Genomic DNA, 115,343 nt, shown 5'->3' with positions numbered 1-115,343 from the left:
ACACCCTCGACTACTACCTGCGGCTGGCCGAGCAGATCGTCGAGGCGGGCGCGCACGTGCTGGCCGTGAAGGACATGGCGGGCCTGCTGCGCGCCCCGGCCGCCGCGCGCCTGGTCTCGGCGCTGCGCCGCGAGTTCGACCTGCCGGTGCATCTGCACACCCACGACACGGCGGGCGGCCAGCTCGCCACCTATCTCGCGGCGGCGCAGGCGGGCGTCGACGCCGTCGACGGGGCCGTGGCGTCCATGGCGGGCACCACCTCGCAGCCGTCGTTGTCGGCGATCGTGGCCGCCTTCGACCACTCCGACCGGCCGACCGGCCTGGACCTGAAGGCGGTCGGGGACCTGGAGCCGTACTGGGAGGGCGTCCGCAAGGTCTACGCCCCCTTCGAGTCCGGGCTCGCCTCCCCGACCGGGCGGGTCTACCACCACGAGATCCCCGGCGGTCAGCTGTCCAACCTGCGCACCCAGGCGGTCGCGCTCGGCCTCGGCGACCGCTTCGAGGAGATCGAGGCGATGTACGCGGCCGCCGACCGCATCCTGGGCCGGCTGGTGAAGGTGACGCCGTCGTCGAAGGTGGTCGGCGACCTGGCGCTGCACCTGGTGGGGGCCGGGGTGACGCCGGAGGACTTCGAGGCGACGCCGGAGCGGTTCGACATCCCGGACTCCGTCATCGGGTTCCTCCGCGGTGAGCTGGGCACCCCGCCGGGCGGCTGGCCGGAGCCGTTCCGCACGAAGGCGCTCCAGGGGCGCGGCGCGGCCAAGCCGGTGAAGGAGCTGACGGACGAGGACCGCGCGGGGCTGGAGAAGTCCCGGCGGGCGACCCTCAACCGGCTGCTGTTCCCGGGCCCGACGCGTGACTTCGAGGCGCACCGTCAGGCGTACGGCGACACCAGCGTGCTGGACAGCAAGGACTTCTTCTACGGCCTGCGCCCCGCGAAGGAGTACGCCGTCGACCTGGAGCCCGGCGTGCGGCTGCTGATCGAGCTGCAGGCCATCGGCGAGCCCGACGAGCGCGGGATGCGCACGGTGATGGCCGACCTCAACGGCCAGCTGCGGCCGATCCAGGTGCGGGACGCGGCGGCCGCCTCTGACGCGCCGGTGACCGAGAAGGCGGACCGGGCCGATCCCGGCCATGTGGCGGCCCCGTTCGCGGGTGTGGTGACGCTGGCGGTCGCCGAGGGCGACGAGGTCGCGGCCGGGGCGACGGTGGCCACCATCGAGGCGATGAAGATGGAGGCCGCCATCACCGCCCCGCGCGCGGGCCGGGTGGGCCGGGTCGCCATCAACCGGGTCCAGCAGGTGGAGGGCGGTGACCTGCTCGTCGAGATCGCCTGACGGGCGGCCATCCGGCCGCGCGGTGACCTGGACACGAGGTCGCCGCGCGCCACACCACCGGGGCGCCCTGTCCGCCGTAATTCCTTTGACGGCGGACAGGGCGCCCTTGTTAGCCTGGTCGGGTGATCAGGGCCTTCTACTTCGTCTGATGCCGCCCCCGGGAGACCGGGTGCCGGCGTCTTCCGCCGTGCCCGGGTGACCTCCCGTTCCATACCGGTCACTGATCACGTCTCCCGATACGGCGGCTCACCCATGCTCGACCCCACCCCCTCCTCTTCCGCGTCCTCGTCGTCCGCGCCCTCGTCGTCCGCGCTCTCGTTCCAGGTCGTCCTGGATGATGTCGTGCGCGCGCCCGGCGGCCGACCGCTGCTGGACGGCGTACGCCAGTCCGTGGCGCTCGGCGAGCGCGTCGGCATCGTCGGCGAGAACGGCGGCGGCAAGTCCACCCTGCTGCGCCTGGTCGCCGGTCTTGACCGGCCCGACGCCGGTGAGCTGCGCGTCCACGCCCCGGGCGGCACCGGATATCTCCCGCAGACCCCCGACCTGTCCCCGGACGACACCGTCCAGGACGCCGTCGACCACGCCCTCGCCGAGATCCGCGCGCTGGAACACGCCCTGCGGACCACCGAACAGGCCCTCGCCGACGCCGCACCGGACGAACTCGAAGGGCTGCTCTCCTCGTACGGCGAGCTGCTGGCGGCGTTCGAGGCGCGCGACGGGTACGCGGCCGACGCCCGTGTCCGGGCCGCCCTGCACGGTCTCGGCATCGCCCATCTCGCACCCGGCCGGCTCCTGGGCAGCCTGTCGGGCGGTGAACAGGCCCGTCTCGGCCTGGCCTGTGTCCTGGCCGCGGCCCCGCAGTTGCTGCTCCTGGACGAGCCGACCAACCACTTGGACACCGCCGCTCTGGAATGGCTGGAAAAGCATCTGTGCGCCCACCGCGGGAGTGTGCTCGTCATCTCCCACGACCGGGTCTTCCTGGAGCGGGTCGCCACCGCCCTGTGGGAGGTGGACCCCGAACGCCGTACCGTCCACCGGCACGGCGGCGGTTACGCGGGCTATCTGCGGGCCAGGGCCGCGGCCCGGCGCCGCTGGGAGCGCGACCACGCCGACTGGGAGCGGGAGCTGGCCGAGCAGCGCGAGCTGCTGCGGCGCGCCGCCGACGGCATGACGGCCGGTGCCCGGCGGGCGGTGAACGCCGACCGCGTGGGCGGGCGGCACCAGCGCTCCGTGGAAAAACAGCTCTCCGCGCGGGTCCGGCAGGCCAAGGAGCGGGTGCGGCGGCTGGAGGAGTCGCCGGTGCCCCGGCCGCCGGAGCCGTTGCGGTTCACCGCGCGGGTCGCCGGGGGCGGCGACGCCGGCCACGACAGGCACGACGGCCACGACGGCCACGACGGCCACGACGGGCCACGACGGCCACGACGGGCCACTCGCCGCGCTGCACGACGTGACGGTCGGGACCCGCCTGGACCTGCCCGTGTTCACCGTCGCGCCGGGCGAGCGGGTCCTGGTCACCGGGCCCAACGGGGCGGGCAAGAGCACCCTGTTGCGGGTCCTCGCCGGTGAGCTGCGCCCGGACCGCGGGCACTGCCGGCGGCCGGCCCGGATCGGCCGGCTGCCGCAGGAGTCGCGGGTGACCGATCCGGGGCGGACCCTGCTGGACGCCTTCGCCGCCGGGCGGCCCGGCGACCCGGAGGAGCACCGCGCGGCCCTGCTCGGCTTCGGCCTGTTCCGTCCCTCGGATCTGGCCGTGCGGGTCGGCGCGCTGTCGACGGGCCAGCTGCGCCGGCTCGCGCTGGCCCGTCTGCTGTGCGCGCCGGTGGACCTGCTCCTGCTCGACGAGCCGACCAACCACTTCTCGCCCGCGCTCGTGGAGGACGTGGAGGCGGCGCTGCACGGCTACGAGGGCGCGCTGGTGATGGTCAGTCACGACCGCATGCTCACCGCGCGGTTCACCGGCCGACGGGTGCGGATGCGGGGCGGCCGGATCGTCACCTGACCGCCCGCCATGCTCGTTTCTGCTCGCAACGGCTTCTTTCTGAGCACCTATTGACACACGGCGGGAGCGTGGACAAAGTCGTGCGGCAGCAAGAGCAGCCGGCCCCGCACAAGGAGCGATCCGCGCATGCCTGACATCCCCGCTGTCTCACGCCGTGCTCTCATGGGCGGTGCCCTGGCCTCCGGTGCCGTCGTCGCCGGACTGGGCACGGGCGCCGCCGCCTCGCCGGCCACCCACGACACCGCCTCGCCCGCCGCCCCCGCCACCCCGTCCGCCGCTCCCGGCACCCCGTCCGCCGAGCGCACACCGCCCCGGCGCCCCGGCCAGAAGTCCATGATCGGTGTTCCCTTCCCGGTACACCGCACGGTCCGCGTCGGCCTGATCGGTCTGGGCAACCGGGGTCACGGCATGGCCTCGGGCTGGGCCGCCGTCCCCGGATGCACCGTGACCGCCGTGTGCGACATCCGCGCCGAACGCGCCGCACGCACCGCCGGCCGGCTGGTCGCCGAGGGCCGGCCCCGGCCGGCCGAGTACGGCGGCTCGGCCGACGCGTACCGGCGCATGCTGCGCCGCGACGACATCGACCTCGTCTACATCGCCACCCCGTGGGAGTTCCACCACGAGCAGGGCCGCGCGGCACTGCTGGCCGGCAAGCACGCCCTCGTCGAACTGCCCGTCGCCACGGAGCTGGACGAGCTGTGGGACCTGGTCGACACCAGCGAGCGCACCCGCCGGCACCTGATCCTCGCCGAGAACTGCAACTACGGCCGCAACGAGCTGGCGATGCTGAGGATGGCCCACGACGGCCTGTTCGGCGAGATCACCAACGGGCACGGCGGCTATCTGCACGACCTGCGGGCCCTGCTGTTCTCCGACACGTACTACACCGACTCCTGGCGGCGGCTGTGGCACACCCGCTCCACCGCCTCCTTCTACGCCATGCACGGCCTGGGCCCGATCGCGGCGGCCATGGACATCAACCGCGGCGACCGGATGACCGCCCTGCGGGCCACCTCCACCGAACCGAGAGGGCTCGCCGACTACCGCGCGCGGTTCGTGCCGGAATCCCACCCGAGCTGGCGGGAGACGTACGTCAACGGCGACCTCGTGACCTGCCTGATCGACACCGCGCGGGGCCGGGTGATCCGGGCCGAGCACGACGTCAGCTCACCGCGCCCGTACAGCCGGATCAACTCCCTCGCCGGCAGCCGGGGCATCTTCGAGGACTACGCGGGCGTGACGTCCGCGAGCGGCGGCCGGATCTACCTGGAACCGGACCACAGCGGCCACACCTGGCGGGCGTTCGACGCCTACCGCAAGGAGTTCGACCACTGGCTGTGGCGGAAGATCGGCGACGACGCCGCCGGCAACGGCGGGCACGGCGGCATGGACTACGTCCTGCAGTGGCGCACCGTCCAGCAGATGCGGGCCGGGCTGGCCCCGGACATGGACGTCTACGACGCCGCCGTCTGGTGCTCACCGGTCCCGCTGAGCGTGGCGTCGCTCGCGGCGGGCGGCCGTCCGGTCGCGGTGCCGGACTTCACGCGCGGCTCGTGGGTGAACCACCGCGCGGGCCTCGACTCACGTCCCGGCGAGATGCCCCCGGTGGTCTGAGGGCCCCTTGTCCGGGTGGCCGCCGTGGCGCATGCTGCTCGGCGGTCACCGCATAACGGCGCGGTGGCCGCGGGACGGGCCGAGAAGCGGGAGGCACGCGGTGGGCGACGCACTGGCACGGGCGATGTGGGAGCGGTACGAACCGGTGCACGGCATCGTCTACTTCGCCCCGGAGTCCCGGCAGGCCGCAGCGGAACTCGGCCTGCCGGGTTTCTGGATGGGCTACTTCGCCCTGCGCGCGGCCCCGCTCGGCCCGGTCACCGCGCCCGTCGTGACCGCTTCCTTCCACGTCTTTCACCCCGACCGCGTGGCACGGGCGCTGCCGGACGCCTGGCGGTACACGGCACCGGCCGACGCGCTCGCGGCCCGGCTGGCGGCGATGGACGCCGCGATGCGGCGGCTGTACGGCGCGGACGCCGTCACCTCTGCCGCGATGGCCGAGGCGGCCGACCTGGCCTGGGAGGCCGCACTGGCGGCGGACACCGCGGGCCGGGTGCTCGGCGCCGCCAACCAGGCCCTCGACCGCCCGCACCGGCCGCACCTGAGGCTGTGGCAGGCGCTGACGACGCTGCGCGAGCACCGCGGGGACGGTCATGTCGCCGTGCTCGTCGCCCATGGCCTCGGACCGGTCGAGGCGATGGTGCTGAAGGCCGCCGCCGGCGAGTCGGACGCCACGCTGCTGCGCGAGAGCCGCAAGTGGGACCTGACGGCCTGGCAGGAAGCCGAGAACGCGCTGCGCGAGCGCGGTCTGCTCGCCGGGGACGGCTCGCTGACCGACGCCGGGGCGGCCCTGCACGCGGAGGTAGAGGCGCGGACCGACGCCGCCGCGGCGCTCCCCTGGAGGACCCTCGGCGCGGCCTCCGCCGCCCGCCTCGCCGACCTGCTCGAACCCCTGGCCAGGACGGTGCTGGGCGCGGGCCTGGTGCCGTCCGGCAATCCGGTGGGGCTGACCGGCGGCCTGTGGGAGTCGTCCCGGCCCCCTGCCGACTGACCGGCGGCCTGCGGAAGTCGCCCCGGCCCACCGCCGACAGACCGGCGCCCTGCGGAAGTCGCCCCGGCCCACCGCCGACAGACCGGCGCCCTGCGGAAGTCCTCCCGGCCCACCGCCGACAGACCGGCGCCCTGCGGAAGTCCTCCCGGCCCACCGCCGACAGACCGGCGCCCTGCGGAAGTCGCCCCGGCCCACCGCCGGCGTACCTGTTTCCGGCCGTCTCCCGTCCCCAGGCAACCCGGAGATCGTTCCCCGCCTCCTCCTGCACGGAAGGCGCCCTGTCGGCGCCCGATGTCCAGGAGTTGAGGAGAGGATCAGTGAAACGTGCCCGAATAGCGTGGGCGGCCACGCTCGCCGCGGTCACGCTGATCGGCGTGTCACCCGCCGTCGCCCAGGCCCGGCCGCAGCCGCCCGGCGCCACCGGCACGGCCCCCGGCCAGGCGGACGAGCTGCCGCCCGGCTGGCGGATCACCGCCACGGACGACGGGAACACCCTGGAGTGGCGGGCGCCACGCCGGATCCCGCCGGGTGACGCACGGGTGGAGTTCCGCACCGCGGACGGCCCGGTGGGCGTACCGCGGCCGGACGCGGACGGCCGGACCTTCCGGCTGCCGCTCCACGAGGCGGCCGTACCGGATGGCCTGACGGACCTTCAGGTATGGTCCGGCGGACGCCGGCTGGACGAGCGCGGCCCGGCCGCCGCAGAGCGGCCGGACGCCGCCGCGCCGCGCGGCCCGCAGTTGCCGCCCCGGCTGCCCGCGGGCTCCGTCGACCCGGGCAAGCCGGGCCCGTACGCCACCGTGTCCGGCGAGTACGCGCTCGACTCCGTGCGCCTGCCCGGATTCCCGGCGCCGGTCGAGATGCGCGGCGTGGTCGTCGCCCCGAAGGGCGCCACCGGCAAGCGTCCCCTCGCCCTGTTCCTGCACGGCCGGCACGCCACCTGCTATGTGCCCGGCGGCGGCGAGAACGCCGTCACCATCGACTGGCCGTGCGCGCCCGGCGCCCAGCCGATCCCCAGCCACCGCGGCTATCTGAAGGACCAGAAACTGCTGGCCTCGCAGGGCTATGTGACGGTGTCGATCTCCGCGAACGGCATCAACGGCCAGGACGCCGAGGTCGAGGACGCCGGCGCGCAGGCCCGCTCGTCGCTGGTCCGGACGCATCTGGCGCGCTGGGCGGACTGGTCCGCCGAGCCGTCCGTCGCGCCCGCGGCCGTACGCGAGGCGCCCCGCGCCGATCTGTCCCGCGTCCTGCTGGTCGGCCACTCGCGCGGCGGCGAGGGCGTCGACCGGGCCGCGCTGGACAGCCTCTACCCGCCGCCGGCCGACCGGGACGGCCCGGCGGGGCGCACCCGCTGGACGGTCCGCGGCACCGTGCTCATCGGTCCCACGGTCTTCGGCCAGAACCCGGTGCCCGACGTGCCGTCGCTGACGATCCTGCCGGGCTGCGACGGGGACGTCTCGGACCTCCAGGGGCAGGTGTACGTCGACGGCACGCGGGGCGTGAGCCGCGGCAAGGCCCTGCACAGCGCGGTGTACATGACCGGCGCCAACCACAACTTCTTCAACAGCGAGTGGACGCCGGGCCAGGCCCAGGCACCCGCGGACGACGACTTCTGGACCGACCCCGACGAGCGGGACCCGGTCTGCTCGCCGGGCAGCCGCACCCGGCTGACCGCCGAGCAGCAGCACCGGGCCGGCGCCACCTACATCGCCGCCGCCGCGCGGCTGTTCGTCGCCGGTGACGACCGGGTGCGCGAGCTGATCGACGGCACCGGCCGCCGGGCGCCGTCGGCGGACCCCGCGCGCGTCCTCACGCACGCGGTGGGCGCGGGCCGGGGCACCGGTCTCCTGCCCGACGGCCCGCTGAAGGTGACCGGCGGACGGCTGTGCTCCGCGGTCGACCCGGACCCGCGCAAGGCCTGCCTCGACGAGAACACGCCCGGTTCGTCCCCGCACTTCGCCCGCTGGTGGCCGGAGCGCGAGCACGGGCGCCGCGCGGTCGCGCTGAAGTGGTCCGCCGCGGGCACGCCGACGCGGATCCGCCCGGACAAGACGGTCTCCCTGAAGGGCGCGAAGAGCCTGGCGCTGCGCGTCATCGTGCCGCCGAACAGCACCGGCACCAAGCTCGACGTCGCCGTCACCGACGCGGCCGGCAAGCGCGTCACCCTGGGTACGGTCCGGGCGGACGGGCTGCCGGGCAGCGGCCGTACGGCCTCCTACTGGGCGCAGGAGCTGCGCGTACCGCTCGGTGCCGCCGGCCGCGCCGGAGTGGACCTGAAGCGGGTGGCCGCGCTGGAGCTGACCCCGCGTTCGCGCACGGGCCAGGCCTGGCTGATGGACGCCCACGCCTGGCGTCCCGGCACCCCGGCGGTGCGGGCGGCGGCGCTGCCCCGCGTGGACATCGGCCGGCTGACGGTCGACGAGGGCGACGCGGGCGTGCGCACCTACGAGGTGCCGATACGCGTCTCCGGTCAGGGCAGCGGAACGGTGCGCGTGTACGTGATGGACCCGGACACCGGGGCGACCACGCACCGCCTGGTCACGATGCGTCCCGGCCACCCGGGGACGACGGTGACGATGAAGGTGGAGGGCAACAAGCGCTACGCCTGGGACAAGTCCAGCTACGTCCTGGTCAAGGCGGTGCGCGGCGCGGTGGTCGGTTCGTACGTCGGTGGGATCACCGCGCGCAACGACGACCCGATGCCGAAGATCGGCCTGACGCCGGTCGCGGACGACGTCACCGAGGGGCAGTCGCTGCGCTGGCGTGTGTCGCTGTCCGAGCCCGCCGACGTACCGGTGGCGGCATCGCTCGCGGTGGTGCCGGCCGGTGACCGGCCGGAGCTGTCCACGCGGGACGTGGACCAGGAGTGGCTGCGGGCGATGTACGGGGAGGCTCCCGACCGGGAGCTGCCCCTGTCGGGGCTGGAGTTCTTCTCCCTCTTGGGCGTGGTCCCGGACGGTGCGCTGAGCGCCGAGGTGGACGTGCCGACGGTGCGCGACGGGGTCGCGGAGCCGGCCGAGCACGTGGTGCTCCAGCCCACCGACCAGGAGGGCGCGCCCGACGGCCCGCCCCTGACCGGCACGGTCCGCGACGCCTCGTAGCGCGTCCTGACCAGGCGTGCCCCGCGCCCCTCACGACCCGGTACCGTATGACGGAAACTCGATACCGTAATGCGGAAAAGCTAGTGGGCTCGTCTGAGGGGGCGGGGCATGCGACGGTCGGTGCGGACTCGTCGGCGGGATGGCGGGTGGCCGGCGGAACGCGGGCCGGGCTTCGCGGCACAGGTGCTGCGCGGCCTGGCCCAGGTGATGTTCCTCGCCCGCCCGTGGGCGGGCGCCGTCGTGTGCCTGGCCCTGAGCGCGGCCGACTGGCGGTACGCGGTGTACGCGGCCGGGGGCGCCGCCCTCGGCACCGGCACCGCGCGGGCGCTGGGTGTCGCCCGGGACCGGCTGGCGCCGGGACTGGAGGGCTGCAACCCGGCACTCGTGGCCCTGTGCTGCGCGGCGCTCCTCGGACCGGACCGGCCGGCCACCGCGCTGCTCGCCGCCGTGGGCAGCGTCGTGGGCACGGTTCTCACCGCGGCGGCGGCGCGGGTGCTGCGCGTGTGGGGGCTGCCGCCGCTGACCCTGCCGTACTGCGTGCTGGCGGTCGCGATCAGCGCCGCGGCGCCCGCCTTCGCGCGGGTCCGGCCGTACGGCGACGGCCTCGCCGCGCTGCCCGGCGCCGCGTCCGGGCCGGCCGCCCCGCGCCCGGAGGAACTGCGCCCGGAGGAGCTGGCGCGGGCGTTCCTCCACAACGTGTCCCAGGTCTTCTTCCTGGAGCACTGGCAGGCGGGGGCGCTGCTGCTCGCGGCCCTCTTCCTGGCGAGCCGGACGGCCGGGCTCGCGGCGTGCGCCGGCAGTGCGACGGGCATGGCCACCGCCTGGGCGCTCGGCGCGCCGGCCGAGCGGATCACCGACGGCACGATGGGCTGCAACGCGGTGCTCGTCGCGCTCGCGCTGTGCGGGGTGTTCCTGCCCGCGTCACCGGTCACGCTGCTGTACGCGCTGCTCGGCGCGGCGACCGCGACCGTCCTGACCCCGGCCGTCGCGGCGCTGCTCGCACCGTCCGGCGGCCAGGCCTTCACCTGGCCGTTCGTCCTGACGACGCTCGGCTTCCTGGCTGCCGCCGGGGCCTTCCCCCGGCTCACCGCCCCCGGCCCGGCTCCCGGCCGCGTGGCGCGCCCGCCGTACATGCCGGGAATCATCCGTCCCGGCCGGACGTTGATCACACCGGACTGTCCGGTGCGGGGCGGAGACGCACCCCGGCCGGAGCGGAAGCGGGAACGGAGCCGGTCGAGTGCACGGTGAGTACAAGATCCCCGGCGGCAAGCTGGTCGTGGTCGACGTGGACGTCGAGGACGGCGTGCTGTGCCGCGCACGCGTCGCGGGCGACTTCTTCCTGGAGCCCGACGAGGCACTCGACGCGGTGAACCGGGCGCTGAACGGGGCTCCGGCCGGCACGGACGCCGCCGGCCTGGCGGCCCGGATCGACGCGGCCCTCCCCGAGGGGACCGTGATGTACGGGCTGACCTCGGAAGGCATCGCCGTCGCCGTGCGCCGCGCGCTCGCCCACGCCACCGACTGGACCGACTACGACTGGCAGCTGATCCACGAGGGCCCGCAGTCCCCGGCCCTGCACATGGCGCTGGACGAGGTGCTGACCGCCGAGGTGGCGGCCGGCCGGCGCGCGCCGACGCTGCGCGTGTGGGAGTGGGGCGCCCCGGCGGTGATCATCGGCAGCTTCCAGTCCCTGCGCAACGAGGTCGACGCGGACGGGGCCGCCCGGCACGGTGTGGAGGTCGTCCGGCGGATCTCCGGTGGCGGCGCGATGTTCGTGGAGCCCGGCAACACCATCACCTACTCACTGTCCGTCCCCGAGGCGCTGGTCCAGGGCCTGTCCTTCCAGGACAGCTACGCCTACCTCGACGACTGGGTGCTCGGCGCGCTCGGCGACATGGGGATCAGGGCCTGGTACCAGCCGCTGAACGACATCGCCACGGACCAGGGCAAGATCGCGGGCGCGGCGCAGAAGCGGATCGTGGGCCCCGAGGGACGCCCCGGGGCCGTGCTGCACCACGTGACCATGGCGTACGACATCGACGCGGACAAGATGCTCGAGGTGCTGCGCATCGGCCGCGAGAAGTTGTCCGACAAGGGCATCAAGAGCGCGAAGAAGCGGGTGGACCCGCTGCGCCGGCAGACCGGACTGCCCCGCGAGGCCGTCATCGAGCGGATGATCGAGTCGTTCCGCGGCCGGTACGGGCTGTCGGAGGGCAAGGTGACCGACGCCGAACTGGCCCGCGCCGAGGAGCTGGCGCGCACCAAGTTCTCCTCCCCCGAGTGGACCGCCCGGGTGCCATGAGCGGGAGCGGGCAGGGGGCCTGGGACCGGCAGCCGGAGCGCGATCGCGGGTGCCAGCCGGTGCGCGATCGGGTGCGGCAGCAGCCGGTGCGCGATTGCGGGTGCGGACCGGCGGGTCAGTCCACCGGGTGGCCGGGGTCGATGTCGAGGGCGTCGCGCAGCCGCAGCAGCGGGCCGTCGTCGCCGCGCCCCCCGGCGTGCTCGGGCTCCACGACGAAGCAGACGTGGTCACCGCCGTCGACGCGGGCGCGCACGGTGCCGACGAACCAGGCGGCGGCGTCCTCCAGGACGACCTCCCCGCCGGGTCCGGGCCGCCAGCGCACCCGGGTGAACTTGTCGACCTCGTCGCCCGTCTCCCCGCCGAACAGCCGGGCCAGGTCGTGCTGGTCCCGGGTGAGCAGATGGACGGCGAGCCGGTCCGCGGCGCGGGCCACCCGGTAGGTGCGGTTGACCTTGGACAGCCACACCGCGTACCTGAGGGGCCGCATGGAGCACTGCGCGGAGAAGCCGACGAGACAGCCCGCGCGCTCTTCCCCCACCGCGGCCGTGACCACGCACATCTCGGGATCGAGCCGGTCGAAGAAGGATTCCGTGTCCGTCACACCGTACGCATGCCCCGCCGGGCCCGGATCGCACCGCCCGCCCGGGGAACCCGGACGGGGCGCGCGGCGTCATCCAGGGTGACCAGGGTGGCCCGCAGGCCTCCCGCCGACGAGACGAGGACGACGACGTGGTGAGTGACAAGGCCCGGAGACTGTTCGAGGCGCTCGACCTCGACCGGAACGGGACCCTGACCCGCGAGGAGGTGATCGTCGCCCTGCGCACGAAGGGGCCCTCGCTGGCCGCTTCCGGGGTGCTGCCGTTCTGGGGTCTCCAGGACGCGGACGCCTCCTCCGCGCTGTTCGACGCGGCCGACCAGAACGGGGACGCGGTGCTGACCCTGGAGGAGTTCGCCGCGGTCGTGGAGCGCCGCTTCGGCTGGAGCCGGTCCGGCTCCGAGCCGGGCGGGGCCTGACGCCGTCGTGAGGGTGCGCACCGCTACGCCGTCGTGAGGGTGCACCGCTACGGGGCCGGGCGCACCTCGAAGCCGCCGTGCCCGTCGAACCGTACCTCCCGTACGGCATCGAAACCGTCCGCCCGCGAGGGGCGGCGCAGTCGCCCGAGCGTCGCGTGGATGCCCGTGTCGGGAACCCGGTCCCGTCCCTGACGTGCGGCGTTACGGGTTAGGGAGCCCGCCGGATCGGGCGGGAACCAGTACGCGGTGACCGTCGCCCCGTGCGCGTGCCCGGCCGCGACGAGCGGCCCCCACTCCGCCGGGGAGGGATTGGTGTTGTCGACCGCCACCGACCGCCCCGCGCCCAGCGCCTCGGCCATCAGCCGCATCTGCCGCTCCTGCTTGCGCCGGGCACCGCGCGGGAACAGGTCCTTGCTGATCAGCTCGTGATCACCCGACAGCCGCCGGCGGTAGAACGCCGACTTGCCGGAGGCCTGCAGCCCTACGAGCACGGCCACCTCCAGCGGTGTCCCGGTCACCACCGGCACCCCCGTTCGCTCGCCGGCCGCGCAGACGTGACGCGGTGGCCGAGCCGGGTACCCGAGGGCACGCGGCGCAATCATCGCTTTCCCCTGGGGGCGTCATGAGAGTCGAACTGATCGAGCTGGCCGCGAACGTGCTGTTCGACGTCCCGGAGGACATGCACCAGGAGATCATCGCGCTGATCACGGCCGTGGCCGAGGACCCCGCCGCGCAGCTGCCGGGGATGTGCGCCGCGTTCGGTGAGTGGTGCTGGCTCGTCTACACCGCGCGTCCGGACGTGATCGAAGTGCTGGACGCCGGCTGCGCCCGGTGACGTCGCCGGTGCGGTGACGGCCGGCGTGAACGGTGACGTGACGGGTGGCGTGAACGGTGACGTGGCCGGAATGTATGTATCAGCCCGCCCGTCCCGGAAACCCGGCGGGTCCAGGAGTCACCTCCGGGAGAAGACGAGAAGCCTGAGAGAGGAAGAGGATCCCCGCCATGGCCGACGACCTCATCACCCTGGTCACCACCGACCACCGCGAGCTGCAGCGCCTGTTCGAGATGATGAAGACGGACAAGAGTTCCCGGCCGCTGGCCCTCCCCCTGGCCGTGGCCATGCTGGAGGCGCACAGCGAGGCCGAGGAGGACCGGGTGTACCCGGCCGTGGCCCGTGAGGCCGGCGAGAAGGCGGGAGCCGAGCACGCCGCCGAGGAGCACCACGAGGCCGAGAGCCTCGGCAAGCACCTGCTGGAGCTGGACTGGGAGAGCGAGGAGTTCGACCAGGCCCTCCAGGAGTGGATCGATGCCGTGGAACACCACATGGAGGAAGAGGAGAACGAGATCCTGCCCGCCCTCAGCGAGGCCGTCGGCACCGAGCGGCTGCGGGAACTGGGCAGGGAGTTCGCCACCCGGCGGGCGAAGGCGCTGGCCGGTCAGCCCCTGAAGGCCGCGGGCGGCGCCGGCGGCGGTGGGGGCGGAACGGAGGGCGAGACGCGCGCCGAGCTGTACGAGAAGGCCCGGGAGCTGGGCGTGGAGGGCCGCTCCACGATGAACAAGGAAGAGCTGGCGGAGCAGGTCGCCAAGGCGGAGGACGCCGGGAACGGCTGACGCGGCCACCGGACGGGCCGCAGCCGCGCGGGACGGGGTCCGCTCATACGAGTCGTATAAGTGACTGACAGGTCATCATCGCGCCGGTTACGATACGCGCGATGATGACCTTCTCCTCGTGTGGATTGGGGGAATCGTTCGCGTCGGGTGAGTGCTGATGGCCTCTCACTTCGCGAACGGGATTCCGCCCCGCCTGTACCTGTGGCAGCGCGTGCGTGAGTACGCCGTGCCACCATCCATGATCGAGACCGCGACCGCACGGCGTGCGGCCGGTGACTGGGCGGGGGCCTGTGCCGCCGCCCGGATCGACGTCGATCTCGATCTGCGCGCCGTGCGCCACCGCCACGGCACCGACCTCACCACCCTTCTCCGCGCGGACCTGCGCCGACTGGCGCCGGATCTGCTGCGCTGGCACATGCCCCGGATCGCCCCCGACGGGCGGCTCCGGCCCGGCCTCACCCTCTCTCTGGCCCGCTACCGTGCTTCCGGCCCCACGCCGCTGCACCTGGTGGTGCGTACGCCGCCCGCCTGGGCGGACGCCGGACAGCGGATGTCCCTGACCCTGTGGGAAGGCCCGGGGACCGGCTCACCCGCGCACCATTCCCAGCACCCCCACCCTCCTCACCATCCCCACCCGCATCCAGACCGGCGATTCCGCCTCGACCTGCACCGGCATCTGTGGGACGCCGGACGCAGCGGCGAGCTGGGGTGGCGGTGCGGTGCGCGGCAGGCATCGTCCGGTGCACCGCCCCTGCCGGTGCAGGACGTAACCGACGGGCTCACCACGCCCGGCTCGCCGTGGGCGGTGACGCGGTGGGCGGCGGAGGCGGAGCTGCTGCTGCGGGACGAGGGACGACACCGCGGGGCGTTCGCGGTGCGGCTCGGGGCGCGCGAGCGCGCCGCCTTCGCCCTCGTCGCCCCCGACGACAGCCACGTCCCGACGCTCCGGCCGCTGCGCGAGACGGCCCTGTCACCGCAGGAGGTCGCGGCGCTTCCGCTGCTGCCGGAGGCCGCCGCCCGGGTCCTTCCGGATCTGGAGCTGCTGCGGTCCGGGCTGGTCACGGCCGGACGGCTGCATCCGCTCGTCGCCGCGGCGCTGCCCGTGCCCGCTTCCGCGCCCGTGGCCGGTCCGGCCGTCGAGGCCGCCGACCCGCACCGGGTGGACTGCCGGGGCGAGGTCCACCGGATCGCGCTGCGCGACGGCGTGCTGACGGCCGTCGACCACGACCCGGCCGAGCTGCGCCGCGAGGAACTGCTCGTGGCGCTCGGCGGCCCCGCACTGCCCTGCCTGCGGGCGATCGACTCCGTGCACCGCAGCCCGCAGGCACTGCCCGCGGTCCGGGAACGGCTGCGCCACGGGGATGTCACCGGCGCGCTGGCCGTGGTCGAGGGCCTGCTCGGTCCCGCCGCGGTGCTGCGCGACGGGCCGCTGCGGCAGGAACTCGAAGCGGCCGCGGCACGCCGCGTCGAGCACGGTCTCTTCCGCTCCGGGCTGGTCGCCGTGCACCCCGCCGCGGGTACGGGCGGTGGCCGCGCGGACGGGGAGCACACGGCGACGGATCACCGACCCCGGCTGGACCGTCGTACACCCGCCTCGATGCGCCGCAAGCGCACCGGCCGGGGCCGGCCCCGCACCGGCCTGGCCTGCTGACCACCACCGACCACCGACCACCGCGGAAGTCCTGCGCCCGTACGGCACGTTCGGCGACGCCGTGCGCCCGTGTCCTCCGCCCGCCGCCCGTTTTCCGCCCTTTGTCCTCTGACCTCTGTTCTCTGTCCTCCGGTACGGGACGCCCTGTTCCGCTCGTCTCTCCCTCCCACCCCAGGTGATGCCCATGACTTCCAGCACGCTGCTGCCCGCCTCCGTACCCGCCGCCGCCCGCGCGTCCGGGACCGACACGCAACTCGCCCTCGCCGACGACCTCCTCGCCCTGCTGCGCACGACCACCACCGAGCCGCGCCCCGACGAGCAGTTGGAGGCGCTCACCCTGGCGGTCGCGGCCGACCTGCCGGTGCTGTTGTGGGGCGAGCCGGGCATCGGCAAGACCGCCGCGCTGACCCAGCTCGCCGCCTCCCTCGACCTGCCGCTCACCACTGTGATCGCCAGCGTCCACGAGCCGTCCGACTTCTCCGGGCTGCCCGTCCTGGGCGACGACCCCGCGGTGCGGGGCGTGCCGATGGCGCCGCCGCAGTGGGCCGTGGAGCTGGTGCGGGCCGGGCGCGGGCTGCTCTTCCTGGACGAGCTGTCCACCGCCACTCCGGCCGTCCAGGCCGCGCTGCTGCGGGTCGTACTGGAGCGGAGGGTCGGCACGCTGCAATTGCCGCCGGGCGTACGGATCGTGGCCGCCGCCAATCCGCGTGCCTCGGCGGCCGACGGGTGGGAGCTGAGCCCGCCGCTCGCCAACCGGTTCGTCCATCTGCACTGGGTGCACGACCGCGAGGTGGTGGTGCGCGGGCTCGGCGGGGTCTGGCCCCGGGCGCGGCTGCCCCGGCTCGCACCGGAGCGGCTGGCGGAGGCGGTGGCCTTCGCGCGGCGCGCGGTCTGCGGGTTCCTGGAGGCCCGGCCGACACTGATCCACCGGCTGCCGAGCACCGAGGCGCGGCGCGGCGCCGCCTGGCCCTCACCGCGGAGCTGGGAGGCCGCGCTGACGCTGCTGGCGTTCGGCACGGCGGCCGACGTCTCCCGCGAGGTGCTGGCGCTGCTGGTGCGGGGCGCGGTCGGGGACGGGCCGGGGCTCGAACTGCTCGCCCACATCGACCGGATGGATCTGCCGGACCCCGAGTCGCTGCTGGCCGATCCCGCCCGCGCCGAACTCCCGGCGCGGGGTGACCTGCGGCAGGCCGCGCTGGAGGCGGTGGTGGCCGCGGTCGGGGCGCGGCCGGAGCGGGAGCGCTGGGAGGCGGCCTGGGCCGTCCTCGTCCGGGCCCTGGAGACCGGGGCGCCGGACCTGCTGGTCGCCCCGGCGAAGGCCCTGGCCGCCCTGCGCCGCGACGACTGGGTCGTACCCGAGGCGGTGGAGCGGCTGGCCACCGTGATCGGCCTGTCCCAGCGCGCGGAACATTCGGTCGAGCGCGTCGCCGCGACGGCCGGCAGCGGGCGGACGACGGGGACGCGCCGATGACGGGGGCCGACGCGCACGGCCGGCACCGGGCGGACGACAGGGGCACACCGATGACGGGCGCCGCCACGCACACCCGACGCGGGGCGGCCGACGAGGACACCCAGGCGCCGGGCGCCCCGCATCACACGCCGGAGCGGCCCGGTCCGGCGCCGCATCCAGCACGGCACCCGGTCCCGCACCCGCCACCGACCCCCACCCCGCTCACATACCGCGCCCCGGGTCCCACCCCCGCCCCGACTCCCACCCCGGCCCCGGCACCGGCACCGGCACCGGCACCGGCACCGGCACCGGCAGCGAAGCGACCACCACTCCCCCGCCCGGAGCCACCTACACCGCACCGCCCAACACCACCCGCACCACCCCGCCCGGAGCCACCCACACCACCCCGCCCCCACTCACCCGCACCACCCCACCCTCAGACCCACCCCCTCCCCCACCCGGTGCCCCACCCGGCGCCCCAGCCACGTCTCCCCCTGGACATGGAGAAGCTGCTGGCCGCCCGCCTGCACGCGGTCGAGGTGCGCCCCTACCTCGCCGCCGCGCTCTTCGCGCTGCACGTGGTGGAGGACCGCTCGGTGCCGACGATGGCGGTGGACGCGCACTGGCGCTGCTACGTCTCCCCCGGCTTCGTGGCGCGCACCCCCGTGGAGGAGCTGGCGGGCGTCTGGGTGCACGAGGTCTCCCACCTGCTCAGGGACCATCACGGGCGCGGCGAGCGGTACGCGCGGGAACACGAGGACCACGGGCCGGGCGCGCGGCTGCGCCGGAACATCGCCGCCGACTTCGAGATCAACGACGACATCTACGGGGAGGGTCTGCCGTGCCCCACCGGGGCGGTGCTGCCGTCGCTGCTGCGGCTGCCCACGGGCCTGCTGATGGAGGAGTACCTGCGGACGGCGTCGCTGTCGGGGCTGACCGGGGAGTCGGCCTGGCTGGACTGCGGCAGCGGCGCCGACGGGCAGGAGCGGCCGTGGGAGCTGGGTCCGGACGGCGCGCAGGGGCTGAGCAGACAGCAGCGGGACGCGGTCCGCTTCCGGGTCGCGGAGGGGATCAAGGGCCGGCCGGGGAGCGCGCCGGACGGCTGGCGGCGGTGGGCGGACGAGGCGTTCCATCCGCCGCAGCCGTGGCGGCAGTTGCTGGGGGACGCGGTCCGCTCGGCGGCGGGCGCGCCGGGCGTGGGCCAGAACCACAGCTACCGGCGTCCGTCCCGGCGCTCGGCGAGCGTGCCCGGGGTGGTGCTGCCGAGCCTGCGCCGTACGCCGCCGCGGGTGTGCGTCGTGATCGACACGTCCGGCTCGGTGAGCGACGCGGAGCTGGGCAGCGCGCTGCTGGAGGTGGCGGCGATCTCGCGGGCGGTGGGCGGGCGGCGCGACCTGGTCTCGGTGATCTCCTGCGACGCGGCGGCCGGGATCGCCGTCCCGCTGTGCCGGGCCGAGAACATCGAGCTGATCGGCGGCGGGGGAACGGATCTGCGCTCCGGTTTCGCCCGGGCACTGCGCTCCCGGCCCCGCCCGGACGTGATCGTGGCCCTGACGGACGGTCAGACGCCGTGGCCGTCCGCGCAGCCGCCGTGCCGTACCGTCGTCGGCCTCTTCCCGCGCCCCGCCCGCGCGGTGAGCGAGCGGAACCCGGACTACGTCCCGGACGCGCCGCCGGCCTGGGCGCGGGTGGTCACGATCGGCTGATCGGCTGATCGGGTTCGGCGGAGGGCCGGCCGCCTCGCCTCCGCGCGAAGCGGCCGGCCCACCCCCGTACCGTTTCCCTTCAGCGGTCCGCAAATGGCCTCTCTTTTTCTCGCCCGTTTGTCATACGGGTCCGCCCTGCGTGTTTCGTAGCGACGCGGTCCGCGGTGCGCGACCATACGGACGCCGACCCGGCAGCCAGCAGCAGGAAAACCGAGACAGGAAGAAGGACGGGCATGTCCGGCAGCGAAAGCGAGAACCCAGCGATCACCTCTCCGACCCCCGCCCCGACTCGGCCCAGGACGAATCGGGACTGGTGGCCGAATCAGCTGGATCTCCAGGTTCTCCACCAGCACTCGCCCAGCGCGAATCCGATGGACGAGGACTACGACTACGCCAGGGAATTCGCCGCTCTCGACGTCGAGGCCCTGAAGCGGGACGTCTTCGAGGTGATGACGAACTCCCAGGAGTGGTGGCCCGCCGACTACGGCCACTACGGCCCGCTCTTCATCCGGATGAGCTGGCACGCGGCGGGCACGTACCGCATCGCCGACGGCCGCGGCGGTGGCGGCAGCGGCGCTCAGCGTTTCGCGCCGCTCAACAGCTGGCCGGACAACGCGAGCCTCGACAAGGCGCGCCGGCTGCTCTGGCCGGTGAAGCAGAAGTACGGGCGGAAAATCTCCTGGGCCGACCTTCTGGTGTTCGCCGGGAACTGCGCCATGGAATCCATGGGATTCAAGACCTTCGGATTCGGTTTCGGGCGTGAGGACATCTGGGAACCGGAGGAGATTTTCTGGGGTCCGGAGGACACCTGGCTCGGCGACGAGCGATACAGCGGCGACCGGGAACTCACCGGTCCTTTCGCCGCCGTGCAGATGGGCCTGATCTACGTCAATCCCGAGGGCCCCAACGGAAACCCGGACCCGCTGGCCGCCGCGCGCGACATTCGCGAGACGTTCGGGCGGATGGCGATGAACGACGAGGAGACGGTGGCGCTCATCGTCGGCGGTCACACGTTCGGCAAGTGCCACGGCGCGGTCGACCCGTCGTACATCGGCCCGGAGCCCGAGGCCGCCCCGATCGAGCAGCAGGGGCTGGGCTGGCGGAACACGTACGGCAGCGGCAAGGGCCCGGACGCCCTCACCAGCGGGCTGGAGGGGGCGTGGACCACGCAGCCGACCCAGTGGGACAACGGCTACCTGGAGAACCTGTTCGGGTACGACTGGGAGCTGACGACGAGCCCCGCCGGCGCCAAGCAGTGGAAGCCCACGGACCCCGCGGCGAGCGACACGGTGCCGGACGCCCACGATCCGGCCAAACGGCACGCTCCGATGATGCTGACGACGGACCTGGCGCTGAAGGTGGACCCCGTCTACGGGCCGATCGCCAAGCGCTTCCACGAGAACCCGGACCAGCTCGCGGACGCGTTCGCCAAGGCCTGGTACAAGCTGCTGCACCGGGACATGGGCCCCGTCTCGCGGTACCTCGGCCCGTGGGTGCCCGAGCCGCAGCTGTGGCAGGACCCCGTGCCGCCGGTCGATCACGAGCTGGTCGCGGACGCGGACATCGCCGACCTCAAGGCCAGGATTCTCTCCTCGGGGCTGTCCGTCTCCCAGCTGGCCACCACCGCGTGGGCGGCGGCGGCGAGCTTCCGCGGCACCGACAAGCGCGGCGGCGCCAACGGGGCGCGGATCCGGCTGGCGCCGCAGAAGGACTGGGAGATCAACGACTCGCCCGAGGTGCGGCAGACGCTGGAGGCGCTGGAGCGGATCCGGCGGGACTTCGACGCCGCCCAGACCGGCGGGAAGAGGATCTCCCTCGCCGATCTGATCGTCCTCGGCGGCTGCGCGGCCGTCGAGCAGGCGGCGCGCAACGCGGGGTACGACATCACCGTCCCGTTCGCGCCGGGGCGTACCGACGCCTCGCAGGAGCAGACCGACACGGACACGTTCGCCGTGCTCGAACCGAAGGCGGACGGGTTCCGCAACTATCTGCGGCGGGGCGAGAAGCTGTCGCCGGAGACCCTGCTGCTGGACCGCGCCAACATGCTGACCCTGACGGCCCCCGAGATGACGGTCCTCGTGGGCGGTATGCGGGCGCTGAACACGAACTTCGGCCGGACCTCCCACGGTGTCCTCACGGACCGGCCGGAGGCCCTGACGAACGACTTCTTCGTCAACCTGCTCGACATGGCCACGGAGTGGACCGTGTCGCGGTCGGACGAGAACGTGTACGAGGGCCGGGACCGCGCCACGGGCGAGACCAGGTGGACCGCGACCGCCGTCGACCTCGTCTTCGGCGCGCACTCCCAGCTGCGGGCGGTGTCGGAGGTCTACGCGGCGCAGGACGCGGCGGAGAAGTTCGTCCGTGACTTCGTGGCCGCGTGGGACAAGGTGATGAACCTCGACCGGTTCGACCTGCGCTGAGCACCCCGACGGCCCGGCCCGCCGCTCCCCGACGGGCCGGGCCGTCCGTCATGCCTCCCCGGCGGGCCGGGCCGTCCGTCATGCCTCCACGTCGGGCGCCGGCTCCGCGGCGATCATCGCGACGGCCTCCTGCACCGCGGCGCGCGCCCGCCGCTCGGGCACGCCGGCCGCGATGAGCAGGGCCACGGCGGCCCGGGTGCCGTCGTCCTCCAGCGCCCCGGCGTTGACCTGCTCCAGCAGGGCGACCGTCATCGCCTCCAGGCCCGCGCTCAGCACCGCGGACGGCAGATGGGCGGGGAAGGCGCCCTCCGCGCGGCCGCGCTCCAGGATGGCCGTGACCTCGTCCCGTGCGGGCTTGAGCACCTCGGCGACGCGTTCCGCGCCCAGATCGCGCTGGGCCAGCGCCAGCAGCATCCGGTAGCGGTCGCCCACGGGCCACATCGACAGCGTGAAGTACGCGAGCGCCCGGTCGGCGGGCCCCGCCGGCCGCACGCCGACCGCCACCGCGTCCCGCAGCGCCTCGGACGCCTCCTCGGCCAGCGCCTCCAGCAGCGCGGCCCGCCCGGGGAAGTGCCCGAAGAGGGTGCGCCGTACGACACCGGCGGCGCGCGCCAGCTCCTCCAGGGTGATGTCCGGGTTGCGGCCCAGCTCATGGCGGGCGGTCGCGAGGATGCGCGCCCGGTTGGAGCGCGCGTTGCGTCGCTGCGGTACGCGGGCAACGGGCTTGGTCACGGACAACCTCGGTCGGGCGGCGCGGCGGACAGATGGGACGCGCGCCCATTCTGGCACGCGTGCCGCAGGTCACCACCGCCCTTTTTTGCACACGAGCGGGCAACAAACTAACCTGCACATGGATGGGCAAATAAGTGAACCGCCGTCCCCTCTCCCAGGAGCCTTTCGATGCCGTTCCTCGCGCACACACCCGCCGGGAAGACGACCGGGCCGTACCCGCGGCGCTGGTGGGCGCTGCTCGTGCTGTGTCTGAGCCTGCTGATCGTGGTCATGGCCAACACGTCCCTGATCGTCGCCGCCCCGGACATGACCCGTGACCTGCGGCTGAGCAGCAGTGACCTGCAATGGGTGATCGACGGTTACACCGTGCCGTACGCCGCGCTGATGCTGGTGCTGGGCGCGATCGGCGACAAGTACAGCCGTCGCGGCGCCCTGACAGCCGGACTGGTGGTCTTCGCCGGCGGTTCCGTGCTGGGCAGCCTGGTCGACGAGACCGGCCTGGTCATCGCCGCCCGCGCGATCATGGGTGTGGGTGCCGCGGTGGTCATGCCGGCCACGCTCTCGCTGCTGGTGGCCATGTTCCCCCGGCACGAGCGGGCGCGCGCCATCACCGCCTGGACCGCCACCTCCGGCCTCGCCATCGCCGTCGGCCCCGTCGTCGCCGGACGGCTGCTGGAGGACCACACCTGGGGCTCGACCTTCCTGATCAACGTGCCCATCGCGGTCCTCGCCGTCGTCGGCGCGTTCGCGCTGGTGCCGCCGTCGAAGGCGGAGGGCATGGGGCGGATCGACTACGTCGGCGGCCTGCTGTCGATCGTCTCCGTCGGCTCCCTGGTCTACGCGATCATCGAGGGCCCGCACTTCGGCTGGGGCACCGGCCCGGTCGCCGCGGCCGTCGTCGCCGGCGCCGGCTTCGTCGCCTTCGCGCTGTGGGAGCTGCGGCACCCGCAGCCCATGCTGGACGTCCGCAAGTTCGGCGAGCGGGCCTTCAGCGGCTCGATGCTCGCCGTGCTGTTCTTCTTCTTCGGCACCTTCGGCGCGATCTACTACGCCACCCAGTACCTTCAGTTCGTCCTCGGCTACGACGCCCTGGAGACCGGAGTCCGGCTGCTCCCGCTGGCCGGCGCGGTGTTCGCCGGAGCCGCCGTCACCGGGCAGCTGACGCCCCGGCTCGGCGTGAAGGCCACGATCGTGCCCGGGATGCTGCTGGGCACCGCCGGCGTGCTGCTGCTGACCCTGGTCGACCAGGGCTCGGCGTACAACGACTTCCTGCCGTCGCTGCTGCTGCTCGGCTTCGCGATCGGACTGAGCGTGTCCCCGGCCACCGACACGATCATGGGCTCCTTCCCCGAGTCGGAACTGGGCGTCGGCGGCGGCGCCAACGACACCTCCCTGGAGCTCGGCGGCTCCCTCGGCATCGCCGTCCTCGGCTCCCTGCTGGGCACGGCCTACCAGGACGAGCTCACCGACCTGGTGGGCGGCCGGCTGCCGCAGGACGCCCTGGACGCCGCGCGGGAGTCGGTGGGCGGCGGTCTCGCGGTCGCCGAGCAGATCGCGCAGAGCCCGGCCGGCGGCCCCGGCCAGGCCCAGGCCCTGGTGGACGCGGTCCACGAGGCCTTCGCCCACGGCGTCGCGCACACCAGCCTCGTCGGCGGCGTCATCATGGCCGCCGGCGCCCTGATCGTCCTGGCCGTCCTGCCGGGCCGCAAGGCCGCCCGCGAGCACGCCGGGGAGCAGGACGCGAGGCAGCACGGTCCGGCCGGCCGGGAGCACGCGCGGCTCGGCTGACCCCACGGGCGGGCCGTGCCTGAGCGGCGCACGGCCCCGGACGGTGCCGGGCGGGAACGCCCGGCACCGTCGGCGTGCCCGGCACCGGCAGCGGCATGCCTGGTCCGGCGGCCTGCCCGGCACCGGCGGTGCGCGGCCCGCCCGCCGGGGTACTCGGCGCGGCATGATGAAGCGAGCGGCATGGCAGGGCCTGATCGCCGGCACGGCCGGTGTGCTGGCGATGACGCTGGGCGAGAAGGCGGAGCAGCGGCTGACCGGGCGGCCCGACTCGCACGTGCCCGCCCGCACCCTGGAGCGCCTGGCCGGCCTGCGCGAGCGCCCGGGCCGGCAACCCGTAGCGCTCAACTGGGCGATGCACGCGGGCCAGGGCGCCCTGCTCGGTGTGGTGCGCTCGGTCATGGCGCAGGCCGGTCTGCGCGGCCCCTGGGCGTCGGCGCAGTTCACGGTCGTACGGCTGACCAACGACCAGATCCTCGAGAACGCCACCGGTGTCGGCGCGCCGCCCGAAACCTGGCCGCGCGGGGAACTCGTGGTGGACCTGCTGCACAAGGCGGTCTACGCGTTCGTGACGGGAGCCGTGGCGGACGCCCTGGCCGCCCGCGACGGGCTGGGCCCCGGTCAGCGTCACGCGCGCCGCGCTCCCGGCCGCCGCTCCGACGTGGGACCACTGCCCAGCGGGCGGGGCACCGGCTGACGGCGGCCGGCTGCTACGGCTGAGTGCGGCCGGCGGCGGGCTGCTGCGGCTGAGTGCGGCCGGCGGCGACGAGGAGGGCGGCCTGCCGGCGGCACGGGCGTCATTCCCCCGGCCGGTCACGCGGTCATGCGCGTCCGACGACGCTCCACGACCTCCACGCTGACACGCCCGCCGGGTGCGCGCACGCCGGGCGGGCCGTTCGGGCCAACTCGGGCCCGGCTCGTTTTCGGCGCGGCGAAGGACGGGTACTCGTCGGCGGCCCGCCCACAGACCGGCCGTCGGCCAAGGAGACCCCATGGGCTTCAACCCTCTCGAACACCAAGGCATCCCCCTCGACCGCCAGCTGCGCAACTGGCGGGAACTGAACGTGGAGCCCATCGATCCGGACCGCGGCGACCCGTACACGCGCTGCCGGATCATCACGATGAACGGCATCGAGGTCGAGGCGATCCTCTTCAGCCACCACCTCGCGCGCAACACCGTCGACCCGGACGTCAAGCGGCAGCTGGCCGAGGTCCGGTACATCGAGGCCCAGCAGCAGAAGGCGGTCAACTGGCTGCTGCCCGGCCTCGCCTCGGTGCTGGAGACGACCATCGCCTACGAGCAGGTGGCCGTCGACCTCACCGGCTGGGTCGCCCGCCACGAACCCGACCCGTACCTGCGGCAGGCGTACGAGTTCGGTGTGCTGGAGGACTTCGACCACCTGTACCGGTACGCCAACCTCTACGAGATGATCGAGCACCGCAAGGCGGAGTCGATCGTCGACGGGCTGACCGAGGTCATGCCGGGCCGCCCGACCAAGTTCCACCACCGCCACCCGGCCGACAACGTGCGCGACCCCTACGACCGCACGACCACGAACCCGCTGTCGAAGCTGCACGCGCTGACGATCATGTCGGCGGAGCAGCAGACCATGAACTTCTACATGAACGTCGGCCCCCAGTACATGGAGCCCATCGCGCGCCAGCTGTACCAGGAGATCGGGCTGATCGAGGAGGAGCACGTCACGCACTACGAGTCGCTGGTCGACCCGGGCGAGACGTGGTGGGAGCAGCTGGTCAACCACGAGTACAACGAGTGCTACCTCTACCACTCGTTCATGGAGCAGGAGTCGGATCCGCGGGTGAAGGCGATCTGGGAGCTGCACCTCAACATGGAGCTGGAGCACCTGCGCATCGCCTGCGACCTCATGCGCCGCCACGACGGCCGCGAACCGCAGGAGATCCTGGCACCGGAACTGCCGAACGTGCTGACCTTCGAGGAGAACAAGCAGTTCGTCCGGGGCCTGCTGGAGACCCAGATGGACCTGACCACCCTCGGCAGCGGTTACGTCCGGGAGGCGCACGAGCGGTTCGAGCGGCTCCAGCAGCAGATCCACGGCGGTGAGGAACCGCCCAGCGAGCAGGTGATGGCCCAGCACCGGGAACTGCTCGGCGGCGAGTACCGGCTGGAGACCGAGGGCCCGCACCCCGACGCCGCGTCCCGGGAGAGGAGCTGACATGGCCGGCATCGCCGCGTCCGACGCCGACGTCGTCGCCCTGCTGATGCGCCAGCACGGCGACATCCGCACCCTTTTCGACGAGGTCGAGCAGGCCACGGGTGACGAACGCCAGGCGGCCTTCCGCCGGTTGGTCCGGCTGCTCGCCGTGCACGAGACGGCCGAGGAGGAGGTGATCCGGCCCTTCACCCGCAAATCCGTCCCGGACGGGGAGAAGATCGTCGCCGATCGCCTCACCGAGGAGCGGGAGGCCAAGGAGACCCTGGCCCAGTTGGACGACATGGACCCGGACGCCCCGGAGTTCCTGCCCCGATTGCAGGCGCTGCGCCTGGACGTGATGGCACACGCGCGCGCCGAGGAACGCTACGAGTTCAACCACGTCCGCCGCCACGCCGACAAGTCCCAGCTGGCCGCCATGGCCTCCGCCCTGCGCGCCGCCGAGGCGACGGCCCCGACCCACCCGCACCCGGGCACCGAGTCGGCGGCCAAGAACCTCGCCGTGGGCCCGGTCGCGGCCCTCGTCGACCGCACCCGTGACGTCGTACGCAAGGCCATGGGCAAGGACGGCTGACCGCCCGGCCCGTATCCGGACCGTATCCGGTCCCGCCCGGCCCGTATCCCATCCCGCCCGGCCCGTATCCCATCCCGCCCGGCCGGCGGGACGACGCCCTACGGCGCGTCCCGCCGGCCGGGCACGTCCGCGAGCCGGACGAAACCTCGGGTCAGGCGGTCCAGGGCCGGAGCTTCTCCGGATTCATCACGCCCCAGATGTGCGTGATGCGGTCGCCGGCGACATCGAACGCGTACACCACCCGCGTGACGCCCGCCTGCTGGAGGATCAGTCCGGGCCGGCCGTTGACGGTCCGCTCCAGCAGCGTCATGTCACCCACCCTGCGCCGCAGTTCGATCAGGAAGTGCGCCACCCGCTCACCGCCCACGACGGGGTGCGGCAGGGCGCTGACGTGGCGGCCTCCGTCACCGACCGTCGTCACGGCCGGGTCGAGAAGGCCGATGAGGGCGCCGATGTCCTTGGCCTCCCAGGCCCGCTTGAAGTTCCTGACGACGTCGGCGGCCTGGCCGGCCGGCACCGGCCGGGACACCGGCCGCGCCTCGCGCACGCGCCGGCGGGCCGAGGAGGCCAGCTGACGGCACGCGGCCGGGCTGCGGCCGACGATCTCCGCGACCTCGGCGAACGCGTAGCGGAAGACGTCGTGCAGGACGAACACGACCCGCTCGGCCGGTGTCATGGACTCCAGCACGACCATGAAGGCCATGTTCACCGACTCGTCCAGGGTGACGCGGTCCGCCGGATCGTCCGCCACCGCGCCGAACCGCTCGGCGGGCCCCGGCAGCGGCTCGGGGATCCACTGCCCCACGTACTGCTCCCGCCGGGCCCGCGCCGAGCCGAGCAGGTTCAGGCAGATCCGCGTGGCGACCGTGGTCAGCCAGCCGCCGACCGACTCGACCGCCTCCTGCCGCTGCCGTGACATGGCGTACCAGCGGACGTACGTCTCCTGGACGACGTCCTCCGCCTCCGACAGCGAACCCAGCAGCCGGTAGGCGAGGTTGAGCAGCCGACGTCGCTCCCCCACCAGCGCGTCCAGGCCCGGATCGAGCGGGCCGTCCTCCGGCCCGTACTGAATGGTCACGGCATCCCCGTTTCGTCGTGTCGCAGTCGCTGTCAACGGCCTGTACACGGTGATGACAGGACAGCCCCGCGAGATGTGACGTCGCCGGCCCTCGCACGGGTGCGCCGGTCGCCGGTCGCCGGTCGCCGGTCGCCGGTCGCCGGTCGCCGGTCGCCGGTCGCCGGTCGCCGGCGAGCGAACGCGGCCTACCGTGTGAGGGCATCGCGTGCCCTGCCGCCGACAGCGAGGAGCCTCAGGCCGTGAAAGTCGACATCCAGCCCGACGTGCACGACATCGCCGCCCGCCTGGGGGCCGACGCCCCCTACGCGCTGAAGGCCCTGGCGGGCCGGCTGGCCGACGATCCCGGCCTGGGGCGGCCCTCGGGGCTGCCGGGCATCCTCACCGTCACGGTCGACGGCGACATGTTCGACGACTGCCCCGACCTGAACGTCGGCTACATCCGCGAGCCGGACCGCATCGAGATCCGCTTCCTGACAGCGGTCTCCGCCCGCCCCTCCGCCCAGGCACCCGGCGAGTCCTCCGGGGGCGAGGAGGGCTCCGGCGAGGATGCGCGCGGCGAGCGGGCGCGGCGCGCCGATCCCGCCGCCGACGCGGTGACCGTACGGCAGGTCGCCGATGCCTGGCAGCGCTTCACCGGCCGGTTGCGGCGCGACGCCCCCGACTCCTACGCCGCGCTCCGCCCCGGCGCGAGCGCCACCGCCCTCGCCGCCCTGGAGGCCGGTCTGGGCGTCGCGATACCCCTCGAACTGCGCGTCCTGTGGCAGCTGACGGCGGGCGACGACGGGTCCGGCGGCTGGGGCTGTCTGCCGGGGAACCGGGTGCTGATGCCCCTGGACGCGGTGGCCGCCGTCCACCGGCGGTGGATGGCGGCGCGGGCCCGGGAGGACGCCCGCGGCGCCGGCCGGCCCGGGGACGAGCGGACCCCGGTGTGGCAGGCGACCTGGATCCCGGTGATCGCCCGCGGCCCGGCCGACACCACGTCGGGGCTGTACCTGGACGCCGCGACCGGCTACTTGGGCCGCTGGTCCCGCTACGGCGAGTCCCCCGACGAGGAACTCGACACGCTGGTCACCTATCTGGAAGAGGCGGCCGACATGCTCGCGTCCCCGGCTCTGGCCACCCGGGACACGCCCGGTCTGATCGGTGGGACGCTGGTGTGGCGCAGCGGCCTCGGCCCCGCGGCGGAAGGCGGACGGGAGGACCGGTGGCGGCCCCTGGCCGGCTGACCGGCTGACCGGCTGACCGGCAACTCCGTTGCCCCTGCGCGGTGTTCGGTCCAGCCCTCGCCGCGGCCGCGGCACCGTGCCGCGCGACCGGCCGGGGGGTGAGCGGGGCCGGACGTGAGGGCGCGACCGGCCGTGGGGTGAGCGCGGCCGGACGGCCGGAAGTCGCGGTACGGACCTGGTGTGACGCAGGGGAGAGCCGCTACCGTCGCGGACAGCGCATCGCAAGGTGGGGGCCGTCTGCTCGGTTCCGGCCGGTTCGCCCCGGCCGGATCCCGCACCGCGTCCCTCCGCCCGAGGCCGCTCGTGACCGGCACCGAAAAGGCCGGAGGCGCGCGGCCCGATCGCGCTGTGTTCCCAAGGAAGCGCCACCGCCCTGCACGCGTTCTCGCTCCTGGAGCCCCTATGTCACGAAGCCGCTGGACCGGCCTTCTGCTGCTCGCCCTCCTGTTGTCCGTGCTCGCCCCGCTGCCCGCCGCCGCCCAGCCCCGTACGGTGGCCGCCGCCGGCACCGGGGCGGAGACCGGAACCCGGGAGGGCAGCGCGAACCCCGCGTCGACGGTGCCCCTGCCGTCGCTGCACGCCACCACCACCCAGGTCGCCTACGGGCTGCGGCGCCCCACCGCCCTGGCCGCCCCCGACGACGGCACCGGCCGTCTGTTCATCACCGAGAAACCCGGCACCGTCCGCGTCTACCACCCGGACACCGGTCTCGCCCGCACCCCGCTGATCGACATCACCTCCGCCATCGACGAGTCGGGCAACGAGCGCGGCCTGCTCGGCATCGCGCTGCCGCCCGACTTCGCGGACAGCCAGGACGTGTACCTGGCGTACACGGCACTGCCCGACGGCGCGGTCACCCTCGCCCGCTACCGGCTCGACGAGTCCCGGCTGGAGGTCCTGCTCTCGCAGGAGCACGCCGAGTACAACAATCACAACGGCGGTCAGCTCGCCTTCGGCCCCGACGGCCACCTGTACTGGAGCATCGGCGACGGCGGCGGCTCCGCCGACCCGCTGCGCGCCGGGCAGCGCCTGGACACCCTGCTGGGCAAGATCGTGCGCGTCGACGTCAGCCGCACCTGCGGCGCGCTCGCGTACTGCGTCCCCGCGGACAACCCCTTCGCCGGCACCCCCGGCGCGCGCCCGGAGATCTGGCTGTACGGGCTGCGCAACCCGTGGCGGTTCTCCTTCGACAGCGCCGACGGCTCGATGTGGATCGGCGACGTGGGACAGGGCCGCTGGGAGGAGATCGACCATCTCCCGCGCGGACGGGGCGGACTGAACCTCGGCTGGTCCTGCTACGAGGGCCTGGAGAAGTTCGAGGGCGGCCACTGCCCGCCCGGCGAGGAGTACACGAAGCCGGTCTTCACCTACTCGCCGTACACCGGCGGCTGCTCGGTGATCGGCGGCCACGTCTACCGGGGCCGCGCCTACGCGGACCTGGTCGGCGGCACGTACATCGCCACCGACTACTGCTCGTCCACGGTCTGGGCGCTGCGCCCCGACGGCAAGGGCGGCTACGAGCAGGCCGAGATCGGCGAGATGCCCACGCAGGTGACGTCGATCGGCACCACGGCCGAGGGTGAGTTCTACGTGGTGAACGACCTGCCGGGCGGGCTGCACCGGGTGTCGTTCGAGCGGGAGGAACCCACCTGCCGCGTCGACCGCACCGTGCGGTCCTGGGGCACCGGGACGACCGTCGACCTCACCGTCACCAACACCGGCACCACTCCGGTGAACGGCTGGACGCTGAAGTTCCCGCTGTCGCTCGGGCAGACCGTCGTCTCCGACTGGAACACGGACCTCACCCAGTTGAGCAACACGATCACGGCGGTCAACGCCTCGCACAACGGCACCATCGCGCCCGGCGCGAGCGTGACCCTCGGCTATCTCGCCCAGCACACCGGCGACACCTCGCCGCCGCGCCGGTTCACGCTGAACGGTGACGCCTGCGCCGTCGGCCGCTGAGCCCTGCCGGCCCCTCCCCCCCCCGCATCGAAGCGGGAAGCAGGCAGCGCGCCCGCGTCGTGGGAGCGCTCCCGCGACCGGGGATGCGGGTGCCCCGCACACGTTACGTGCGGGGCACCCCGTCGGTCCGGGCCGGAGGAGTCAGTCACCCTCGCTCTCGAAGGCGCGCAGCAGATCCGCGGCGACGCTCACGGCGATGGTCGCCGGTTCCTTGCCGGTGATGTCGGCCAGTCCGATCGGGGTCTTGATCCGGTCGATGACGGCCTCGTCGTGGCCGCCCTCGGTGGACAGGAGCTTGCGGAACCGCGCCCACTTGGCCGACGACCCGATCAGCCCGATGCTCCCGAGATGGGACGTCCGCAGAGCGGCGTCGCACAGGGCGGCGTCCTCGGCGTGGTCGTGGGTCATGATCAGGACGTGGGTGCCGGGTGGCAGCGTCGCCAGCACCTCCTCGGGCAGCAGCGGTGTGTGGTGGGTGTGCACCTGCGCCACCGCGTCCGCCAGCACGCCGAGGCGCTCCGGGACGAGGAGTTCGGCCCGGGAGTCGATCAGGTGCAGGTCGAGGTCGTGACGGGCCAGGATGCGCGCCAGTTCCAGACCGACGTGACCGACGCCGAAGATCGCCACCGCCCGCACCACCGGCAGCGGTTCGAGCAGTACGGAGACCGTGCCGCCGCAGCACTGCACGCCGTGCTGGCTGGTCACCTTGTCGTTCAGGGCGAAGTCGATCAGCTCCGGCTCCGGCTTGGACGCGGCGATCATCTCGCGGGCCCGGTCGATGGCGACGGCCTCGACGTTGCCGCCCCCGATCGAGCCCCACGTCTCGGTCCGCCCCACGACGAGCTTCGCGCCGGCGTCGCGCGGGGCGTGGCCGCGCACGGTCGCGACGGTCACCAGCACGCCGGGCTCCCGGCGTGCTCGCAGCCGCGCGACCGCGCCGACCCAGGTCATGTCAGGCACCGCTCAGCGCCGTGGCGTCGGTGCGGACCGCGCCGTCGACCCGCACCCCGCTCACGTGGGCCCCGTCGACGTGCGCTCCGTCGACGTGCGCCCCGTCGACGGTCCGGCCGCCGCCGGAGGCACCGCCCCGGCGGGCCGCCTCGATCGCCCAGTACACCGCCTCCGGCGTCGCGGGCGAGGCCAGCTCGACACTGACCCCGCTCGGCCCGAACGCGGCGGCGGCCTGCCGCAGCGCCTCACGCACCGAGAACGCCAGCATCAGCGGAGGCTCGCCCACCGCCTTGGAGCCGTAGACCGCGCCCTCCTCGGTGGCGTTCTCCAGCAGCGTGACGTTGAACTCCTCGGGCATCTCCGAGAAGCTCGGCAGCTTGTACGTGCTCGCGGCCTGGGTCAGCAGCCGGCCCCGGTTCGGTCCGTCGCTGACGTCCCAGCGCAGGTCCTCCAGGGTCAGCCAGCCCGCGCCCTGCACGAAGCCGCCCTCGACCTGGCCGATGTCGATCAACGGGGAGAGGCTGTCGCCGACGTCGTGCACGATGTCGGCGCGCCGGATGCGGTAGGCGCCGGTGAAGCCGTCGACCTCCACCTCGGTGGCGGCGGCGCCGTGGGCGAAGTACTTGAACGGCGAGCCGCGGAAGGTCTTCGCGTCCCAGTGCAGGCCCTCGGTGCGGTAGAAACCGGCCGCCGAGAGCTGGACCCGCTGGAAGTACGCGGTGCGCACCAGGTCGTCCCAGGCCAGTTCCCTGTCGCTGCCGAGGGCGCGCGCGACGCCCTCGACGATGCGCACGTCCGAGGGGTTGGCGCCGAGCTGGGTCGCGGCCACCTGGAGCAGCCGCTCGCGCAGCTGCTCGCAGGCGTTCTTGATCGCCCCGCCGTTCAGGTCGGCACCCGAACTCGCCGCGGTGGCCGAGGTGTTGGGCACCTTGTCGGTGCGCGTCGGGGCGAGGCGGACCTTGTGCAGCGGGATGCCCAGCGTGGTCGCGGCCACCTGCATCATCTTGGTGTGCAGGCCCTGGCCCATCTCGGTGCCGCCGTGGTTGATCAGGATGGAGCCGTCCTTGTAGATCAGCACCAGCGCGCCGCCCTGGTTGAAGGCGGTGAGGTTGAAGGAGATGCCGAACTTGATGCCGGTGAGCGCGAGCGCCCGCTTGGTGTGCGGGTGCGCGGCGTTGAAGGCGGCGATCTCCCGCGTGCGGTCGGCGATGCGGGCGCCGTCCTTGACCTGCTGCCAGACCGTGGAGATCCGCTCGGCCTGGGTGACCGGCTGGCCGTACGGCGTCGTCTGGCCCTGGCCCGGCCGGTAGAAGTTGCGCTCCCGCAGCTCCATCGGGTCCAGGCCCAGCTTCGGCGCGCAGCGGCCGAGGATGTCCTCGATCACCAGCATGCCCTGCGGTCCGCCGAAGCCGCGGAAGGCGGTGTTGGAGACCGTGTGGGTCTTGGCGATCCGGCCGGCGACGCGCGCGTTGGGGATCCAGTAGGTGTTGTCGATGTGGCACAGGGCGCGGGCCAGCACCGGCTCGGACAGGTCCAGGGACCAGCCGCCGTCCGCGACGAGGGTGGCGTCCAGGGCCTGGATACGGCCGTCCGGGTCGAAGCCGATCTTCCACCGGGCGTGGAAGCCGTGCCGCTTGCCGGACATGGTCAGGTCCTGGGTCCGGTTGAGCCGGAAGCGGACCGGGCGGCCCGTCAGCTTGGCGCCGAGCGCGGCGACGGCCGCGAACCCGTGCGGCTGCATCTCCTTGCCGCCGAAGCCGCCGCCCATCCGCAGGCACTGCACGGTCACCTCGTGGGCGGGCACGCCGAGCACGTGGGAGACGATCTCCTGGGTCTCCGAGGGGTGCTGGGTGCTGCTCTGGATGAACACCTGCCCGTTCTCGTCGACCTGGGCGAGCGCGGCGTGCGTCTCCAGGTAGAAGTGCTCCTGGCCGGCGAACTGGAACTCGCCGGTGAACACGTGCGCGGACTCGGCGAAGCCGGCGTCGATGTCACCGGTCTCCATCACGGGCCGGGCGCCGTGGTAGCTGTCCGCCGCCATCGCGTCCTGGAGCGTGACCAGGGAGGGCAGCTCCTCCAGCTCGACCTCGACGGCCGCCGCGCCGAGCCGGGCCGCCTCCAGGGTCTCGCCGAGCACCCAGGCGACGGCGTGGCCGTGGAACATGACCTCGTCGGGGAAGAGCGGCTCGTCGTGCTTCATGCCGGCGTCGTTGACGCCGGGCACGTCGGCGCCGGTCAGCACGCGCACCACACCGGGCACGGCGAGCGCGGGCTCGGTGCGCAGCGCGGTGATCCGGCCGTGGGCCTTCATGACCTGGACGGGGTAGGCGTGCAGGACGTCCTTGGTGCGGTACACCAGGTCGTCGGTGTAGAGCGCGGTCCCGGTGACGTGCAGGGCGGCGCTCTCGTGCGGCATCGGCACGCCGACGACGGGCTTCTCGGGCCGCTCGGACAGATGACTCATGACGACACCGCCTCGGTGGTTTGCGCGTACAGCTTCAGCAGGCTCTGGCCGAGCATCGCGGAGCGGTAGAGGGAGCTGGCGCGGTGGTCGTCCATCGGCGTGCCCTCTCCCCGGAGTACCCGGGCCGCGGTCTCGACAGTCTCCGGCGCCCACGGCTTGCCCTCCAGGGCCGCCTCGGTGGTGAGCGCGCGGATCGGGGTGGCGGCCACGCCGCCCAGGCCGATGCGTGCCGTGCGGACGATGCCGTCCTCGATGTCGAGCGCGAAGGCGACGGCCACGCTGGAGATGTCGTCGAAGCGCCGCTTGGCGATCTTGTGGAAGGCCGTGACCGGCGACAGCGGCAGCGGGATACGCACCGCGCGGATCAGCTCGCCGGGCCGGCGCACGCTCTGCCGGTAGCCGGTGAAGTACTCCGCGAGCGGGACCTCGCGTTCCCCGTCGGCGTCGGCGAGCAGCAGCGACGCCTCCAGCGCGAGCAGCACCGGCGGGCTGTCGCCGATGGGCGAGCCGGTGCCGAGGTTGCCGCCGAGGGTGGCGCTGTTGCGGATGAGCCGGGAGGCGAACTGCGGGAACAGCTCGGCCAGCAGCGGGACGGTGCCGTCGAGGCGGCGTTCGATCTCGGTGAGCGTCAGCGCCGCCCCGATGTCGATGTGGCCGTCCTCGACGCGCAGTTCGCGCAGTTCGGGCAGCCGGTCGACGGCGACCACGCAGCCGGCGCGCCGGGCGCGGATGTTGACCTCGACGCCCCAGTCGGTGGATCCGGCGACGACGACCGCGTCGGGGCGCTCGCGCAGCACGGCGAGTGTCTCGGCGAGGGTGTTCTTGCGGATGAACGCGCTGTCGTCGCGGACGTATTCGGTGGCGACCGGTGCGGGCGGGGACTGCTCGCGTCGCCGCGCCAGCGGGTCGTCGTCGGCGGGTTGGCCGACGGCGAAGGCGGCGTCGCGGATCGGGCGGTAGCCGGTGCAGCGGCACAGGTTGCCGCTCAGCGCGTGCAGGTCGAAACCGTTCGGGCCGTGCTCGGGGTCGGTGCTGTCGGCGGGGTCCGCGTGGGCGCAGCGGTCGGGCCGGTAGTACTCGGCGGCCATGCTGCAGACGAAGCCCGGCGTGCAGTAGCCGCACTGGGAGCCGCCGCGGACCGCCATCTCCTCCTGCACGGGGTGCAGGGCGGGCGGGGTGCCCGGTTCGCCGGCGGCGGCGAGACCTTCGGCGGTGACGATCTCCTGGCCGTCGAGTGCCGCGACGGGGACCAGGCAGGCGTTGACCGCCACCCAGTCGGTGGGCTTGGTCACTCCGGGGCGGGCCACGAGCACCGAACAGGCGCCGCACTCGCCCTCGGCGCAGCCCTCCTTGGTGCCCGTGAGGCCGCGTTCGCGCAGGAAGTCCAGCACTGTGGTGTGGGGCGCAGCCGGTGAGATCGGTGCTTGTGTCCCGTTGACCGTGATGCGTGCGCCTACCATGACGGGCCTTCGTTTCGGTGCGTGATGGGTCGATACATCATGTTCGCCAATTCCAGGCAGCTTTCTGTGTTCAGACGCGCCACGTCAGCGAAGCGGGCGCGGAAACGGCACGCGACAGCTACGTGCCGGAAGAGGGTGGCGTGAAAACCTGCGTGAAAACCTGGAAGTGCCACGACGGGCACATCGGAGGACGGCGTGCTCAGCAGCCGTGCGCGATACGACCCGGAACCCAGACGGTGCACTGGGCGAGGCGACCGAGATCAGACGCGATGTACATGCGCGGGTCGCCTCCTTTCTTGTCACGGGTCGACTTCTTTCGCAACGTAGTGGGCGGGTCGACGGAGGTCAAGGGGTGGAGCGCGGTCCTGCGGGCGCGCGAAGGCGGCCAGCCCTCCGGGGGCGGAGGACCGGCCGCGTGCGGTGACCGGGTGGTACGGCTGTGTGACGCCGGCGGGTCAGCGGGCGGGCGCCGCCTGCGCGGGGCCGGTCCCGGGGGGCTCGGGTGTCTCGGGGGTTTCGGGTGTCTCGGGTGTCCGCCAGCGGATGCGGGTGGCGCACAGGGACACGGCGAGGGCGGAGGCCGCGACGACGGCCATGCCCCACACCAGGCTGGTGGCGCCGGCCACGAAGCCGATCAGGGCCGGGCCCGCCAGCAGCCCGGTGGTGCCCGTCGCCGCGACGAGGGACAGGGCTTCCGGGCCCTGCGCGGCCGCGGCGACGTAGACGCAGGGGGTGACGGCGGCCACGCCGAGTCCCACGCAGGCGAAGCCGACGAGGGTGGGCAGGACGCCGCCGGTGAGGAGGGCGAGGGCCAGTCCGGTGCCCGCGAGGGCGCTGCCGTACCGGACGACGCGGGCGTCGCCCCAGCGGCTGCGCCAGCCGTCGGCGACGAGGCGGGCCACCACCATCATCACCGATACGACGGCGATGCCCATCGGGACGAGCTGCGGTGACGCGTGGACGACGTCCTCCATGTAGAGCGCCGACCAGTCGTTCATGGCGCCCTCGGTCACGGTGCCGAAGACCATGGCGAGGCCCATCCACAGCGTCGCCCGCGACGGCAGGACCGGTCCGCGCCGGCGCTTCGTCTCCCGCTTCGGCGGCGCGTCGCTCGCGAGTTCGCCGGTCGCGCGTTCGTCGGTTGCGGGTTCGTCGCCCACGGGTCCGTCGGTCGCGCGTTCACCGGTCACCGGTTCGTCGGTCAGCAGGCGTGGCCGGCTGTAGCCGAGCAGCAGGGCCAGGACGACGGTGGCGGCCAGGAAGTGCGCGGTCAGGGAGGTGGTGAAGAGGCTGGTGCCGGAGGCCAGGAGGGCGGCCGCGAGGGAGCCCGCGCTGAACGTCGCGTGCAGCTGGGCCATGGTGGTCCGCCCGTGCCGGACCTCCAGTGCGGAGCCTTGCGCGTTCATGGCCACGTTGAGGCCGCCGGCGGCCACTCCGTCGCAGCAGATGACCACCAGCGCGACCGGGTAGTTCGGGGCGAGGTACAGCGCGGGCAGGAGGACCGCGAGGCTCAGGGCGGAGACGAACGCCAGCCGGCGGGAGCCGAGCCGTCGCATGAGGGCGGAGACGAGCGGGAACGAGGCCGCGGCGCCCACTCCGCAGGCCATGAGCAGCAGCCCCAGTTCCTGCGCCGACAGGTCCAGCCGGCTGGTGAGGGCGGGAAGGCGGGACGTCCAGGTCGCGTACTGGAATCCGAGGAAGCAGAACAGGGCGGCGATCGCCAGCCGGGTGCGGTGGAAGGCGCTGCGGACGCGGAACACGGGATCTCAGCCTCTCCACGCCTCGGTGGTCGTCTGCTCAGGCGTGGGCATACGGGTCCTCCGGGCTCGTGCGGTGCGGTGGTCGGGGGGCGGTGAGGATGCGGCGGCGGGTTGTGGCGAGCGCGGCCGGGTCGGCGAGGTCCGCCTGCCACGGACGGTGCAGGTGGTCGCCGTCGCGCCGGGGCACCAGGTGGACGTGCAGATGGAAGACGTCCTGCCAGCCCGCCGGCCGGTTGGCCTGGAAGAGCGTCAGGCCGTCCGGCCGCAGGGCGTCCCCGAGGAGGCGGGCCATGCGGTGGACCGTGCGCATCACGGCTGCCGCGTCGTCCTCGGAGACGGTCCAGAGGTCCGCCGCGTGGCATCGGGGGATGACCAGGGTGTGGCCCTCCATGACGGCGGTGTTGTCGAGGAAGGCGACGGTCCGCTCGTCCTCGAAGAGGATCTCCGAGTGGAGCCGGCCCGCCACGATGTCGCAGAACACGCATCCGGGCGCCGGGGAGGTCTCGGGCGGCATGTCACCCCGCGTCCTTGCCCGCGGCGGCGTCCAGGAGGTCCCGCCAGCGGCGTACGGCGGCGGGGTCGACCGGGCTGTCCCAGCCCTGGTGGCGGACCGCCGTGCCCACGTGGAAGGCGTGCACGCCGCGGGCGCGCAGCAGTGGGACGTGTGTCGTCCGGAGGCCTCCGCCCGCCATGACGTCCATGGTGTAGCCGGGCTCGCCCCGGCGGCCGGCTTCCGCCAGCAGCGTGGGCAGTCCGGCCGTGACACCGGTGGCGCTGCCCGCGGACAGCACGGTGTCCAGTCCGGGCAGCCCGTCGATGGCACGGCGGACCGCCGTCCGGTCGGCCGCGTGGTCCAGCGCCCGGTGGAAGGTCCAGCGGCAGTCCGGGACCGCGTCGAGGACGGCGCGGACGGCGGTCAGGTCCGGGGCGCCGTCCGGGGTGAGGAAGCCCAGGACGAACTCCTCGGCGCCCGCGGCGCTCAGCTCCCGGGCGCGGGTGCGCAGGCCGTCGAGGTCGGCCGCCTGGAAGCCGCCCCTGTCGCGCAGCATGACGCGCACCGGAAGGGTGACCGCCGCCGCGGTGCGCTCGAACTGCGCCGCGGTGGGGGACATGCCGTCGGCTTCCATGTCGGTCGCCAGCTCCAGCCGGTCGGCGCCTCCCTCGGCCGCCGCGCGTGCCTCCTCGGCGGAGGTGACGACCACTTCGAGTGTCGCCGCGCTCATGGCTCAGGCCTCCGTCCGGGTCGCCGCGGCCACCGCCGGGGTCGGGGGTGGCCAGGTCATGCCGGTGAGGTCGGGGACGATCAGGTCGGCTTCGGCCAACGCCGCAGCGGACTGGGTCGTGGTGAGGGCCACGCAGTCGGCGCCGGCGCGCTTGGCGGCGGCCACCCCGGCCGGGGCGTCCTCGAACACCACGACGGCGGCGGGGTCGACGCCCAGCGCGGCGCAGCAGGCGAGACAGCCCTCGGGGTCCGGTTTGCCGCGGGTGACGTCGTCGGAGGTGATCAGCGCGTCGAACAGGCCGAGGGCGCCGACGGCGCCGAGTTCGTGCCGGGCGTAGTCCCGGGTGCCGGAGGTGACCAGGCCGAGCGGTACCCCGGCGGCGCGCAGCCGCTCCAGCAGGTCCAGGGCGCCGGGGACGGCCGCGACCGGGGGCATGTCCGGCAGGGCCGTGTAACCGAGCGCCTCGGCGAAGAGGTCGTCGACGGTGTGCCCGGGGAACCGGTCGAGGTGGTCGAGCAGCGCCTCTCTGCCGGGCCGTCCCGCGAAGCCCTTGATGGTGGCCTCGTCGTAGGGGACCCCGTGGTTGCGGAAGAGCCGGGACCAGGCTTCGTAGCTGCGGGGTTCGGTGTCGATGAGGGTGCCGTCGAGGTCGAACAGCGCGGCGGTGTACATGTCGTGTTCCTTCTCGGGGAGGGAGCCGGGGGCCGTGCTCAGCGCACCTGGGCGGAGAGGGCGGCCAGTGCGCGTGCCGTCGCGGACAGCGGGAACCGTGCCGCGTTGCGGAGGCCGGAGCGGCGCAGCTCGTCCAGTGCGGCCGGGTCGTCGCGGAGCCTGGTCAGTTCGGCCAGGGCGCGGCGCGGGTCGGCGAGGAGGTCGAGGGGCAGGGCGGAGTCACCGAGCGCGTCACGCAGTCCGGGCACCGGCTGGTAGGCGACCGGGAGGCCGCACGCCTGGGCTTCCACGGCGACCAGGCCGAACGCCTCCAGCTTCGCGGAGGGCACGACGAGCAGGTCGTGCGCGGCGAAGGCCGCCCACAGCTCCTCGCGGGTCAGCCAGCCGAGGTGGTGGACGCCCGAGAGGTCCTGTACGGCGGCGAGCCGGCGGAACTCGGTGACCGGCGCGGCCATGGACAGCCGCAGCCCCGGTGTGCCGTGGAGGGTGGCGGCCAGTTCGGCGGCGCCCTTCTCGGCGGTGAGGCGGCCGGCGTAGAGCACGCGCAGTTCGCCGCCGTCCCGCCGCCGGCGCGCTGGCGGGCGGGCCAGCAGGGTGTCGGGGACGCCCCAGGGGATGTGGACGACACGGCCGGAGTCGACCGGGGTGAGGCGGCGCAGCCGGTCGGCCATCGCGGCGGTCGGCACGACGAGGGCGGTGGCGGCGGCGACCGCGTCGCGCAGCACCCGGGCCTGGGTGGGGTGTTCGGCGGCGAAGAGCAGGTCGGTGCCGTGCACCAGTCCGATGGCCGGCCGCCCGGGGTAGCCGCGCAGCAGTGCCGGGGTGGCGCCGAAGGCCAGGTGCTGGAGGTGGACGACGTCCGGCTCGTGGCCGGCGAAGCGGGTGGTGATCGCGTCGGTCAGCCGGTCGACGTAGTCCCAGAAGCCGTCGCCGTCGAGCTGTTTGCCCGGCACGTCGAGCAGGGCGGGGAGGGCGGGGGCGCGGCCGGCCGGAGCGTCGGGCGCGGGGCCGCCGGCAGGGGCGAGGCGATCGGGCGCGGGGCCGCCGGAGGGCGGGAGCGCGGGGCCGCCGGAGGGCGGGAGCGCGGGGCCTTCGGGGCCGTCGGGGGTGAGCATGAACGTGTCGGCGGTCAGCGGTCCGGACGGGTCGAGGTACAGGTCCTTGAGCAGTTCGACGCTGCCGCCCGGGCTGCCCCACGGCAGGTCGAGGCCGGTCAGCACGCGCACCGCGCTCACCGCAGTTCCTCGTACAGCCGGGAGATGTCGATGCCGCTGGTGCGGGTGTACTTGCGGCCCAGGCTCTGGTAGCTGGACACCTCGCCCGCGGCGACCAGGAACACGATCTTGCCGAAGGGCATCAGCGGATAGACGCGGACGGGGCGGGCCACGCGTATCTCCAGGGTCCAGCGGATGGCGTGGCCGACGTGTCCCAGCGGGGCGGAGACATGGACCCAGACGCCCAGCGCGCCGAGGCTGCGGTCGCCGTTGATCATCTGGGCGTAGCGCTCGGAGTGGGTGCGCTCGTGGGTGACGCCGAGGTAGAGCTGTCCGGGCCGCAGCACCATGCCCTCGGGCGGGATGACGTGCTCGGTGACGCGGGTCGCGGCGGCGGCGTCCAGTTCGTCGCCCTCGCAGACCCGGATGCGGTCCCCCAGGCGCCAGTCGTAGGCGTTCGGAGAGATCCTTTCCGGGTCGAAGGGCTCGATGACGATGTCGCCCCGGGCGACGGCGGCGGCGATGGCCCGACGGGTGAGGATCATGTCGTCGGCACCGCCACATCCTTCCAGTAGCGGGACTCCTGCGGGCCCGCCGAGGCCTGGTACTTGCCCTGGTAGAGGTCGATCTCGCCGAGCGACTCGAAGAACATGATCTGGCCGATCTTCATGCCCGGGTACACCCGCAGGGGCCGGACCGGGGAGAGCATCAGCGTCCACTGGCCGTGGAAGCCGATGTCGCCGATGGGCGCGGTGATCTCCACGAAGAGTCCGAGGCGCCCGACGGAGGACCGCCCGAAGAGCAGCGGTACGTAGCGGTCGGAGCCGATCCGCTCGACGGTGTGCCCGAGGTAGAGCTGGTCGGGCCGCAGGACGTAACCCTCCTCGCCGATGGTGGTCTCGCGGGTCGGGTTGGGGCGGTAGGGGTCGATGACGTCGCCGGTGTACGTCAGCAGCCTGTCGCCCAGGCAGACGTTGTAGCTGTTGGGGTTCACCTGGGCGGGGTGGAACGGGGTGATGACGATGCGCCCGTCGTGCGCGGCCTCGGTGATCTCGGGACCGGTGAGGATCACGCGGCCCTCCCGGAGGTACCGGCGGCGGCCGCTCCCGCGAAGTCGAACTCCACCCGGTCCTCCACGCCGAGTTCCCGCAGCATGCGCAGGATGCCGGAGAAGTCGGTGACGAGCAGGTCCGCGTGCGGGCCGCCGCGGGAGTCCTCGACGATGTCGCGGGCCTTGCGGACGCCGGCGAACTCCAGGACCTTCAGCCACCAGTCGAAGTCCTCGGCGCAGAACGCGGTGATGCCCGCGGGCAGGGACCGCACGAAGAAGTCCCGCTGGCGGCTGTCGAGATGGACGAAGACGTCCTTCATCACCTCCACCATGACGGGTCCGTGGGCCGACTCGTCGCGGGCGTGCAGCCGGGCGATGGTCGCGTGCATCGGCTGGACGGTGGTGTCGCGCGCCATGAGGTCCAGGAAGGCGTTGACGCTGACCTCGCCGACCGTGGTCCACAGCAGGTAGAGCAGGTCCGCTTCCCAGCGCTCGCCGGCCGCGTCCCGCGCCTCGTACAGCAGGCGGTTGGTCACCGGGTGGCCGCAGTCGGGTTCGGCGGTGATCCCTCTGGCCTCGCGGGTGCGCTGCATGCCCAGCATGTGCATGTACGTGTGCCACACCTCGTCGATGTGGGACTGCCGCACGATCTCCTTGACCTCGAAGCGGTCCACGCCGGGGTAGACGGCGTGGCCGAGCTTCTCGAAGGTCGGGTTGACGACGAACTCCTCGGCGGCCACGACGCGTTCGTTGTAGGCGATCCAGCCCAGGGTGTTCACCAGGCGCCGCTTGTCCTCGGGAGCGCTGCGGAAGTCCGGGTGCTCGCCGAAGGGCATCAGGGCGAGCGGGTAGTCGAGCAGCGCGGGGTCGTATGCCTCGGCTCCGGTCACCTTGTCCATGTCGGTGCGGACGGTGGCGCGTCGGGGCCAGGCCGCGGCGAGCCGCCGCAGCGTACTGGGACCGACAGGGCCGGCCTCTTCCTCGATGGTTGCCAACTCTCGTTTCCTTCATGCTCGTTGACGTGTCACTCGGCCGCTCGGCCGGGGGCGGCCGCCGGGCCCGCCGGCGCCCCGGCGACGGCGTGCGGGGCTGCGGACGGCCCGGTGGCGGGGTGAGGCCGAGCGCTGACGCTGTTGTCCGTTCGGCTCCGGGCCGGTTTCGGCCCGGAGGAGTTCACGACGGTCCCGCGCGGCGCTGCGACGGGACGGGAGACGCGGGTACGAGGTGGCCGGCCGAAGAGGACCACGCTCCGGCTTTGGTCTGGACCAACATCAACGTAACAGTGTGATATCCAGCGCCACAAGGGCAGTTCACCGCGCGCGGGCGGTCCGGTCCGCCTCCTCCGTCCGGCCGGGCCGGTCGACCTTGAACGCGCGGGACATGTAGACGGCGTCGCCGCCGTAGTCGCGCGGCAGCCTGACGTCCTCGTAGGGCCGGAAGCCGCGCGCGGCCCAGAACGCCGCCATGCCGGCGACGGCCACCAGCGAGATGCGGTCGTAGGCCGGGCGGGCCTGTGCGGTGAGCCGGTCCAGCAGCCGGCCGCCCCACCCCCGGCCGCGCAGCTCGCGCGCCACGACGATGTCGTGCAGATGCAGGTTCCGGGTGCCGGAGGGGGCGGACGGGGCGGACGCGGCCTGTTCCCGCAGGGCCAGGTCGGGGTACCGGAACATCGGATACGGCAGCGCGAGCACGTATCCGCCGATCCGGCCGCCGAGATCCAGGACGAAGCAGGTGGCGGGCGAGACGCGGCCTCTGGACTCCAGTGCCTCCCGCCCTTCGAGGAGCGTGCTGTCCGCGTACGCCTCCTGCTCCAGCGCGGCGATCCGCGGCCAGTCGCCCCGCGCGATGTGACGGATGCGGATGTCGCGGCCCACTCAGTCATCCCCTCCCCCGGCCCCGCCCGTCCCGCCGACGCAGGTGTACGGCAGCGGCCGGAACCCGTTGAACCCCTGGGTCATGTAGCCGAGGGCGTAGGCCCCGCTGGAGAGGACCCAGACCGGGTCGCCGGACCGCGCCGCCTTCGGGACCCGCACGCGCGGGTGGTCGTGGCCGTAGGCGTCGTCGCTGTCGCAGGTGGGTCCGGCGATCACGGCGGGCACGTACGGCGCGCCGCCGGGGCCGTCCTCCGCGGGGTGCGTGGGCAGGACCAGCGGGTAGCGCACCTCGTCCATCTCGTAGAGGCCGTTGAACTTGCCGCAGCTCAGGTACAGCCAGTAGGCGCGTTCGCCGTCCGGCTGCCGGCGGGAGGTCAGCCGGCTGACGTGCGCCCTGATCGCGCCGTGGTCGGCGACCAGGTGCCGGCCGGGCTCCACGAGGAACGACAGCGGGACCCGTGACAGCTCCCGCAACCGCTCCGTGCCCTCGCGGATGACCGCGAAGATCTTGTCCAGGGGCGGTTCCAGCCTGCTGCCCCGCCGGTCGGTGTAGCCCAGGGCCGGCAGGCCGCCGCCGAGGTTGACGCGCGACGGCTCGATCCCCCGGGCCCGCAACGCTCCCAGCGTGCCGGCCAGCGTGTCGAAGGCGCGTCGCCACGCCTCGGCGGTCATCTGCTGTGACCCGACGTGGACCGACAGTCCGTCCGGGGCCAGTCCGGCCGAGCGCGCCGCCTCCATCACGCGCGGGGCGTCGTCCGGTGAGCACCCGAACTTGCGGCTGAGGCCCCACAAGGCGCCGTAGCCGTCGGTGGCCAGCCGGCAGCACACCCGGGCTCCGGGCGCGTGCTCGGCCAGCGCCCTGACGTCCTCGACGCTGTCCGTGACGAAGTCGCGGATGCCGAGCCGGTGGGCCTGCGCGATCTGGGCGTCGGACTTGACGGTGTTGCCGTAGTGGACGCGGTCCGCGGGCACGCCGGTGCCCAGGGCCAGCGCGATCTCCCCCGGGCTCGCCGCGTCGAAGCCCGCTCCCCGCTGCGCCAGGCACGCGAGGACCTCCGCGACGGGGCAGGCCTTCAGCGCGAAGCGGACCTCGACGCCGGGCAGTTCACGGGTCAGCGTGTCGTACTGGGCGGCGATACCGTCCAGGTCGAAGATCACGCGGTCGTCGGTGGCGGCCTGGAGCGCCTCGCGCAGACGGGGATTCATCCGCGTGTCCCCGGCACGTCGACGCCGCGGCTCGCCCGCACCAGCGTCTCCCAGCGCTCGGTCAGCAGCGCGAAGTCCGCGATGTCGCGCCGCGCCTCGCTCAGCAGGTCCCGGCGCCGCCGCGCGAGCAGGTCGGCGACGTGCGCGTACTTGCCGCCCAGCTTCCGGTAGGAGACGTCCAGGACGTCCAGCCGCGCCTCGTTGTCCGCGGTGTCGAGGTCCAGACTGCCGCGCAGCAGGCCGGCGATGATGTCGGGGCGGGGGGTGTGCCGGTCGTCGAGGAGGGCGTCACCGGCTTCCTTCATCGCGTCGTAGACGGGATGGAGGTAGAGCATCGACAGCAGGAACTTGACGAACCGGGTCTGGTAGGCCAGGAATCCGGCGGGGGTTCGCCGCTCCCCGGTGTAGTAGTTCTCGATGGTGCGGTTGTGCAGCACCCCGGGCAGCCGGGCGTCGTGGACGAGGTGGATGAGGAAGTAGTCGCTGCCGATGGTGTCGGTCGCGGGTGACAGCGGTACGTGCTCGTAGACGCCTCGGTGGAAGGCGATGTTGCACATGTCCACGCGCATCGGGTCGACCAGGGTCAGCGTCGAGTGGTCCTCGGTGAAGGGGGTGGTGCCCGCCCCCGTGAAGGACTCCGCGACCAGCTCCCGCTTCGCCTCCTCCGGCCAGTCCAGGGGCGCCCACAGGCCGACGACCTCCTGGTAGACGGCCTCGTCCAGGTCGCGGATCTCGCCGATGTCGACCGACAGTTCGCCGATGAAGGAGCTGCCCACCATGGACACCGGGCGGCCGGACAGGGAGGGGTCGAGACGGGTCTGTGACACGCCCGCCGCCGCGTCGGCCGCGCGCTTGCCCAGCGAGGCCAGTTCATGGTCGACGGGATAGACGGGACGGCCGTCGAGCAGCTGGTAGCGGCTGTCGGAGTCCCGGCGGTGCACCGACCGGCAGCCGAGCGCGGCGGCGAACAGGAAGGCCCGGTTGGTGCAGGCGCCGTAGGAGACGCCCTCGGGGAGCATGAGGTCGAGCAGCGGGCCGGCGTCCGGCACGCCGGCGGTCTCGATGATCCGGCGCAGGAGGTCCCGCTGCCGTGTCTCGTCGAGATGGTGTGCGGTCACCTGGGCCACTCGGGGCAGGGACGCGAGGACGCGGGCGTGCTCGGCGAACGTGGGCTCGTCGGAGGAGTCGAGAACGAGCAGGCGCACCGCGACACCGTGGTGGCGAGCGGCGTGCGCCGCCTCTTCGGCGACCGCCGCCAGCGTCGTCGAGCAGGCCCGGTTGGTGGGCAGGGTCAGGCAGATCGTGTCCACAGGGGTTCTCCGGTTCACCGCGCGGCCGGGCGTGCGCTCCAGGTGTCGGCGCCGAGCAGTCGCCGGCCGAGGTCGTTCAGTTCCGCGGGGCCGTATCTCAGGGACTCGTGCAGGCGGGCGTCGCCGAGCAGGGTGCGGTTCCAGTCGGGTGTGCTGAGGGTGCGCCATGACGTCACGCGGGACCGCCGCAGCTCCTCGTGCTCCTCCAGGGCGGGCATCATCGACAGGTACTGGACGGCTCGGACACCGTTGTCGGAGGTGTTGGGTGCGACGCCGTGCGCCAGCAGCCCGTTGAAGATCAGCAGGTCACCGGCCTGGAGTTCGGGTCGTACGACCGGGTACTCCGTCCGGTCCACGTCGGGTCTGATCGGGTCCCGGCCGGCGGGCTGAGCGGCCTGCCAGTCGTCGAAGCGGCAGAACAGCTTCGGGCAGCATTGGAAGCCGCCGAGTTCGGGCTGGGTGTCGTTGAGGGCGATGATGCCCTGCACCCGTTGGGGCAGCACGCTCAGCGTGGTGTCGATGTCCCAGTGCAGCTCGATGTCGAAGCCCTTGTCGGTGGGTTCGATCAGTGCGCGTGACCGGTTGCCGACGTTGGGCGGGTTGAGGTTGAGCCGGTCCAGGGTCACCCACAGTTCCTCGCAGTCCCACACGTCGACGAAGGCGTCGTACACCCGCTGGGTCTGCCGGCTGTCCCAGATGAGCTGGTGGTGGTAGGCCTCCAGGAAGCCGTAGACGTAGAGGTCGCGGTCGAGGTCGGAGCGGAACTCGCGCTCCTCGTACCAGGTTTCGGGGCGGTCGGGGTCGAGCCCGGAGAACTGCCAGGCGAACTCCAGCAGTCCCTTCGCCGCACCGGGGGATATCGCCTCGCGCACCACGACGTACCCGTACGTCTGCCAGAAACGGAAGTCCTCCTCGGACAGCACGCGCAGGGGCCGCGTCTTGCGGAGGTGCCGCAGCTGTGTCTGCGCCAGATAGGTCTCCGCGTCCGCGCTGAAGTACGGCCGGTCCGAGGCCGCTCTGTACAGGTGGGGGTGGGACGTCGTCGTGTGGGGGTGGGACGTCGTCATGCTGTCACTCCAGAGCTCAGTCGGATGTGGCATGGGAAGCGGGCGGTGGGATCGGTCGGCCACGCGGGGCTGCGTCGAAGCGCTCGGTCGACGTGTCGTGTGTCGCGGGAAACCGGACGACGCCGCACACGGCCGGTCAGGCGGCACCCGGCGGACCACCACCCGGCATCAGCGGCGGCACTGCCGCGGACGGCCTCGGGCGTTCCACGAGTCCGGGCACTCGGCGAGAGGAACCCTGACCGGCATTGGTCTATGCCAAAAAGATATTGGACTGCACCAGCGGGGAGCGTCAAGAGTATTCTGCAACGGCGTCCGAACCCCGACTCGCCCTGCCCGCAGCCGTGTTGGGCCCACCGCGACAGCCGTCCGAGCTGCCATGACGCCAGCACGCCGAGCCGGCGAGAAGGAGAACCGTGCGACGATACGAGCTGGTCGGCAGGCGCGACATACGCCTGGTGCGCGACGCCCCGGTGCCGGTGCCGGGCCCCCTGGAGGTGCTGGTCCGGGTCCGCGCCTGCACCGTCTGCAACCGCAGCGACCTCGCCTACTACCACTACTACGGACTGCGCGAGCACTGCGCGCAGGGCTGCTTCGGACACGAGATCGCCGGCGTGGTCGAGGCGGTGGGCGCCGGTGTCACCCGCGTCGAGCCCGGCCGGCGCGTCTTCGTCCGTACGCCGTTGACCTCCGGGTACGCCGAGTACGCGCTGGCCCGTGAGGTGGCCGTGGGCAGGCTCCCGGACGACGTGCCCTTCGAGCAGGGCGCGATCCTGCAGCTCCTGCCGCTCGCCGTGCACGCCACCCGGGGTGTCCGGCTCGGCGACCGGGTCGTCGTCGTCGGCCAGGGCCCCGTCGGGCTGATGGCGCTGCGCATGGCGGCACTGCGCGGTGCCGCGCACCTGACCGCGGTCGACCTCGACGCGTGGCGGCTGGAGCGCTCCGCGCGGCTCGGCGCCGACACCACCCGGCACGTCGACGGGACACCTGAGCAATTGCTGGGTGTGGGCGCGGAGTTCGACGTGGCGGTGGACGCCGTGGGCACCCCCACCACGCTGAACGCCTGTGTGCGTCTCGTCCGGCAGAACGGTCTCGTCGTGATGCTCGGCACCCACCACGTCGACACCCACGTCACCGTCGACCTGGTGACCTGGGAGCGCAAGGGACTGCGGGTGCACAGCTCGGCCGAACCGCTCGACACGGCGCGGGCCGAAGCGCTCGCGGTGGCCGAACGGCTGGCGGCGGGGCGGGAGTTGTTCCTGCCCGATCTGCTCACTCACACGTACGCCCTCGACGAGCTGCCGAAGGCGATGGAGCATCTGTCGGCGAGCCGCGTGCTGTACCCGGACGCGGAGCGGGCCCCGTACGACGGCCCGCCGCGCGAGACGCTCAAGGTCGCGATCATCCCGTGAGGGCCCCGGAGATGAGGTGGGGCATCGCCGGCTACGGCGACGTCGTGGAGCGCCGCGTGCTGCCGGCCATGCGCCTGCTGGGTCATGTGCCCCTCTTCGTGTGCGGACGCGACGCCCGGCGCGCGCGGGCGTCCGCCACGCGTTGGGGGATCCCCGCGTCCGGCACCGACCCGCGCGCTTTGCTCACCGGTGTCGACGCGGTGTACGTGGCCACTCCCGTCGTGGGCCATGTGCCGCTGGCCCGGCAGGTGCTGGAGGCGGGACTCGCGGTTCTGGTCGAGAAGCCGCTGGCCGGCTCGCTGCCCGTCGACTCCTCCCCCGTCACCGGTGCGGGACGTCGCGCGGGTGTCGCGTACTACCGCCGGCTCGCACCCGTCGTCCGGCGGCTGCGCTCGGAGCTGACCGGGTGGACGCCCGAGCGGGTGGACGTGCGGTTCCGGTGCGCGTTCGCACCGGGTCCCGGGCATCCGATGCGGTGGCGCACCTACCCCGCGGTGTCCGGAGGGGGTGTGCTCGCCGACGCGGGCAGCCACCGGCTGGACCTGCTGCTGATGCTGTGGGGCCGTCCCGCACGGGTCAGGGCGCGTCTGGACCGCCGGTTCGCGGCGGGCGCCGAACGGCGGGCCGAGCTGGAGCTCGACTGGCCCGGAACGCGGGCGCACTGCCTGTTCGAATGGGACGACGCGCCTCCCGTCGACCGCCTGGCGCTGTACGGCCCCGACCGCTCCCTCGTCCTGGACCCGCTGGACCGCGGCGAGCTGACCGTGACGGGGCCCGGCGGTGTGCGGCGCGAGACGCACCCGCCGCACGGCAACCCTCATGTGCCGTTGCTCGCGGACTTCGCCGCCGCCGTGCGGGAGGGGCGTCCGCCGGTGTGCCCGGCGGCCGAGGGCGCGCTGGTCGACGATGTCATCAGGGCCGCGGAGCGGTCCGCGGCCCTGGACGGCGCCCCGGTCAGGCCGGGCCAGGACTGAACTTCCGCGGGTCGCCGTAGGCGTGCGCCGCCGTCCGGACCATGGGCTGGAGGTGGGCGTTGAACGGTTGCCCGTCCTCGCGGGTCATCTCGGGGCGGGGGTGGTTCAGGTGCAGCAGGTCGTCGTCGAAGCGCACCAGAGGCGCCGCGGCGGACAGCCTGGCCACCACGTCGTCGTCCTCGCCGCCCCAACCCTCGAAGCGCTCGTCGAACCCTCCCACCGTGTGGAACAGGCCGGTGCGCAGCCACACGCAGCCGCCGGGCGGTTCCCGCAGCAGCAGACCCCGCAGCACCGAGCCGGGCACCTCGGCCGCGCCCTCGCCGACGCGCAGGGCGAGGGCGCGCAGGGTGGAGGGCTCGTCGAGGGACAGCGACCAGCGGAACGGCAGGTGGCTGCCGTGTGCGCCGTCGCGCAGCCGCGCGGTGTTGCGGGCGACGAAGTGCCGGTCCACGAGGATGTCGGCGTCCAGCACGCAGGTGTAGCGGGGGTCGCCCGGTGCCGACATCACGCCGACGTTGACCGCCCACGCCTTGTTGAACAGGCCGTCCTTGGGGGCGAAGACGTAGTCGTCGACGAGTCCCGCCACCGCCTCGCGCGTGCGGGGCTCGACGTCGGTCTCCACCACGGTCACCCGGTGCGCGGGACCGTCGGCCTGGTCGGCGAGGGCCCGCAGGCAGGCCAGCAGGTTGCGGGTCCGCAGCCCGCCCTCGCGGTCGCGGAAGGGGATCACGATGTGCGCCGGCGCGCCGGCGGGATCGGGGGATGCAGGGGACTCGGCGGGCTTCGACGGCTCAGAGGGCTCGGGGATGTCAAGGGCCTTGGGGTTCTCCGAAAGGTAGTCGGTGCCGAGGTGATAGTCGATCCAGATCCGCTCGTCGGCGCCGGCCACGAGGCGGGCCGACTCGGCGGCCTGGTGGGGGCGTTGGCGGAGGAGGGTGGTCAGGGAGGTCCGCAGATCCCGCTGCGCGGGCACGTGCGTGGGGTTCCCGGTCACCGCGGCGTAGGCCGAGGCGGCGGGTGAACCGGTGACGAGCGCGGCGAGGGCGGCGTCGACCGCGCGGTAGTGGTCCTCGCTCTTCGCCCAGTAGTCGGCGGCGATCTGCGGGACGGCGGGGTCGTGGGCCAGCACGGCGTAGGCGGTCAGCCGTCCGGCCAGTTCGTCTGCGGCGTCGGCGGCGTCGTCGGCGGCGGCGGCGGCCGGTCCGTGGGTGGGCGTCATGGGTGGGCTCCGTTCGGCTGCGCTCGGGGGTCAGGCTCCGTCGTCGGCCGACCAGGGCCGCTGCCAGCGGTCGTCGGGTCTGTCACCGGAGCGGATGAACCGGACGTCGACGGACAGGCGCATGGCGTCGGTCGTCGTGTCCAGCGACGCGTGGATGATTTGCGGCACGTGCACCAGCAGGTCACCGGCCGCGAAGTCGGCGCACAGCCAGCGGCGGCCGAGCCGGCGGGCCGTCAGCGCGAGGTCGTGGGAGATGGGCCGCCGGTCGTGCGGGCGGTCCGTGACGTCGCGCAGCGGCCGGTAGTCCTCGGGTGCCAGGGTGTGGGAGCCGTCCAGGTAGATCAGCGGACCGGTGGCGACCGGGCAGTCGCCGACCGGGATCCACATGGTCAGCACCCGGGGCGGGGCGGCGTCCAGGTAGTCCATGTCGACATGGGCGCGTGAGGCGCGGCCCGAGCCGCGGTGGAAGTGCCGGAGGATGCGCCGGGGCAGCATCTCGGAGGGGCCGCCGAGCAGGTCGTCGGCGATCGTCCGCAGTCGCTCGTCCGCCAGGAACCGCTCGAAGGGCGCCGACCGGACGAAGGCGTGCGCGGGGTGCCCGGCCACCCCGTGCTCCGGCAGCCCTTCGGGAACGGTGCCCGAGAAGAGGCCGTCCTGCGGCCGGGTGCCCGGCTTGAGGTAGCCGGGCGGAAAGAGGGAGAAGTACTCGTGGCGCAGGCGCAGCACCTCGGAGCGGTCCAGGACGCCGGGCAGGTACAGATAGCCGTCGGAACGCAGCCGTCGCCGCAGGGCGGCCGGATCGCCGAGGCGGTCGGCGCTGGGCCTGAGCGGTCCGAAGAGGTCCGGGGAGAAGGGGATGGGCAGGCCGTTGGAGTACAGCTCGGCGACCGGTGGTGCGGAAAGCGTCATGATCGGGGTCCTTGGTGTCGAGGGGGCCGGCGTGGGCGGTCCGTCAGTAGACGCCCTCCGTGGCCTCCTCCGTGGCCTCTCCCGTGTACGGCCGTACGGCCGCCACTCCGTCCCAGGGGAACCAGGGGTGCGGGCCCGTCCGGACGGCGCTGTCGCGCTCCAGGAGATGGGGGATGAACAGGTCTTCCAGGAGGGTCGTGGCCCGTACCCGGCCGCGCTCCCCCACGGCCACCTGCCGCCAGGGGTCGCGCGGATCGACGACGGTGAGCACGGCGAAGGGCGGCGGCAGATGGTAGGTGTGCGTGACCCGCTCGCCGGGCTCCGCGTCCGCGGGGGCGTCCGGTCCGGGCGCGATGACGCCCGCCACGGTCGTGCCCGGGACCAGGTCCGCCTGGAGCGCGTGGCCCACGAGCGTGTTGCCGTAGGTGTCGATCCACTGGACGCCCGCCAGGTGTTCGGCGCGCAGGAACTCCGCCTCCGCCGGGGTGCAGGACGTACCGCCGGTGCACACCGCGCGCACGCCGTACGTGTGCAGCGGGCGGGGCAGCCGCATGGCCAGTTCGACGAGCAGCCGGGAGGTGGTGAACAGCAGCCGCGGGCGTTCCGCGGTGAGCAGGTGGAGGGTCTGGGCGATCAGGTGGTCGGTGTACGCGCCGGTGTCGCCGCCCGCCCGCAGTGCCGCTTTGACCCAGCGCGGATCGAAGTCGATGGAGTGCACCGCGCCCCGCCAGCTGTCCGCCAGGGCCTCGACGAAGTGCCCGTAGGCGTGCGGCCCCATCGGGGTCATCGCCAGGACGTCACCGCCGAGGAGGCCGCGCGCCTCCAGCATGGTCCGGTAGATCTCCACGTCGAGGGCGAGCCGGGTGACGTTGACGACGCGGCACGGGGTGCCGGTCGTGCCGCCGGTCTCGAAGACGCGGAAGGGCCGGTCGCTGAAGCCGCGCGGGATGAGGTCGCGGGCGCGGGCGGCGCGCAGTCGCGCCTTGTCGAAGAGTCCGAACAGCCGCAGGTCCGCGAAGCCGTGGACGTCCCGCAGCGGGTCGAAGCCGAGGGTGTCGCGCCGGGAGAGCCAGAACGGGGATCCGGTCTCGGAGGAGAAGTGCCACTGCATCATGCGGCGGGTCCAGGTGTCGAGGTCGACGGCGAGGTGCGGTACGCGCTCCCGCATGACGTCGTGGACGGCCGTCGTGTCCCGCGCGGGGGTGCCGCTCGGTGGGCCGGGCACGCCGGGCGGCCGGGTGCCTGGTGCGGTCGTCGTCATGGGGTCCTCCTCGGTGCCGCCGGCTGCGGCGGTTCGTACACGAACAGGGATCCGGCCGCGATCCGCGCGGCGTCGCGCTCGCTCGCGCGCACCACGGCGGCGAACGGGAAGGGCACCTCGTGGCCGATCAGCGGGTGCTCCGGCGGGTCCTCGGAGCCGTCGCCGACGAGCACCAGGTGCGGTGTCGCGCAGGGGGCGCCGTCGGGTCCGGCGACGACCGGCGGCCGGCGGGTCAGCAGCCGGTCCCCCGGCCGCATCCGCTCGGCGACGGAACGGGTCGCGTGGTGCGCGGCGCCGGGTTCCCGGCTGACGGTCAGCGGCAGGCTGACCGGATCGAGCGCGTCGAGCGCGGCGGCCAGCCGGGCTGCCAGGGGCTCGGCGGGGCCGGCGCACACGACGGTGCGCACGTTGCTGCAGAACCGTCCCGCGTCGGCCGCGATGAGCGGCACCAGCCACTCGACGGCCCGGTCCGCGGGCATCCTGGCGGGTACGAGCGCGCAGCCGCGCCCGGGTCCGTGCAGGGTCAGGCCGGGCAGGGCGGTGACGGACCGGGCCAGGCCCGAGCCGCCGAAGACCACCTGCCGGTCGGTCCGGCGGATCAGGCCGGGGAGGGCGCCCTGGACGGTCGGGTACAGGGCGATCCGCTCGGCGGGCCATCCGGCCCGCAGCAGGGCGGCCACCAGGCGGGCCGCGGACAGTGGCTCGCGGCGGCTGGGCCGTACCCATACGGCCGCGGACCGCTCGACCTGGTCGAGTACGGCGGCGAGGCAGGTGAACGTGTTGCCGGGCAGCGCGACCAGCGCGAGCGCCCCGTCGTGCGCGGGCGGCGGCCGCTCGGTGAGGGCGGCGCGCAGCATGCCGCACCAGCGGTCGGTCAGTGCCGGCGGGATCCCGGCGGTGCGCCACAGGGCCGCGCGGAAGCCGGCGCCGCTCTGCGGTCCGAGCCCGCCGATGTCGAGGACGCCGTCCTCGAACGTGTCGAGCGCGGTCAGGAGCAGTGCCCTGCGGTCGTCCGGCGCGGCGGGCAGTGCGGGCGCCACGGTGTCCCACCGGCGGCGGTCGGCGGCGACGACCAGCTCGGGGACGAGGGCCAGTCGCACCGCCGTGTCCCCGGGCAGTGGCGCGGTGTCGAGCGACGGGTGCCAGGCACCCCGCCGGAAGGCGTGCAGGAGGGCGCCGGACGTCACGGCAGTTCACTGCGCAGCGCGGAGACCACCCGGACCTGCTCGGCGTGGGTGAGGGACGGATACAGGGGCAGGGCGATGTGGTGCCGGGCGAACCACCGGGCTCGCGGGTGGTCCCCGGGCTCGGCGCGGCCGGCGAAGAAGGGATGGTCGCACAGCAGGTGGTCGTACACCTCGCCGGCGAGGTGGATGCCGTGCCGTTCGCGCAGCCGCTTCTTCAGCAGGGTGCGGTCGGTGGACTCGTCCAGGTACACCAGGTACTTGTAGTAGTTGCTGTTCACCTCGCCGGGCATGGTGTGGGGCCGCGCCCCGGGCACGGAGGCCAGCAGGTCGTCGTAGTGTGCGGCGAGGTCCCGGCGGGCGGCCAGGGTGCGGCCGAAGCGTTCCAGGTCCACGGTGCCGACGGCGGCGTGCAGTTCGCTCATCCGCCAGTTGCCGCCGGGCCGGTCGTGCAGGGTGGAGCCGGGCGCGCTCTTGCCGTGGTCCCGCCAGCGCCGTACGTGGTCGAGGTCGCCGGTGTCCGCGCAGCTGAGCAGTCCCCCCTCGCCGCTGGTCGCGACCTTCGTCGGGAAGAAGGAGAACGCGCCGAAGCGGCCGAGGCCGCCCGCCGGGCGGTCGCCGAGCGTGCTGCCGAAGGCGTGGGCGGCGTCCTCCAGCACCGGGATGCCGCGTGCGCGGCACTGGTCGAGGACGCCGTCGAGCGCCGGTGCGACGATGCCGCCGATGTGGACGGGCACCACGGCGGCGGTGTCCGGGTGGCGGTCGAGCGCCGCGGTCAGTGCCTGGGGGTCCATGCCGAGGCCGTCGAGTTCCAGGTCGACGAAGCCGACTCGGGCGGCTCCGGCCCGCACGGCCGCCGCGGCCGTGGCGAAGAAGGTGTTGGCGGGCACGAGGACGGTGCGTCCGCGCACGCCGATCACGCGGAGGGCGATCTCCAGGGCGGCGGAGCCGGAGGCCACGGCGGCACCGGGGCGGCCGGTCCACTGCCGGGTGAGGTCCTCGAACCGGGTGACCAGTGGTCCCTGCGTGAGCACACCCGACCGGAGCGCGGCGTCCACCCGGTCGGTGACGGCGCGCCGTTCGTGCACGTCGAACCGGACGCGCTGGGCGGGCACGCCGGCCGGGGCCGACGGGGGCTGGGCGAGGGCCCGGGTGAAGAAGTCCACGGCGTGGGCGACGTCGGTGCCGTGCCCCATGGGCAGTTCGCGTATCTCGGGGGCCGGCGCGTGGGCCGCGGCGTAGGTCTCGGCGACCGCCCGGCCGGCGGCGCGGGCGTCGTCGGTGTCGAGGTACGGGTCACAGGTGCCGAACTGCAGCTGGAGCGGTGCGGGGGCGAGCGCGCCGTAGAGGGCGGGCAGATCGGTGTGTTCCAGGATGCCCGGCAGCACCGCGCCCTCGAAACCGGTCAGCTGCCGCGCGTACAGGCAGGCGTAGGAACCGAGGTGGCCGGCCGCGCAGAGCGGCGGCTCGCCCTCGGTGAGCAGCGCGGTGTGCAGGGCGACGGCCGCGCCGAGGCTGTGCCCGAACAGTCCGACCCGGCCGCCGTCCACGCGCTCGTGCGTCCGCAGCAGTTCCAGGACCGCGAGGGCGTCGCCGGTCAGGGCGCCGAGCAGGGAGCGGCCGGTGAGCGTGAAGGCGTGGGCGAGCAGGGTCCCCTCGTCGCGTCCGGCGAGCCGCTGCTGGTCGAAGCCGCCGGTGAGGGCGTACTCGAAGGTGAGGGTGGTGAATCCCGCGCGGGCGAGGTGTTCCGCCATGTTGCGGTCCGGGTGGTCGGGGACGACCTCGCCGGTGAGCTGTTCCCGGCGGGCGTTCTTCCCGCCCAGGACCAGGATGCCGGGGCGGGGCGCGGGCTCGGATCCGGACGCGGATTCGGCCTCGGACTCGGGCTCGGCCTTGGGCTTGGGCTCGGCCTTGGGCTTGGGCTCGGCCTTGGGCTCGGGTGAGAGCAGGGTGGCCAGGAACTCACCGCGCAGGGGGGAATCGAGGACCCACTGCTCCCGGTGCAGCCCGTCGCGCACCTCGGTGTCGGTGTGGACGACGCGTACCGGGACGCGCTCCACGCGGGCCAGCCGTTCGACGGTGGAACGGATCCGGTGGGAACGGGCGGCGGCCGGCTCGGTGTCGGAGCCGGGAGCGGACGGTGCGGGCGTCGGCCGGGCTTCGAGGAGCCGGGCCAGGTGGCGGATCTGCATGGCGAGTCGGGCACCAGGTTCTGTGAGACGGCAGAGGGGTCACCGGGCGGCGGTGCCTCAGACGAAGTCCTCGTGCAGCGTGCTCGGCACCTCCACCGCATAGGCGTCCAGTGCCTGGTCCAGCTGGATCTGGCCGCGGTGCAGCCGCTCCAGCAGTTCGTTCTGCGGGCGGTAGAAGCAGGACTTGCACAGGTCGGTGCGGCGGGGGTTGGCGGCCTCCCACGCGGCGCGGGGGCCGCCCTCCAGGACGTCGAGGTAGCCCTGGTCGAGCACGTTGCCGATCAGGTAGCGGCTGTTGAGGTGGACCTGGGGGCAGGGGTAGAGGTTGCCGTCGGCGCCGACGGCGGTGACGAAGCGGCTGTAGTGGCAGCGCTCGAAGTCGCCCTCCACCGTCTCGACCCGGTCCATCGGGCCCCGGTCGAGCTTGGGGATCGACACCTCGAAGTCGTCCGTGGAGAGCGCCTTGGCCTCGCTGAGGGCGGCCGTGATCTCCGGCATGACCGCTTCGATGGTCTCGTGCCCCAGGGCGCTGTAGAACTCCGGCTCGAACCGGACGTAGTGCGCGCCGGCCTCCCGGCCGATGCGGGCCGCCTGGAGGATCTCCCGGTGGTTGCGCTCGGTGATGACGAAGTTGAAGCCGATCCGGAAGTCCGGGGCCACCGCGGCCTCGCGCAGTCGTCCCACCGTCTCGACGAAGGAGGCGAACGTGCGCTCCCGGTCGCGGGTGATGGCGTTGTAGGTGGCCTCGGTGCCCGCGTTGAGTCCGATGCGGACCCAGGTGTGCGTGGCGACGACGGTGTCGGCGACGGCCGGGCGGCCCAGCCTGGACCCGTTGGTGATCAGTCCGATGCGCAGCCCCGCGTCGTGGGCGGCGCGGGTGATCTCGGCGTACCCGGGGTGGATGGTGCACTCGCCGCTGCCGCAGAACGTCACCGCGCGGCCGTCGTTCGCTGCGAACTCCCGCATCAGGGTCACGGCCTTGTCCGTGGGGATGGCGTCCTTGAACGAGAACAGGTCGTAGAACTGCTCCTCGTTCGGGGAATGGAAGTTGCAGAAGTGACAACGCTGGTTGCAGGCACCCATGATGCCGATCCGCATATGGATCGGTTTGAAGTCCTCATCGGCGACGAACCGCCGCAGCAGTTCTCCATGGGCCATCACTTTTTGCGGGGAATGAGCCTGGTCGAGGCTGACGACGGGCAATTCCGTCCTGCCGTCCGCGGTTACCTCCGTAGGATTTCCAGCGCTTCCGGCAATATTCACGATCCCCCCAAGTGCAGCCAACTGGTCGGGTGTTCGATTGGTGCAGACCAACCGTAGAGAGGCGTTCGTGACGCTGTCAACCAGCCGTTCGCACCGGACTGTTGCCCCGAGAAGCACCCCGCCAACCTGCATCGACTCAGGTCGTGGGCGTTATCGGAAGAAGATCTCCCTTGACAGTGCACATTGGTCCACACCAGGCTGTCCCGGGGTCCGGCCCGAACCCGGAAACCATTCCTGCTCAGAAAGCAGGCCGGCGGGGAGCGCACAGCCGATACCAGACTCGAAAGCTCTAGGTACGGGGGACACATGCCTGTCATTTTCAAAATTCTCGGCCCGCCGAGCGTCTCGGTCGACGGGAAATTAGTGCCCATCGGCGGGCGGCGGTCCCGGATCGTCCTCGCCGTGCTGGCCCTGGAGGCGAACTGGGCGGTGCCGGTCAGCGACCTCGTGGATGCCGTATGGGGCTCCTCGCCCCCCACCAGCGCCCGCACCCAGATTCGCATCTGCATATCCTCGATGCGCCGGAATTTCGCGGCGGCCGGCGCTCCGGACCTGATCGAGACCCACCCGCAGGGCTACCGGCTGCGGCTGGCCGAGGACCAGCTGGACGCCATGATCTTCGAGGCCCGCGTACGCCGGGCGAGGACCCTGTCCGCGGGCGGCCACCTGGAGGAGGCCGCCGACACCCTGCGCCAGGCCCTGTCCCTGTGGACCGGCCCCGCCCTCGTGGGTCTGACGAGCCCGCCCGTGGAGTCCGGCGCGCGCCGTCTGGAGGAGGCACGGCTGCGGGCGGTGGAGGAGCGGGTCCGGCTTGACCTGGAGCTGGGCCGGCACCAGGACGTCATCGGCGAGCTGATGCAGCTGGTCGCGGACCACCCCTACCGGGAACATCTGCACGCTCAGCTCATGCTGGGGCTCTACCGCTCGCACCGCACGGCCGAGGCGCTGGAGGTCTACCGGCGGATCCGCACCACCCTGGTCGAGGAACTGGGCATCGAACCGGGTCCGGAGCTGGCCGAGCTGGAGAAGTCGATCCTGCTGGGCATGGAGCGGGACCAGGTCGTCGTCGACGGGGCGCGGGCGAGCTGAGCCGCGCCGCGCCCGCGCCGCCTCCTCCCGGCCCGCTCACAGCGACAGCCACCGGTCCCGCTCCTCCCGGCCCGCTCACAGCGACAGCCACAGGTCCTGCAACTGGTGCTCGGACAGCCCGTCGGAGGACCGCAGGTCGTACCGGTGCACCCGGACCGGGCCGGCCGTGAACGCCCAGTCCACCCGCCACAGCGGCAGCGGCCGGTTGAACACGCTGTCCCACTCGAAACCGGTGGGGGCACTGAACTTCCAGCTCAGCGGGAGGAAGTCGTCGTTGGCCCGCAGGGCGTCGTCGGCCCGCTCCTTCAGGCCGTCCATGTCGCGCATGGAGTCCGTCGCGTTGAAGTCCCCGGCGATCACGGTGGGATGGGGATTGCGGTCGAGGTCCCGCTCCAGGCCGCGGAACTCCTCCTGCCGCCAGGCGAACTTGCGGGCGAAGTACGCGTCGTAGTCGTAGCCCGAGAAGGGGTTGAGGTTGTCGACGGCGAGCGGCACCGTGATGTGGACGTTGTAGACGCTCAGGATCTCGTCGCCGACCTTCAGGTCCGTGCGCATCACCTTGTCGCGGGCGAAGACCCGGCTGAAGGGGGTCCCGGGGCGGGCGTCCAGCTCGGCCCCGGGACCGACGGGCGGCTGGGCGACGATCGGGAACCGGGACAGGGTCAGCAGCTCCCCCCGGCGGGCGATGTGGTAGCCGGGGAACTCCGCGCGCAGCCGGGCGTTGTCGCGCAGCTCCCGGTAGCCGTCCTCGCCGAGGCCGGGCTGCCAGATCACGTGTTCCTGGAGGAGGTAGACATCGGCCGGGTACCGGTGCAGCAGCGCGTAGACGTTCTCGGGGCTGGAGGCCTGGCCCCAGTACTGGGTGTTGAGCGAGACCACGTGCAGCGCGCCCGGCGGTACCTTCCCCGGGTCGCGCCACAGCGCGGGCCAGTTCAGCCCGGAGCCGGTGACCAGCGCCAGCAGCAGCGCGGCCGCGGTGAGGCCTGCGGCCCACGGCCGCCGTCGGCCGCAGGCGGCCGCACTGGCCACGAGCAGGACGAACGGGACGCCCATCAGCAGCAGCGGAGGCGCCGCGTCCAGCAGGATCGCCCAGTGCCACCGTCCGCTGACCAGCCACCGGACGACGGCGTACAGCAGCCAGAGGGCGGCCACGGCCACGAGGACCCGCCCGTACCACAGCCGCAGCAGCCGCCCGGTACGACGCAGCCGGGTCCCGCCGGTGCCGGGCCGGGCCGGGGGCGGCCCGGCGGCCTCGTCGGTCCGCGGGTCGGCGACCGCCGGTTCGGACGTCACGCGGTCACCTCGCGGCGGTACATGCGGCGGAAGCGGCGGCTGAACGCCCACTGGGTCAGTCCGACCGCGAGGCCGGCGACGACCGCCGTGTTCATCAGCAGGTGGCAGCCGATGAAGAACAGCAGGAAACCCACGCCGCGTTGCCGGGCGACGAAGACGTACTGTCCCAGGTCCGCCAGGACGAACAGGACGAGCGCGACCGCCGGCACCACCGCGGCGGGCGGCCACACCGCCACCGTCGGCAGACTCACCAGCGTCAGCGCCGCCAGCACGGACGCCGCCGCGCGCCCGCCCGTCTCCATGCCCTGCATGGCGCGGCCCCGGTCGAGGTAGAACGGCACCCGCAGCCGGCTGCGCACGAACGCCTTGCGCAGCAGGGGGCGCATCTCGGTCTCGTCGGCGAGACGGCCCCGGATGCGGGAGGTCAGCAGCATGGGGTGCAGCGCGGCGAGCCGTTCCGCGTGATCGATCTCCTCGGTCTGGCGCAGCGCGGGGTTGAACCAGCCCGCCTTCAGGAAGGCGGACCGGCGGACCGCGCCGAGAGCGTAGTAGCCGCCGCTGACCAGGCCCTCGGCGCTCTTGCGCCAGTAGTGGTACTGGAGGATGCGGTAGTCGCACACCAGCCCCTCGTCGAACAGCGGCTCCTTGTCGGGGATGCCGAACACGGCGCCGTACGACGGGTTCTCCTCGAAGAGGGCGACGGCTTCGGCGACCGCTTCCGGGTGCATGGTCACGTCGGCGTCGAGGAAGAAGACGATGTCGCCACAGGCGTGCCGGACGCCCAGGTTGCGGGTGGCGCCCGGACCGCCGTTGCGCTCGGCGCGTACGAGCGTGACCGGGTGCCGCGCGGCGAGCGCGGCCGAGTCGTCCGTGCTGGAGTCGTCGACGACGATCACCTCCAGCTTGGGATATGTCTGCTCCCTGATGGAGTTCAGGCACAGGTCGATGGTGCGGCGGTCGTTGTACATGGGGACGACCACCGACACGAGGGGTGCGGCCATGGAATGGTCCTCGGTCGGATCGGAAGACTGGCGGAGGCGGGCCGGCCGCCGGACTAGGTGAGCTGGAAGACCAGCAGCAGCGCGGCCCAGAGGAGCGAGTTCGTCTGCATGACGCGGTCGCGCAGCAGGACGTGGACGGGGTTGCCGCCCTCGGCTTTGACCACCACGATCTGCAGGTACCGGAACAGCGCGAACAGCGCGCAGGGCGCGGTCAGCAGAGCGCCGGCCTCGTAACCGGACTCGGTGCGCAGGTACAGCAGGTAGCCGACCATGGTCACCGCCGAGCACATCACCAGCACCAGGTCCAGGAAGTGCGTGGAGTAGCCGACCAGCGCGGGCCGGTGTCCGGTGCCCGAGACGCTCAGTTCGTGGCGGCGCTTGCCGAGGATCAGCAGCAGGCACAGGGTCAGGACGGTGAGGACGAGCCAGCCGGAGACCGCCTGGCCGCCCGCCTCGTAACCGCCGAGCAGCCGCAGGACGAATCCGGTGGCGACGATGAACACGTCCAGCAGCGGAAGGTGCTTGAGGCGCCAGCTGTAGGCGGCGTTGACGACGAGGTAGACCAGGACCGCCCACGCGCCCTCGGGGGCGAGCAGCACCAGCAGCGGCACGAGCAGGACGGCGAGGGTGACGCCGAGGGCGGTCGCGGCCGTACGGCTGACCTGGCCCGAGGCGAGCGGCCGGTGGCGTTTGACGGGGTGGCGCCGGTCCCGCTCCACGTCCGCCATGTCGTTGACCACGTACACCAGCGACGAGGCGAGGACGAAGGCGAGCGTGGCGATGCCCACGCGGCCCGCGGCCTGCCAGCTCCACTCGGCGCCCAGCAGCGGCAGCGGCACCACCAGGAGGTTCTTCGGCCACTGAGCGGGGCGGACGAGGGCGATCAGGCCCGCCGTCGGGCTCCGCACCGGTGGGGTGTCCCCGGGTGTGACGGGCACGGCCCGTTCGTCCAGGAAGCTCATGGCATGCTCCTCAGAAGAAGATCTTCGCCGCGGACAGCAGGCCTTGGTGCCACGGGTCCCGGCTGGTGCGGCCGGCGGATCCGCCGGAGGGGACCTCGTGACGGGCGGTGCGCCACCACTCGTAGGTGCGCAGGACGGCGTCGCGGTTGGAGTACTTGGGGCTGAAGCCGAGCTGCCGCGTCGCCTTGTCGATGCTGACGTAGGAGTCCTCCATCAGCTTGAACAGCAGCCGGCCGTACACCGGGGACAGCCGGGCCTTCTGCAGCGCGTTCAGCAGGGCGAGGGCCGGGCGGGCGGGCAGGCCGATGACGCGCTTGCCGTGGCCGGCGGCGTCCAGGACGGCCTGGAAGTCCTCACGGATCGTGCCGAACTCGGCGGCGGCCAGGTTGTACGTGTCGTTGGCGACGTCCTCCGGCGCGGTGAGCACGGTGACGATCGCGTCCACCAGGTCGTCGATGGCGAACATCTGGATGCGGACGTCGCCGCGTCCGAGCACCGGGAAGTTGCGGCCTTCCTCCGCCCACTCGAACAGCATCGAGAACAGTCCCATGCGGCCCGGCCCGACGAATGTCTTCGGCCGCAGCACGGGCACGCACATGCCCTGCGCGCGGTAGCGCTCCGCCACCTCCTCGGCGGCGGCCTTGGCCCGGCTGTAGGTGTCCACCGGTTCGCGCGGGTATTCCTCGGTCGTCGGGACCACGCGGGGCAGGCCGTACACGGCGGTCGACGAGATGTGCACCACGCGGGGTGTGCCGACCGCGCTCGCCGCGGCGAACACGTTCTTCGTGCCCCCGACGGTGATGGAGCGGATCTGGTCGTCGGGGTAACTGGGCAGCGCGGCCGCCGCGTGCACCAGGACGTCCGCGCCGTCCGCCGCCTCGCGCATGACGTCCCGGTCGCGGATGTCCCCGACGATCGTCACGCCCGGTCCGGGGCGCAGGTCGACTCCGCGCACCTGCCGGCCGTCGGCCAGCAGCCGCTCGGTGAGGCGGCCGCCGAGCATGCCCGCCGCGCCGGTGATCGTGATCACCACTGTGAGCTCACCTTCTGCTTGATGAAACGGGTGACCAGCCGGCCCAGGCCCCGGTCCAGGACCTCGCCGAGCGCGTCGACCGCGCGCTCGGCCTCGTCGGGCTCGGTCACCAGTGAGGGGCCGAGGATCAGCGGATTGCGGCCGTTGAGCGTGTAGTAGGCGAAGATGTCGTGGTCCTCGTACAGGGCGTTGATCACCGCGCAGGTGACCAGCTTCGCCTTGAACCGCGGGTCCTTGGCCATGCCGCCGGGAGCGAGCTTGGCCACCAGGTCGAGGATCTTCGGGCCGCCGTCGATGAAGACGCCCCACAGCGCGCCGGCGCCCGCGACGTGTCCGATCGCGTCGGGGTGTTCCTTGGCGAGGCGGGCCAGTCCGGGCTCCAGGACGGCTTCGAGGGCCCGGGCGCGGGCCGGGTAGTCGTCCTCCACGGCGATGTTGACGGCCTCCAGCGCGGTGGCGCACTCCTCGCCGAAGCCGTAGTAGGTGGTGGACGTCGAGTTGAGCAGGGCGTCGCCGAGATTGTCGTAGGCCTTGCGGAAGACGGGCTCGCGCGCCACGTAGGCGGAGACGGAGGACTTGCCGCCGCCGAAGGACTTGGAGGTGGTGACCACGTCCGGGATCAGTCCGGGGTAGCGCATGAAGTAGAACATGCTGCCGGTCTTGCCCCAGCCCGTGTAGATCTCGTCGAAGATCAGCACGATGTCGTGCTGGGTGCACAACTCCCGCAGTCCGCGCAGGAAGTGCTCGGAGCACCACTGGATGGTCGAGGCGCTGAAGGGTTCGATGAGGATCGCGTAGACGTCCTTGGGGTGGCGTCCGATCGCCGAGCGCACCGAGTCCAGGTCACCGTAGCGGAAGGTGTCGATGCCGGGGATGGTCGGGAAGGCGAACTGGTTCTGGCCGGTGAGGCCGCCCGAGCCGAGCAGCTTGCCGTGGAAGGCGCAGTCCGCGCGCAGGACGGTGCCGCGCTTTCCGCCGTGGTACTTGTAGGCGAGCTTGACCGCGCCCTCGACCGCCTCCGCGCCCGAGTTGGGCAGGAACGACATCGACAGGTCGCCGGGCATCACCTCGGCGAGGTTGTGGCCGAGCGCGGCCAGGTAGGGCGAGAAGTAGGTCTTGTGGACCTCCATCCGGCGCTGCTGGGCGAAGCGTTCGCGCACGGCGAGGATGCGGGGGTGGTTGTGACCGTGGTTGAGGACGCCGACGCCGCCGGTCAGGTCGAGGACGCGCCGGCCGTCCTTCAGGGTGAGGTAGGCGCCCTCGGCGTGGTCGACGAGTTCGCGGCCGAACCCGAACGAGGTCATCAGGGCGACCTGGCTCTTGTTCACGTGTCGTCGGTAAAGGTCGTGTACCTCGCCGACCTCGAGGCGTTCGGCGTCATCCAGGGTGTACACGGGTTTCTCTCCTCATGAGCGTGCGGGCCGATCGGTGCCGCGGACCGCGCGCCGTGGGCGCGTCCGCGGGACCTCCGGGACCAGGGGGGTGGGAGACGGGGGGTGAACTGGGGGTGAGCTGGGAGGGGTGGGAGGCGGGGTCAACTAGTGGCCTGGGAGGCGTGGTTGAACCAAGGGCGCGGGAAACCGGGCTGGACTAGGGGCGTGGCACAGGGGGTTGGGGGGCCGCCGGGCTCGTCGGCAGGGAGGTGGTGGCCGGAGGAGCGGACCTGCGTCCGCGCGGCCGCGCGGAGGTCACGGCCGGCGCCCCCGACAGCGTGGACGTCGCGTTCGCCGGCCCCGGCGGGGCGGAGGCGTCGCTCGCCGAGCCTGGCGGGGCGGGGGTGTCGCTCGCCGGGCCCGACGCCCCGGAAGGAGCGTTCGCCGGCCCCGGCGGGGCGGGGGTGTCGCTCGCCGGCCCTGGCGGGGCGGGGGTGTGGCTCGCCGACCCCGGCGGGGCAGAGGTGTCGCTCGCCGGCCCCGACGCCCCGGAAGGGGCGTTCGTCGTCCCCGGCGGCTCAGGTGTCGCAGCCGACGGGAGCGCCGGTGTGGCGGTGAAGCGGGACCAGCAGAGGACGACGGCCGAGCTGCCCAGTTCGGCCACGACACAGACGAGGCGGCTGGCCAGGGCCGCGGTGGCCGCGGCGCCCGGGGGCAGGACGGTGGCGAGCGCGGCGGTGATGGTGAGCTCCCGCACGCCCCAGCCGTCGGGGATGATCAGGGCGAGGCTGCTGATGACCGTGGCGAGCGCGAAGGCGCCGACCGAGGCGCCCAGTCCCGCCCACACCGGCGCGCCCAGCGCCAGGACCAGGAACCACAGGTGCAGTCCGGAGGCCACCCAGGAGACGACGGCGAGCAGGATGGCCCGCCGTACCGCGGGGTCCCCCGGCTGCTCCACGGGTTTGCGCAGCAGCCGGGCCAGGGCGGCCACCGGCCGGGTGGCGAGGGCGGGCCGCACCAGGCACAGCAGGAACAGCGCGGCCGGGAGCACGAGCCACGGCCACTGGCCGGGCAGCGCGACCGGCGCCGCGAGCAGGGCGACACCGGCCCCGGTGAGCAGGGTCAGGGCCAGGCTCAGCACATAGGCGGAAGTCATCTGCGCGGCGGGGATGCCGACGGCGCGGCCGTGCGCCACGTGGGTGAGCACGCCCCAGACCCGTCCGGGGAGGTACTTGCTGAGCTGTCCGAGGAAGTACACCTTCGCCGCGTACAGGCCACGCAGTCCGTGCTCGCCGGGGATCAGGACCCGCCAGGCGTGCACGGCGAGGACGAGCCCGGCGACGTTGGTGAGGAGGGCACCGGCCAGCAGCGGCACCGCCTCGGGGCGGGCGAACTCCCGCGCGGCGGAGACACCCCCGTTGCGGACGAGGAACCAGACGCCCACCAGCGCGGCGAGCACGATGACCGGCGTGAGCAGCCGGCGCAGTCGGTCGATCACCGCTTCGCCTCCGCCCGCGGCGGCGCGCCGCGCCCGGTCCGGGTCCTGTCCCGCGGTCGCAGGGCGCCGAGCGCGGCACCGCCGAGCAGCGCGGCGTGGGTGGCCAGGTGGACGCCCACGAAGAAGGGCAGGAACCGCGCACCCCGGCGCCGGGCGACGAAGCGCAGCAGTCCGAGGTTCGCGGCGCAGAACGCGAGCAGGAAGACCGCGGGCAGCGCGGGCAGCCACCCGGCGGGCGGCAGCGCGGCGAGGGGCGGTGCGGCGAAGAGCGCGGCGAGCGGCAGCGAGGCGAGGAGCGCGGCGGCCGAGGCCACCGAGGCGGGGCTGTTGGCCGTGAGGTTGCGGCGCCCGCCCTGGCGCGCCGACCGCAGCGCCGGGACCAGCAGCAGCGCCCGTCGGAACGTTTCACCGAGCAGCGCGCCGAGCCGGTCCTCCTCGTCGTGCCGGGCCACGATCCGGTCGGTGAGCACGATCTTCCAGTGCGGCGCGAGCCGGTCGCTGAACTCCAGGTCCTCCGAGTCCCGCAACCGCTCGTCGAAGCCGCCCAGTTGCTCGAAGACCTCGCGGCGTACGGCGGCCTGGGCGAAGAACGCGGTCTCCACCTCGCCGACGCCGCGCAGGCGCCACCAGTGGGCGTGCAGCACCTTGTAGTGCTCGACGGGTCCGTCGTCGAAGAGCGGCTCGGGCGCGATCACACCGTGCACGCACCCGCACTCGGGGTCGGCGTCCAGGATGTGCAGCGCGCTCGCCACCGAGTCGGGGGTGAGCGCCTCGTCGGAGTCCAGGAAGAAGAGGATGTCGCCGGTGGCGGCGGCGATACCGGTGTTCCGGGCGGCGGAGACACCGCGGTTGGGGTCGTGCCGGATCAGCGTGCAGGGATAACCTCGGGCGATCCGCGCCGTGGCATCGGTGCTGCCGTCGTCCACCACGATCACCTCGTGGATCGGACAGGTCTGGGCGTACACCGAGTCCAGGCACGCTGCGAGGGTGCGGGCGGAGTTGTGGGCCGGGATCACCACTGACACGGAATGTGGCATGCCGCTCAGTTCAGTTGCGCACCGTATCGGCCTGGTATCGATCCTGTATCGGGTGCCGCCCCGCGGAACGGCCGCTCGCCGCGCATCCGCCCCGGTGGGCCGGCTGTTAGTCTTCAGCCGCTCGTTCGCCGAAGATCCGTACGAACGCTCCCTGGAGGGACGTGTGTCGGCTCCCCCGGAAACCATGGCGCCTTCCCCCACCGACCCCTCCCCGGCGACACGCACCGAGGGCCGCCGGAGCGTGACCGGGAGGGTTCTGGTCGCGCTGACCGCGCTGTGGGCGGCGTACTCACTGCTCAACTTCGCGCTCAGCGGCCGCTGGTGGCTGTGGCTGCTCGCCGATCTGGTGCCGCCGCTGGGCTTCCTGGCGGTGCCCCTCGCCCTGCTCGCGCTGGTGTGGCTGCCGGGCGCGCGTCCGGTGCGCCGGTGGCTGGTTCCGGTCCTGGCGCTCCTGCTGCTCACGGGGCTGACCCGCGCCGGCGTCAACTGGGCGGTGCTGCGCCCCGGCGCGGCGGCGGGCCCGGCGCCCGCGGGAGCGCTGAAGGTCGTCTCGTGGAACACGGAGTACTGGGACACCACCGACGACGCCGGCCGGTTCTACCGCTATCTCCGGGCGAAGGACGCCGACGTCTACCTGCTGCAGGAGTACCTGGCGTGGGTGGACGAACGGCCCGCGCCGATCGACCGGCTGGCGCGGATCCGGAGCGAGTTCCCCGGGTACCACGTCGCGGTGCTCGGTGAGCAGGTCACCCTCTCCCGCTTTCCCGTCGTCGCCCGGCCGGCCGTCGGTCCGGCCCGCCGGCTGGAGAGCGGGTCCCCCTGGCGGGAGGTCTTCGAGCGGGGCAAGGTGCTGCGCACGGACATCGACGTGCGGGGCCGGGTCGTCTCGTTCTACAACGTGCACATCCCCGTGCAGCTCGACATCCTCCGCAGTCCGCTCACCGGCGGCTTCTACGAGGAGGTGCAGCGGCGTTCTGTCGCGCGGCAGCGGCAGTACGAGGCCCTGCGGCGCGACGTCGCCGCCAATCCGCGTCCCGTGTTCGTGGCGGGGGACTTCAACACCACGCCGGCCATGCGGGAACTGGACGGACTGCGCGGCACCCTGCGCGACGCGCTGCCCGCCTCCGGCACGCTCGTGCCGCGCACCTGGAAGGCCGGCGGCCCGTCCCTGTGGCGGCTGGACTGGGCGTTCACCGACGAGCAGGTGCGGGTGCACCGGTACGCCTTCGACGACCCGGCCGGCCTCTCCGACCACCAGTTGCAGGAGCTGGTGGTGTCACCGGTCCCCTGAATCGAACCTGATGTGACCGGTCCCCTGAACCGGGCGGCGAGCGGCGCCCGGCCTGCCGCCGGGCGCCGTTCACGGGGGGGGGTGCGCGGTCCGGCTACCGGCCCGCCTCGTCCAGGCGGCGGCGCTGCTCCGGGCTCAGCGTCACGGCGAGCGCCCCCAGGGCCTCCTCGACCTGGGCGACCTTGCTCACGCCGACGATGGGCACGATCCGCGGGTCGTGGTCGAGCAGCCAGGCGAGCACGACCTGGTTGACGGTCGCGTCCAGTTCGCCGGCCACCTCGCGCAGGGCCGCCAGGCGGGGGGCCGTGCCCGGGTGGTCGTAGGCGGCGGGGATCTCCACGTCCTCGCGGGTGTAGCCGCCCGACAGCAGCGGGCTGTAGGCCCACAGGAGCAGGTCGGGCTCGGCGCGTACGTAGTCGAGCAGTTCGGGCGTGACGTGGACGTGCGCGGAGGACGGCAGAGGCAGGTCGAACCGCGGCTGCAGGTACGAGTAGCGGTACTGGAGGTGGGTGCAGCGGGGCCGGTCGCCGGCGAGCGCGCGGGCGCGCTCGGTGCGCCACACGGCGTGGTTGCTGACGCCGAGCGCACCGGCCTTGCCCTCGTCGACGAGGTCGGCGAGCGCGTGCACGGTCTCTTCCAGCGGCACCGTCCGGTCCTCGATGTGGGCCCAGAACACGTCGACGCGCTCGGTGCCGAGGCGGCGCAGGCTGTCCTCCAGGGCGGACCGCAGGGCCTTGGCCGAGAGGCCTTCGGCGGCTTCGAGTCCGGCTCCGGGGACCGTCGGGCGGGCGCCCGCCTTGGTGCCGATCCGCACGGCGTCCCGGGCGCCGCGGGACGCCAGCCACTTGCCGATGACGGCCTCGCTCTCGTCCCCGGTGCCGCCGTCCACCCAGAACGCGTAGTTGTTGGCGGTGTCGAGCACCGTGCCGCCCAACTCGGTGAATCTGTCGAGGATGTCGAACGAGGTCCGCTCGTCGACGGTGGTGCCGAAGGCCAGGGTGCCGAGAGCGATGGTCCGTTGCTGGTGCCACATGGGGAGTGGTTCCTCCGGGTTCGGGGGCCGGGCGTTCCCCCGTGTATACCGCCCCGACCTCCAAAAGGTCTAGGCCAATTGGTCTTTCGGGGCGGCAGCCTCCGGCGCGGGGGCCCCGACCCGGCGGGCGGCCGGCGCGGCGAGCAGCGTGGTGGCCAGGGCGGCCGCGCAGACCGCGGCGAAGGCGGCGGTGTCGGAGCCGGCGGCCGTGTGCAGAGCACCGAAGAGGGCGCCGCACACCCCGATGAGCAGGACGCTGCACAGACTGTCGGCGACCTGGAGCGCGGCGGTGTTGGCGCCTTGCCGTCCGGGCGGTGACTGGTCGAGGGTGAGCACGCCCACGCTCGGGAGCAGCAGGCCCATGCCGAAGGCCGCCACGGTGAAACCGGCCGGGGCCGTGACGGCGGGGGCCGCGCGCAGGACTCCGGCGAGCGTCAGCGCGGTCCCCGCGCTGTGGACGAGGGCGCCCAGCAGGATGACGTGCCGGCGTCGCGGGGACAGGCGCGGTCTGCCCTGGAGCCAGGAGGCGGCGGCCCAGGCGAGCGCCGCGCAGGTGAGGGAGTACCCCGCGGCGGTCGGTGACCAGCCGCGCTCGTTGACCAGCAGCAGCGGCACGTACGACTCGGTCGCGAAGTAGGCGGCGGCCGCCAGTCCGCGCACCAGCACCAGCGCCGGTATGCCGGGACGCGCGCGCAGCGTCCCGGCGGGCAGGAGGCCCCGCAGCCCCGCCGCGACGGCCAGGAGCCCGGCCACGGCGAGCACGGCGGTGCGCGGGGAGGGCTGGGCGGCGGCGTACTGCAGCAGCCCCGCCCCGACCGCGACGGTGACCGCCGGGCCGACGCGGGTGGCGGTTTCCTCCGCCGCCGCCCCGTCGTGCGGCAGGGCGGCGAGCGGGCGCCGCAGCAGGGCCGTCGTGGCCAGCGTGAACACGGCGATGCCGTGGAACACCCAGCGCCACGACAGGTGTTCGGTGACGGCGCCGGCGATGGCGGGGCCCACCATGGACGGCAGGATCCAGCACGCCGTGACGACGGAGAACATGCGCGGGCGCAGCGCGGGCGGATAGCCGCGTCCGACCATCACGTACAGGGCGACGGTCACCGCCCCGCCGCCCGCGCCCTGCGCCAGGCGGCCGGCCAGGAACGGCATGATGGAGGGCGCCGCCCCCGCGAGCGCCGATCCGCCGACGAAGCACAGGCAGCCGGCCTTGAGCGGTGCCGCGGGCCCGCGCCGGTCGGCCCAGCCGCCGCCCACCACCGTGCCGGCGAGCCCGGCGGCGAGGTATCCGCCGAAGGCGATCGCGTAGAGCGGCAGGGCGTCCAGTTCCTGGACGGCGACGGGCATCGCGGTCGCCAGGGCCAGTCCGGCGAAGGCGACCAGGAAGAAGGTGGCGGCGATGGCCAGGGTGCGGGACCGGTACGGGCCGGAGAGCAGTCCGGGCGCGCGGGGCTCGGACTCGGTCCGGGCGCCGTCGGCGGGGGGCGGCATGAAGCTCCTTGGGTGGAGGGGCCGGCAGCCGTCAGCGCGCGGGCCGGGTGAGGGTGGCCACGAACTTGTACCGGGAGCCGCGGTAGACCGACCGCACCCACTCCACGGGCCTGCCGCGCGTGTCCCAGGAGTGGCGGGAGAGCAGCAGCATGGGCAGGCCGACGTCGGCGCCGAGCAGTTCCGCCTCCCGCGGGGTGGCCAGGGCCGTCTCGATCGTCTCCTCGGCCTCCGCCAGGCGTACCCCGTACTGCTCGGCGAGGGCGGTGTAGAGGGAGGTGTACCGGCCCAGGTCGAGCCGCAGTCCCGGGAACCGCTGCGCGGACAGGTGGGTGGACTCGATCGCCATCGGCTCGCCGCTGGCCAGGCGCAGCCGTTCGACGCGCAGGACGCGGTCGCCGGTGCGCAGGCCGAGTAAGCCGGCCAGTTTCTCGTCCGCCGGGACGTAACCGATGTCGAGGATGCGTGAGGCGGGTTCGAGGCCCTGGGCCGCCATGTCCTCGGTGTACGAGGTCAGGTGCAGGGTCCGGTACACCTTGGGCCGGGCGACGAACGTGCCCTTGCCCTGGACGCGGTCCAGCCGTCCCTCGCTGACCAGTTCCTGCAGCGCCTTGCGCAGGGTGGTGCGCGACGTGCGGAACTCGACGGCGAGCGAGCGTTCGGCCGGCATGGGTGAGCCGGGTGTCCGGCCCCCGATCATCTGCAGCAGGTGCTGCTTGATCCGGTAGTGCTTCGGGATCCGCTGGCTTCCCTCCGGCGGCCTTCCCCCGTTGCGGGCGCTGCTGACATCGATGCTCATGTTCCGCCTTCGGCTCCGGTGCCCGGTGCAGCCCACGGTCAGCGGCCGCAGCTCGCTCGCACGGCCGAGGTATCGGGCGCCGTACGCTCGGCGGAACCGTTATAGCCGCGGGTTCCGGTGTTGGTCTAGTCCAAAGATGGGCCGCGGCCGGACAGGCGCACTGGTCACGCGCGGTCCCCCTCGGGGAGCCGTGCGGCCCTTCGGAAATGCCCTCACGATACGGCGGCACCACCTTTTCCGGCAGCTCTTGACAGCCACATAGGTCTAGGCCAAGCTCGCCCCTGCTGGTCTACACCATTCGAGGCCAGGTCCCCAGCCCGCCGGGCAGCAGCGCCGTGCGAAGGACGCCACCGAGGGCGTGGGTGAGCAAGCAATTCTGAGGAGGGGTGGCGTGAAGCGCAGGCTGACAGCCGCGATCGGCATCGCGGGCATGGTGTTCTCCGTTGCGGCATGTGGGGGCGGCGGCGACAACGGCGGGGGTTCGGGGCCCGAGGGCTTCAAGGGGCAGACGCTGGTCGTCTGGACGATGGACGGCTCGGCGCCCGAGGAGTGGACCAAGGAGGTGCAGACCGCCTTCGAGAAGAAGACGGGCGCCAAGGTCGAGTTCGAGACGCAGAAGTGGGACGGCATCCAGCAGAAGGTCACCACGGCCCTGTCGGAGTCCAACCCGCCGGACGTCATCGAGATCGGCAACACCCAGACCCCGGCGTACGCGGCCACCGGCGGCCTCGCCGAACTGGACGACCTGAAGAAGGAGATCGGGGCCGACTGGACCCCGACGCTCAACGAGTCCTCCATATACGAGGGCAAGCAGTACGGCGCTCCCTGGTACTTCGCCAACCGGATCGTCATCTACAACAAGAAGGTCTGGGCGGACGCCGGCATCAAGGACACCCCGAAGACCCGGGACGAGTTCTTCGAGGACCTGGAGACCATCGACAAGAAGACCGACGCCGAGCCGATCTACATGCCCGGCCAGAACTGGTACTTCTTCGTCGGCCTCCTCGTCGGCCAGAACGCCGAACTGGTGAAGAAGGAAGGCGACAAGTACGTCTCCAACCTCGACGACCCGAAGGTCGGCGCCGCGATGGAGATCTACAAGAAGTACGCCTCCTACTCCAAGGCGCCCAAGGACAAGGACGAGGCCACGCCGCAGCAGGCCGAGGTGTTCGCCAAGGGCAAGACCGGCGCGTTCATCGGCATGGGCTGGGAGGCGGCCACCGCCGTCAAGGCCAACCCGGCCATCGAGAAGGACCTCGGCTACTTCACCATCCCCAGCGACACGCCCGGCAAGCCCGAGGGTGTCTTCCTCGGCGGCTCCAACCTCGCCGTCGCCGCCGGCAGCGAGAAGCAGGAGCTGGCGAAGGAGTTCCTCAAGGTCGCCCTGTCGGACGAGTTCGAGGGCAAGCTGGCCAAGGCCAACGGCGTCGTGCCCAACAAGGAGTCCCTGCAGTCCGTCCTCAAGGGCAACGCGGTCGCCGAGGCCGCGGCCCCGGCCGCCTCGGTGGGCGGTACCACGCCGCTGATCCCCGAGTGGGCCGCGGTGGAGAACACGCCCAACCCGATCAAGAGGTACATGACCTCCGTCCTCTCCGGTAAGTCCCCGGCGGCCGCCGCCAAGGACGTCGAGGGCGAGATCAACAAGCGCCTGGCACAGGAGAACTGACGACGCCTCGCGCCGGGGGCGCCACGCACACCCCGCCCCCGGCGCGGACGCGCTGAACCGTACGGCCACGAAAGAGACGGCAAGCCATGCCAGTGCAGACCCAAGGCACGGACACCGCTGGGGGTGCCAGTGCCCACAAGACCGAGGCCGTTCCGCCTCAGCGGGAAGGGAAACGCAGATCCCCGACCGCACCCGGCCGGCAGGCCGTCGCCCCCTACCTCCTCCTGCTGCCGGCACTGCTCGCCACCCTGATCCTGCTCGGCGGGCCCTTGGTGAAGAACGGACTGCTGTCCTTCCAGAACCTCCACGCACGCCAGCTCATCCAGCACCTCACGGAGTGGAACGGGGTCGACAACTACCGTGAGGTACTGGCTAGCGCGGAGTTCTGGAGCGTCGTCAAGCGGACGGTGCTGTTCACCGCGGCCAACGTGGTGCTCATCATGGGACTGGGCACCCTGATCGGCCTGCTCCTCGCCCGGCTCGGCGCCCGGATGCGGCTGCTGCTCATGCTGGGACTCGTGCTCGCCTGGGCCATGCCCGTGGTCGCGGCCACCACCATCTACCAGTGGCTCTTCGCGCAGCGGTTCGGAGTCGTCAACTGGGTGCTGGACAAGCTCGGCTGGCACTCCATGGCCGACTACAACTGGCTCGGGACCCAGTTCTCGACCTTCTCCGTCATCACCCTGCTGATCGTCTGGCAGTCCATCCCGTTCGTGGCGCTCAACCTCTACGCCGCCACGACGACCATCCCCAGGGAACTCTACGAGGCCGCCTCCCTCGACGGCGCCGGTGCCTGGAAGAGCTTCACCTCGGTGACCTTCCCGTTCCTGCGGCCCTTCCTCTACGCCACGACGTTCCTGGAGATCATCTGGGTGTTCAAGGCGTTCCCCCAGATCTTCGCCCTGAACGAGGGCGGCCCCGACCGGCTCACCGAGACCCTGCCCATCTACGCGTTCGTCGAAGGGGTGGGCAACCAGCACTTCGGCATGGGCGCCGCGATCTCCTTCCTGACCATCCTGGTCCTGCTGGTGATCACCTCGTACTACCTGCGCACCGTGCTCAAGCAGGAGGAGGACAAGCTGTGAAGCGCTCGCTCTTCGGCCGGCTGTCGCTCAACGCGACCGCCGTCGTCCTCTTCGTGGTCTTCGCGTTCCCCGTCTACTGGATGTTCGCCACGGCCCTGAAGCCGACCGGCGACATCATCGCCGAGGACCCCGTCTGGGTCCCCGTGAACCTCACCTTCGAGCACTTCGACCGGGCGATCCACGCGGACCACTTCTGGACGCTGGTGCGCAACTCCGTCACGGTGACCGTGCTCGCGGTGCTGCTGTCGCTCGTCATCGCCCTGTTCGCGTCGTTCGCCCTGGCCCGGATGCGGTTCGCCGGCCGCGGCGCCTTCGTCGTCGTCTTCATGCTCGCGCAGATGGCGCCGTGGGAGGTGATGGTGATCGCCAACTACATGCTCGTGCGCGACAGCGACATGCTCGACAGCCTGGTGCCGCTCACCGTCTTCTACATGATGATGGTGCTCCCGTTCACCATTCTGACGCTGCGTGGCTATGTCGCCGCGGTGCCCAGGGAGCTGGAGGAATCCGCGATGGTCGACGGCTGCACCCGCGTCCAGGCCTTCCGCAAGGTGATCTTCCCGCTGCTCGCCCCCGGCCTGATGGCCACCTCGCTGTTCGGGTTCATCACCGCCTGGAACGAGTATCCCCTGGTACTCATCCTGAACAAGAGCATCGAGTACCAGACCCTCCCCCTGTGGATCTCGCAGTTCCGCACCGCGTTCGGCGACGACTGGGGCGCCACGATGGCCGCTTCCTCGTTGTTCGCGCTGCCCATCCTGGTCCTTTTCGTCTTCCTGCAGCGCAAGGCCGTCAGCGGTCTCACCGACGGCGCTGTGAAGGGATAACTCGGCATGACGACATCCACCAGCAGAACCGACACGCTCACCCGCGACGCACTCGCCGTGCTGCAGCCGGGTTTCGCGGGGACCACCGCTCCCGACTGGGTGCGCCGCCGGATCGGCGAAGGGCTGGCCTCGATCGCCCTGTTCGGCCGCAACGTGACCACGGCCGAGCAGGTCACCGCCCTCACCGCGCAGCTGCGGGCCGAGCAGGAGAACCTCCTGGTGGCCATCGACGAGGAGAGCGGCGACGTCACGCGCCTGGAGGTGCGCACCGGTTCCTCGTTCCCCGGCAACCACGCGCTGGGAGCCGTCGACGACACCGATCTGACGCACGGCGTGGCACGGGAGCTGGGCCGCCGTCTCGCGGCGTGCGGCATCAACTTCAACTGGGCGCCGTCGGCCGACGTCAACGCCGATCCGCTCAACCCGGTCATCGGCGTGCGGTCCTTCGGTGCCGACACCGCGCTCGTCGCGCGGCACACCGCCGCCTACGTCAGAGGCCTGCAGTCCTCGGGGGTCGCGGCGTGCACCAAGCACTTCCCCGGCCATGGCGACACCAGCGTCGACTCCCATCACTCGGTGCCGCGCATCGACGTCGACGCCGGCACGCTGGCCGAGCGCGAACTGGTCCCGTTCCGGGCGGCGATCGCGGCCGGCACCCAGGCCGTGATGAGCGCGCACATCCTGGTGCCGGCCCTCGACCCGGAGTACCCGGCGACGCTCTCGCCGCGCATTCTGACCGGTCTGCTGCGCGGTGAACTCGGCTACCAGGGACTGATCGTCACGGACGGCATGGAGATGCAGGCCATCTCCGGCACCTACGGCCTGGAGCGCGGCGTGGTCATGGCCGTCGCGGCCGGTGCGGACGCCATCTGCGTCGGCGGCGGACTGTGCGACGAGGCCACGGTGCTGAGCCTGCGGAACGCCCTCGTGAGTGCCGTGCGCTCCGGTGAACTGTCCGAGGAACGGCTGGCCGACGCCGCGTCCCGGGTACGGGACCTGGCCCGGTGGACCGCGGACACGGCGCGGGCGACGGCCCCGGACAACCCGGCCGAGCGGGAGATCGGTCTGGTCGCGGCACGCCGCGCGGTCACCGTCGTCCCCGGACGGGGCGCGGCGCCGGTCACCGAGCCGGTGTTCGTGGCCACGTTCCAGCCGGTGGCCAACATCGCCGTGGGGGACGAGACGCCGTGGGGTGTGGGCGCCGAGCTGGAACGCCTGCTGCCCGGCACCGAGAGCGGTGTCTTCTCCGGTGCGGAGGCCGGCAAGGAGGCACTCGCCGCGGCGGGTGACCGGCGAGTCGTCGCCGTGGTCCGGGACGAACACCGGCACGACTGGATGAGCGCCGCCCTCGACACCCTGCTGGCCGCCCGCCCGGACACCGTCGTGGTGGAGATGGGCGTCGCGCAGTCCGCGCCCCGCGGCGCGCTCTACCTGGCCACGTACGGCGCGGCTCGCGTCTGCGCGATCGCGGCGGCGGAGCGGATCGTCGCCGGCTGAGCCGAGCGGTACGTACCGGGGAGGACGTCCCGCCGGCCCGCGGGACGTCCTCCCCTCCTTCTTTTCTCTTTCCCTTTCCGCGGCAGGCTCGCGGCCCACCCGCCCGTGGTGCGCGTGCGGTGAATCCGGGGGCAACCATCGGGCCGCGTCAGGGGTCTACTCATCGACAGCCGATCGCCGTGATCGCACCGACGAGGAGACCATCATCACCGCCATACGCAAGACCCTGCCCGCCGCCGCGGTCGTCGGCACCGTTCTGGTGGCCGCGGCCGCCTGCGGCACCGTGGAGCAGCTCTCCGCCGGGCAGAAGCTGGACCGGGCCTTCGAGAAGCTCGGCGACGAGAAGACGCTCTCGTTCGAGCTGGAACTCGACACGGACGCCGCGAGCCTGAAGGCGCTGGACGCCTCCTCGGAGCCGGAGCCGGGCGAGGAACTGCCCGACGAGGTCGCCGAACTGCTCAGTGGCGCGACCATCAGCGTCACCATGCAGTCCAAGAAGCCGATCGACGAGTCCGGTGAGAAGGACTTCGTCGGCATGGCCATGAAGGTCGGCACCGAGGACGGCGACCTGGTCGAGTACCGGGTCGTCGGCGACTACACCTACATCCGCACCGACGCCAAGTCCCTCGGCAAGGCGATGGGTGCCCCCGTGCCGTCGGCGAAGGACCTGCCGCCGGAGGCGGGCGCGCTGAAGAAGGTGCTCGACGGGGAGTGGGTGAAGATCGACACCGAGGAGATGGAGCGGACCACCTCCGAGATGGGTGCCGAGCCCGGCGCGGAGCCCGCGCCCGAGCCCACGCTGGACGCCAAGACGCAGAAGCGGCTGCTGGAGGCGGTCCGCAAGACCATCGCCCGCGAGGTCGAGTTCAAGACGTCCGGGGGCGAGGACGGCGCCGAGCACATCACCGCCACCGCTCCCTTCCGCACGCTGGTCACGGAGCTGGTCGGCGAGATCCGGCCGCTCGCGAAGAGCCTGCCGCCGGGCATGGAGCTGCCCACCGAGAAGGACTTCAAGGACGCCCCGAACACAAAGGTCACGGCCGACTTCACGCTCGAGAACGGCGACCTGACCGAGGTGCGCGTCGACCTCGCCGAGCTGGCCGAGAACGCGAAGGTGAAGAATCTGGGCCTCGTGGTGCGGCTGAGTGAGGGCGGGGCGCTCACGGCCCCGGCCGGCGCGACCGAGCTGGACATCGAGGAGATCATGAGCGGGTTCGGCGCCGCGATGATGCCGGAGGAGGCCTTCACGGACGAGGCCTTCACCGACGAGGGCTTCGCCGAGGACGCGGCGTAGTCACACGCCGGGCCCCGGGCGGCGCGGTCCCTTCACGGGCCTTCCCCCGCCGCCTGGGGCGGTCTTCCCCGGACGGGTCACCGAGTGACCGTCAGAAACGCCATCCCACCAGCGGAACGCGGACCCCGGTGAGCAGACCGGCGAACATCACCGCGGACAGCAGCACGACGGCCACGAGGCGCAGCGCGATGATCGCCTCCGTGGCGGTGCGCAGCGGCTGCCAGGGGATCAGGCGCAGGAGCCAGGTCACGGGGACCGAGAGTCCGAAGAGCAGGGCCAGCGCCGCGATGTCCTCGTCGCCCGTCACCTGGGCCGGTGCGCTGTCGTCGAGGTCGTAGCCCTCGGCGTACATCGCGAAGGCGAGCACTTTCCAGCAGAGGGCGGCGAAGAGCGTGACGCCGGATTCCAGGAGGGCGAAACGCGGTCCCTGCCGGGTGGGGAGGAGTGACGCAAGCATGATCGCTTCGATCGCTTTCGGGGGTTCGTGGGGGGACGGCAGGGCCGCCCGGAACGGACGGCCCTGCCTCTGTGGTGTCTGCCGGGTCTTCAGACCCAGGGATTGCCCTTGGCGTTGGACTTCAGTTTGTGCTGCTTGACGGCCTTCTTGCAGCGAGCGCACGCCGCCTTCTTGGCTCCGCCGTAGGTCCACGCCGTGATCTGGCCGCCGATCTTCCGGCCGACCGTGTTGTTGTACCGGTCGGCCGCGGAGTCCCGCTTGGCCTTCGCGGAACTGCCGGCGTTCTTCTCGTGGGCCCAGCCGAGGGACTTGGCCAGGCTGGATCCCACGGCCCAGGTCAGCATGGCCTGCCAGATGCAGTGCCGGTAGGCGTTCTGCTTCGGGCCGTTGCTGTAGGCGCGCTTGGCCTCCTTGAGCGCCCAGTGCGTGATGTAGACCATGTCGGCGCACCACAGGACGAACAAGGCGCAGATGGCCGCCTCGGGTATCAGGCCTCCGGTGCTGTAGTTGCCGGAGAGGTCGTAGCAGTTGACCGGATCACCGGAGCAGTACTCGTACGGGTTCGCGTTGCCGCCCGGGATCGGGTCCCGGGACAGGAAGCGGCCCGTTTCGGCCTGGTAGAGCCGCGAGCCCATGAGAGTGATACCGGACGGGGTCTCGCTGGACCGCTGCTTGCCGCCGAGCCAGCCGTAGCGGGTGGCCGGCTGGTTGTCGCGCCGCTTGCCGTACTCGTCGGTGTCGAGGGCGACCGGGGCGACAGCGGTGTCCAGCGGCAGCTGGAGCGCGATGTCACCGTGGATGGTGCTCAGGTGCAGCACCGTCTGGTCGCTCTTGGCGGTGGTGGCGGCGAACGCGCCGGAAGCGGACGTCACGTTGCGGGTCACGGTGCCCGCCGCGGCGTCCTCGACGATCCAGCGGGGATTGTCGGTGTCGTCGGCGTAGTGGTTGAGCTTGGACTCGGTCTGGGTCCAGGTGCCGCCGCTGCTGGTCTCGCCCGTCCAGCTGCGGAACCGCAGGGCCGCGTCGAGCTGCCACGTCTGGCGCTTGGTGCCGGTGGTCAGACGGTGGACGAGGTCGTTGACGTAGTAGCCGGCCGTGTTGCCGGGCAGGGCGGTGGTGCGGCCCAGGGCGTCGTACTGGTAGCCGGCGTCGACCAGCCGGTCGCCGCTGTCGTAGGTGTGGGTGGTGGTGGTTCCTCCGGTGGTGGGGCAGGCGGCGCCGGCCTCACCGGCCGCGGTGGTCAGGGTCTTGCGGTTGCTGCGGCTGTCGAAGGTGTAGGAGCGGCGCGTGCACACCTGGCCCGTGGTGTCCTCGACCGTGGTCAGCCTGCCCGCCCTGTCGTAGCGGTAGCTCTGGCCGGACCAGCCGGAGTGGCTGGTGACCTGTCCGTGCACCGACTCGCGCACGGTGTCCGTGTAGACCGAGGTGCCGTCGCTGGTGCGGGTGTAGGAGCGGGAGGTCTCGGCACCCGAGGGGTCCTGGGTGATGGCGAGGGCGTAACCGCCGGGCAGCCGCTCGGAGGTCACCGAGCCGTCCGCGTCGTACGCGGCGGAGAACGTCCCCGCGACCGAGTCGGTCGTGCCGGTGAGCAGACCGCGCGGTTCCGCGCTGTGGTCGTAGGTGTACGTCACCGTGGACGGCACCGAGTCGGAGACCTTCGCCGGACGGTCCAGCAGGTCGTACTCGGTCCTGGTGACGCCGCCGTCGGCGTCGGTGTAGGACACCTGCCGGCCCAGCTTGTCGTACTCCTTGGTGATGGTGCCCGCCGTCGCCGAGGTGAGCTTGGCGATCTGGCCGGTGGCCGGGTCGTAGGTCGTGGTGATCTCGGGGACGGCCTGACCGATGCCGCCCGTGACGGTGACCTTGGACTTGCGGCCGGCCGCGTCGTACGACGTGGTCGTGGTCCGGGTGGCGCCGTTGGCGGTCTCGGTGACCTTGGCCGGGTTGCCCCACCAGTCGTACTCGGTGGTGCTGTCGGGGACTCCTGTCGGCTGGCTGCCTCCGCCGGTGATGGCGCCGGCCGGGCCGGTCCAGCAGACCTGGTCGGCCCATTCCGGGCGGCCCTGGCAGTCGCCGGTGCCGGTGCCGGACCAGTAGACGGTGACGGTGGAGGCCGCGTCGTCGCCGGTGCCGCCGGGCGGGACCTGGTCGGTCACGCGTCCCTGGGCGTCGTAGTGGGTGCTCGTGACCAGGTTCAGTCCGCCGGAGTCACGGATGGTCAGGGTGGGCAGTCCCTTGGCCCAGTCGTACTGGGTCTCGTTGACGCGCTTGTCCCCCATCACCGAGTCGTGGTCGCGGACCCGGACACCGCTGATCTCCAGGGTCACCTGGTCCTTGACCGCCGCGGTGCCGTCGGTGGGACGGCCCTCGTCGTACTCGTACACGGTCCAGGCGCGGGCGGGCACCGAGGTGCCGGCCTCGATCAGCACGGTGGTGCCGTCCTTGAGGTCCTCGGTGAGGTCCACCCGGTGCAGCGGGCCGAACTCCTCCAGCTCGCGGACGCCCTTGGCGTCGAACAGCGAGGTGGTGGAGAGCAGTTCGGCGCGTTCCGCCGTGGAGCGCTCGATGATGCCGAGGCCGGTCAGCGTCTCATTCTGCGCGGCGGTCGTGCCGAGCGCGAGCGCGCGGTTGCCGGGGCTGAGGGTGCGGACGGTGTTGCCGAAACGGTCGTACTCGACGGCCGAGATGTGTCCGCCGGGCACCGCCGTGTTGACCTCGCGGCCGGAGACCCCGAGGTAGTGGACCTCGGCCCGCTGGTAGCCGGTGGCCGTCAGCGCGGAGCCCGTGTGACCGGCCGGGACCGAGTCCGCGGGGAAGACCGCGGTGGCGTCGGTCGGCGCGTTCAGCTGGCCCCAGGCGCGGACGTCGGCGGCGCCCATCCTGTACGGCGCCGAGGTGCCGGTGAGCGGCACGTCGTAGACGACGCTGGTGGCCGCCTGACCCTCGACGACGTCCGTCGTGCCCTGCTTCAGCCCCGGACGGGTGACCTTCAGCAGCATGCCGTCCCCGGCGGTGACGGAGCTGCCGGCCTTGCCGTAGGTGAAGGTCCACGGCAGTTCACCGGGCGGGGTCAGTTTGGTGACCCGGCCGGCGGTGTCGTAGGCGTACTCCGTCTTCAGGGACGGGCTGATCTGCGGGTGCCAGGCCTGGCGCAGCCGTCCGCTGCCGTCGTACAGGTACGCCTGGACGGCCCGCGACGTCGCCTTGGCCGCGCCCGGTTCGGTGGACCACAGCCGGATCTCCTTCACCTGGCCGGCGAAGTCGCCGAGGGTGTCGGCCGTGGCGGTCGTGGCGGTGGCGTACACGAACTGCAGTGCCCGGCAGCCCTTGGTGTCGGGGGTCGTGGTGCAGGTGGCGGCGCTGACCGCGGAGGACGGGGCGATGATCCGCTGGGGACGCGACAGGGTCGCGCCGTTCGCGGTCACCGTCTCGGAGACCACCGTGGTGGTGGAGTTGTCGAGCCCGTCCACCAGCGTGCCGGAGGCCTGCCAGGTCGAGGCGCCCTGCGGCTTGGTGAACCGGGTCACCATGCCGTCGGTGTCGGTGAGCGTGAAGGAACCGCTCACGGACCCCGTCAGGGTCAGGTCCTCCGCGCCCGGCTCGGCGATCCATCCGGTCTTGGCGGTGTTGGCCGTGAAGTGGATGGCGTCGCCGTCCGGCAGCACCACGTCGACCGCGGTGTCGGAGATGCGGCGCACGTGGGAGTAGTCGGAGTCGGCCTGCCCGGTCGTGCTGCCGGACACCCACTCCTTGCCGAAGATCGGCGCCTGGCCGGTCTGCTGGGCGGCCCGGCCGGGGGTGCGGGAGGAGGCCGTGCGGGAGACCGTCATGTTGAAGTACGACGCGTCGGTGGCCGACAGGCCGTAGTCGCCGGTGAGCAGGTTGAGCCGGCCGGGGCCGATCTCGCTGGTGGCCGCGCCGTCCGCGGTGCGGTCCACGACCACGGTCAGCGGCGGGGTGCTCGCGGCGGCGGAGTTCGGTCCGGTGAAGTCGGCCTTGATCTGCACGCTGCCGTCGGGGTCGACGGTGCCCACGGCGTTCCACACCAGTGCGGCGTTCCTGCCGTTCGTCAGCGGCACCGGCCAGGCGGTGAGCGCGGTGCCGGCGGCGGTGACGTCACCGACCGGGATCTTCACCCAGGGGTCCGCCTCGGAGCGGCGCCAGGAGAAGGAGACGCTGTCGTACTTGCCCGCCTCGGCCTCGGCGACCAGCGGCAGGCGGCGTGCGGTGCGCTCGCCGTCCGAGGGCTCGACGAATCCGCCGGGACCGGCGTGGAAGGTGTACTCGACGGCCTCGGACTTGTTGTCCGCCTTGTCGACCGCGCGCACCTGGAGGGTGTGGGTGCCGTTCTTCGGCGGGGTGACGGTCAGGGCCTTGTCGGCGGTGGATCCGCCGGTCGCGGCCTTGGTCCAGGTCACGCCGTCCAGCGACCACTCCAGCCAGTTGTGGTCGGCGGCGGGCGGGGTGACGGTGAACGTGCCCGGCTGGCCGGCGCCCTTGACCCACTTGTCCGACGGGTAGTCGGTGGACACGACCTTCGCCGGGGCGAGAGGTGCCTTGGTGTCGACCGTGAACGTCTTCCAGGCGGACCAGCCCAGGTTGTAGTGCGTCCCGTCGTAGGGCGAGGTGCGGAACTTGTAGGTCTTGCCCTCGGTCAGCAGGCCCGACGGCACGGTGACGGAGGCTGGCTGCCCGGACGGGGTGAGCGGGGACACCAGGATCTCGCCGAGCTGCGCGCCGGTGGCGTTGTCGGCTATCTGGAAGGTGCCCTTGACCTTGTCGCCGTCGGTGTCGACGAACGTGTCCCGCAGGGTCGGGGTGGTCGTGTTCACCACGTAGGCGCCGGCGTACGATAGGAACGGCGGGCCGGCCTCCTGCTGGGTGCCGGTGCGCGGCCGGTAGTTGTAGTTCACCACCAGCTTGGGCGGATTGGCGGCCGCGTTGGCGGAGTTGACCCGCTTCCACTGGGCGACGACCGACTCGTCCGAGGCACGGATGCCCATGTGGCCGCGGGTGGCCTTGACCGTGGCCCAGTCCTGCGCCAGCGCGGTGACGTCGGCGTTGATCCAGCCGTCGGGCTGCGTGGCGCAGTCGGCGTTGCCGCGGGTCTCGGTGGAGGTGGCCTTCTTCGCCGTCATCGTCGGGCGGTTGGCCCACCGGCTGGCGGTCGAGGCCGCTCCCGAGGCCCACACCTCCCACGGGTGGGCCTTGCAGTCGGTGTTGGCCGAGTGGAAGTTCCACAGGCTGAGCTTGGCGCTGGAGACCAGCGCGTCCTGGATGGGCGTGGTGTTCCAGGTGATGAAGGACTGCGCGGTGCGCGGGGTGCCGTCGGCGTTCTTGGTGCCGGGGTTGCCGAAGTCCAGTTCGGTGTCGGTGGACCAGTCGACGGTCTCGCCCTGCTGCACGTAGGTGTCGAAGACGTTCGACAGCGCGGAGGTCGACGGGTCGACGGTGACCGGGTACTTCGTGTCCGGGTCGGCGAGGAACGTCGCGTCCGGGGTGAGGACCAGGTCGACTCCGCCGGCGGTCTTGACGACCTTCATGGCGACCTTGGCGCGGTGGGTGTGCTCACCGGAGCGCTTGTCGACGGCCGCGTCCCACATCACTGGCGCGGGCATGACAGCCTTAGTGCCGCTCTTGCGGTCGGTGAAGCGCAGGCTGCCGTCCTTGAGCCGCTTGACCTTCAGGCCCTCGGCCTTCAGCGGCAGGGTGTACGTGTACCCCTTGCGCTCCGGGCGCTTCCTGATGTCCACGTACTGCTCGAAGCCGGTGCGGGTCGCCTCGACGACGACGTCACCGCCGGGCACGGCGTTCGGGTACGTGGCCCGGTTGCCGTCCAGTTCGGGCTCGGGCAGTCCGCCCTTCCACTGGAGGGTGATCCGCTGGTCCCCCTCGCCGAGCGTCACCAGGTCGCGGGCCGCGGCACCGTCGTCGTCCGACAGCGAGGCCAGCCGTTTGCCGCCGCGCTTGCCGAGTTCCAGACCGCGCGGGTGTGCCTTCGGCGCCACCGAGCCGTCACGGGCGCGGACCAGGTCCAGGTCGACGGCGCGCCAGGCGTCACCGTCGCGGAAGCGCACGGGGCCGGCGGACAGCTCGCTGGTCAGGCTGCCGTCCGGGTTGGCCCAGGTGGTCGATGTCTCGGTGCGCTCCGAGAGCGCCTCGACGCGCTTGCCGGTCAGGCGTGCCGCGACGCGCGCGGAGGCGATGTCGGCGGCGGTCGTGGCGGCGGGCTTCTTCGGCTTCGCGGCGGCCGCGGCCGGCGGCTGGACCGCGAGGGCGGCCTCCGCGCCGTACAGCGCCGAGGTCGCCATCACGAGGGCCAGGCCCGCCGCGACGCGACGCACGCGCTGTCTTCCCCCGGGGCGGAGCAGGCCGAGAGGCCCCGTCCCGCCTCGGGGTGAGTGGCTGTTCAATTTTCTCCCCTTCTTGCCGCGGGGCGGCAAGTCTCATGAGGGGGCGCTCGACGCACCCCCGGAGGAGAAACCTATGGACAACTTGTGGATCTTGTAAAGGAATCGAAGGCGCGTCAGGTGGTGGGGGCCCGGCGCGCCGCGGCCTCGCCGGAGCCGGCGAGGATTTGTTCGCGGAGGATGTCGGCGTGCCCGCAGTGCTGGGTCAGCTCCCGCAGCACGTGGAGGTAGACCCAGCGCAGCGGCAGGGGGCCGCGGCGGTTGCCCCGCACGACGTCGTCCAGCGTCAGCTCCGCCGTGGCCCGGCGGGACGCCGCCCAGGTCCGGCGGTAGGCGTCCTGGACCGAGGCGATCGTGTCGTCCTCGTGGAGATCGAAGGACTCGTCGGGGGTGCCGGGAATGCCGATCTCGGAACGGGGCCGGCAGGTGACCGCCTCGTCGAACCAGACCTTCTCGACGAAGGTGGCGTGCTTGACCAGGCCGAGCAGTGTGGTCTTGGAGGGAACCAGCGACCGGCGTGCCTGCTCTTCGGTCAGCCCGTTCAGACTGTCGTGCAGGGCGGCCCGGTACTCGTCGAGGAACACCTCGAACTGCTCGCGGAGCGTGGCGTGGAAGACGGCGGGATCCGTGGAGGGCTGAGAGACCATGACCGCAACGATAAGGCGGCCGGCTCGCTCCGTACGGCCCGGCCGGCCGAGTCCGTCAGGTCCTCCTCGTCAAATCCCTGAGCGCGATGTTCAGTTCCAGGACGTTGACGCGCGGCTCGCCCAGGAAACCGGCCGTACGGCCCTCGGTGTGGTCGTCGACCAGCTGCCGCACCCGCGCGGCACTCAGCCCGTTGTGCGCGGCCACGCGCCCGACCTGAAGTCGCGCGTACCGCGGGGAGATGTGCGGGTCGATCGCGGAGGCGGAGCCGGTCACCGCGTCCTTGGGCACCTGCGACTCGGGCACGCCGTTGAACTCGGCGACCTGCCTCTTGGCGGCCCTGACGCTCCTCACCAAAGCCGGTTCGGAGGCGCCGAGTTGGCCGGATCCGGTGGCCAGGGAGTCGTAGCCGCTGTGGGAGGGCCGTCCCTGGAACCACTTCGGGTCCGGCTCGTCGGTGCCGGGCAGGTTCCAGCTCTGGCCGATCAGCCGGGAGCCGGCCGCCCTGCCGTCGGCCGTCACGATCGAGCCGTTGGCCTGGTCGCGGAAGAACGCCTGGCCGATGCCGGTCACCCCGAGCGGATAGACGACGCCGGTCACGACGGTGAGGACGAGCAGCATGCGCAGGGCGGCCCAGGCCGTGCGCCCGGTGTTCACGACAGAGGTGTTCATGTCCTTCACCCGATTCCGGGGACGAGCGAGATGAGCAGGTCGATGAGTTTGATGCCGGCGAACGGCGCGATCAGGCCGCCGAGGCCGTAGATCCCGAGGTTGCGGCGGAGCAACCGGTCCGCGCTGACCGGCCGGTAGCGGACGCCCTTGAGGGCGAGCGGCACCAGCGCGACGATGATCAGCGCGTTGAAGATCACCGCGGACAGGATCGCGGAGTCGGGCGAGGACAGGCCCATGACGTTGAGCTTGTCCAGGCCCGGATAGACGGACGCGAACAGCGCGGGGATGATCGCGAAGTACTTCGCCACGTCGTTGGCGAGGGAGAACGTCGTCAACGCGCCCCGCGTGATGAGGAGTTGCTTGCCGATCTCGACGATCTCGATCAGCTTGGTCGGGTCCGAGTCGAGGTCGACCATGTTGCCGGCCTCCTTGGCGGCCGACGTGCCGGTGTTCATGGCCACGCCGACGTCCGCCTGGGCGAGCGCGGGGGCGTCGTTGGTGCCGTCGCCGGTCATCGCGACCAGCTTGCCGCCCGCCTGCTCCCGCCTGATGAGCGCCATCTTGTCCTCGGGCGTGGCCTCGGCGAGGAAGTCGTCCACACCGGCCTCCTCGGCGATCGCCCGCGCCGTCAGCGGATTGTCGCCCGTGATCATGACGGTCCTGATGCCCATCCGGCGCAGTTCCTCGAACCGCTCCCGCATGCCGGCCTTGACCACGTCCTTCAGGTGGACGACGCCCAGCACGCGGGCACCGCCGCGGTCCTCGACGGCGACCAGCAACGGCGTGCCGCCCGCCTCGGAGACGCGGTGCGCGATCCGCTCCGCGCCTTCGGCGACCTCGCCGCCGCGCTCCTTCACCCAGGCGATCACCGACGCCGTGGCGCCCTTGCGGATCCTCCGCCCCGCCACGTCCACGCCGGACATCCGGGTCTGGGCGGTGAACCCGATCCACTCGGCGTGCGCCACCTCCCCCTGGTGGCGTTCGCGCAGCCCGTACTTCTCCTTCGCCAGTACGACGACGGAGCGGCCCTCCGGGGTCTCGTCCGCCAGTGACGACAGCTGCGCGGCGTCCGCGAGTTCCGCCTCGCTCGTGCCGCGCACCGGCACGAACTCCGCCGCCCGGCGGTTGCCCAGGGTGATGGTGCCCGTCTTGTCCAGCAGCAGCGTCGACACGTCACCGGCGGCCTCGACCGCGCGCCCGGACTTCGCCAGCACGTTGCGCTGCACCAGGCGGTCCATGCCCGCGATGCCGATCGCCGACAGCAGGGCGCCGATCGTGGTGGGGATGAGGCAGACCAGCAGGGCCACCAGGACGACCATCGTCAGGTGTGCGCCCGCGTACTCCGCGAACGGCGGCAGGGTCGCCACCGCCAGCAGGAACACGATCGTGAGCGCGGCGAGCAGGATGTTCAGCGCGATCTCGTTCGGCGTCCGCTGTCTCGCCGCGCCCTCCACGAGGCCGATCATCCGGTCGATGAACGTCTCCCCCGGCCTCGTCGTGATCCGTACGACGATGCGGTCGGACAGCACCCTCGTGCCGCCGGTGACGGCGGACCGGTCACCGCCCGACTCCCGGATGACGGGGGCCGACTCACCGGTGATCGCCGACTCGTCGACCGAGGCGACGCCCTCGATGACATCACCGTCGCCGGGGACGACATCACCGGCCTCGCAGACCACCAGGTCACCGACCCGCAACTCGGTGCCGGGCACGCTCTGTTCGGAGCCGTCCCGCAGCAGCCGGCGGGCGACGGTGCCGGTCCTGGCCCTGCGCAGGGTGTCGGCCTGCGCCTTGCCGCGGCCCTCGGCGACCGCCTCCGCCAGGTTGGCGAAGAGCACGGTGAGCCACAGCCAGGCGCTGATCGTCCAGCCGGACCAGTCGCCCGGCTCCCGGAACGCGAAGAGCGTCGTGAGGACCGAGCCGACCAGCACCACGAACATCACCGGCGACTTCACCATCACCCGCGGATCGAGCTTGCGGAAGGCGTCCGGCAGCGAGGTGACCAGCTGCTTCGGGTCGAACAGGCCCGCGGCGACCCGTCCTCGGCCGGGCGGGTGCCCGGTCGGGGCGTCCTGGTGGGGAGCCGGCCGGGTCGGGGTGGTGGTGGACATGGCGTCTCTCTGCTCGGTGATGTCGGTGGTCATGCCGCCAGCCCTTCGGCGAGCGGGCCCAGGGCGAGGGCCGGGAAGAACGTCAGACCGGCGATGCTCAGGGTTGCGCCCACCAGCAACCCGGTGAACAGCGGTTTCTCCGTGCGCAGCGTGCCCGCGGTGACCGGCACCGGCCGCTGCTCGGCGAGCGAACCGGCGAGCGCCAGCACGAACACCATGGGCAGGAACCGGCCCAGCAGCATGCACAGCCCGAGCATCGTGTTGTGGTACCCGGTGTCGGCGGCGAACCCGGCGAACGACGAGCCGTTGTTGTTCGACGCGGACGTGTAGGCGTACAGGACTTCGGTGAAGCCGTGCGGGCCGGTGTTGGTCATGGAGGACGGGCCGGTGCCCAGCGCCATCGCCAGCGCGGTGCCGGTCAGCACGAGCGCCGGGGTGATGAGCAGCGAGCAGGCGGCCAGCTTGATCTCGCGGGATCCGATCTTCTTGCCCAGGTATTCGGGCGTACGGCCGACCATCAGGCCCGCGACGAACACCGCGACGACCGCCATGACGAGCATGCCGTACAGGCCCGATCCGGCACCGCCGGGGGCGATCTCGCCGAGCATCATGCCCAGCAGCAGCACACCGCCCGACAGGCCGCCGAAGGAGTCGTGGAAGGAGTTGACCGACCCGGTCGACGTCATCGTGGTCGACACCGCGAACAGCGACGACGGCCCCTCGCCGAAGCGCTGCTCCTTGCCCTCCATCGCGCCGCCGGCGAGCTGCGAGGCGGTGCCCGGGTGGGCGTACTCGATCCAGGTGACGGCGACGACGCCGAGGAACCAGATGGCCGCCATGGCCCCCACGATCGCGTAGCCCTGCCGGACGGAGCCGGCCATCGTGCCGAAGGTGCGCGGCATCGAGAACGGGATGACCAGCAGCAGGAAGATCTCCAGCAGGTTCGTGAAGCCGTCGGGGTTCTCGAACGGGTGGGCCGAGTTGGCGTTGAAGAAGCCGCCGCCGTTGGTGCCCAGGTTCTTGATGGCCTCCTGGGAGGCGACCGCGCCGGGGCTGATGGCCTGCCGGTCACCGGTCAGCGTGGTGACGGTGTGGATGCCGCCGAAGTTCTGCACGGCGCCGGCGGCGACGAGGAGCACGGCGGCGACGGCCGACAGCGGCAGCAGGATGCGGACGGTGCCGCGCACCAGGTCCGCCCAGAAATTGCCCAGTTCGCCGGTGCGGGCGCGGACGAACCCGCGTACCAGCGCCACGGCCACCGCCATGCCCACCGCGGCGGACAGGAAGTTCTGCACGGCCAGGCCACCGGTCTGCACGAGGTGGCCCATGGCCGACTCGCCCGAGTACGACTGCCAGTTGGTGTTCGACACGAACGAGGCGGCCGTGTTGAACGCCTGGTCCGCGGAGATCGCCTCGAAGCCGAGCGACAGCGGCAGCCTGTCCTGCGTCCGCTGCAGCAGGTACAGGAACAGCACGCTCACCGCGGAGAAGTACAGCACCCCGCGCAGATACGCCGGCCAGCGCATCCCGGCGTCCGGGTCGGCGCCCACCGAGCGGTAGATCCAGCGCTCGACCCTCAGGTGCCTGCCGGAGCCGTAGACCGCTGCCATGTAGTCGCCCAGGGGGCGGTGCACCAGGACGAGCGCGCCGATCAGCGCGGTCACGAGGAGCACATCAGCAAGTACGGGACCCATCGCTGCCTCTCAGAACCTCTCCGGGAAGAGCAGGGCGAGGACGAGACAGCCCAGCAGGGCGACGGCCACGACCAGGCCGACGACGTTCTCGGCGGTCACAGCTTCGCCACCCCTCGGGCGACGAGAGCCACGAGCGTGAACACCGCGATCGTGGCGACGACGAAGGCCAGGTCGGCCATCGCGAGCTCCTAGGTGAGACGGGACGAGCGTCGGACGAGTAGAGAGAAACCCGGCCCCGCCGGGATCCGGCCACCCTTGACGGCTCTCTTACGGCGCCCGTCTCGTCCTTGACGCGTCTCATACGGCCATGACCGGCGAGACCCGGCCCTCGCTCCCTCGGCCACCCGCCCCCTCACCCGCCACGAGATGAGCAAGCCATGCGAAAATGACGCGCGATACACGCGCGTCTCGGTAGGGTCGGCAGGGGAGGTGACCGGGTGTCCCACGACGAACAGGCCCTGTTCAGCGCGGTCGACGCACTGCTGGAACAGGTCGCGCAAGACCCCCTGCCGCCGCCGGCCGAACGCAAGCGGCTCCGGGAAGCAGCGGGACTCAGCCAGGAGCAGATCGCGAGGGCCCTCAAGGCCCGGCGCGAGTCGGTCGGGAACTGGGAGGCCGGCCGCAGCGAACCGCGGCCACCGAAGCGGGCTGCCTACGCCCGGCTGCTGGAGGGGCTGGCCGCGCGCTTCCCCGCGCCACAGAAGCCCCACGAGCCCCCCGCGCCCGCTCCGGAGCCCGGCCCGGAGACTGGCCCGGAGCCCGTGACGGTGCCGGAGGCGCTCAGCGGGCCCGCGCCCGTCGCCGCTAGGGCGACCGCCTCCGTTCCAGCTCCCGCGCCCCTTCCCGCTCCCGCTCCCGCCCCCATGCCGGAAGCGCCGACGCCCCCCGCGGCTGCGGCCCGACCGGCGGCGCGGAGCACCGAGCCGGCGACGACGAGCACCAGGCCGTCGGCGCCGCCCCGGCGCGCGGCCGCGCAGACCTCGGCGAAGAAGGCGGCGGCGAGGAAGACGGCGCAGCGGCCGCCCGCCACGGCAGGAGCCGACGGGCGGTTCGAGAACGGCCCGCTGGCCGTGGTCGACGTCGACGACGACGGCCGTGTGGTGGCGTACTGCGCCGGCGGCCTGGTCCTGGACGTGCCGGCCGGGACGCTGCCCGCCCTGGTCGACTGGACGCTGGAGGAAGCGCGTCTGGGCCAGGCCCGGCTGCACCGCCATGGCCGCGACGCCGACCCCGTCCTCGTCCTCACCGAGGCCGCGCTGGAGCGGTACGGCCTGCCCGCCGAGCTGTCCCCGGAGGAGCGGCGCGCCGGACGGCTCGCGGCCGGCCACAAGGTGGTCAAGCAGATCAGCAGGGCCGGGCAGCGGCTCACGCAGCGCGGCCTCGGTCCGTGGGCGCGCGTCTACCGCGAGCCGGAGGGCTCCCGGCGCCGGTGCGTGCAGCTGTGCGTTCCGGCCTGGGGCGCGCTGCCGGCCGAGGAGTGGGACGACAGGAACAACCCGCGGCTGCCGGGCCTGCACGCGGCGGACCTGGCCCGGTTCCTGGGCACGTACGCGGACCGGGTGATGACACCGCGCGGCACGACGGCGGTCACCGGCCTGGAGCTGATGACGGCGCTGCGCCCGCCGACCCGCGCGGAGAAGGACCCCGTCACCGGCGAGTTCCGGCAGGCGTTCAACGACGACGCGCTCACCCGGGTCCACGAGGTGGTGGAGTGTGAGGTCCCGGACGAACACCCTCTGCTCAAGGGGAAGTTCGCGCGGCACCATCAGCGCACTCCGGCCGAGATGCTGCTGGAGGAGCCGTACCAGTGGTGCCGGCCGCTGACCGACGACGAGTGCATGCGGCCGTACCTGGTCGCCATCGACGTCAACATGGCGTTCGCGGCGGCCGCGAACGGCCTCACCGTCGGTCTCGACGGCCCCACCCACCTGACCGGCAACCCCCGGTTCGACCCGGCGCTGCCCGGCTCCTGGCTGGTCGACCTCTCCCACGTCGACCTCGCCCGCGTACGGGTGGACGGCCGCACCGTGGACGCCGGCCGGCTCCCCTCCCCCTTCACACCGACCGGCGAGCGCCCGACCGGCCCGGCCTGGTACGCCACCCCGACCGTCGCCTACGCCGTCGAGCTCGGCTTCGATGTCGCGCCGGTCGAGGCGTACGTCCGCACCCGCACCGGCCGCTACCTGGACCCCTGGTACAAGCGGCTGCGCGACGCGTACGTGGCCACGATGGCGGACCTCGGCGTCACCACGGACCTGAGCGGCCAGGAGTTCCTGGACGCGATGGCCCGCACCAGGGAGGCCGACCCGGCCCTCGCCCTGCTCCTGAAGGCGATCAAGGCCACGGCGAAGGGCGGCATCGGCAAGCTGAGGCAGCGCAACCGCGGCCAGGTGCCGTACTACGAGCCGTGGCCGGCCCTGGAGCGCGCGACGTGGCGGCCCGACATCCGCGCCGCCGTGCTGTCCACCGTCCGGATCAGCATGCACCGCAAGATGCTGAAGACCGCGGCCGCGGCCGGTGTGTACCCGGTGGCGATCGGCACCGACGCCCTCGTCTACCCCTCCCCCGGCCCTTCTCCCCTGGACTTCCTCCCGCACACGCCCGAGGGCAAGCCCGCCCCCGGCACCTTCCGCCTCGGCGTGTCCCCCGGCATGGTCAAGCACCAGGGCACCCGGACCGTGCTGTGGGCGGAGCAGCAGTTCGAGGAGCACGGCGGCGTCTTCAACATCGCCAACCTCGTCAAGACCGACCCGACGGCCGGAGAGGGGGAGTAGCCCGCCATGGCGGACTCGATCGGCGACAGCCTGGACCGCGCGCTGGAGTCGGCGTTCACCCGCCGTCCCCCGCGAAGCGCCCAGGCGCAGATGAAGTACCTGGTCAGGCAGCTCAAGGGCACGAGGGCGGCAGCCCAGGCGCTCGGGATCTCCCAGCGCACCGTGGAGCGGTACGTCAAGGGACAGCTCAAGCGGCCCCGCCGGGACCTGCGCGACCGTATGGAGCGGGAGGTGCGCAAGCGCTGGCAGCCGCAGGTGAGGGCCAAGGCCAGGAAGAAGGCCGCCTCCACCGACGGCCTGATCGTCTCCACCCGTGCCCGGTTCGGGTTCACCGCCGCGCCGGGCACCACCGACGACGCCCGCGTCCGCGACATCACCCAGGCCCTGCCCCCCGACTTCGCCGACCGCCTCTTCACCGCCCGCGACCAGGGCGCCACCGAGCGGCAACTGCAGCGGATCGCGGCGGAGGGACTGGCCCGGATGTACTTCCGCGCCGACAACACCCGCGCGCACGGCCTGGAGGTGGAGTTCACCGACGTGGAACACATCGAGATCGAGCTGTAGCGCGAGGGCGAGCCGTCGCACGCGGCTCGGACGTCCCGCTGATGCGGATGTCCCGCTGATTAGGGGCTCGGACCGAGGGGCACCCCGTGAACCGGAGGCCCCGGCCGGGAAGGGAACGTCACCGCACCCGACGGCATCGCAGCGGCCGTAGGCGACCGAAGGGAGGAAGCGATGATCACGGAACTGGCTGTCGAACGCGTTGAGTTCACGTGCGGTCACTGCTGGTACAAGTGGAGCGTCGACTACGACGTGCAGTACTACCGCGACGAGGACGGGCACGAGTGGGAGTACTTCACCCGCGACGGCCAGAGCGTGTCGTCCCCCTACGAGCCTCAGGGTGCCCCGCCCTGCCCGATCTGCGGTCGCCGCTGGGTGGGCCGCCTCATGGCGCGCCGGCCCGTCCCTCTCCCGCCCGGTGCGGCCGGAACGCCACGGGTCAGGCTCGCGGGCACCCGTGCGGAGCACCGCACGGACCGCCACGACGCGCCGCCGCTGGAAGCAGACGCGCATGAACAGCCGCCACAGGACGCCGCCACCTCGCCCGGTGACCGGTGACCGGTGACCGGTGACCGGTGACCGGTGAGGCGCCGGCGATCGGGTTCAGGTGGTCACGCATCCGATGCGGGGCCTCGGCGACGGAACCGGAACCCCGGCCGCGGCACGGCCGGGGTTCCTCGAGACGGTGAGCGTCGGTCAGCCGGGCCACCGCCCACGCGGTGGCCCGCTCGCCCGCACGCCCGCGGACCGCTTCACCTCACGGTCACGGACCGGGAAGGTCAGCGCCGCAGGGTGAGGACACCCGGCCGCCACGGCAGCCGGTTGTAGTCGCCGCCCGCGGTGGGGGACTTGCCCTGGTAGAGGAACTGCAGGTTGCAGGGGTCGACGGTCATGGTCTGGTCGGGGTTGTCCCGGACCAGGTCGCCGTGGCTGATGTCGTTGGTCCAGGTGGCGCCGCTGTTGGCCTTGCCCGCGAAGGGGTTGCTCTCGGTGGCGGCCTGCGGGGTCCACGTGCCGGTCAGGCTGGAGGCCGTGAAGGAGCGGAAGTAGCGCCCGTTCGCCCCCATCGCCTCGACGATCATGAGGTACTGGTTCTGGCCCTTGACCTTGTAGACCTGCACGCCCTCGAAGAGGTTGGCCTTCGTGTCGCTCATGATCGTCGTGTACGAGGAGCCGAAGTTGCCGGGGAAGTTCCCGATCGGCATGCTCGCCCGGTAGATCTTGCCGTTGTCACCGGCGAAGAACAGGTACATGTTCTGCCCGTCGGCGATCAGGGTCTGGTCGATCGGCCCGGTGTCGGAGCCGGAGATGCTCCCGGTGAACAGCGGCTGCGGCGCGGACCAGCCGTTGGGGTTGGTGGGGTCGCTCGACGTGCGGTAGATGAAGGGCCACTGACCCCACTGGTAGGCCAGCACCCAGATGTTCTTGGGCGCGAAGTAGAACAGCGTGGGCGCCACCGCGGCCTGGTTCATCCCGGTCTGGCGGGCCGACGCCATGTCCGACCAGTTCGTGAAGGGACTGAACATCATCGAGCCGTACGACGAGCCCGCGAAGTTGGACCCGTAGACCAGGTACTTGCCGTTGTGCTTGACGGCGGTGAAGTCCTTCACCGAGTCCCACCCGTTCGCCGGCTGCGCCAGGACACCCGTGGACGACCAGCGGTACGTCGACGGCAGCGGGCAGGTGCCGTCCGGCGGGGTCGGAGTCCCGGACAGGCCGGTCCACTTCTGGTTGCTGCCGCCGTTGCACGTCCAGAGCTGCACCGCTGTGCCGTTGGCCGTACCGGCGCCCGCGGCCTCCAGGCACAGCCCGGACTCCACGCCGACGACCGTGCCGTCGGAGTTGACCCGCCACTGCTGGTTCGCACCGCCGGAACAGGTCCAGATCTGCACGCGGGTGCCGGGCGTGGTGGCGTGGCCCGGAACGTCCAGGCACTTGTCGCCGTACACGGTGAGCTGGTTGCCGTCCGTCAGCGTCCACTGCTGGTTGGTCCCGCCCCAGCAGTCGTAGAGCTGGAGGGACGTGCCGTCGGTCTGGGCGGCGCCCTGCACGTCGAGACACCGGCCGGACCCGACACCGCGTAAGGCACCGCTGGAGGCCGCCTGCGCCGGAGCGGCGACGAGCAGCGCCGCCAACGCGGCCAGGGCCGCGACCACGGCGGCGAGCACCGCGGACGGATGCCTGCGGCTGAAAGTTCTTCTGTACATGGGGCTCTTCCTCAACCTTGGAGTAGGAGGTCCGGTTGGCCTCGCGCGAATGCGCACGTTGCGTGCATGACATCCACGCATTCGAGATACCGAACACGTGTCGAAGTGTCGAGCAGTCTGAATGATAGGGACCCGGCGAACGGCGTCAATGCTTCTCGCACGTGTCGCCGCGAAGGCCGCAACGTTCGAGGTGCTCGCTCCCGGCCCTGACCTTCAGCGTCGGTCGCCGACGGTCCCTAGCCGACGCGACCGGACTCCTCCGCGACCTTCGAAACATTCGGACGAGGAACTGAAACTTTTTCTGCGCGGAGTGTTGACGAGGCATCGTCAACACCTCAATCATCCCTGTCGGGCACCGACCACAGTTCGACATTTCGGACGCACGCGCACCACCCCGCACCATCCCGCTCCGAGCGGCTCCGAGCGGACGACTCACTCCCCTGCGTTTCAGTCCTTCCGTGATCTCTACCTTGGAGGCACAGCCATGGGCTCGTACGCCCTTCCCAGACCCGTTGTCCGCCGGAGGCTGCGCGGCCTTGTGCTGGCGCTGCTCGTCGGCGTCCTCGGAGTGGCCGCCGCACTGGTCGCGCCGGCGCCCGCACACTCCGCCGAGACCACGCTCGGCGCCGCCGCGGCGCAGAGCGGACGCTACTTCGGCACCGCCATCGCCTCGGGCAGGCTGGGCGACTCGGTGTACACGTCGATCGCGAACCGCGAGTTCAACTCCGTCACGGCGGAGAACGAGATGAAGATCGACGCCACCGAACCGCAGCGGGGCCAGTTCAACTTCACCGCCGCTGACCGCGTCTACAACTGGGCGGTGCAGAACGGCAAGCAGGTGCGCGGTCACACCCTGGCCTGGCACTCCCAGCAGCCCGCCTGGATGCAGAGCCTCAGCGGCAGCGCGCTGCGCCAGGCGATGATCGACCACATCAACGGCGTGATGGCCCACTACAAGGGCAAGATCGCCCAGTGGGACGTCGTGAACGAGGCCTTCGCCGACGGCAGTTCGGGCGCCCGGCGCGACTCCAACCTCCAGCGCACCGGCAACGACTGGATCGAGGTCGCCTTCCGCACCGCGCGCGCCGCGGACCCGGCCGCCAAGCTCTGCTACAACGACTACAACGTGGAGAACTGGACCTGGGCCAAGACCCAGGCCATGTACGCCATGGTCCGGGACTTCAAGCAGCGCGGTGTGCCGATCGACTGCGTCGGCTTCCAGGCGCACTTCAACAGCGGCAGCCCGTACAACAGCAACTTCCGCACCACGCTGCAGAACTTCGCCGCCCTCGGTGTCGACGTGGCCATCACCGAGCTCGACATCCAGGGCGCCCCGGCCTCGACCTACGCCGCCGTGACCAACGACTGCCTGGCCGTCGCGCGCTGCCTCGGCATCACCGTCTGGGGCGTGCGCGACACCGACTCCTGGCGAGCGAGCGACACGCCGCTGCTCTTCAACGGTGACGGCAGCAAGAAGCCCGCCTACACCGCCGTCCTCAACGCGCTCAACGGCGGCTCCACCACGCCCCCCACGGGCTCGGGACAGATCAAGGGCGTCGGTTCGGGCCGCTGCCTGGACGTGCCCAACGCCGGCACCACGGACGGCACCCAGCTCCAGCTGTGGGACTGCCACAGCGGCACCAACCAGCAGTGGACGTACACCGACGCCGGCGAACTGAGGGTCTACGGCAACAAGTGCCTGGACGCCGCCGGCACCGGCAACGGCTCCAAGGTCCAGATCTACAGCTGCTGGGGTGGCGACAACCAGAAATGGCGCCTCAACTCCGACGGAACCATCGTCGGCGTCCAGTCCGGCCTCTGCCTCGACGCCGTCGGGGGCGGCACCGCCAACGGCACCCTGATCCAGCTCTACTCCTGCTCGGGCGGCGGCAACCAGCGCTGGACCCGCACCTGACGGCACCCGCCGCAGACGAAAGGGCGAATCGATGACGGCCTACGGTGCGGCTTCCGCCGCCCCTCCAGGAAGGCATCGTTGGTGGTCGCGGCTCGCCGCCCTGGTGGCGGCGACCCTCGCGATCGGCATGCTCACCGCGGTCGATCCGGCGCCCGCCGAGGCGGCGACGGTGGACACCGATGCCTGGTACGTCCTGCTCAATCGCAACAGCGGCAAGGCGCTGGACGTCTCCGGCGCGTCCACCGCCGACGGCGCGCGGGTCAGCCAGTGGACACGCAACGACGGCGCCCACCAGCAGTGGCAGTTCGTGGACTCCGGCGACGGCTTCTACCGCCTCCGGGCCCGGCATTCGGGCAAGGTTCTCGACGTGGCCGGCGCCTCGGCCGCGGACGGCGCCGCGATCCAGCAGTGGGCCGACCACAACGGGGCCAACCAGCAGTTCCGCCTGGCCGACTCCGAGGCGGGTCACGTCCGGCTGATCAACCGCGCCAGCGGCAAGGCGGTGGAGGTGCAGGGCGCCTCCACCGCCGACGGCGGCACCGTCGTCCAGTACACCGACTGGGGCGGCGCCAGTCAGCAGTGGCAGCTCGTCAAGCTGTCGTCCGGTGGCGGCGGCGGATGCGGCAGCGCCCCGACTCTGACGAGCGGTACGCACACGATCCAGAGCGGCGGCAAGACCCGCAGCTTCATCCTCCGGGTCCCCGCCGGCTACGACAGCAACCACCGCTACCGGCTGATCTTCGCGTTCCACTGGCGGGGCGGAACCGCCGCCGATGTCGCCTCGGGCGGAACGAGCGGGAGCGCCTGGTCCTACTACGGCCAGCAGGAACAGTCGAACAACACGGCGATCCTCGTCGCTCCCCAGGGCCTCGGCAACGGCTGGGCCAATTCCGGTGGTGAGGACGTCACCTTCGTCGACGACATGATCCGGCGCATCGAAAGCGGCCTCTGTGTCGACCCGGCACAGCGTTTCGCCACGGGCTTCAGCTGGGGCGGCGGCATGAGCTACGCACTCGCGTGCAGCCGGGCCGACGTCTTCCGGGCCGTCGCGGTCATCTCCGGCGCCCAGATCAGCGGGTGCAGCGGCGGCAGCCGGCCCATCGCCTACTTCGGCATCCACGGCATCGGCGACAACGTCCTCGGCATCGCGCAAGGACGGTCCCTGCGCGACAAGTTCGTCGGCAACAACGGCTGCACTCCCCAGAACCCGCGCGAACCCGCGCCGGGCAGCCGAACGCACATCACCACCGCGTACTCGGGCTGCCGCGCCGGATACCCGGTCCAGTGGGCGGCGTTCGACGGAGGCCACATACCCGGCCCGGTCGACGGCTCCCCCGCCGAAAGCGGTGTGGCCACCTGGACCAAGGCAGAGATCTGGAGGTTCTTCGCACAGTTCCAGTGACACGTCCGCACCATGGAGTGGGGCCGGGACGACCTGGCTCCACTCCGCGGCGTCCCTGTCGATCGACGGCCTGACACCCGGCCCTGGCCGCCCTGGCCTGGCGCGGCACCGGCGCACCCCTTGCACCATCCCCGGGTTCTTATTGCACACTACTTGCAACAAGGAATCGGACGCAGGGAGGGGATGCCGCTCGTGACCGCTCCACCAGCCCCCACCGTGGTGCGCGTGCTGCGCGGCGAGGACGTCGTCCGTCACGCCGGCACGCTGCACTCGGTCTACGTCGACGCTTACTGCGCACCGCCCTGGAACGAGGACGAGGAGAAGGCCGCCGAGTTCGCCGCGCGCCTCCCCCGTGACGCGCGGCGCCCCGGTTTCACCGCCGCGCTGGCCGTCGCCGGCCGGGACGTGCTGGGTTTCGCCAGCGGGTGGACCACGCCTTCGCCCTTCCCCGCGGACCGCTGTTATCCGCAGGCCGCCGCGGGCCTCGGCGCCGGGCGGGCGGAGGACTGGCTGTGCGGCGCCTTCGAGGTGGACGAACTCGCCGTCCGGCCCGGCGCGCACGGCAGCGGACTCGCCGGAGAACTGCTGCGTGCGGTCACCGCGAGTGCCCCCGAGGGCCGCTCCTGGCTGCTCACCTCCGTTCAGGCGCCCCGGGCGATGGCCTTCTACCACCGCCAGGGCTGGGCCCAGGCCACCCACCCGTCCCCCGACGGCACGGGCATCGTCGTCTTCCTCGGCCCGCGCCACCCCGCCCGCGGACTCGCCCCGCTGCCGCTCTGAGCCGGGGCGGCCCGCGCCGCTGGGACGCCGTACGGCGGCCGGGTGGGCGTCCTCAGCGTCCTCCGTCGCGTGCGGGTCGTTCACCAGGCCGGGGTTGCGTCGAGGAGGCGACGACGTGAGTCTCCCGGCTCCCGGATCACCGTTCGCCCCGGCCTTCCCGCCCTCATCCCCACGACCGGCCCCCGCTCCCGGTTGCCCGGCCGTGCATCACCCGGGCTCGGGCGCATGCGGACTCGTCGCGGGTGGTTCGGCCGGGCGTTCCCGGCCACCGTCATGACCGGACGCCACCACGATGACGAGGCCCACTACGACCGCCCCGGCGGCCAACCGCCCGGCAGCCCGCATCAACCAGCCCGCCGTCGCCCGGCCCGGCAGCGAGGCGCCCTCGCGCCGCGTCGGTGCGCCCAGCCGCTCAGCCCGCCGGGCAGGCCGCAGCAGCCGGGCCAGCAGCAGTGCCGCGACCGGGAGTTGCAGCAGCCACAGGACGGTGCGCGGCCACTCGCCGTACCAGACGTTGGTGCCGTACAGCAGGGTGTGCCACACGCTCAGCACGTACACGACGATGACGAAGCGGTGCAGCCGGCGCCAGGTGTCGGCGCCGACGCGGTGGCGGACGTAGAACAACAAGCCCAGGGGGATGGCCAGATACAGAGCGCCCTGTCCCAGCGGAATGGCAATCCGGCCGGTGCCCGAGTCGTACCAGCCGGGCATGAACGTGTCGGCGAACCCCGCCCACAGCCGCGCGGCCCACGCCAGCTGTGCCTCGTAGCGCACGAGTTCCGCCGCGAACATCAGCGCGTGCGCGAACATCAGGGCCATCGTGGTCAGGCTCGTGGTGCGGTGCCAGCGTTCCAGCACCCGCCGGGACACCGGCAGCCGGGCGGGGCGCGGCCCCGACAGCAGCAGACCGAGCATGACCGTGCCCCAGGCCCACAGCAGGCCCGACCAGCCGAACGCCTGGCTGAGCAGATACATCCAGTACCTGCCGGCGTCGTCCATGAACGGCATGACGGCGACCGTCGCCGAGTCACCCGACTCCATGCGGGCGTACAGGAACGCGAAGACGGCCGCCGTGACCAGGACGGCGGCACTCGCGTCGGGGAGCGCGGCGCGAAGATCGGCCCGCAGGACGACGCGCTCGGGCGGACGCTGATCACGAGCGTGCGGCGGCTCCGTGGTGCCGTGGTCCTCCGGCGTCGACTCTGGCAGCATCCTCGGCCCTCCGGGCGCGGTCCTCCGAAGGGAGGTGCGGGTGACGTCGACGTACCAGTGTGAAGGGCGTGGCCGGGATTACGGAGGACACATCCCGGCCAGAGTCGTCGTCCGGGTCGGTCGCACCGCCTCAGGCCCCCGCGCCGCCCCCCGGCCGATGCGCCCCACCCGACCGGGCCGGTTCAGGCTCACGCGGCCAGCGTCGTCTCAGTCTCACCGCGGGCACTCACCCGACCCGCTCCGTACTGCTCGAGCAGTGCGTCCGCCGCCGCCAGAGCCTGCTCGGCGGTGCGGGCCCCGGTCATCACGCACAGGGTGTACGTGGCGTCTTCGAGAGCCCGGCTGGTACGACCGGTGGGACGCACGTCGTGCTCGATCCGCGCCTGGGCGAACCGGGCCAGTACAGCGCGCAGCTCCTTCTCCGCCGGAATGATCATGCTGATGCCTCTCCCCTCGAAACCCTGCCCGCCGGGCAACCTCCGGCAGACGTTCGCTTGCCCCGCGCCGAGAGGTCTATGCCTGCCTGCGGGCAGCGCCGTCGACGCGCATGCCACCGCGGTCGGGGCAGGGCATAGAAGCGTGCGAGCAGGGCAGACGGTCGGCCTGGAACAGGGAGGACACCATGACGACGACGGAGCAGTCGGCCAAGCCGGAGGGGAAGGACACCGCCTGCTGCGGGCACAGCCACGACCGATGCCGGCCATCCGGTGCCGAGGCATCGGAGGCGCCGGAGACGCCCCATGAGCGGGTCAACCGCCGCTGGAACGAGATCCTGCAGGAGACCAGGGTCACCCAGACAGGCGTGCAGATCCTCTTCGGGTTCCTGCTCAGCGTCTCCTTCACGCCCACGTTCCGGCAGTTGGAGACGCTGGACCGGGGCATCTACGTCGCGACCGTGGTGCTCGGCGCGGCGGCCACCGCATCACTCATAGCCCCCGTCTCCATCCACCGTTTGCTGTCCGGTCAGCGCATGAAGGACGAGGTGGTGGAGTCCGCCGGCCGTCTGATGATGTGCGGCATGGTGCTGCTCGCCCTGACCATCGGGTGCACGCTCCTGCTGATCCTGCGTTTCGTGCTCCCGGGCGTCCTCGCCGAAGTGCTCGTCGGCACGGTCATGCTGTGGTTCGGCCTGTGCTGGTACGTGCTTCCGCTGCGCCTGCGCCGCCGGGCCGCTCGGCGCTCCTCCCGTACCGGCTGACGGTCAGCGGTTCTCGCGACGGCCGGCGTCCTGACGTGTTCGGACCCGTTGCCGGGTGGTACGGACCCGGCAACGGGTCCGAACAGCACCCCGCAACGGGTCCGAGCAGCACCGGGCAACGGGTCCGGAAGGCTTACGGCCGGCCAGGTCCCGGCCGTCCGGCCGTCAGGTCGTGCTCAGCATGCCCTCGCGCAGGCGGGCCAGGAGGCGGCTGATCAGGCGGGAGACGTGCATCTGCGAGACGCCGAGGCGTTCGCCGATCTGTGCCTGGGTGAGCTCCTCGACGAAACGCCAGTGGATGATCTTCCGTTCGCGCTCGTCGAGTTCGGCGATCATCGGGGCCAGGGCGTGGAAGTCCTCGACCAGCTCGAGTGCGGCGTCCTCCGTGCCGATGAAGTCGGCGAGGGCCGCCTCGCCGTCCTCGCTGCCGTGGATGGCGGCGTCGAGGGAGGCGGAGTTGTAGCCGTTGGACGCCAGCCGGGCCTCGACGACCTCCTCCTCCGGCAGGCACATCAGCTCGGACAGCTCCTTGGTCGTGGGGTTGCGTCCCAGCCGGCTGCGCAGTTCCTCGGTGGCGCGGGCCAGCTGCACCCGGGCCTCCTGCAGGCGGCGCGGCACGTGGACCGCCCAGGAGGTGTCGCGGAAGAACCGCTTGATCTCGCCGACGATGTACGGCACCGCGAAGGAGGTGAACTCCACCTCGCGGGAGATCTCGAACCGGTCGATGGCCTTGATGAGGCCGATCATGCCGACCTGGACGATGTCCTCCATCTCCTCCGGTCCCCGGCTGCGGAACCGGCCGGCCGCGAAGCGGACCAGGGACATGTTCATCTCGATCAGCGTGTTGCGCGCGTACTGGTATTCGGGGGTCCCCTCCTCCAGCAGCGCCAGCTGTTCGAAGAACAGTCGCGACAGCTCCCGTGCGTCCTTGGGTGCCACCTTGGACGGGTCCGTCACCTCCGGAACGTCCACCGGAACGTCCACCGCCTGGTCAGTAGCCTGCACGGTCGTCGCCATCACGCGCCCCTTTCGCCGGTCGTTCGATTCGTACCCGCCGGAGCAATCGGCCGGCGAAGGCGCGCCTACCCCCGACTCGGCGCGTCATTCCTGGAACTTCGTCGTGCGAGACGGATCACTCCAGGGACATGTACAGGCGCACGATCAGTCCGGACGACGGTGTCCGGATCTCCACCAGGTCGCAGAGCTGGTGCATCATCCACACCCCTCGGCCGCCACCGGGGGACAGCGGATCGGGCCGGCGCCGGCCGATGAGCGGATCCGGGAACCGGCCGCGGTCCGCCACCTCGGCCACCACCGAGCCGGCCGTGTGCCACAGACGCAGGACGCCGTGCCCGCCACCGTGGCGTACCGAGTTGCCGGTGGCCTCATTGACGGCGAGCAGCCAGTCGGTACGGCGGTCCGGTGACAGGCCCGCCGACTCGGCCCACTTCCTGGTGGCGTCGCGTACGTCGGCGAGGAGCCACTCGTCGAAGGGCAGCACCTCCGGGTCCACCGGTTCGGGCAGGGGCGCGTCGCAGTCGCGGCAGACCGCGTGCGGGTCCGTGTAGTGCGGGCTGGGCCGGTACCCGGTCCGTTCGCCGATGACCGGATGCGTCCGGTGAGCCTGCTCCAGCACCCGTGCGGGCAGGGCTGTGTCGTACGGGCACAGGATGGTGGCGCGCCGGCCGGCGAAGGCCAGGTTGATGAGCGCCTCGTGACGGGTGGCCTCCCGTATCTCCGCGGGCGTGCGCCCCACCCAGATGGGCTCCCCCACGATGACCGGGTCCCGGTCCGCGTGCCGGTCGGCGAATTGCTGGAGCATCGAGAGAATGCGCCCCGGGTTGCGTCCGTCGCGCCGCATGTCGACCCAGGTGATGTCGCCGTGCCCGTCGCCGGCCAGGTCCCTCAGCTGGGACAGACGTACCCCGGGGACGGCCACCAGCACGGGTCGGGCGCGGGCCGCCGACCCGCGGACGAAGGCGCCGACGCCCTCGATGTAGTCGCTCTCGGTGCTGTAGAAGAGAGCGGGGTGGCGGAAGGGCACGTCTTCCCGAGCGGACACGGGGGTCAGCCCCGTACGAGCGGTCACTGTTCGGCCACCTCCAGGCCGGCGCCGAGTTCCGGGAAGAGCCGCAGCATGCGGTGCAGGGCCGGCGGAGCCCCGAGGACGCGCACGGGCGGGCCGGTGGGACGCCGGCGGGCCGCGTCGGCGATGCGGGCCAGGGCCGCGACGTCGAGGTGGTCGAGGCCCGAGAGGTCCAGAATGATCTCCTGTACGGGCGACGCGGCGAGCGCGGCCGCCGCCGAGTCGACGACGCGACGGCTCTCGTAACCGGCCGAACCGGCCCACCGGAATCCCGGCGGGCCCGTCAGCGGAGCCGCCGACAGCCCCCGACGCCCGTGCCCGGCCGACCCGGCGGCCGACCTCTTCAGGTGCGCGCCCACCAGGACGCTCAGGTCGTCGCGGGGCAGCAGGCGCCGGTCGTAGAAACACCACGCTCGCAGCGGCAACCGCTCGAAGACCTCGTGGTGGATGCGCAGCTCGTACTCCAGCAGGCGCCCGACGCCCGATATGTCCCGGCCGCCCCACGACATCTCACCGATCGCTCGCAGGCCCCGGAACCCTTGCGCGGCCGCGGCCGCCACGGCCTCGTGCCACAGCCCGACCATCATGTCGGGGTCGAACCGGCCGCCGGCCAGATACGTCTCGTCGGCGGTGGCCACCACGAGCTGTCCGCGCCGCACCGCGGCAGCGGCGTCCACGCCCCGGTCCATGAGCGTGCGGGTCACCCGGTCCGGTTCGGTGGCGTCCGAGAAGTACCGCATCTGCTCGCCCTGCTCCAGCCCGGCTCGGACGAAGGCCACGAGGTGGCCCGCCCACTCGTCGTCACTGGAGTACTCCACCGCCACATGGCGATCCCCCGCGGCTTCGCCGCTCCCGGACTGGCAGGACCCGTGCATCGGGACGCTCCTTCGTGCCGCTGAGGCGGGTGTGCGGCACCAGACTAGGCGCTGCGGGGGATGAACAAGGCCTGAGTGGCGGAACCCGGCATCCTGGGCACACCGCGCCGGGCCGCGGCACCCGTCCGCCCGCCCCCGCGGGACGCCCTTCTTCTCAGGTGCTGCCCGGTCTTGATCATGCCGTACGCCGACCTGGGTACGCGGACGGGGGCCGCCGGAGGTGACCAGCGGCGGTTTCCCGCAGTACGGGCCCAGGGGCCGCCTCTGCGGGCATGCGGAGAGGAGGGCCGGCGCAGTGACGATAGCCGACGCGGTGTTCGCGTTTCTGGGAGTGGGAGCGCTGCTCGCGGCGGTGCTGCCCCGGGTGGTGGCCGGACGGCCGCTGTCCATGCCGCTGGTGTTCCTGGCGGGCGGCATCGTCGTGTATCTGCTGCCCTTGCCGCTGCCCGCGATCGACCCGGTGGAGAACCGGTTGCTCGCCGAGCACATCACAGAGATCTGCGTGATCGTCGCGTTGATGGGTGCCGGGCTGGCGCTGAACCGGCCGGTCGGCCGGCGCCGGTGGGCGACGACCTGGCGGCTGCTGGGCGTGACGATGCCGCTGACCGTCGCCCTGACGGGGCTGGTGGCGTGGTGGCTGCTGGACTGGCCGCCGGCCGCGGCGCTGCTGCTGGCCGCCGTGCTGGCACCCACCGACCCGGTGCTCGCCTCCGAGGTGCGGGTCGGTGAGCCCACCGAGGACGAGCACGACGAGGACGAGGTGCGGTTCGCCCTGACCAGCGAGGCCGGACTGAACGACGGGCTGGCCTTCCCCCTGACGTATGCGGCGGTCGCGCTGGCCGCGGCGGCGGGCGGCGGCTGGTCGGGCGACTGGGTCGGCGCGTGGCTGGCACAGGACGTCGCGTTCAGGTGCGCGGTGGGGGTGCTGAGCGGGTGGCTGGTCGGACGCCTGCTGGGCTGGCTGTTCTTCCAGGCCCGCTCACCGGTGCTCAGGCTGTCCGAGCACCGGGAGGGCTTCGTCGCCCTGGGCGCCACGTTCCTGTCGTACGGGGTCACCGAGTTGCTGGGCGGCTACGGCTTCCTCGCCGTGTTCACCACCGCGTGCTCGATCCGGGCGGCCGAGCGCGCGCACGGCTTCCACAACGTCCTGCACGACTTCGTCGAGCAGATCGAACGCCTCTTCACCGCGGTGGTGCTGTTCCTGCTCGGCGCGTTCATCGCACTCGGCGGGCTCGCCGCGCTGACCTGGCAGGGGGCCGTCGCCGGGCTGGCCGTGCTGCTGGTGATCAGGCCGTTGTCCGGCTGGGCCGGGCTGCTCGGGACCGGCCTCGGCAACAAGGAGCGCTGGGTGATCGCGGGGTACGGCATCCGGGGTATCGGTTCGCTCTACTACCTCGCCTACGCCCTGGGTCAGCAGGGCTTCGCGGTGTCGCCACGGGAGGTGTGGGCGGTGGTGACGTTCACCGTGCTGGCCTCCGTCGTGCTGCACGGCGTCACGGCCGGCCCGGTCGTCACCCGCCTCGACCGCCTGCGCGGCACCGCACCCCCACCGGCCGGAGGTCAGTGACACACCGCGCTCGGCAGGGTGCGTCAGCGAGGCCGCTCACCGAAGGCTGCGCGAGGCGGGCACCGGTGTTCCCGTCCCCTGGACTCCGCTCGCTCATGGCGTCAGCTCGCTCTGGTGGCCGGCGCGCCATTCGGTGAGCAGGACGCTGGCGTCGTCGTCGAGTTTCCCGCCGTGATGAGCGATGACGGCCGCCATCAGCCGGCGCAGGGTCTCGTGCAGCGTGTGCCGGCCGGAGTGATGACGCCGGATGAAGTCGACGAAGCGGTCCCGTCCGAACTCCCTGCCCAGGGCGTCGCGGGCCTCGGTGACACCGTCGGTGTAGAGCAGTACCCGGTCCCCGGGTTCGAGCTGCTCGATGCACTCGGTCACCGGCAGGCCCAGGCCGGTGCCCATGGGTCCGGCCGGCGGGCAGGCCAGCTCGGTCGTCCAGCGGTTGCCGCGGATCAGGATGGGCAGGTGATGGCCGCGGTTGATCCAGGTCAGCCGCCCGGTGCTCACGTCGAGGTCGGCCAGGATGCCGGTGACGTAACCACGGGCACCGAACTGCTCGAGCAGCGCCTGCTCGACGAACTCACTGGTCTCGGCCAGTGAGGCGCCGTGGCGGCGGGCGTTGCGGCAGGCGGAGACGGCGACGCTGGCGGTGATCCCGGCGGTGGTGTCGTGCCCCATGGCGTCGAAGATCCCCAGGTGCAGCGTGCTGCCGGCCACGGCGTAGTCGAAGGCGTCCCCGCCGACCTGGTAGGCGGGTTCCATGACCGCGCCCACGGTGACGTCCTGGCCCGCGTACGCGGGGGGCGGGGTGAGGTTCCACTGCATCTCCGCGGCCACGTTCATCGGCTCGGTGCGGACCCGACGGGCGTAGGAGTCGCTGAAGGAGCGCTTGCTGAGCACGAGCAGGGCCGTCATCGATGCCAGGGCGCGCAGCACCTGGCGGGTCGGTTCGTCGTCGGCTGAGATGTCGGTGTCGGCCCGCAGCACGCCCACGCGTTCCACGCCGTCGGTCACGGGCACCCACCATCGCCGCCGCGGCGACGCACCAACCGTCGCCGGCTCGGCGAGCACGTCCACACGCTGGAAGGCATGGCCGGGCACGCTGCCCTCAACGGTGAACTCCTCACCGCCGTCACCGGCGTCCGGCCCCACCCCGGTCAGCTGGCGCAGCACCGTCTCACGGATGTCGACGAGGAAGACGGCCGTGTCGTGGATGCCGACCTCGGCGGCGTGCCCGGCGATCAGCTCGGGCAACTGCTCCAGCGTGACGGTATGGCTCGCCTCCATCAGCCTGACGAGCATGAGCGGTGCCGCACGAGCGTCAACCATGGCGGACATCACCGGGGCCCGTGCGCTCGCCCGGACACCGACGACGCCTCGTACGGCCGGCATGGCCCTGAAGAGACGGCGGCCAGGACGTGGATCATCGGCATGACGCCTCCATGACGCTCCCCCTCATCCGGCGGCGCAGAGGTCCGCCTGCAGAGGATCTGCCATGGGCCGTGTACCCGCCGGCGTGGGCCCCACGCGCCCACCGGTGTGCGGCCGGGTCGACGCACAGCAGCGGGGGCGGGGCGCCGACGTACCCCACGCCGGGTGAGCGGCTTCGCGCGCACCCCTATGCGGGGCCGTGCCAGTCCAGGCACAGGACGGTGGCGTCATCCCTCACCTGGCCTTTGCACGCTTCGGTGACCGCGGTGACCATGGCACGCACCACCTCGCGGGGGTGTTCGGCAGCGGTGTCACGGATGAGAGCGGCCAGGTCGACGGTCGCCGCCTGGCGTTCTTGCATGCCGTCGGTGTGCAGCACGAGGCGGTCGCCGGGGCGCAGGTCGAGGTCCTGCACCCGGTACGCGCCTTGTACGCGTACGCCGAAGGGGAGGTCGACGCGCAGCCCGACTTCCTCGACGGCGCCGTCACGCAGCCGTAGGGGCCATGGATGTCCGGCGTTGACGAGCTGGGCGCCGGTGCCGTCCAGGGCGATGCGCAGGAGCTGGCCGGTGGCGAAGGTGCGGCGGCCGTGGTCGAGGAGCGCCTGGTGTGCCTGCCGGGCCTGCTCGGCGAGGTCGGCGCCGGCACGGCGGGCCCCGCGCGAGGCGTTGACCACGAGGGTGGCCATGAGGGAGGCGTCGACGTCGTGGCCCATGGCGTCGGTGATCGACAGGTGCAGGGTTCGCTCGTCGAGGCTGTAGTCGTAGGTGTCGCCGGCGATGTCGGAGGCCGGGACCAGTGCGCCGGCCAGGGCGAACTCGGTGGATTCGCAGGAGGGAGCCGAGGGCAGGAGCTGGCGTTGGATCTCCGCCGCGAGACTCACGGTCACGGTGCGGTTGCCCCAGTGGTAGAGGTCGGTGAAGCGGCGGTCGGTGACGATGATGTACGCCAGCGCGTGCGCCGCCTCTTCGACCTGCTCCAGCATGTCCTGCGTGACGTCGGTCAGGAGCAGCTCCAGGACTCCTATGGCGTCGCCGCGGTTGGTGACCGGGGCGAGCACCCGACGCCCCTGTGCGCCGTCCGGTACCTGCACCAGCTGCTGGCTGCGCAGGACCCGGTCGTAGACGCTCCCGGCCAAGCGCACCTGGTCAGGACCGTGCTCCTGTGGGGTGGCCTTCTCCTCGTGGACCCGCAGCAGGCGTCGGCCCACGATGTCCACGAACAGGAACGAGACGTACCGGGCTCCGAACCGCTCGCGCAGATGGTGCGCCACGACGTCGAGGGAACGCACCGGCGCGGCTTCCTCCGCTGCCGCCAGTAGCTCCGCCAGTCCGATCCGGTCACGCCCCATGTCCGCCTCCCTCAGTCCGTGACCCTCCTGCCCCGCCGGCGTCCGGTCATCACAGCCGCCACAGGGGTCCGCCGCCGTTCGGTTCCAGGCGGCGGCGCCGGCCCCGTTCCTTCTCGGAGGGGCCGGCGCCGGTCCCGCGGCGTAGGGGTTACTCCTTGTCGAACACGACCTTCTGGACGTCGTCAGGGCCGTCGAACTGTTCCGTCGGAGCGTTGGCGAGCTTCTCGACCAGGGTGTCGTCCGCGCCGTTGTCCCTCGCGAGCGTGACCAGGTCATCGCGGCTGGAGGGGTATTCGGCGCCCTTCAGGGCCTTCTGCAGGTCGATCGGGTTGATGCTTGCCATGGCGGTCTCCTTGCTGTCTGACTGCCCCGGCCATCGAATCGATCGGCGGGGCGAACCGGCATGGACATCCTGTTCACAGGGGATCAGGTGACGCACGTCGGCCCGTCCGCTCGGAGCACGCATGCCGCCCTGCGGCCCGCGGACGAGCGCGAGCCGCGTCGGTGCCCTGCCGCCTGAGCACGTGTGGGACATCGCTCGGGTGCCGCCTGCCCTGCCGGGCGGCTGATGTCAGCTGACTCCGTGCGTCTGGAGCCACATCTCCAGCAGTGCCACCTGCCACAGCGTGTTCGCCCCTCGCCTGGTGCGATGGGCGTCAGGCGCGGCGAGGAGGTCGGCGACGTAGTCCTGGCGGAACACGCCACGGGCCTTCGCCTCGGGCGCGGTGAGGGCGTCACGGACGCGCTCCAGGACGGGACCCGCCATGTGCTTGATGGCGGGGACGGGGAAGTAGCCCTTGGGCCGGTCCACGACCTCGCGCGGCAGCACCTTGCGGCCGGCCGCCTTGAGTACGCCCTTGCCGCCGTCCGCGAGCTTGAGTTCGGGTGGGCAGGCGGCCGCGAGCTCGACCAGTTCGTGGTCGAGGAAGGGCACGCGGGCCTCCAGGCCCCAGTCCATGGTCATGTTGTCGACCCGCTTGACCGGGTCGTCGACCATCATCACGTGCGTGTCCAGCCGGAGGTCGGCGTCCAGCGCCGTCTCGGCGCCCTCGGCCGCCATGTGCGCGCGCACGAAGTCGCCCGAGACGTCGTGGGCGGGAAGCAGCGCGGGTTCGAGGATGCGGGCGAGGTCGGCGTGGGTCCGGTCGAAGTACGTGTCGATGTACGCGTCGGCGGCCCGCTGCCGGGGCACTCCCGCCATGCCGGGGTACCAGTGGTAGCCCGCGAAGACCTCGTCGGCGCCCTGGCCGCTCTGGACGACCTTGACCTCCTTGGCGACCTGCTCGGACAGCAGGTGGAAGGCGACCACGTCGTGGCTCATCATGGGCTCGCTCATGGCGGCCACCGCCCCGTCCAGGGCGCCGGAGAGCCGGTCCGAGGGGACCATGAGCTGGTGGTGCCGGGTGTCGAAGTGGCGCGCGACCAGGTCGGAGTAGTGGAACTCGTCGCCCTCCTCACCGCCCTCGGACTCGAAGCCGACGCTGAAGGTCGCCAGGTCGCGCTGCCCCTGCTCGGCCAGCAGCGCCACGATGAGACTGGAGTCCAGGCCGCCGGACAGGAGCACACCCACCGGCACGTCGGCGACCATCCGGCGGCGGACGGCGGCACGCAGCGCGTCCAGGACCGCGTCCGTCCAGTCGTCGGCGGTCAGTCCGGCGTACTCGGGACGGCGGGTGTAGCCGGGCTGCCAGTAGCGGTGGTCCCGGCAGGTGCCGTCCCGCTCGATCACGCGCACGGTGGCGGGCGGCAGCTTGCGGACTCCGTTGAGGACCGTGTGCGGAGCCGCGACGGTCGCGTGCCAGCTGAAGTACTGGTGCAGTGCCACCGGGTCGAGCGAGGTGTCGACCCCGCCGGCGGCCAGCAGGGCCGGCAGCGAGGAGGCGAACCGCAGCCGGTCCGGCGTTTCGGCCAGGTACAGCGGCTTGATCCCGAGCCGGTCACGGGCCAGTACGACCCGGCCGGTGTCCTGCTCGACGATCACGAAGGCGAACATGCCGTGGAAGCGTTCGACACAGGCGGTCCCCCACTGCTCGTACGCCTTCAGCACCACCTCGGTGTCCGAGTCCGAGAAGAAGCCGTGGCCGAGGGCGCGCAGCTCGTCGCGCAGCTCCCGGAAGTTGTAGACGCACCCGTTGAAGACGCCCGCCACGCGGCCGTGGGGGTCGGTCATGGGCTGGGCGCCGCTGTCCGACAGGTCGATGATCTTGAGTCTGCGGTGCCCCAGCGCGACCGGCCCCTGGCACCACAGACCACGGCCGTCGGGCCCGCGGGGGGCGAGCCGGTCGGTCATGCGCTCGACCGCCGCCATGTCCGGTCGCCCGCCGTCGAAACGGATCTCGCCACTCAGACCGCACATCAGACGGACCCCCTTCCGGTGGCGTCCTCAGATGGGCCGGATCGCGACACGACGATGACCGCGCGCGAGCCGGAGGGTGACGGGAACGACGACTGCATAACGGTGGATGTCCTCCTCGGTCGGAACGCTGGTGCCGGCCGGTCCCGGCCGGCACCGCGGTCGCCCGGCGGTGTGCCGCCGACGCGACCAGGAAAGTGGGGGAAAGTCGGGGTGGGGGAAGTGCGGGTGGAGGAAGTGCGGGTGGGGCGAGGGCGGAATCGATTCCGCTATCGGCCGACCGCGCCCCCGGCCGCCGTCCTGCGGCGGTACGGGCGGGCATCGCCGGTGCGCACCGGGCTGTCCGGCAGGCGGGTGGCCGGGGCGACGCGCCGTCCCGCTCGCCCACCGCGGGTCTCGTCGACCATCAGGTCGACGCCGGCGAGCAGGTCCTCGGCAGCGGCCGCGCTCCGCATCCGGTGGGCGGCGCTCCCCTCCGCGAGGGCTTCCTCCAGCAGAGTGTGCACGGTGTCCCAGTCACCGGACGCCTCCAGCGCCGGACGCAGGCGGTCCCGCATGCGGCGCAGCACCTCGGGGGCGGGCCCGGCCCGCCGGGTCGCGGGGTCCACGAGGTCCCCCTCCAGGCCGGAGCGGGCCGCGCGCCAGGTGGCGCCGCGCAGCCACTCGTGCCGGCCGTCACAGAGCGGCCCGTCGGTGCGCGCCAGCCGTTCGCACGCGTCGTGCACCAGTGCCCGGAAGAGACCGGCGACCAGCACCACCGTCTCCGCCCGCGGGCAGGCGTCGCAGATACGCAGCTCCAGGGTGCCCTGGTGGGCGGAGGGCCGTACGTCGTGGTAGATCATCCCGGCGTCGCTGATCACCCCGGAGGTGATCAGCTCCTCCATGGCGGCGTCGTAGTCCTGCGCGTTCGCATGGCAGCCGGCGGGCCCGGCGGTGGGCCAGCGCTGCCACAGCATGGTGCGCCAGCTGGCGTAACCGGTGTCCGCACCGAGCCAGAACGGCGAGCTCGCGGACAGGGCCAGCAGGGGTGCGAGCCACGGGGACACCAGGCACATGGCGCGTACGGCGGTGTCCCGGTCGGGCACGTCGACGTGCACCTGGGCGCTGCAGATGAGCTGCTCGTCGGCGACCTTGCGGTACTCGTCGGCCATGTGCCGGTAACGGTCGTTCTCGGTGACGTCCCGCGGACTGAGCCGGGCCAGCGGCACGGTGCCGGCCGCCACCACGGCCAGCCCCAGCGAGGACGCCGCCGCGTCGAGCCGGCGTCTGGCCCCGGCCAGGTCCGCGTACAGGTCGCCGAGTGTGTGATGCACCTGGCTGTTGCTCTCCAGCGCGGACTGCTGGAGCTCCGTCGTGAAGCCGGGTCTGTCCAGGCGGTCCAGAACGGCGCGGCCCCGTGGCACCAGCTGCCCGCTCTCGACGTCCACCACGTGGAACTCTTCCTCTGCACCGATGCGCAACGTCACGCCTGTTCCCCTTGCCCGAGTCAGCCGGTAGCCGGTCGACCGCCGCAGCGTGCAGCCTTGTCGCTGCCGCGCGGGTCGATCCGGCGTTCCGGGTTCCCCGGCTCGCGCCGCACAAGCATACGAACGCCACCCGAGCCCCAGGGGCCTCAGATGAGCGGGTCAGGAAGGTGAGTCGGAACGCGCGCCGAGCGGTGCCGCTTCACGGCCAGGACGGTTCGCTGCGGGGAACGACGACCACTTCCGGCATGACACTGGTCGGGGGTACGGACAAGGCGCACAGCACCGCGTCGGCGACGACGTCCGGGTGTTGCAGCTTGGACGTGTCGGTGTCCGGGAAGCGCTCCAGGATGAACGGTGTTTCCATGCCGCCGGCGATGACGCCGGTGACGCCGACGCCGAGGCAGTCGCGCTGGGCTTCCTTGAACAGGGTGTGGGTGAAGGCGCGCAGGCCGGTCTTGCTGGCCGAGTAGGGGCCGGCTTCGGTCCAGGTCCGGTTGGACGCGGTGGAGAGGATGTTGACGATGTGGCCGTTCCCTCTGCTCACCATGCGCCTGTAGAGGGCCAGGCACAGGTACATCGGGCCCAGGAGGTTGGTGGTGACCACGCGGGTGACTTCCTCGGCGGTCAGGTGCTCGATCGGCTTGCTGACGTCGACGGCGGCATTGTTGACCAGGATGTCCACCGGCCATCCGTCCTGCTCCAGGTCCCGGATCACCGCGGCGACGGCATCGGCGTCGCGGACGTCCAGCTCCACGAACCGTGCGTCGTGGCCCTCCACGGCCAAACTGGCGCACATCTTCTCGCCGTCTTCACGGCGCACGTCGGCGAGGCACACGCTCGCTCCCGCCGCGGCCAGGCGGCGGGCGATGGACGCCCCCAGGCCGCGCGCCGCGCCGGTGACCAGTGCTCGTCTGCCGGACAGGTCTGGGTGAGTGCTCGATGCCAAGGTCGTGCCTTCCGATGGTGCTGACGGGGGGGTGTCACACCCGACGGCCGATCGGCCGTCGGCTCTTCTTCCCTCCCCCGAGGGGCGGCACGTCGGACGGTGCCGGACACGGACAGCACCCACTTGGCGCAGCCGCTGCGGCTGCGGCTGCGGCTGCGGCTGCGGCTGCGGCTGCGGCTGCGGCTGCGGCGGTACGGAGACCACGGTGGCCGCCGTGACGGTGGGGCGGTGCGGCGGTGGACACCGCTCGCCGCGGACACACGCCGGCCGGCCCCCGCGGCCGGTCGCGGTCACGGTCAGGGCCGCGGCGGTCGATACGCCGGGCCTTCGGTCCCCCACCGCGTGTCGGGTGGCAGGCGGGATTCGGCATCATGAGAACCGCAAGGGCGTACATGCGTCGTCGCGCACCGATGAGATCTCGGGCGTGGCGGCGGAACGGAAAGGATCACGAGGGTGGCGGCAACGACCAGCGACATCGAGAAGGCAGCTGGTGTGCTGCGCGCGGGAGGCCTGGTGGCCCTGCCGACCGAGACCGTCTACGGGCTGGGCGCCGACGCCGAGGACCCCAGGGCCGTCTCGCGGATCTTCCAGGTCAAGGGGCGGCCGCCGTCCCACCCGCTCATCGTCCACATCGCCGCCGCGGACCAGCTGGACGACTGGGTCGAGGGCGTGCCCGCGACGGCGCGCCTGCTGGCCGAACGGTTCTGGCCCGGGCCGCTGACCCTGGTGCTGCGGCGCGGTCGGCGGGTGCCGTTGGAGGCGACGGGTGGCCTGGAGACGGTGGCCGTGCGGGTGCCCGATCACCCTGCCGCGCTGGCGCTGCTGTCGGCCTTCGGCGGCGGTGTCACGGCCCCGTCCGCCAACCGCTTCGGCTCGGTCAGCCCCACCACCGCGGAACACGTCCGGGCGGAGCTGGGTGACGCCGTCGACTTCGTGCTGGACGGTGGCCCCTGTCAGGTCGGTGTCGAGTCGACGATCGTCGACGTCACGGGCGAGGTCCCGAGCATCCTGCGGCCCGGCGGGGTGACGCGCGAGGACCTCGAAGCGGTGCTGGGGCACCCGGTCGCCGTCCCGTCCACGAGCGCCGTCCGGGTGCCGGGCCAGCACCCGTCGCACTACGCCCCGCGGGCACGGGTCGTCCTCGTCGAGCCGGAGAAGGTCGTCGCCGAAGCCGAGCTCGCGCAGGAGCTGGGCCACCGGGTCGGCGTCTTCCTTCCCCCTTCCCACGCGGACGCCCCGGTGAAGGCGCACGCCGTGGTCCCCCTCCCCCGCGCGATGGACGCCTACGCGCACGGGCTGTACGGGTTCCTGCGCGACCTCGACCAGCGGGGATGCGATCTCATCGTCGCGTCGCTGCCGGTGGAGGAGGGGCTGGGCCTCGCGGTCGCCAACCGGCTTCGCCGGGCGGCCGGGCCTCGGCCCTCCGCGTGAGAGGTCACGGCTCGGACGGTCTCGATGCGGTGGGGGCCCCCCCGTCGAGACCGCGGGGGGGGGCCGGACGGGGGGGGGGCGGGGGGGCCGGGGGCGGGCGCGCGCCCCCACCCGAACCGCCCCCCCGC

Annotated in this window: 93 protein-coding genes (1 of these 93 running past the window's edge); 39 read left to right on the top strand and 54 right to left on the bottom strand. The window is 72.6% G+C overall.

Annotated elements, in window-relative coordinates; translation table 11 throughout:
* From AB0K92_RS16995 to AB0K92_RS16960, 8 genes are all read left to right on the top strand, one after another.
* Positions 1 to 1,337, top strand: partial view of a pyruvate carboxylase gene (locus tag AB0K92_RS16995; protein WP_365923571.1) — the 3' end only. 2,038 nt of this gene lie to the left of the window's left edge; 1,337 of the gene's 3,375 nt are visible here — the last part of the coding sequence; its start codon lies beyond the left edge, outside the window; its stop codon occupies positions 1,335 to 1,337.
* Positions 1,338 to 1,589: 252 nt separating this feature from the next.
* Positions 1,590 to 2,903, top strand: coding sequence for an ATP-binding cassette domain-containing protein (locus AB0K92_RS16990; RefSeq protein ID WP_365923569.1), 1,314 nt, complete (start codon positions 1,590 to 1,592; stop codon positions 2,901 to 2,903).
* Entirely contained in the window at positions 2,815 to 3,336 is a 522-nt protein-coding gene (locus AB0K92_RS16985) for an ATP-binding cassette domain-containing protein (protein ID WP_365923567.1), read from the top strand. Before AB0K92_RS16990 ends, AB0K92_RS16985 begins: the two co-directional genes overlap by 89 nt.
* A gap of 126 nt (positions 3,337 to 3,462) precedes the next feature.
* Complete coding sequence (locus AB0K92_RS16980) at positions 3,463 to 4,950, top strand: Gfo/Idh/MocA family oxidoreductase (RefSeq protein ID WP_365923565.1); 1,488 nt, start codon at positions 3,463 to 3,465, stop codon at positions 4,948 to 4,950.
* Positions 4,951 to 5,050: 100 nt separating this feature from the next.
* Positions 5,051 to 5,941: a hypothetical protein gene (locus tag AB0K92_RS16975; protein ID WP_365923563.1), complete on the top strand. Its 891-nt coding sequence runs from the start codon at positions 5,051 to 5,053 to the stop codon at positions 5,939 to 5,941.
* 317 nt (positions 5,942 to 6,258) lie between these two features.
* Positions 6,259 to 9,045 (top strand): hypothetical protein, encoded by a 2,787-nt coding sequence (locus tag AB0K92_RS16970; protein WP_365923561.1) that lies wholly within the window; start codon positions 6,259 to 6,261, stop codon positions 9,043 to 9,045.
* Between the two features lie 108 nt (positions 9,046 to 9,153).
* The gene (locus tag AB0K92_RS16965; protein WP_365923559.1) at positions 9,154 to 10,293 is read left to right on the top strand and encodes an urea transporter; all 1,140 of its coding nucleotides are present in this window, start codon (positions 9,154 to 9,156) and stop codon (positions 10,291 to 10,293) included.
* Positions 10,283 to 11,347, top strand: a complete 1,065-nt coding sequence (locus AB0K92_RS16960) for a biotin/lipoate A/B protein ligase family protein (RefSeq protein WP_166004019.1) — start codon at positions 10,283 to 10,285, stop codon at positions 11,345 to 11,347. Before AB0K92_RS16965 ends, AB0K92_RS16960 begins: the two co-directional genes overlap by 11 nt.
* Positions 11,348 to 11,462: 115 nt before the next feature.
* On the opposite strand, the gene AB0K92_RS16955 is transcribed toward AB0K92_RS16960, so the two are convergent.
* Positions 11,463 to 11,948, bottom strand: coding sequence for a flavin reductase family protein (locus AB0K92_RS16955; protein ID WP_365923557.1), 486 nt, complete (start codon positions 11,946 to 11,948; stop codon positions 11,463 to 11,465).
* 131 nt (positions 11,949 to 12,079) lie between these two features.
* Here AB0K92_RS16955 and AB0K92_RS16950 point away from each other — a divergent pair, with 131 nt between their 5' ends.
* Positions 12,080 to 12,361 carry an EF-hand domain-containing protein gene (locus AB0K92_RS16950; protein WP_365923591.1) on the top strand — a complete coding sequence of 94 codons (282 nt, stop codon included), beginning with the start codon at positions 12,080 to 12,082 and terminating at the stop codon, positions 12,359 to 12,361.
* 47 nt (positions 12,362 to 12,408) lie between these two features.
* On the opposite strand, the gene AB0K92_RS16945 is transcribed toward AB0K92_RS16950, so the two are convergent.
* Entirely contained in the window at positions 12,409 to 12,879 is a 471-nt protein-coding gene (locus AB0K92_RS16945; RefSeq protein ID WP_365923555.1) for an ATP-binding protein, read from the bottom strand.
* A 104-nt stretch (positions 12,880 to 12,983) separates the two neighbouring features.
* Here AB0K92_RS16945 and AB0K92_RS16940 point away from each other — a divergent pair, with 104 nt between their 5' ends.
* From AB0K92_RS16940 to katG, 6 genes are all read left to right on the top strand, one after another.
* On the top strand, positions 12,984 to 13,196 hold the full coding sequence (locus AB0K92_RS16940) for a hypothetical protein (RefSeq protein WP_365923553.1): 213 nt from the start codon (positions 12,984 to 12,986) through the stop codon (positions 13,194 to 13,196).
* Between the two features lie 167 nt (positions 13,197 to 13,363).
* Positions 13,364 to 13,972 (top strand): Rho termination factor N-terminal domain-containing protein, encoded by a 609-nt coding sequence (locus tag AB0K92_RS16935; protein ID WP_365923551.1) that lies wholly within the window; start codon positions 13,364 to 13,366, stop codon positions 13,970 to 13,972.
* Positions 13,973 to 14,129: 157 nt separating this feature from the next.
* Entirely contained in the window at positions 14,130 to 15,623 is a 1,494-nt protein-coding gene (locus AB0K92_RS16930) for a hypothetical protein (protein WP_365923549.1), read from the top strand.
* 184 nt (positions 15,624 to 15,807) lie between these two features.
* Positions 15,808 to 17,094: a MoxR family ATPase gene (locus tag AB0K92_RS16925; protein WP_365923547.1), complete on the top strand. Its 1,287-nt coding sequence runs from the start codon at positions 15,808 to 15,810 to the stop codon at positions 17,092 to 17,094.
* 479 nt (positions 17,095 to 17,573) lie between these two features.
* Entirely contained in the window at positions 17,574 to 18,779 is a 1,206-nt protein-coding gene (locus AB0K92_RS16920) for a VWA-like domain-containing protein (RefSeq protein ID WP_365923545.1), read from the top strand.
* Between the two features lie 233 nt (positions 18,780 to 19,012).
* Entirely contained in the window at positions 19,013 to 21,202 is a 2,190-nt protein-coding gene (katG, locus tag AB0K92_RS16915; protein ID WP_365923543.1) for a catalase/peroxidase HPI, read from the top strand.
* A gap of 78 nt (positions 21,203 to 21,280) precedes the next feature.
* On the opposite strand, the gene AB0K92_RS16910 is transcribed toward katG, so the two are convergent.
* Positions 21,281 to 21,934: a TetR family transcriptional regulator gene (locus AB0K92_RS16910; protein WP_365923541.1), complete on the bottom strand. Its 654-nt coding sequence runs from the start codon at positions 21,932 to 21,934 to the stop codon at positions 21,281 to 21,283.
* 168 nt (positions 21,935 to 22,102) lie between these two features.
* Between AB0K92_RS16910 and AB0K92_RS16905 the strand changes: the two genes are divergently transcribed.
* The 4 genes from AB0K92_RS16905 (at position 22,103) to AB0K92_RS16890 (ending at position 26,485) form a co-directional block, all read left to right on the top strand.
* Complete coding sequence (locus AB0K92_RS16905; protein ID WP_365923539.1) at positions 22,103 to 23,722, top strand: MFS transporter; 1,620 nt, start codon at positions 22,103 to 22,105, stop codon at positions 23,720 to 23,722.
* Between the two features lie 163 nt (positions 23,723 to 23,885).
* Complete coding sequence (locus tag AB0K92_RS16900; protein WP_365923537.1) at positions 23,886 to 24,416, top strand: hypothetical protein; 531 nt, start codon at positions 23,886 to 23,888, stop codon at positions 24,414 to 24,416.
* A gap of 295 nt (positions 24,417 to 24,711) precedes the next feature.
* A complete protein-coding gene (locus AB0K92_RS16895; RefSeq protein WP_365923535.1) occupies positions 24,712 to 25,914 on the top strand; it encodes a hypothetical protein in 1,203 nt (400 codons plus the stop codon).
* 1 nt (position 25,915) lies between these two features.
* Positions 25,916 to 26,485, top strand: coding sequence for a hemerythrin domain-containing protein (locus tag AB0K92_RS16890; protein WP_365923533.1), 570 nt, complete (start codon positions 25,916 to 25,918; stop codon positions 26,483 to 26,485).
* Between the two features lie 151 nt (positions 26,486 to 26,636).
* Here AB0K92_RS16890 and sigJ read toward each other — a convergent pair whose 3' ends face one another.
* On the bottom strand, positions 26,637 to 27,563 hold the full coding sequence (sigJ, locus tag AB0K92_RS16885) for an RNA polymerase sigma factor SigJ (protein ID WP_365923531.1): 927 nt from the start codon (positions 27,561 to 27,563) through the stop codon (positions 26,637 to 26,639).
* 239 nt (positions 27,564 to 27,802) lie between these two features.
* Here sigJ and AB0K92_RS16880 point away from each other — a divergent pair, with 239 nt between their 5' ends.
* Entirely contained in the window at positions 27,803 to 28,789 is a 987-nt protein-coding gene (locus AB0K92_RS16880; protein ID WP_365923529.1) for a hypothetical protein, read from the top strand.
* Between the two features lie 402 nt (positions 28,790 to 29,191).
* Positions 29,192 to 30,754, top strand: a complete 1,563-nt coding sequence (locus tag AB0K92_RS16875) for a PQQ-dependent sugar dehydrogenase (RefSeq protein WP_365923527.1) — start codon at positions 29,192 to 29,194, stop codon at positions 30,752 to 30,754.
* Between the two features lie 141 nt (positions 30,755 to 30,895).
* Here AB0K92_RS16875 and xdhC read toward each other — a convergent pair whose 3' ends face one another.
* The 15 genes from xdhC to AB0K92_RS16800 all read right to left on the bottom strand — a co-directional run bounded on the left by xdhC (position 30,896) and on the right by AB0K92_RS16800 (position 47,006).
* Positions 30,896 to 31,705, bottom strand: coding sequence for a xanthine dehydrogenase accessory protein XdhC (gene xdhC / locus AB0K92_RS16870; protein ID WP_365923525.1), 810 nt, complete (start codon positions 31,703 to 31,705; stop codon positions 30,896 to 30,898).
* Between the two features lies 1 nt (position 31,706).
* A complete protein-coding gene (xdhB, locus tag AB0K92_RS16865) occupies positions 31,707 to 34,169 on the bottom strand; it encodes a xanthine dehydrogenase molybdopterin binding subunit (RefSeq protein ID WP_365923523.1) in 2,463 nt (820 codons plus the stop codon).
* A complete protein-coding gene (locus tag AB0K92_RS16860) occupies positions 34,166 to 35,629 on the bottom strand; it encodes an FAD binding domain-containing protein (protein ID WP_365923521.1) in 1,464 nt (487 codons plus the stop codon). Before AB0K92_RS16860 ends, xdhB begins: the two co-directional genes overlap by 4 nt.
* A gap of 455 nt (positions 35,630 to 36,084) precedes the next feature.
* Positions 36,085 to 37,389 (bottom strand): MFS transporter, encoded by a 1,305-nt coding sequence (locus AB0K92_RS16855; protein WP_365923519.1) that lies wholly within the window; start codon positions 37,387 to 37,389, stop codon positions 36,085 to 36,087.
* 37 nt (positions 37,390 to 37,426) lie between these two features.
* A complete protein-coding gene (locus AB0K92_RS16850; RefSeq protein ID WP_365923517.1) occupies positions 37,427 to 37,903 on the bottom strand; it encodes an HIT domain-containing protein in 477 nt (158 codons plus the stop codon).
* A 1-nt stretch (position 37,904) separates the two neighbouring features.
* On the bottom strand, positions 37,905 to 38,612 hold the full coding sequence (locus AB0K92_RS16845; RefSeq protein WP_365923515.1) for a copper homeostasis protein CutC: 708 nt from the start codon (positions 38,610 to 38,612) through the stop codon (positions 37,905 to 37,907).
* Positions 38,613 to 38,615: 3 nt separating this feature from the next.
* On the bottom strand, positions 38,616 to 39,284 hold the full coding sequence (locus tag AB0K92_RS16840; RefSeq protein ID WP_365923513.1) for an HAD family phosphatase: 669 nt from the start codon (positions 39,282 to 39,284) through the stop codon (positions 38,616 to 38,618).
* Between the two features lie 38 nt (positions 39,285 to 39,322).
* A complete protein-coding gene (locus AB0K92_RS16835) occupies positions 39,323 to 40,519 on the bottom strand; it encodes a glycosyltransferase (protein WP_365923511.1) in 1,197 nt (398 codons plus the stop codon).
* Positions 40,516 to 41,043 (bottom strand): deoxycytidine triphosphate deaminase, encoded by a 528-nt coding sequence (locus AB0K92_RS16830; RefSeq protein ID WP_166003982.1) that lies wholly within the window; start codon positions 41,041 to 41,043, stop codon positions 40,516 to 40,518. The genes AB0K92_RS16835 and AB0K92_RS16830 overlap by 4 nt, the downstream gene beginning before the upstream one ends.
* Positions 41,040 to 41,570 carry a dCTP deaminase gene (gene dcd, locus AB0K92_RS16825; protein WP_365923508.1) on the bottom strand — a complete coding sequence of 177 codons (531 nt, stop codon included), beginning with the start codon at positions 41,568 to 41,570 and terminating at the stop codon, positions 41,040 to 41,042. The genes AB0K92_RS16830 and dcd overlap by 4 nt, the downstream gene beginning before the upstream one ends.
* The gene (locus AB0K92_RS16820) at positions 41,567 to 42,544 is read right to left on the bottom strand and encodes a diiron oxygenase (protein ID WP_365923506.1); all 978 of its coding nucleotides are present in this window, start codon (positions 42,542 to 42,544) and stop codon (positions 41,567 to 41,569) included. The genes dcd and AB0K92_RS16820 overlap by 4 nt, the downstream gene beginning before the upstream one ends.
* 315 nt (positions 42,545 to 42,859) lie before the next feature.
* Positions 42,860 to 43,423 (bottom strand): GNAT family N-acetyltransferase, encoded by a 564-nt coding sequence (locus AB0K92_RS16815; protein ID WP_365923504.1) that lies wholly within the window; start codon positions 43,421 to 43,423, stop codon positions 42,860 to 42,862.
* A complete protein-coding gene (locus tag AB0K92_RS16810; RefSeq protein WP_365923502.1) occupies positions 43,424 to 44,629 on the bottom strand; it encodes a type III PLP-dependent enzyme in 1,206 nt (401 codons plus the stop codon).
* Complete coding sequence (locus tag AB0K92_RS16805) at positions 44,626 to 45,939, bottom strand: DUF6271 family protein (RefSeq protein ID WP_365923500.1); 1,314 nt, start codon at positions 45,937 to 45,939, stop codon at positions 44,626 to 44,628. Before AB0K92_RS16805 ends, AB0K92_RS16810 begins: the two co-directional genes overlap by 4 nt.
* Positions 45,940 to 45,953: 14 nt before the next feature.
* The gene (locus AB0K92_RS16800; RefSeq protein ID WP_365923498.1) at positions 45,954 to 47,006 is read right to left on the bottom strand and encodes a phytanoyl-CoA dioxygenase family protein; all 1,053 of its coding nucleotides are present in this window, start codon (positions 47,004 to 47,006) and stop codon (positions 45,954 to 45,956) included.
* A 413-nt stretch (positions 47,007 to 47,419) separates the two neighbouring features.
* On the opposite strand from AB0K92_RS16800, the gene AB0K92_RS16795 reads away from it, so the two are divergent.
* Both AB0K92_RS16795 and AB0K92_RS16790 read left to right on the top strand, forming a co-directional pair.
* Positions 47,420 to 48,415: a zinc-binding dehydrogenase gene (locus tag AB0K92_RS16795; RefSeq protein WP_365923496.1), complete on the top strand. Its 996-nt coding sequence runs from the start codon at positions 47,420 to 47,422 to the stop codon at positions 48,413 to 48,415.
* Positions 48,416 to 48,426: 11 nt separating this feature from the next.
* Positions 48,427 to 49,389, top strand: coding sequence for a Gfo/Idh/MocA family oxidoreductase (locus AB0K92_RS16790; RefSeq protein WP_365923494.1), 963 nt, complete (start codon positions 48,427 to 48,429; stop codon positions 49,387 to 49,389).
* Here the strand turns inward: AB0K92_RS16790 and AB0K92_RS16785 are convergent.
* The 6 genes from AB0K92_RS16785 to AB0K92_RS16760 are packed head-to-tail and all read right to left on the bottom strand — an operon-like array spanning position 49,370 to position 57,312.
* Positions 49,370 to 50,608: a galactosyltransferase-related protein gene (locus tag AB0K92_RS16785; RefSeq protein WP_365923492.1), complete on the bottom strand. Its 1,239-nt coding sequence runs from the start codon at positions 50,606 to 50,608 to the stop codon at positions 49,370 to 49,372. The two genes, AB0K92_RS16790 and AB0K92_RS16785, sit on opposite strands and share 20 nt — an antisense overlap.
* A gap of 30 nt (positions 50,609 to 50,638) precedes the next feature.
* Positions 50,639 to 51,517 (bottom strand): phytanoyl-CoA dioxygenase family protein, encoded by an 879-nt coding sequence (locus tag AB0K92_RS16780; RefSeq protein ID WP_365923490.1) that lies wholly within the window; start codon positions 51,515 to 51,517, stop codon positions 50,639 to 50,641.
* Positions 51,518 to 51,560: 43 nt separating this feature from the next.
* Complete coding sequence (locus AB0K92_RS16775; protein WP_365923488.1) at positions 51,561 to 52,778, bottom strand: hypothetical protein; 1,218 nt, start codon at positions 52,776 to 52,778, stop codon at positions 51,561 to 51,563.
* Complete coding sequence (locus AB0K92_RS16770; protein ID WP_365923486.1) at positions 52,775 to 53,965, bottom strand: hypothetical protein; 1,191 nt, start codon at positions 53,963 to 53,965, stop codon at positions 52,775 to 52,777. Before AB0K92_RS16770 ends, AB0K92_RS16775 begins: the two co-directional genes overlap by 4 nt.
* Positions 53,962 to 56,154, bottom strand: coding sequence for a DegT/DnrJ/EryC1/StrS family aminotransferase (locus AB0K92_RS16765; protein WP_365923484.1), 2,193 nt, complete (start codon positions 56,152 to 56,154; stop codon positions 53,962 to 53,964). The genes AB0K92_RS16770 and AB0K92_RS16765 overlap by 4 nt, the downstream gene beginning before the upstream one ends.
* 57 nt (positions 56,155 to 56,211) lie before the next feature.
* Positions 56,212 to 57,312 (bottom strand): radical SAM protein, encoded by a 1,101-nt coding sequence (locus AB0K92_RS16760; RefSeq protein WP_365923482.1) that lies wholly within the window; start codon positions 57,310 to 57,312, stop codon positions 56,212 to 56,214.
* Between the two features lie 411 nt (positions 57,313 to 57,723).
* Between AB0K92_RS16760 and AB0K92_RS16755 the strand changes: the two genes are divergently transcribed.
* On the top strand, positions 57,724 to 58,506 hold the full coding sequence (locus AB0K92_RS16755) for an AfsR/SARP family transcriptional regulator (RefSeq protein ID WP_365923480.1): 783 nt from the start codon (positions 57,724 to 57,726) through the stop codon (positions 58,504 to 58,506).
* Positions 58,507 to 58,581: 75 nt separating this feature from the next.
* Here the strand turns inward: AB0K92_RS16755 and AB0K92_RS16750 are convergent, their stop codons facing one another.
* The 7 genes from AB0K92_RS16750 to AB0K92_RS16720 form a co-directional block, all read right to left on the bottom strand.
* Positions 58,582 to 59,799 carry an endonuclease/exonuclease/phosphatase family protein gene (locus AB0K92_RS16750; protein WP_365923478.1) on the bottom strand — a complete coding sequence of 406 codons (1,218 nt, stop codon included), beginning with the start codon at positions 59,797 to 59,799 and terminating at the stop codon, positions 58,582 to 58,584.
* Positions 59,796 to 60,800, bottom strand: a complete 1,005-nt coding sequence (locus AB0K92_RS16745; RefSeq protein WP_365923476.1) for a glycosyltransferase family A protein — start codon at positions 60,798 to 60,800, stop codon at positions 59,796 to 59,798. The genes AB0K92_RS16750 and AB0K92_RS16745 overlap by 4 nt, the downstream gene beginning before the upstream one ends.
* Before the next feature lie 53 nt (positions 60,801 to 60,853).
* Positions 60,854 to 61,762, bottom strand: a complete 909-nt coding sequence (locus tag AB0K92_RS16740) for a UbiA prenyltransferase family protein (protein ID WP_365923474.1) — start codon at positions 61,760 to 61,762, stop codon at positions 60,854 to 60,856.
* A 10-nt stretch (positions 61,763 to 61,772) separates the two neighbouring features.
* Complete coding sequence (locus AB0K92_RS16735; protein WP_365923472.1) at positions 61,773 to 62,795, bottom strand: NAD-dependent epimerase/dehydratase family protein; 1,023 nt, start codon at positions 62,793 to 62,795, stop codon at positions 61,773 to 61,775.
* Positions 62,789 to 64,189, bottom strand: a complete 1,401-nt coding sequence (locus tag AB0K92_RS16730; RefSeq protein WP_365923470.1) for an aspartate aminotransferase family protein — start codon at positions 64,187 to 64,189, stop codon at positions 62,789 to 62,791. The genes AB0K92_RS16735 and AB0K92_RS16730 overlap by 7 nt, the downstream gene beginning before the upstream one ends.
* 196 nt (positions 64,190 to 64,385) lie before the next feature.
* Positions 64,386 to 65,666, bottom strand: coding sequence for a lysylphosphatidylglycerol synthase domain-containing protein (locus tag AB0K92_RS16725; protein WP_365923468.1), 1,281 nt, complete (start codon positions 65,664 to 65,666; stop codon positions 64,386 to 64,388).
* A complete protein-coding gene (locus tag AB0K92_RS16720; protein WP_365923466.1) occupies positions 65,663 to 66,703 on the bottom strand; it encodes a glycosyltransferase family A protein in 1,041 nt (346 codons plus the stop codon). Before AB0K92_RS16720 ends, AB0K92_RS16725 begins: the two co-directional genes overlap by 4 nt.
* A gap of 241 nt (positions 66,704 to 66,944) precedes the next feature.
* Between AB0K92_RS16720 and AB0K92_RS16715 the strand changes: the two genes are divergently transcribed.
* Positions 66,945 to 67,994: an endonuclease/exonuclease/phosphatase family protein gene (locus AB0K92_RS16715; protein ID WP_365923464.1), complete on the top strand. Its 1,050-nt coding sequence runs from the start codon at positions 66,945 to 66,947 to the stop codon at positions 67,992 to 67,994.
* Positions 67,995 to 68,088: 94 nt separating this feature from the next.
* Here the strand turns inward: AB0K92_RS16715 and AB0K92_RS16710 are convergent, their stop codons facing one another.
* The 3 genes from AB0K92_RS16710 to AB0K92_RS16700 form a co-directional block, all read right to left on the bottom strand.
* On the bottom strand, positions 68,089 to 69,027 hold the full coding sequence (locus AB0K92_RS16710) for an aldo/keto reductase (protein WP_365923462.1): 939 nt from the start codon (positions 69,025 to 69,027) through the stop codon (positions 68,089 to 68,091).
* Positions 69,028 to 69,096: 69 nt separating this feature from the next.
* Complete coding sequence (locus AB0K92_RS16705; protein WP_365923460.1) at positions 69,097 to 70,515, bottom strand: MFS transporter; 1,419 nt, start codon at positions 70,513 to 70,515, stop codon at positions 69,097 to 69,099.
* A 31-nt stretch (positions 70,516 to 70,546) separates the two neighbouring features.
* The gene (locus AB0K92_RS16700) at positions 70,547 to 71,311 is read right to left on the bottom strand and encodes a GntR family transcriptional regulator (protein WP_365923458.1); all 765 of its coding nucleotides are present in this window, start codon (positions 71,309 to 71,311) and stop codon (positions 70,547 to 70,549) included.
* Positions 71,312 to 71,702: 391 nt separating this feature from the next.
* Here AB0K92_RS16700 and AB0K92_RS16695 point away from each other — a divergent pair, with 391 nt between their 5' ends.
* The 5 genes from AB0K92_RS16695 to AB0K92_RS16675 all read left to right on the top strand — a co-directional run bounded on the left by AB0K92_RS16695 (position 71,703) and on the right by AB0K92_RS16675 (position 77,680).
* On the top strand, positions 71,703 to 72,977 hold the full coding sequence (locus AB0K92_RS16695; protein WP_365923456.1) for an extracellular solute-binding protein: 1,275 nt from the start codon (positions 71,703 to 71,705) through the stop codon (positions 72,975 to 72,977).
* A 92-nt stretch (positions 72,978 to 73,069) separates the two neighbouring features.
* Positions 73,070 to 74,062, top strand: coding sequence for a sugar ABC transporter permease (locus AB0K92_RS16690; RefSeq protein ID WP_240926551.1), 993 nt, complete (start codon positions 73,070 to 73,072; stop codon positions 74,060 to 74,062).
* On the top strand, positions 74,059 to 74,889 hold the full coding sequence (locus AB0K92_RS16685; protein WP_166003934.1) for a carbohydrate ABC transporter permease: 831 nt from the start codon (positions 74,059 to 74,061) through the stop codon (positions 74,887 to 74,889). The genes AB0K92_RS16690 and AB0K92_RS16685 overlap by 4 nt, the downstream gene beginning before the upstream one ends.
* A gap of 6 nt (positions 74,890 to 74,895) precedes the next feature.
* On the top strand, positions 74,896 to 76,386 hold the full coding sequence (locus AB0K92_RS16680; RefSeq protein ID WP_365923454.1) for a glycoside hydrolase family 3 protein: 1,491 nt from the start codon (positions 74,896 to 74,898) through the stop codon (positions 76,384 to 76,386).
* A gap of 259 nt (positions 76,387 to 76,645) precedes the next feature.
* Positions 76,646 to 77,680 (top strand): hypothetical protein, encoded by a 1,035-nt coding sequence (locus AB0K92_RS16675; RefSeq protein ID WP_365923452.1) that lies wholly within the window; start codon positions 76,646 to 76,648, stop codon positions 77,678 to 77,680.
* Positions 77,681 to 77,771: 91 nt separating this feature from the next.
* On the opposite strand, the gene AB0K92_RS16670 is transcribed toward AB0K92_RS16675, so the two are convergent.
* The 7 genes from AB0K92_RS16670 to kdpF form a co-directional block, all read right to left on the bottom strand.
* Complete coding sequence (locus tag AB0K92_RS16670) at positions 77,772 to 78,137, bottom strand: hypothetical protein (RefSeq protein WP_365923450.1); 366 nt, start codon at positions 78,135 to 78,137, stop codon at positions 77,772 to 77,774.
* Between the two features lie 89 nt (positions 78,138 to 78,226).
* The gene (locus AB0K92_RS16665; RefSeq protein WP_365923589.1) at positions 78,227 to 84,448 is read right to left on the bottom strand and encodes a DNRLRE domain-containing protein; all 6,222 of its coding nucleotides are present in this window, start codon (positions 84,446 to 84,448) and stop codon (positions 78,227 to 78,229) included.
* Between the two features lie 215 nt (positions 84,449 to 84,663).
* A complete protein-coding gene (locus tag AB0K92_RS16660; RefSeq protein WP_365923448.1) occupies positions 84,664 to 85,194 on the bottom strand; it encodes a DinB family protein in 531 nt (176 codons plus the stop codon).
* Between the two features lie 55 nt (positions 85,195 to 85,249).
* On the bottom strand, positions 85,250 to 85,864 hold the full coding sequence (gene kdpC / locus AB0K92_RS16655; RefSeq protein ID WP_365923446.1) for a potassium-transporting ATPase subunit KdpC: 615 nt from the start codon (positions 85,862 to 85,864) through the stop codon (positions 85,250 to 85,252).
* Positions 85,865 to 85,869: 5 nt separating this feature from the next.
* Positions 85,870 to 88,008, bottom strand: a complete 2,139-nt coding sequence (gene kdpB / locus AB0K92_RS16650) for a potassium-transporting ATPase subunit KdpB (protein ID WP_365923444.1) — start codon at positions 88,006 to 88,008, stop codon at positions 85,870 to 85,872.
* Positions 88,005 to 89,669 carry a potassium-transporting ATPase subunit KdpA gene (gene kdpA, locus AB0K92_RS16645; protein ID WP_365923442.1) on the bottom strand — a complete coding sequence of 555 codons (1,665 nt, stop codon included), beginning with the start codon at positions 89,667 to 89,669 and terminating at the stop codon, positions 88,005 to 88,007. Before kdpA ends, kdpB begins: the two co-directional genes overlap by 4 nt.
* 9 nt (positions 89,670 to 89,678) lie before the next feature.
* Complete coding sequence (gene kdpF, locus AB0K92_RS16640; RefSeq protein ID WP_360342127.1) at positions 89,679 to 89,768, bottom strand: K(+)-transporting ATPase subunit F; 90 nt, start codon at positions 89,766 to 89,768, stop codon at positions 89,679 to 89,681.
* 338 nt (positions 89,769 to 90,106) lie between these two features.
* Here kdpF and AB0K92_RS16635 point away from each other — a divergent pair, with 338 nt between their 5' ends.
* From AB0K92_RS16635 to AB0K92_RS16625, 3 genes are all read left to right on the top strand, one after another.
* Positions 90,107 to 92,443, top strand: a complete 2,337-nt coding sequence (locus AB0K92_RS16635) for a helix-turn-helix transcriptional regulator (RefSeq protein WP_365923439.1) — start codon at positions 90,107 to 90,109, stop codon at positions 92,441 to 92,443.
* 6 nt (positions 92,444 to 92,449) lie between these two features.
* Positions 92,450 to 93,007, top strand: a complete 558-nt coding sequence (locus tag AB0K92_RS16630) for an XRE family transcriptional regulator (protein ID WP_365923437.1) — start codon at positions 92,450 to 92,452, stop codon at positions 93,005 to 93,007.
* 171 nt (positions 93,008 to 93,178) lie between these two features.
* Positions 93,179 to 93,562: a hypothetical protein gene (locus AB0K92_RS16625; protein ID WP_365923435.1), complete on the top strand. Its 384-nt coding sequence runs from the start codon at positions 93,179 to 93,181 to the stop codon at positions 93,560 to 93,562.
* 221 nt (positions 93,563 to 93,783) lie between these two features.
* Here AB0K92_RS16625 and AB0K92_RS16620 read toward each other — a convergent pair whose 3' ends face one another.
* Complete coding sequence (locus tag AB0K92_RS16620; RefSeq protein WP_365923433.1) at positions 93,784 to 95,211, bottom strand: non-reducing end alpha-L-arabinofuranosidase family hydrolase; 1,428 nt, start codon at positions 95,209 to 95,211, stop codon at positions 93,784 to 93,786.
* A 484-nt stretch (positions 95,212 to 95,695) separates the two neighbouring features.
* Here AB0K92_RS16620 and AB0K92_RS16615 point away from each other — a divergent pair, with 484 nt between their 5' ends.
* From AB0K92_RS16615 to AB0K92_RS16605, 3 genes are all read left to right on the top strand, one after another.
* A complete protein-coding gene (locus AB0K92_RS16615; protein WP_365923431.1) occupies positions 95,696 to 97,126 on the top strand; it encodes an endo-1,4-beta-xylanase in 1,431 nt (476 codons plus the stop codon).
* Between the two features lie 100 nt (positions 97,127 to 97,226).
* A complete protein-coding gene (locus AB0K92_RS16610) occupies positions 97,227 to 98,528 on the top strand; it encodes an RICIN domain-containing protein (protein WP_365923587.1) in 1,302 nt (433 codons plus the stop codon).
* Between the two features lie 192 nt (positions 98,529 to 98,720).
* Positions 98,721 to 99,308, top strand: a complete 588-nt coding sequence (locus AB0K92_RS16605) for a GNAT family N-acetyltransferase (RefSeq protein WP_365923429.1) — start codon at positions 98,721 to 98,723, stop codon at positions 99,306 to 99,308.
* Between the two features lie 207 nt (positions 99,309 to 99,515).
* Here AB0K92_RS16605 and AB0K92_RS16600 read toward each other — a convergent pair whose 3' ends face one another.
* A complete protein-coding gene (locus tag AB0K92_RS16600; protein ID WP_365923427.1) occupies positions 99,516 to 100,520 on the bottom strand; it encodes a ferric reductase-like transmembrane domain-containing protein in 1,005 nt (334 codons plus the stop codon).
* A gap of 188 nt (positions 100,521 to 100,708) precedes the next feature.
* The gene (locus AB0K92_RS16595) at positions 100,709 to 100,957 is read right to left on the bottom strand and encodes a DUF5133 domain-containing protein (RefSeq protein ID WP_365923425.1); all 249 of its coding nucleotides are present in this window, start codon (positions 100,955 to 100,957) and stop codon (positions 100,709 to 100,711) included.
* A 185-nt stretch (positions 100,958 to 101,142) separates the two neighbouring features.
* Between AB0K92_RS16595 and AB0K92_RS16590 the strand changes: the two genes are divergently transcribed.
* Positions 101,143 to 101,718: a DUF6328 family protein gene (locus tag AB0K92_RS16590; RefSeq protein ID WP_365923423.1), complete on the top strand. Its 576-nt coding sequence runs from the start codon at positions 101,143 to 101,145 to the stop codon at positions 101,716 to 101,718.
* A 165-nt stretch (positions 101,719 to 101,883) separates the two neighbouring features.
* Here AB0K92_RS16590 and AB0K92_RS16585 read toward each other — a convergent pair whose 3' ends face one another.
* The 3 genes from AB0K92_RS16585 to AB0K92_RS16575 all read right to left on the bottom strand — a co-directional run bounded on the left by AB0K92_RS16585 (position 101,884) and on the right by AB0K92_RS16575 (position 104,622).
* Positions 101,884 to 102,735: an RNA polymerase sigma factor SigF gene (locus AB0K92_RS16585; protein ID WP_365923421.1), complete on the bottom strand. Its 852-nt coding sequence runs from the start codon at positions 102,733 to 102,735 to the stop codon at positions 101,884 to 101,886.
* 115 nt (positions 102,736 to 102,850) lie between these two features.
* Positions 102,851 to 103,807, bottom strand: a complete 957-nt coding sequence (locus AB0K92_RS16580; RefSeq protein ID WP_365923419.1) for a sensor histidine kinase — start codon at positions 103,805 to 103,807, stop codon at positions 102,851 to 102,853.
* On the bottom strand, positions 103,804 to 104,622 hold the full coding sequence (locus AB0K92_RS16575) for an MEDS domain-containing protein (protein WP_365923417.1): 819 nt from the start codon (positions 104,620 to 104,622) through the stop codon (positions 103,804 to 103,806). The genes AB0K92_RS16580 and AB0K92_RS16575 overlap by 4 nt, the downstream gene beginning before the upstream one ends.
* Positions 104,623 to 104,974: 352 nt before the next feature.
* Between AB0K92_RS16575 and AB0K92_RS16570 the strand changes: the two genes are divergently transcribed.
* Entirely contained in the window at positions 104,975 to 106,246 is a 1,272-nt protein-coding gene (locus AB0K92_RS16570; RefSeq protein ID WP_365923415.1) for a cation:proton antiporter, read from the top strand.
* Between the two features lie 93 nt (positions 106,247 to 106,339).
* Here AB0K92_RS16570 and AB0K92_RS16565 read toward each other — a convergent pair whose 3' ends face one another.
* The 6 genes from AB0K92_RS16565 to AB0K92_RS16540 form a co-directional block, all read right to left on the bottom strand.
* Positions 106,340 to 107,566: a PP2C family protein-serine/threonine phosphatase gene (locus AB0K92_RS16565; RefSeq protein ID WP_365923413.1), complete on the bottom strand. Its 1,227-nt coding sequence runs from the start codon at positions 107,564 to 107,566 to the stop codon at positions 106,340 to 106,342.
* A gap of 289 nt (positions 107,567 to 107,855) precedes the next feature.
* Entirely contained in the window at positions 107,856 to 109,019 is a 1,164-nt protein-coding gene (locus AB0K92_RS16560) for a PP2C family protein-serine/threonine phosphatase (RefSeq protein WP_365923411.1), read from the bottom strand.
* A gap of 148 nt (positions 109,020 to 109,167) precedes the next feature.
* Positions 109,168 to 109,362, bottom strand: a complete 195-nt coding sequence (locus AB0K92_RS16555) for a DUF2795 domain-containing protein (RefSeq protein ID WP_166003892.1) — start codon at positions 109,360 to 109,362, stop codon at positions 109,168 to 109,170.
* Between the two features lie 228 nt (positions 109,363 to 109,590).
* Positions 109,591 to 111,375, bottom strand: coding sequence for an N-acetylglutaminylglutamine amidotransferase (locus AB0K92_RS16550; protein ID WP_365923409.1), 1,785 nt, complete (start codon positions 111,373 to 111,375; stop codon positions 109,591 to 109,593).
* A 266-nt stretch (positions 111,376 to 111,641) separates the two neighbouring features.
* A complete protein-coding gene (locus AB0K92_RS16545; protein ID WP_365923407.1) occupies positions 111,642 to 112,838 on the bottom strand; it encodes a glutamate--cysteine ligase in 1,197 nt (398 codons plus the stop codon).
* Between the two features lie 199 nt (positions 112,839 to 113,037).
* Positions 113,038 to 113,784 (bottom strand): SDR family oxidoreductase, encoded by a 747-nt coding sequence (locus AB0K92_RS16540; protein ID WP_365923402.1) that lies wholly within the window; start codon positions 113,782 to 113,784, stop codon positions 113,038 to 113,040.
* A 453-nt stretch (positions 113,785 to 114,237) separates the two neighbouring features.
* Between AB0K92_RS16540 and AB0K92_RS16535 the strand changes: the two genes are divergently transcribed.
* Positions 114,238 to 115,215: an L-threonylcarbamoyladenylate synthase gene (locus AB0K92_RS16535; protein ID WP_365923400.1), complete on the top strand. Its 978-nt coding sequence runs from the start codon at positions 114,238 to 114,240 to the stop codon at positions 115,213 to 115,215.
* Positions 115,216 to 115,343 lie beyond the last annotated feature (128 nt).

It is taken from the genome of Streptomyces sp. NPDC052687, assembly GCF_040678395.1.
In the GTDB taxonomy this organism is placed as follows: Bacteria; Actinomycetota; Actinomycetes; order Streptomycetales; family Streptomycetaceae; genus Streptomyces.
The sequence above is the reverse complement of the archived record's forward strand: the minus strand, read 5'-3'. Positions and strand labels throughout refer to the sequence as shown.

What these genes read in the sequence shown, in the direction of transcription:
- AB0K92_RS16665 (WP_365923589.1), bottom strand. Translation starts at nt 84,448, where the DNA reads ATGGCGACCTCGGCGCTGTACGGCGCGGAGGCCGCCCTCGCGGTCCAG.
- AB0K92_RS16550 (WP_365923409.1), bottom strand. Translation starts at nt 111,375, where the DNA reads ATGTGCGGTCTGAGTGGCGAGATCCGTTTCGACGGCGGGCGACCGGAC.
- AB0K92_RS16875 (WP_365923527.1), top strand. Translation starts at nt 29,192, where the DNA reads ATGTCACGAAGCCGCTGGACCGGCCTTCTGCTGCTCGCCCTCCTGTTG.
- AB0K92_RS16785 (WP_365923492.1), bottom strand. Translation starts at nt 50,608, where the DNA reads ATGACGCCCACCCACGGACCGGCCGCCGCCGCCGCCGACGACGCCGCC.
- AB0K92_RS16625 (WP_365923435.1), top strand. Translation starts at nt 93,179, where the DNA reads ATGATCACGGAACTGGCTGTCGAACGCGTTGAGTTCACGTGCGGTCAC.
- xdhB (WP_365923523.1), bottom strand. Translation starts at nt 34,169, where the DNA reads ATGAGTCATCTGTCCGAGCGGCCCGAGAAGCCCGTCGTCGGCGTGCCG.
- AB0K92_RS16705 (WP_365923460.1), bottom strand. Translation starts at nt 70,515, where the DNA reads ATGCCGCCCCCCGCCGACGGCGCCCGGACCGAGTCCGAGCCCCGCGCG.
- AB0K92_RS16850 (WP_365923517.1), bottom strand. Translation starts at nt 37,903, where the DNA reads ATGCCGCCCGAGACCTCCCCGGCGCCCGGATGCGTGTTCTGCGACATC.
- AB0K92_RS16620 (WP_365923433.1), bottom strand. Translation starts at nt 95,211, where the DNA reads ATGTACAGAAGAACTTTCAGCCGCAGGCATCCGTCCGCGGTGCTCGCC.
- AB0K92_RS16790 (WP_365923494.1), top strand. Translation starts at nt 48,427, where the DNA reads ATGAGGTGGGGCATCGCCGGCTACGGCGACGTCGTGGAGCGCCGCGTG.
- katG (WP_365923543.1), top strand. Translation starts at nt 19,013, where the DNA reads ATGTCCGGCAGCGAAAGCGAGAACCCAGCGATCACCTCTCCGACCCCC.
- AB0K92_RS16680 (WP_365923454.1), top strand. Translation starts at nt 74,896, where the DNA reads ATGACGACATCCACCAGCAGAACCGACACGCTCACCCGCGACGCACTC.
- xdhC (WP_365923525.1), bottom strand. Translation starts at nt 31,705, where the DNA reads ATGACCTGGGTCGGCGCGGTCGCGCGGCTGCGAGCACGCCGGGAGCCC.
- AB0K92_RS16740 (WP_365923474.1), bottom strand. Translation starts at nt 61,762, where the DNA reads ATGAGCTTCCTGGACGAACGGGCCGTGCCCGTCACACCCGGGGACACC.
- AB0K92_RS16710 (WP_365923462.1), bottom strand. Translation starts at nt 69,027, where the DNA reads ATGTGGCACCAGCAACGGACCATCGCTCTCGGCACCCTGGCCTTCGGC.
- AB0K92_RS16965 (WP_365923559.1), top strand. Translation starts at nt 9,154, where the DNA reads ATGCGACGGTCGGTGCGGACTCGTCGGCGGGATGGCGGGTGGCCGGCG.
- AB0K92_RS16935 (WP_365923551.1), top strand. Translation starts at nt 13,364, where the DNA reads ATGGCCGACGACCTCATCACCCTGGTCACCACCGACCACCGCGAGCTG.
- AB0K92_RS16800 (WP_365923498.1), bottom strand. Translation starts at nt 47,006, where the DNA reads ATGACGACGTCCCACCCCCACACGACGACGTCCCACCCCCACCTGTAC.
- AB0K92_RS16810 (WP_365923502.1), bottom strand. Translation starts at nt 44,629, where the DNA reads ATGAATCCCCGTCTGCGCGAGGCGCTCCAGGCCGCCACCGACGACCGC.
- AB0K92_RS16900 (WP_365923537.1), top strand. Translation starts at nt 23,886, where the DNA reads ATGATGAAGCGAGCGGCATGGCAGGGCCTGATCGCCGGCACGGCCGGT.
- AB0K92_RS16600 (WP_365923427.1), bottom strand. Translation starts at nt 100,520, where the DNA reads ATGCTGCCAGAGTCGACGCCGGAGGACCACGGCACCACGGAGCCGCCG.
- AB0K92_RS16760 (WP_365923482.1), bottom strand. Translation starts at nt 57,312, where the DNA reads ATGGCCCATGGAGAACTGCTGCGGCGGTTCGTCGCCGATGAGGACTTC.
- AB0K92_RS16765 (WP_365923484.1), bottom strand. Translation starts at nt 56,154, where the DNA reads ATGCAGATCCGCCACCTGGCCCGGCTCCTCGAAGCCCGGCCGACGCCC.
- AB0K92_RS16720 (WP_365923466.1), bottom strand. Translation starts at nt 66,703, where the DNA reads ATGCCACATTCCGTGTCAGTGGTGATCCCGGCCCACAACTCCGCCCGC.
- AB0K92_RS16755 (WP_365923480.1), top strand. Translation starts at nt 57,724, where the DNA reads ATGCCTGTCATTTTCAAAATTCTCGGCCCGCCGAGCGTCTCGGTCGAC.
- AB0K92_RS16905 (WP_365923539.1), top strand. Translation starts at nt 22,103, where the DNA reads ATGCCGTTCCTCGCGCACACACCCGCCGGGAAGACGACCGGGCCGTAC.
- AB0K92_RS16780 (WP_365923490.1), bottom strand. Translation starts at nt 51,517, where the DNA reads ATGACGCTTTCCGCACCACCGGTCGCCGAGCTGTACTCCAACGGCCTG.
- AB0K92_RS16660 (WP_365923448.1), bottom strand. Translation starts at nt 85,194, where the DNA reads ATGGTCTCTCAGCCCTCCACGGATCCCGCCGTCTTCCACGCCACGCTC.
- AB0K92_RS16860 (WP_365923521.1), bottom strand. Translation starts at nt 35,629, where the DNA reads ATGGTAGGCGCACGCATCACGGTCAACGGGACACAAGCACCGATCTCA.
- AB0K92_RS16670 (WP_365923450.1), bottom strand. Translation starts at nt 78,137, where the DNA reads ATGCTTGCGTCACTCCTCCCCACCCGGCAGGGACCGCGTTTCGCCCTC.
- AB0K92_RS16895 (WP_365923535.1), top strand. Translation starts at nt 24,712, where the DNA reads ATGGGCTTCAACCCTCTCGAACACCAAGGCATCCCCCTCGACCGCCAG.
- AB0K92_RS16920 (WP_365923545.1), top strand. Translation starts at nt 17,574, where the DNA reads ATGGAGAAGCTGCTGGCCGCCCGCCTGCACGCGGTCGAGGTGCGCCCC.
- AB0K92_RS16930 (WP_365923549.1), top strand. Translation starts at nt 14,130, where the DNA reads ATGGCCTCTCACTTCGCGAACGGGATTCCGCCCCGCCTGTACCTGTGG.
- AB0K92_RS16745 (WP_365923476.1), bottom strand. Translation starts at nt 60,800, where the DNA reads ATGGCCGCACCCCTCGTGTCGGTGGTCGTCCCCATGTACAACGACCGC.
- AB0K92_RS16890 (WP_365923533.1), top strand. Translation starts at nt 25,916, where the DNA reads ATGGCCGGCATCGCCGCGTCCGACGCCGACGTCGTCGCCCTGCTGATG.
- AB0K92_RS16845 (WP_365923515.1), bottom strand. Translation starts at nt 38,612, where the DNA reads ATGAGCGCGGCGACACTCGAAGTGGTCGTCACCTCCGCCGAGGAGGCA.
- AB0K92_RS16925 (WP_365923547.1), top strand. Translation starts at nt 15,808, where the DNA reads ATGACTTCCAGCACGCTGCTGCCCGCCTCCGTACCCGCCGCCGCCCGC.
- AB0K92_RS16990 (WP_365923569.1), top strand. Translation starts at nt 1,590, where the DNA reads ATGCTCGACCCCACCCCCTCCTCTTCCGCGTCCTCGTCGTCCGCGCCC.
- AB0K92_RS16630 (WP_365923437.1), top strand. Translation starts at nt 92,450, where the DNA reads ATGGCGGACTCGATCGGCGACAGCCTGGACCGCGCGCTGGAGTCGGCG.
- AB0K92_RS16560 (WP_365923411.1), bottom strand. Translation starts at nt 109,019, where the DNA reads ATGGGGCGTGACCGGATCGGACTGGCGGAGCTACTGGCGGCAGCGGAG.
- AB0K92_RS16595 (WP_365923425.1), bottom strand. Translation starts at nt 100,957, where the DNA reads ATGATCATTCCGGCGGAGAAGGAGCTGCGCGCTGTACTGGCCCGGTTC.
- AB0K92_RS16555 (WP_166003892.1), bottom strand. Translation starts at nt 109,362, where the DNA reads ATGGCAAGCATCAACCCGATCGACCTGCAGAAGGCCCTGAAGGGCGCC.
- AB0K92_RS16615 (WP_365923431.1), top strand. Translation starts at nt 95,696, where the DNA reads ATGGGCTCGTACGCCCTTCCCAGACCCGTTGTCCGCCGGAGGCTGCGC.
- AB0K92_RS16980 (WP_365923565.1), top strand. Translation starts at nt 3,463, where the DNA reads ATGCCTGACATCCCCGCTGTCTCACGCCGTGCTCTCATGGGCGGTGCC.
- AB0K92_RS16775 (WP_365923488.1), bottom strand. Translation starts at nt 52,778, where the DNA reads ATGACGACGACCGCACCAGGCACCCGGCCGCCCGGCGTGCCCGGCCCA.
- kdpA (WP_365923442.1), bottom strand. Translation starts at nt 89,669, where the DNA reads ATGGGTCCCGTACTTGCTGATGTGCTCCTCGTGACCGCGCTGATCGGC.
- kdpC (WP_365923446.1), bottom strand. Translation starts at nt 85,864, where the DNA reads ATGAACACCTCTGTCGTGAACACCGGGCGCACGGCCTGGGCCGCCCTG.
- AB0K92_RS16830 (WP_166003982.1), bottom strand. Translation starts at nt 41,043, where the DNA reads ATGATCCTCACCCGTCGGGCCATCGCCGCCGCCGTCGCCCGGGGCGAC.
- AB0K92_RS16700 (WP_365923458.1), bottom strand. Translation starts at nt 71,311, where the DNA reads ATGAGCATCGATGTCAGCAGCGCCCGCAACGGGGGAAGGCCGCCGGAG.
- AB0K92_RS16940 (WP_365923553.1), top strand. Translation starts at nt 12,984, where the DNA reads ATGAGAGTCGAACTGATCGAGCTGGCCGCGAACGTGCTGTTCGACGTC.
- AB0K92_RS16840 (WP_365923513.1), bottom strand. Translation starts at nt 39,284, where the DNA reads ATGTACACCGCCGCGCTGTTCGACCTCGACGGCACCCTCATCGACACC.
- kdpB (WP_365923444.1), bottom strand. Translation starts at nt 88,008, where the DNA reads ATGACCACCGACATCACCGAGCAGAGAGACGCCATGTCCACCACCACC.
- AB0K92_RS16585 (WP_365923421.1), bottom strand. Translation starts at nt 102,735, where the DNA reads ATGGCGACGACCGTGCAGGCTACTGACCAGGCGGTGGACGTTCCGGTG.
- AB0K92_RS16590 (WP_365923423.1), top strand. Translation starts at nt 101,143, where the DNA reads ATGACGACGACGGAGCAGTCGGCCAAGCCGGAGGGGAAGGACACCGCC.
- AB0K92_RS16565 (WP_365923413.1), bottom strand. Translation starts at nt 107,566, where the DNA reads ATGGTTGACGCTCGTGCGGCACCGCTCATGCTCGTCAGGCTGATGGAG.